This is a genomic window from Marinibactrum halimedae (genome assembly GCF_021234875.1).
Lineage (GTDB): Bacteria > Pseudomonadota > Gammaproteobacteria > Pseudomonadales > Cellvibrionaceae > Marinibactrum > Marinibactrum halimedae.
This window is the reverse complement of sequence record NZ_JAJQVM010000023.1, coordinates 1-101,771: the sequence shown is the minus strand read 5'-3', so window position 1 is coordinate 101,771 and position 101,771 is coordinate 1. Positions and strand designations below refer to the sequence as shown.

Sequence of the window (101,771 nt, the reverse complement as noted above, 5' to 3'; positions counted from 1 at the left end):
GCAATTAAAAGTAAACCCACCGCGAGTACTAGCCAAGTTTCGTTAGCATCCCAAAAAGGACCAATACTTGCGATCATAGTATCCCGATCTTTTTTGTGCTCTGGCCCGAGGGGAAGTAGGATGCCAATACCCAGGTCATACCCATCAAGGATGGCATAGAGAAAAATGGCAAGCCCCATTAAGCCTAAAAAAATGAGCGGTAACGTTTCAGCATTCATAATTGAACCCCCTCCGTATGGATGCGGTTATCTGAGAAATGACGGTCATCGAAATGTGATTTTTTCTCGTCTTCTTGGCTGCGTAATCGATCACTTTTTTCGGGCGCATCGACCCACACGGCGCGCTCACTCATAACGAACAGTGTACGAATGTAGGCGTATAGTAACCCTAGGTAGAGTAAAACGTAGAGTGTCAGCGACAGTGCGACATTACCTGGAGCAATGCTTGTCGCGGCGTCTTGGGTCGTTAATATTCCAGAAACCAGATACGGCTGACGGCCAATTTCAGTGACATACCAACCGGCAAGCGTCGCAATCCAGCCAGAAAAGCTCATGCCAACAAATACCTTTAGCAGAAACGGAGAAACGGTTTGTTGACGAAGGAGTTGCCATCCCCCTACAAACGCGGTGAGTAGCATAAGCATTCCCATGCCCACCATAATTCGAAATCCAAAAAATAGTGGTTTTACGGGAGGGGCAGCATCACCAAATTCATTGAGGCCTTTTATTTCACCGGCGGCGTCATGGGTGAGGACGAGGCTGGCTAAATTGGGAATGGCAATTTCAAAATGATTTTCTTTATTGGCTTCGTCAGGAATAGCGAATAATAAAAGTGGTACGTGGGTATCGGTTTCCCAAACGCCTTCCATTGCCGCAATTTTTTGCGGTTGGTGTTCCAGTGTATTCAGCCCATGTAAATCGCCCACGAACATTTGCGTTGGGGTTAATAGGCAAGCGGCAATAATCGCCGTAGTTAAGGCACGGCGCGGTGCTGGTTTTGGGTCACCGCGTAAAATGCGAAAGGCAGAAAGGCCTGCAATTAAAAAACTGGCGGTAAGTGCTGAAGCCAGTAACATATGGGTAAATCGCGGCCAGAAAGACGGATTAAAAATAATGGCGATCCAATCCGTTGGGTAGGCAACACCATCGCGCATTTCAAAACCGGCAGGGGTTTGCATCCAAGAATTTAACGATAAAATCCAAAAAGCGGATAACGTGGTACCAATGGCCACAATGATCGCGCTCAATGTGTGTAACCAACTGGGGACGCGATTAATCCCAAATAACATAATCCCCAGAAAAGTGGCTTCCATAAAAAAAGCGGTAAGCACTTCATACCCTAACAATGGGCCGGCAATATTTCCTACCGTTTCCATAAACCCTGGCCAGTTGGTACCAAACTGAAACGACATGGTAATCCCACTGACGACGCCCATGGCAAAAGTCAGAGCGAATATTTTGACCCAGAAGCGATACACTCGCATCCAGATTTCATCTTGACTGATGTCATGTCGAATTTTGAAATACACCAAAAACCAACATAGTGCGATGGTGATGGTGGGGAATAAAATGTGAAAGCTGATATTGGCCGCGAATTGGATTCGGGAGAGTATTAACGTTTCCACAAAAGTGCTCCTCCTCTACGGTGGTGGGTAATAAGTAATTAATTTACGTACATTAGGTTTTGCCCAAGAATTTATCTTTTACGTCTAAGACCTTGCTGACTCCAGAACCAAGTTTCATTAGTCGTTTAAGCGATGCGGGTTCCATGGATTGCAATTCTCCAGACCAGTCAGTGATCATTTCCAATAAATCGTGAATATCACGAATCTTTTGGCGAGCGTATTCTTCTTTGGTGCTGTTGGTGTCTTTCAGTAATAAATCTCGAAGTAGGGTGATGGTGGGGTCTACCTCTCGCTTGCGCCGTTCTTCCATGACGGTTAACGCCAGAGTCCAGACATCGCCCGCTGCGATAAAATAATCTTTTCGATCTCCAGGAATGTGCTGAGGTTTAATAAGTCGCCACGATTGCAGCTCTTTGAGCCCCATGCTGACATTGCCTCGAGAAATACTCAGTGCAGTACCAATCTGGTCGGCGTTAAGAGGTTCTTCATGAATAACCAGTAATGCCAAAATTTGACCAACGGTTCGGTTAATGCCCCAACGGCTTCCCATTTCACCAAAATGCAAGACAAAGGAGTGAAGGTTATCGCTCAGTTCCATGATCTAAGTTTCCGAGTAGTTAATGTGTGTAAAATTGAAAATATTGATATTTCTGTATTTTCAAAAATTATTGAAAGTTTAAAATCTGGCGCGAATAAGTGCAAGCGATTTTGATTGAAATCAATAGTGTGTCGTTTTTGTTGGGGGGTAGATAATGAATGGTGATTTTAGAAAGGGGAGGGCGGAGAGAAAATGACATGAGAAGGGTGAGGCATCAGTGCTGAGCGCACTGATGCCTGGGTGTAGAGCGTTCTCTATTGAGCTGGCTCGTCTAGTGTTCCGTCGCCATCGGCATCACGATAAACCGTTCCGTCAATTAGGAGCCCAGGGAGTTGAGTGTTGGTGCCGAAATCCCAAGCGGGTAAGCCGTCACTATTGAGATTGTCGCCCCAGCCTTCATACAAGCCTGATTCGCAGCTGGCATCACCGGCGCTGGTTGGGCATTGCATTTGCTCTAGGGTGAAGCCTGTGATGTCTCCAGAGCCTGAAATGGCGTTGCCTTCAGCGAGGATGCCTACAGCAAATAAGCCGGTGTTTTTGTCATTTACGAAGTGGTTACCGCTGTAATTGGCGTTCCAACTCTTACCGACAAACTCACCAATGTCAGTTCCCGTGGAGCTGGTGATCATTGCTGATACGAAATTATCGTTGACGTTAAGGGCTAAATTAGCGGCTGTTGGAGGGTTATTACTACCGATGTTTCCGGGTTCTGTTGAGCCAATAAATCCACCAAGCTGAGAGGTGCCGTTGAGGGTGCCACTAACAATATTGTTACTGAGGGTCAGTGATAAGACACCTCCGGTTTCGCTTAGCTGGAAAATGCCACCCAAAAACCCACCAGATTCATTGTTTACCGTCATGTTTGCAGAGATAGAGTTCGATGAAAGGGTTATAGAGGTAGTGTCCGATGAGCTTGAAATACTTCCAATCGCTCCTCCCACATTCTGCGTATTAGGCGCATTAATAATAGCCTCTACAATATTCTCTTCAATGGAGATTGCGGTATTGCCCGATTGTACATCGGCCCAGCCTATTAGGCCTCCATACAGATATGCTGACTCATCAGAGCTATTTGAGCCTGGCCCGGATAGCGTGCCTTTAAACTCTGATCGTTTTAATAGCAATTGAGATTCATCTATTGTTCTAGCAAGTCCGAAAATCCCCCCTACAACTCCTGCTGTGCTTTCATCAATAGAGGCAATATTTATGTATTCGATAGTCCCTGTTGTCACGCAGTGATTGGTCTCTAACTTGGCATTGCCGGACACAAAAGCACTAGAAGCAATACCACCAGCACCCGCTTCTCCTCGAATCGTTGTATTGACGTAAACATTGTTGATATAGATTGAGCCGCCACTAACTGAAATTATTCCAGCTAGGCCGCCAATGTTGAACGGTCGAGTAGAGATTGAGGTTGAGGCTGGATCTGCTGTGACAACACCGTCGCTAATTGTTAGGTTGCTCAATTCAACGATTCCAGTTGTCGAGATAACTGCGCCGATAAGGCTACCCACACTACCTCCACCCAGTATGGATGTCAGATCACCACTTAGTGTTAGGTCTTCAATGTGTATTTCTATATCATCACTTCGTCCACTTACTACACCAAATAAGCCTATATTAATCGAATTCAAAGAACTGCTTTCTGGGTAGTTCATATGGAGGTTAGCTATGGTATAGCCGTTGCCATTGAAACTGGCGGTGAAGGGATTAGTTTCATCACCAATGGGCTGCCAGCCATTGGCTTCATTGAGATTATCCCAGTCGTAAAACTCATCCTGCTCATCAATAGTGCCATTACCATTGGTGTCGAAGTTTAGGTCGGCCATTAATTCATAACCATAACAGCCGCCGGTGCCGCAGCCATCTGTCACTGGAGTGTCGTTAGAATCTGGGAAGCTTGACCCATCTAAGCTTTGGCGCATTTTGTCGAGATCTTCGAGAGTATAAATTTCAATCAATCGATCATTGTCATCATCAATATCAGCATTGTCACCTAAGCCATCATCATCGGTATCGGTTGTTTCTTCGGGGTCGTTAGGGAAGGCATCACTATTATCGCCAACGCGATCTCCATCGGTATCGGTGTCTTCTTGTGGGTCGTTAGGGAAGGCATCACTCATATCGCCAACGCCATCTCCATCGGTATCGGTGTCTTCCTCTGGATTGGTTGGGAAGGCATCACTATTATCACCAACGCCATCTCCATCGGTATCGGTGTCTTCCTGTGGGTTGTTAGGGAAGGCATCACTATTATCGCCAACGCCATCTCCATCAGTATCGGTGTTTTCCTGTGGGTTGTTAGGGAAGGCATCACTATTATCGCCAACGCCATCTCCGTCGGTATCGGTGTCTTCCTGTGGGTTGTTAGGGAAGGCATCACTATTATCGCCAACGCCATCTCCATCGGTATCGGTGTTTTCCTCTGGATTGGTAGGGAAGGCATCACTATTATCGCCAACGCCATCTCCGTCGGTATCGGTGTCTTCCTGTGGGTTGTTAGGGAAGGCATCACTATTATCGCCAACGCCATCTCCATCGGTATCCGTATCTTCGGTATTATCTAATGGGAAGGCATCGTCAGCATCGACAACGCCATCACCATCATCATCAGTATCAGCATTGTTGCCTATACCATCACCATCCGTGTCTAGGGTCTCATTAGGGTCATCAGGGAAGGCATCATCTTGATCCAGTACGCCATCTTCATCGGTATCGGAGTTGTTATTGGCTTCGAAGGTAATACCATTATCTGTGAGTACTGATTGAAAATGCAGTAGGGCATCTTCTGGAGAAACCAGTTCTGTTACAGGCGACGTTTGCCCGGCATTGCTAATAAAAGACAAAACGGTTTGAGAAGTGGCGAAGCTTGTCGCAGATTGGTTAAAGTCAAGGGCTGTTGCCGCACCGGCAGCTAGGTCGGAAATGGTAATTCCGTTGTCTGGATTGCCGTCAGTATCCAGAGACTGTAACAATCGAATTCGATTTAAAACCGCAGGGTCAGTGACGTCATTGCTGTCGGCGAGATCTAAGGGGGTAATGGTTTCAGCGGCTGGAATCGTACCTAGCACTAAGTCGCCAATGGAGAAAGTAACGGTTTCGCCAGGCTCGTAGGTGAATTCTCCGTTCTCATTGGTCGTGCCACTTTTCGTTGCGGTTTGAAAAGCTACGTTGGCAACAGGGCTATCAATAAGAATACCGGTAAGTTCTGTGCTCGGGGGTGGGGTGGGCGTGGTACCGCCGCCTGAATTGCTACCTCCACCGCCGCCTCCACCACAGGCTGTTGTGGTCAGTGCCAAGATCAGGGCGATTGCCAATGGGCTCCGTTGTAACATCACGTCATTGTCTCCTTAACTTTTATGAGCTACGCCACAATCCAGAATTGATGGATTGCGCAGATTAGCGATTCGGTTAAGGATTATTGCATATTTATTTTTTCTATTAATTATTGGGGCGTTTTTTTTTGCAAAGTTTTGTAATTTAAAATCACAAGAGGTTTTACGTGCCATTGCTTGGCAGTCGATGCTAACAAAGGTGCAGTTAATGAGGATTTTGAGTCTCTTCTGGGTAAGAGTTTGATAGGAGTTTGAATTTTTCTTTCTGAAACTCTTCTTCCGTAAGGACTCCGTTTTTATAAAGTTGATGGAGGCGCTCAAGGTTGTCCATTTTTTCACGTTGATTGAGCGATGCAGCTTGTTCAAAGGGTATTTGGGTATGAGGCAAGGGAATGGCGACTGAGTCATCACTTTGAGAAGAGGTATTCGAATTGTTCTGAGAGGAAGAGTCATCGGAGCGTTTGGTTTTAAAACCCAATATGGTCGCCAATTTTCGAAAAACGGAAGCCAGTAAGCGCCATAGTTTGGGAATCATCCATACGGCCAAGGCGATGAAAGCAATCAATAAAATAAGAAACAATACTGGATGATTCAGTGCGGTCCAGAGTCCGCCAATAACTAAAAGGTCTTCCGTTACAGAGGCTCCCCAGTTGCTGAAGGGTTCTGGCGATGTATTAATTAATAGTCTGGACCCAGACTTTGTGGCATGGCTCGTTGCTGCAAGCCCTCCCCCTAATATGCCTGCGGCGACCTCCATGGCAGGGTTGATTTCGCCAACGGCTCCTGCTGCCAGCAGTACGCCAGCCGGAATCCTCACAAAAGTATGTAGAGTATCCCATCCAGAGTCGACACCGGGTGTTTTGTCGACGAAAAATTCAACAAAATACATTATGCCTGCTGCGCCAATAACCAAGGGGTTTTCCAGAACTTCTAAATCGGATGGTAAGTCCAAATTGCCAGTCGAGCCAGCAAGCCCAAGCATCAGTAATGTGGCATAAAGGTTAATGCCGCTTGCCCATGAGGCGCCCATTGTGAGTGCGATCGTTGCAACGAGCATTTCATAACTTTCCATAACAAGTCTCCATTACACTTCTGGTCTTCAAATTCTATTTTGCACGGCTATCTCGACCACTTTGGAAGTGGGCTGATTGCGTTTATTTTGCTGATAAAAGCCGAACCCTACCTTAATGAATGGCTAATTTTGTTGATAAATGTGGGGTTTTAAGATTCGAATAGCAATGAAAATTATTGGATCAATATTTGTTTTGAGGAGGGTTTTTAGAATTACTTAAAGAGAGGAATAAATAAACAAAGGCATAGATGAAATGGCGGACCGGACGGGACTCGAACCCGCGACCTCCGGCGTGACAGGCCGGCATTCTAACCAACTGAACTACCGGTCCGCTGAAGCAATATTTGCTTAGCATCGCTACAGTTTCCAAAGAGTGTAGTTCAAACCCTAAAGAAATTTGGTGGGTGGTACAGGGGTCGAACCTGTGACCTACGGCTTGTAAGGCCGTCGCTCTCCCAACTGAGCTAACCACCCGCAGCGAAGTGGTGCGTATAATAGCGTTTATTCTCGGCGCGTCAATACACTTGTCCATTGATTTTGGTATTCCTTTTTATGCACTGTTTTATTTTTAAGCTATTTGTTTTTGTGTCAGACATATGGGAACGGGCTTTTAAATATTGGTTGTTTCGTTTCAGGAAAAGGGAATGGTATTGAGCCAAATGTAAAAAATAACGGATTATGTTAAGGAGTGATGTTTTTAATATGATGGGTGGGTAAATTATTGAGATTGAGGAATTCGTATGTGGTTACAAAAGCAGATTCAATTACAGCCTAAGCATCGAGGGTTTCATTTAATCACCCGTGAGGTATTGAAGGAAATACCAGAGCTAGAACGCATTTCCGTGGGTTTGATGCATGTGTTTATTCAACATACGTCTGCGTCTCTAACGATTAATGAAAATGCCGATCCAACAGTGCGGGAAGATTTTGAGCAATTTTTTAATCGCGCTGTTCCAGAGGATGAACCGTATTTTATTCATACTTATGAAGGAAGTGATGATATGCCTGCTCACTTGAAGAGTAGTCTTTTGGGTGCAAGTTTATCTATACCGATATGCGATGGTCGATTAAATATTGGTGTATGGCAGGGTATTTATTTATGTGAGCACCGCAATCGAGGTGGCTCAAGGCGGCTTGTGATAACTCTTCAAGGAGAATAGCGTTTATAGGCAATTGGTGGGTTTGGGTAGCCCAGCAATTCGGCATGCTTTTTTAGCGGGGCTGTCTGGAAAAAGCGTTAATAGATAAATACTGTGGGATTTATCAGGTCCTAAGGTGGCTGCAAGGTATTTCACTAAAACACGCATAGCCGGAGCGTGATCAAACTCATTGTAGAAATTACGCACTGCATGAAGTATTTCCCAGTGTGCGTGTGACAATTCAATATTTTCCTCTTTCGCAAGGAGTGTGGCTAATTCTGGTGTCCACTGGGATAACTCTTCTAAGTAGCCTTCAGAATCAAATTTAATTTGAGGGAGCGATATATTCATGGCGTGTATATTCTTAATTGAATCAATGTGTATTCATATAAATGTGTATTCATACACTAAGAGTAGAGCGGTTAAAACCAGGTAAAGCTGCGGGAATATTCGCACACTAATTGAACGAAGTCGTCATCTGAAATGAGGTTGATGGTGGATTCTGGCACGTTTTGTTCTAAGAGTCCTCTTGCTGCGACTTCTGGCTCAAGGGCACACATAAATATCGATGTGTTTTTAAGGTGGTGGTAGATGGTGCTGGTAGGTAAGAGGGCAAATACTGCATCCCCAGTGAGTAAAATAGCATCGTTATCGCAGGCGCGATCTAGGCATTGCTCTATATCTCGATATTGATAAGGGGATCGGGAGACAATATGCAGTGTTTGTTTTTCTTTTTTAGGTTCGTTCACAGTCTGTGTTCAATTTTAGGTGATTTTGGAATCATAAGAGCTTAAAAGTTCAAGATGGCATCTTGTGTTGCAATGAGGTGTTTTATGTCCTCTTTGGATAAGCATTGTGTGCCAGGCATTATCAACTCTTCATTAATTGCTCTTTTAGTGAGTGAGTCTTCACATACGTAAAGATCAGTGATGCCATAGATGGGGAGTGTCTCAATGAGATTACTAGGCGACTTTAGAGAAAGTGATTTTGGGCTTTGGTGTCGTAAAAGCTGGAATACCCCCTCATCCATAAATAAAACTTGAATGTGTTGTCCGTATGCTGAGGCAGCAAGTATGGCGTCTAAGCCTTCCTTCGCCATGAGGGAGGCGCAGGGTGAAGACCGAAGTGTGAAAAGTAAGTTTTTGGTATTCATGTAACGGTTATGCTGCTGGAAAGATAGCCCATTGGTTTATGGTACTGAGTTGAGTGTTTGGCAATCAAGGCCCAAAAGTGACAATGCGCTCGGCTGACACGGCGCTCTCTAATAATTGCCCCAGCCCTGAAAGTTCATATCCATCAGCTAGATTGTGAGTGCTTTTCCCATATCGATTTGCTTCTTGCTCATTAATTACCCCCCGTTTAATAGCAGAGGCAATGCACACAATCAGCTCTATGCCATGAGATTGCTGAAGATTTCGCCATTCATCGGTCGCTGGTATCTCGCCTTTGAGGGCAGTGTTGAGATGAGATCCGTGTAAAACCCCTTCGTGGTAAAAAAATACCCGATGAATGCTATGCCCGTTATTGAGAGCGGCTTTGGCAAACCGTATGGCACGAAGACTGGTTTCTGATAGTGGTGGTGAGTAAATGGCAAGGGCGATATTCATTGGGTGAGAGCGTTAAACGTTCATTTTGGCGTTATCAATTCAAATGAGCCGTAAGTTGAAATAAAGGCAATAAAAAAGCCCCAAAAAGGGGCCTTTTTAGAATCTATGACTAACGGCTCAGCTTAGTCATCACTCAATGCGCCAAGTAGATGGAGCAAAGAGGTAAAGAGATTGTAGATATTTAGATACAAAGAAACGGTAGCCATGATGTAGTTTGTTTCTCCGCCATTAACGATGCGGCTCGTATCAAAAAGAATGAAGCCTGACATCAAAAACACAACAGCGGCGCTGATTGCCAAACTGAACATGGAAACGTTGACACCAAATAGGCTGGCAACGAATGCGCCTAGGGAGCCTAGAATCACAACCAATAGGCCAACCATCAAAAAGCCGCCCATAAAGCTGAAGTCTTTACGCGTAGTAAGCACGTAAGCAGACAAACTGAAAAACACGAGTGCAGTACCACCCAAAGCCTGCATGATCAAACTGCCGCCGTTGCTGAGCTGAAGATAAGCATTCAACATTGGGCCAAGAGCGGCGCCAAGAAGGCCAGTAAAGGCAAAGACAACACCAATACCCGCGCTTGAATTTGCAGTTCGAGGTAAAACAAACCAAATGAGACCAAGTGCTGCCAAGCTCATGATCATTCCTAGGCCGCGACCTACACCCACAGCCATAGAGATTCCGGCAGTGACGGCACTGAACAACAGGGTCATCGCAAGCAGTGCGTATGTGTTGCGCAGTACCTTACTGACCTGTTCGGCATGAGCAATTGCCGAATTTCCAGCAGTGACGTTTTGCATACGTTTTCTCCATTTATATTAAAAGTAGACACTCTTATGATAAGGTCGGACGCTTTAAAATCAAGGTTTTTGGTGCATCCTTATAGCGATATTTCCGAGGTAAAAAGTAGAAAAGAATTTTTTTGTTTTTAAGCTGTGTTAAGAATGAACACCAATCGGATCTTAGAGTGAGGTCAGGGAAGATAAGTTCCTTAAGGTAGTAGGCTAGAACTCAATAAAGACTGAAGTCTTCTGTGAGTGAAGCCTGTCTTCTTTATAGATAAAATTTAGATTGACTAGGAGTTGGGAGGTTTTTTTGAAATGGCGGTGGGGCAGGGATTCGAACCCTGGGAGCTGTTACACTCAACGGTTTTCAAGACCGCCGCTTTCGACCACTCAGCCACCCCACCGGAACGGGACGTGATTATACATAGGTTGGTTCGGTTGGCAATCTTTTAAATCATTATTTTTCAATGAGTTATCTTTTCGTCTAAAAACCCATCAGCTATGTTGATTGGTAAACAGTTGGGAGGAGGTTTTGGGGTGATAAAAAAAGCCCCGAACTACGTCAGGGCTTTCTTTTATCGCTTTTTAATAGGTGGAAACAGTTTAGGCTGAAAGTCCCCTTTGATTACGAGGGTCATTTGCGGGCCGTTGTAATTGCCTCGGTTTTCTTTCGATTTCTGCAGGTTCTGCGGTGTTCAGTGGTTGAGAAAGGGTGACTTTATGCTCTATGGATCTCACCTCTAACGTCGATATCGGCTTTGGATTGACCCTAGGATCATTTATAGCTCTCTCATTGCCTGCTGACACTGGCGCGGGTTCAACCTGAGGTGCTCCTGATGAAAGGTCCTCAGGCGTTGTTTGTTCAGATTCGGAAGCGTCGTTCTGATTCATGTCAGCATTGGCATTAGAGGCCACTTCAGATGTAGAAGCACTCGGCTGTTCAGTTTCAGGGTTTGCTACTGCTGTCGGTTTTGTTAATGAGTTTTCCTGTGCTTCTTTCTCAGGTTGATGAGAGTCAGTTTCGGGAGTTTCTACTGAGTTTTTCGCTTCAGTTGCGCTTAGACCCGCTTTGTCAGTACTCATTGTTGGGTCGACTTTGTCTTCGGGGTTTTTTGAAACCACAGTTTCAGAAGTTAATGATTGAGAAGCCGCTGTCTCCAAAGTCATTGAGTCAGGAGCTTTGTTGTCCGCAGAGGTATTCGCACTGCTCTCCATTTCACTTTCGGACGTGGTAGTGGGCGCCTCAACATTTGGTCTCGGTTCTGCAATAGAGGCGTTGTGCTGTTGTGTTGATGACGCTTGGCTACTACTAGGTTTCTCGCTTACTGCTTCATTTATAGGTGAAGTGGTGGCAGGCGCTGACTTCGCAAGATTTTCAGACTCAGTGAGCTGAGTAGATGTCTGTTCGTTGTCGATCAGATCTTCACGGCGTCCTCGTCGGCGTTGTTGAGGCCGGGCCCGCTTATTATTGGGTCGGCGTGCTGGGCGCTGTTGATCCCCGTTAATGTTGCTATCTTGAGTTGCTGAGTCTTGGGCGTTTGAGCGGCTGCGATTTTCCTCATACCCTTCTGAAGAAACATTAGAGCCATTATTTCGAAGGTGCTGCTGGCGAGAGCCGTTCTCTGAACGCCTTTTCTGCTTGCGGTCTCGGTTGTGATCTCGACTGTCCTTGTCTTCGTGCTGGCGGCGATCATCGTTACGATGATGACGCCCGTTGGTGCGCTCAGTTTTTTGTTTATCCTGTCTTTCATCGTCGTTATCGCGGCGGTTGCGGTTATCACGACGACGATTACGGTGGCGATCATTGCGGTTTCGGCGATTTTCATAGCCTTTACCACCACTTTTTTTGCGGTTGTGTTTCTTCGGTTTTGGCTCTTCCTCAAAAAGGCCGCTTATCCATTTAACAAGTCGTGTTAATAAACCCGGTGCTTTAGGTGGCTCTGGGGCAGGTTGTGCAGGGGTTGAGTGTTGTACGGCAGGTGTGGATTGTTCAGTGGCTGATGATTCTTTCGCAACAGTCTTGGGCTCGGATGTTGCCTCTTCAGTTGTGTGGCTAATCTTGTAGCTGACTTCTTCCATGCTGTCGTCGTCATCGCGCAAGCGCTGAACTTCAAAGTGGGGAGTGGTGAGTTCTTCACTGGGTACGATGACAACACGGGTGTTGTTACGGTGTTCTATTTCTGAAATAGAGGCCCTTTTCTCATTGAGAAGGTAGGTACCAACAGAAACGGGTGTAATAGCGCGGATTTCGGCACTGCGCTCTTTCTGTGCTTCTTCTTCAATCAATCTGAGGATTGAGAGTGCTAAGGGCTTGGTGCTTAAAATCGTACCTTGGCCGCTACAACGAGGGCACACTTTGGATGTAGTTTCGCCTAAGGATGGGCGCAGACGTTGGCGTGACATTTCCAGAAGGCCGAAGCGTGAAATACGAGCGGTTTGGACACGAGCGCGATCCATTGAAAGTGCATCGCGAAGTCGGTTTTCTACTTCCCGCTGATTTTTTGGTGATTGCATATCGATAAAGTCAATCACCTGTAAACCGCCGATGTCCCTGAGCCTCAGTTGGCGAGCAATTTCGTCGGCGGCTTCCAGGTTGGTCTGCAGTGCGGTCTCTTCAATATCTCCGCCTTTTGTGGCGCGAGCAGAGTTGATGTCGATAGAAACAAGGGCTTCTGTAACATCAATAACAATCGAGCCACCAGAGGGGAGTTTGACTTCCCGTTGAAAGGCCGTTTGGATTTGGCTTTCGATTTGATAGTGGCTGAATAATGATGTGCTGCTTTTGTAGAGTTTGATTTTGCTGGCGTAAGCAGGCATGACCTGTTGTACAAACTCTAAGGCTTCGTTGTAGGCTTTCTCGTTATCTACAAATACGTCGCCGATGTCTGGGCGTAGGTAGTCTCGAATAGCGCGAATGATGACATTGCTTTCGCGGAATAAGAAGTAGGGGGCTTTAAGTTCATCAGATTTGGACTTGATGTTGGTCCATAATTGGAGAAGGTAGTCTAAATCCCACTGAAGCTCTTCCGCGCTTCGCCCAACGCCTGCAGTTCGGGCGATAACGCCCATGCCTGATGGCACTTCGAGGTCAGCCATGGCGTCACGAAGCTGGCTTCTGTCTTCACCGTCAATTCGGCGTGAAATACCGCCGGCTCTTGGGTTATTTGGCATGAGGACAAGGTAGCGACCTGCAAGGCTGATAAAGGTGGTCAAGGCTGCACCTTTATTGCCTCGCTCTTCTTTATCCACCTGGACAATGACTTCCTGGCCTTCTTTGACCATATCTTTAATTTTGATACGGCCTTCAACATCTTTGGGCTGTTTTAGAAAATATTCTCGGGAGATTTCTTTGAGGGGCAGAAAACCATGACGTTCAGCGCCATAATTGACAAAAGCTGCTTCCAAACTCGGCTCAATGCGAGTAATAACGCCTTTGTAAATATTGGCCTTTTTTTGTTCTCTGGTTCTATTTTCAATATCAAGATCGTAAAGCCACTGGCCATCGACCATGGCAACACGCAACTCCTCTGGCTGAGTTGCGTTAATCAACATTCTTTTCATGCATTACCTAGTTTTCTAGGCGCACATCATGGCGAGGTTTATGTCAGTCCAATTCAGAGGCGGTGCAATAAAAACTACTTTCACTCTTGATTGTCGAGGTTTTTCTCAAGACCTAAAATGGCCGGTCAATCATATTTACGTCATTTAGCGAGGGTGGTTTGCAGCTTGTGTATATTCTCGCTGTTTCTATCGTCTTTGCTCGACATTCAGGCTCAGTGGTTGTTCTATTGCGATCACAAGTCTGTATTTACAAGTTTGTGGTCAAAAGGTAGACACAATTTGAGCTAGAGTTTTTGTATTTTTCCGATCAATATCAGCTAGTAAAGAAGAGCACTTGGTAATAATGTGTGAAAGCACTCAAATCACATACTGTTAATTTGTCTGGGCTTGATATGCAGTCACGTTGTATTAAAGAGTGATGCACTCGACTTAGTTAATGAAAACAAGCGGTATCTTAGTGATGGGAATGGCTTTCGCTTCTTCTTTTTCGCCTCGTCAACCCATTGCTGTTTTAGTCATCAACACAGTGTTAGCCTGTTGCGTTTAACTCGCTTGTGGCGACTCAAACGTAGACGTTGTTCAATTGTCGTTCTCGCTCTGTTTCGGCGGTGCACGATCCTCTGCCATGATTGGCGCGGTTATATTGTCATTTAATTTCGTTAATGGGGCATTAGTGTCCCACAAGTTACATTGTGCAGCCGGTTTGCTGTTCACCTAGTCATTCACGTCCCCGACGTTTAGTTTTCACTCTTAGTGTGACGTTTTTGTGTCACTCGACAAGGAAGTGGTTGCTGTCAGGTGCCGACTGTTGGCTCGATTAGCGGTATTTCCTATTGATGGGTATATCAAAGAACGCTTCTTAGACTACCTGATCCGGAAACCAGCCTAAATAAGGCCTAAAAAGATAGTAGCAGCTATTAAATGCCTCATCAATTTTGTGTCAATATCCTCTAAGAAATCGATTATTTAGTGTGTTGATCGAAGTAATTTTCAGCGAACGCCGTCTGCCTGCGTACTTACGGTACAATACGTACTGGTATGAGTTCGGATGGTTCTGTTATTGAAGTGTTAATCGCTTTCAGCCGACCTTCATGTGGTAGTCCAAAAAAATGGTAGTTAGATTTTGAAGCAAAAAATTCATTCTCAGCAGCGCAAAAATCCGTCAAAACCCCTTGTCGCTCGTCAGGCGGCACGCTTAACTGATGCTCAGGGAAAGGGGGGAGAGCGAATGGGGGTTCAGTTCATTGAGGTGGAAGATCACTTTATTGGGCAAAGGATCGATAACTTTTTATTGGCTCGCCTTAAAGGTGTACCGAAGTCACGAGTTTATAAAGTGCTTCGTAAAGGAGAGGTTCGAGTCAATAAATCCCGTGTCAAACCGGAATATCGCCTTCGTTCTGGTGATATTGTTCGGGTTCCCCCTATTACCGTATCGACCACCAAGCCATTAGTGGCACCCAGTCAGTCATTGTCTCGTTACTTATTGGATAATATTTTGTTCGAAAATGATGGCTTTTTAGTAGTGAATAAGCCCTCTGGTTTGGCTGTTCATGGTGGTAGCGGCGTTAGCCTGGGATTAATAGAGGCGCTTCGCCAACTTAGGCCAGAACAGAAAATGCTTGAGTTGGTGCATCGGTTAGACAGGGAGACTTCTGGTTGCGTTATGATCGCAAAAAAAAGAAGTGCCTTGAAATATTTGCAAGATTTACTAAGAGAAAAAGACCGTATTGAAAAGACCTATCAAGCGCTGGTATTGGGGCGTTGGCCGAAGCGGCGTCATCAGGTGGATGCGCCATTGCGAAAAAGCGAAGAGCAAAATGGTGGACGGGTTGTTCGTGTAAAATCGGATGGGAAGCCTTCTTTAACACGCTTTTCTGTGGTTGAGAGCTTTCATGTTGAGCCTCATTCTCTCACCCTTGTTCAAGCTGTGCCTGTTACAGGGCGTACCCATCAAATTCGGGTTCATGCTCAGTATGTGGGGCACAGTTTAGTGGGGGATGAAAAATATGGTGACGACGAATTAAACAAACTTTTCAAAAGCTACGGTGTGAATCGTTTATTCTTGCATGCAATGTCTCTTCGTATCCCATGTATGGAAGGCGGTGATGACATTGTGGTGAATGCTCCTTTGGAGTCATCTTTGAATCGTGCTTTAGAGTCTCTTCGTAGAATTCAAGTGCAATGATCGTTCAATTCAGCCCCTTTGGGATGGGGGTGTTCTTCTTTCATGCATATTTAATGAGCGTTTTTGATTATTGTTGTTGGATGGGTATCAATGAATAACTTAGGTGTGTGGATCATTTCAATTGGGATAGGTTTATGATGTTTAATGGCAATAAGGGTTCGGAATCTTCTTCTACCCAACGGGATGATCAAGATAGGCAGTGGCAATTAATTGAGCAGTTGGCTCTGGAGGGAGCCCGGGAGCAACGAAAAGCCCGTCGTTGGGGGGTGGTGTTTAAGTCTCTGGCTTTTGCGTATGTATTTGTGGCTTTAGGGCTATTTTGGGTTTCGCTAGGCAGTAAGCGCGTATCGACCAATGAGGAGCATGTGGCGCTCATCAGAGTAGATGGTGTTATTAGTGCTGATGAGCCTGCGAATGCTAATTCCATTGCAGGAAGTTTGCGCAAAGCCTTTGAGGAGGAGAACGCTAAGGCCGTTATCATGGCGATTAATAGCCCGGGTGGTAGTCCTGTTCAGGCCGGTTATATTAATGATGAAATACATCGATTAAAACAGAAATACCCTAGTAAAAAAGTGTATTCGGTTATTTCAGATATAGGCGCCTCTGGGGGCTATTATATTGCTGTGGCTGCCGATGAAATCTATGCAGATAAAGCAAGCTTGGTTGGTTCTATTGGTGTGACGGCTTCCGGGTTTGGGTTTGTTGACAGTTTGGATAAATTGGGTGTGGAGCGGCGCCATTATACAGCCGGAGAACACAAAGCGTTTTTGGATCCATTTTCTCCTGTTAAGGCATCTGAGACGGAATTTTGGCAAGGAGTGCTGAATACGGTACACAAGCAATTTGTTACCGTGGTGCAAGAAGGGCGTGGACAAAAGCTCATGGCTCCGGAGGAAGAGTTATACAGTGGTCTGATTTGGAGTGGCGAACAGGCGAAAGCGTTGGGTTTGATAGATGGCTTAGGCAGTGCAGGTTACGTTGCTCGTGAAGTGATTGGTGTGGAAGATGTTATTGATTACAGCCGTCGTTCGTCCCCTCTTGCTCAATTGGTTGAGCAGCTTGGATTGTCGGTAGGGCGAGGTATATCCAGCGCCCTGCCTGGGGCAATGATGCAGTCTAGCTTAGAGAGGATAAAGCTTCAGTAATATCAAAGTTATCTATAAAAAGAGAGTATCTAAAAGAGGGTATCTACATAGAAAGTGGTTCAATACCCACATTTCGAAGTAGCTTGCACAGTGCCATCATGGGTAGCCCAATTAGGCTCGTGTAGTCGTCTCCTTTCATAGAGTGGAATAGGGTGATCCCTAGTCCTTCTATTTTGAAGCTCCCGGCACAATTGAAAGGCTTTTCTTTTGATAAATAGCTGTCAATGAGCTCATTGTTGAGCGAGAGAAAGTTTACGCTAAAGGGGACGATACAATGCTGTGTGACGCCTTTTTCGTAATGGCTTAGGCAAAGGCCTGTATAAAAATTTACCGTTTTTCCACTGGAGGCTTTTAACTGATGGCGTGCATTTTCAATGTTGCCAGGTTTGTGGAGAATGTTTCCGTTTAGTTCGGCGACTTGATCAGACCCAATAACCCAAGAAGAGGGATTTGCTTTCGCGATTACAGCAGCTTTCTCAATGCTTAACCTCAGGGCTAGTGCTTGAGGTGTTTCGTCTTGTTGAGGAGTTTCATCAATATTTGGCGATTGTGTAGTAAAGGGTGTGCCCAGTCGGTTGAGGAGTTCAGCCCGATAAGGTGAGCTGGATGCAAGAATAAGTTTATGGGTTTGGTTGTCGGTTTTTTGGGGTGAGCACATGGTTTATCCTTAAAAAGTTTTGATGATACGTGTTTTTTAAAACATTTCGCTTAAAAAATTAAAGTGGAAGTCATTAATTTCTTTTGACACGGGACCTTGCTATCCCTAGAATTGCGCGCTTATGTCAAAGCCCCCAAATTATCAGCGTTTACCACGCACTGTAGATCCCCGAAAATTTGCCCAAAATGGCGTAAAGTTAGTCGGTGATATAGAGCAAAATCAGCTTGAGCGTCTTTCTGCAGCAGTTGTGCAGATTGTCTCTCCAGTTCAGGTTAGCCTTGCCTTCGATATCGGTGAGGAGGGTTACCGCGAGGTAACCGGGCGTATTTCTGCGGAAGTTCAAGCAGAGTGTCAGCGCTGCCTTCAGCCAACGCCATTGAGTTTGGTGTGTGATGTGTCTGTTGGTGTAGTTTGGGACGAAGATCAGGCAAAGCAATTGCCGAGCAGATTGGATCCCTGGATAGTGGGTGAAGGTGCGGCAGATTTGTTTTGTATGGTGGAGGAAGAGCTTTTGTTAGCATTGCCAATGGTGGCATTTCATGCCGAGCAATGCGTCAATGAAGCTTTATTTTCCTCTGCTGACAGCTCTGAAGACTTAGATGTCGATCAGAGCAATCCGTTTAGTGTACTGGAGCAACTTAAGAGCACGCCGAAGAAGTAGTGAGGCGCCTCGGCCCCAGTGAATTTGGAAATTAGGAGCAATCATGGCTGTTCAACAAAACCGTAAAACCCGTTCAAAGCGTGGTATGCGTCGTTCTCACGATGCGTTAACTGGACCAACTTTGTCAGTGGATCCAACCAGTGGTGAAAAGCATTTCCGTCATCACGTGAGTGCAGACGGTTTTTACCGTGGTAAAAAAGTCATCGACCTTGGTAATGAAGACTAATTAATTGTCTTTCCGGCCTCAGTTACATTTGGCTGTCGATGCAATGGGCGGGGATTATGGTCCTCGCTCTACTGTTCCCGCCTCAATTCAGTTCCTTCAACAAAATCCTCAAGCCCACATTACTTTATACCTTCATCAATCCTTAACCGGTGATGTTGATGCTTCTCACCCTAGCTTGACAATTAAGCCGTGTTCTTCGTTCGTGTCTATGTCCGATAGCCCTTCACGAGCGCTCCGATATTTGAAAGATTCTACCTTGGCAATGGCTTTACAGAGCGTTTCCTCTGGTGAGGCTCATGCCTGTGTTAGTGCTGGGAATACGGGCGCAATGGTGGCGATTGCAAGGCATTTTTGGGGAACGTTTACGGGCCTAAAGCGTCCTGCTATCTGCAAGCCCATACCTACAGTGGAAGGTGGACACAGCTATATGCTGGATTTGGGAGCTAATGTTACTGCCACCCCGGATCTCCTTCATGCTTTTGCTTTGTTGGGTGCGGCGGTATCTCACTGCTGTGATCAGGTTGTTTCGCCTAGGGTTGCCTTGCTGAACATCGGTGACGAAGTGATTAAAGGCCATGAAGATGTGAAAGCGGCGGCAGGTTTACTTGAGAGTGATGGAAGGCTTAACTACATTGGCTTTGTTGAGGGTGATGCTATTTACAGTGGTATGGCCGATGTCATTGTATGTGATGGTTTTGCAGGCAATATTGCATTGAAAGTCAGTGAAGGTGTTGCCAGGATGGCGGTAAGACAAGTAAATGATACTTTTCGAACAAGCCTTTATGGCCAATTACTTGGCCAGTTTGCCCGGCCAGTACTGAAAAAATGGCAGAGACGTTTTGATCCTGCTCGTTATAATGGAGCCAGTTTTCTCGGGTTGAATCATGTTCTGGTGAAAAGCCATGGTGGAGCAGATGCTAGAGGGTTTGGTTATGCCCTTAGCTATGCTCAAACAATGGTTCAGCAAGAGTTAGTGCCTCAACTAAGGCAGTCGATGGAAGGGTGTTTTGTGTCTTAGAAGCCTAAGGCGATTAAATGATGTCTTACTATCCCACTGGCTAGCCTAGGGTAGTACGATAGATACATCGGACAATATAAAAAGCGATGAAACAAGAAAATCTAGCGTTTATTTTTCCTGGTCAGGGGTCTCAGAAGATTGGCATGTTGGCTGATCTCCACTCGGCGTTCCCTGTTGTAAAATCAGTTTATGATCGAGCTTCGGAGGTTTTAGGGTATGACCTTTGGGCTCTCAGTCAAGAAGGCGAACAAGAAGACATTAACCTTACTGAGCGAACACAGCCGCTTCTACTAACTGCCAGTTTTGCAATGTGGCAGGTGTGGAATGAATTGGGCGGTCCGCAGCCGAGTTATATGGCTGGGCATAGTTTGGGTGAATGGTCGGCACTTGTGTGTGCCGGTGTTATTGCTTTTGAAGATGCGGTAAACATAGTCAGACTGCGTGGTAAATACATGCAGGAGGCTGTCCCGGCAGGAGAAGGGGCAATGGCGGCTATTATCGGCTTAGATGATGAGGTAGTAGCTTCAGCTTGTGAGGCAGCTCGTGAGCAAGGGGAGGTCTCCCTCGCTAATTTCAATTCACCTGGTCAGTTGGTGATTGCTGGACGTAAAGAGGCTGTTCAATCCGCTGTTGATCGTTGTAACGAAGCGGGAGCGCGTAAAGCCATGCTGCTGCCGGTGAGTGCGCCTTTTCACACAGAATTAATGAAGCCTGCGGCAGATCGCTTATCAAAAGATTTAGACTCTGTGTTGTTTGTTAACCCTTCTCTGCCAATTATTCATAATGTCCATGCTCAGGCAGAAATGGAGCCTGATAACATTAAATCGATAATGCTTGAGCAAATATACAAGCCCGTTGGTTGGGTGGCGTGTGTAAAATCTTTGACAACCTTGGGCTGTGATGTCGCTATAGAGTGTGGTCCTGGCAAAGTGCTTGCGGGCTTAGTCAAGCGTATTGACAAAGGTCTTGCAGTGAAGAATGTGGATTCACCTTCCCTCATCAGTACGGCAATTGAATCTGTTTCTTAATTCAAGCTTTGATAAAGAATTACATCTAGGAAAATATTATGCCTTTAGCCGATAAAGTATGTTTGGTGACTGGCGCGTCTCGTGGGATTGGGGCTGCCATTGCAAAGAGATTAGGGGAGCAGGGCGCTGTAGTCATTGGAACTGCCACCAGTGAAACGGGTGCGCAAGCTATTTCTACCCGCTTGACTGAGGAGGGCGTTAAGGGAAAAGGCGTCGTCTTGAATGTAACTGACGCTGATTCAGTGGCAAGTGCATTAAAACAGATTACAGAAGAGTTTGGTGTGCCTCTGGTATTGGTCAACAATGCGGGTATTACCAAAGATAACTTGCTCATGAGAATGAGTGATGAAGAATGGTTTGATGTTATTAATACTAACCTAAGTGCAGTATACCGTTTGTCTAAGTCTTGCTTGAGAGGCATGATGAAGGCTCGCTGGGGTAGAATTATTAATATTTCTTCTGTGGTGGGGGCCATGGGCAACGCAGGCCAGTCAAATTATGCGGCAACGAAAGCCGGCGTCGCGGGTTTTGCAAGAGCACTTGCTAAAGAGGTGGGATCTCGTAGTATTACCGTAAATACGGTAGCGCCTGGCTTCATTGATACTGATATGACAAAGGCGCTTTCCGATGAGCAGCGTAATACAATGCTCAGTGCGATTGCATTAGGGCGTTTGGGGCAACCAGAAGAAATTGCAAATGTGGTGTCTTTTTTGGCATCTGATAACGCATCCTATATTACAGGAGAAACAATTCACGTTAATGGTGGCATGTATATGTCTCAATAACGGAATCGTTTAAATAATCATTTAAAAGAAATAAATTTTCAGTCTTTCGTTCACAAGTGCGCAATAATCAATGTAAAATGCGCGCTCGTGTTGGCCGTAGTGATAAAAGAGTCGTAATCAAATAATTTTGTCTGAGAACGGCTTACCGAATACATACCGACTAGGAGTTGATTAACGTTATGAGCAGCATAGAAGAACGCGTAAAGAAAATCGTTGCCGAGCAACTGGGTGTTAAAGAAGAAGATGTAAAAAATGAAGCTTCTTTCGTAGAGGACTTGGGTGCCGATTCTCTTGATACCGTCGAGCTTGTAATGGCTTTAGAAGAGGAGTTTGAAACAGAAATTCCTGATGAAGAAGCTGAAAAGATTACAACTGTTCAATTGGCCATCGATTACGTCAACGCTAACTTGAACTAACGTTGGGTTTATTCCTAACCTGCATTGCGTGTAAAAGCCGTACTATACCTGCTGTAGTACGGCTTTTATTTTGGCTGTAATTTATACAGTTTTGTTAAATTAAGAAACGCCTTTTTAGCATCTTCTTTAAGTTTAGAGCTTCTAAGGTGAATCGTAAGTAATAGTCTGGAGGCAATCGTGTCTCGCAAAAGAGTTGTAGTAACCGGTCTAGGTATGGTTTCTCCCGTCGGCAATGACGTGGAGTCATCATGGAAAAATATTGTGAGTGGCGTTAGTGGTGCGCGCACTATTTCTGAATTTGATGTAGAGCCATTTGCAACCAAATTCAGTTGTTCTGTACAAGGCTTAGACGTTTCTGAGTTCATGCCTGTAAAAGATGCACGTAAAATGGACGTGTTCATTCAATATGGAATGATAGCCGGCATCCAGGCCATGACAGACAGTGGCATAGAGGTTTCAGAACAATTGGCACCTCGTATGGGGGCGGTCATTGGCTCTGGTATTGGTGGTTTGGGCGCTATTGAAGATGTGTCATTAACGATTGAACATCGCGGACCAAAACGCGTGTCTCCGTTTTTTGTGCCGGGCTCCATTATTAATATGATTGCCGGTAATCTCTCCATTAAGTACGGCTTTAAAGGCCCAAATCTTGCGGTGACCACTGCGTGTACAACAGGAACACATGCTATTGGATTGGCAGCCCGGTCCATTATGTATGGAGAAGCCGATGTGATGTTGGCAGGTGGTGCGGAAATGGCGACAACTCGAGTGGGCTTGGCGGGTTTTGGCTCGGCAAGAGCGCTCTCAACTCGAAACGACAATCCGTCAGCAGCAAGCCGACCATGGGATACTGACCGTGATGGTTTTGTACTGGGTGATGGCGCTGGTGTTCTCGTTTTGGAAGAGTACGAGCATGCAAAAGCCCGTGGTGCCAAGATATACGCTGAGCTGACGGGCTTTGGTATGAGTGGTGATGCTTATCATATGACGTCACCTCCAGAAAATGGTGCGGGTGCCGCTTTATCCATGGCCAATGCGTTGAGAGATGCTGGAATGGCTGCGGGTGACATTCATTATATTAATGCCCATGGAACATCAACACCTGCCGGAGATATTGCGGAAGCTCATGCGGTGAAGTCGGTATTTGGTGAAAATAACAAATCACTGGCTGTCAGTTCGACGAAGTCGATGGTCGGCCATTTGCTCGGTGCTGCTGGAGCCATTGAGTCAATATTTTCCGTTTTGGCAATACGGGATCAGGTCGCTCCGCCTACCATTAATTTGGATAGCCCAGAAGCGGTGTGTGAAGGCATTAACTTAGTGCCTCATCATGCTCAACCTATGAATATAGAAGGCGCTTTATCCAACTCCTTTGGATTTGGTGGAACCAATGGCACACTGGTTTTCCGAAAAATCTAACTTTTTTCATCTAACTCTTATGCACCTACTCTATCGCTTTTACTTCGGTATATTGAGTAAGTGTTTGTTTGGTAAGGATTTAATGGGCGTGACACGGTGAACCCATTTCCACTGTCGAGTGTGAACGGTGAACTTAATGGTACATTGTCGCCTATGGATCGAGGGTTCTCATATGGTGATGGTGTTTTTGAAACCATAAAGATAGAACATGGCGTTGCTCCACTTTGGCAAGTTCATTGGGCTCGATTAGTGGAGTCGCTGAGTCAGCTTGATATCTCGTTTGATGCTGCTCGGTTTGAGTGTTATTTATCCAGCTTTATGCAGGAAGTGCATAAAATTTGTGATCAACAATCGTATACAGATGTCGTGATACTGAAAATCATGGTGTCACGAGGTGTTGTCATGGCCAGAGGGTATTGGCCGTCTCATCGTGGTAACTCGCCTGTACAGCCCTCTGATTCTAAAGCCACTACACAACCAACGATTGTCTTCACTGCAAACCTGTTGTCTTCCGCGTCATCCAGCGCAATTTGTGTGTGGCGTTGTCCTATAAGACTTTCCCACCAGCCTTTATTAGCAGGATTAAAGCATCTGAATAAGTTGGAATATGTGATGGCCGCAGGTGCTGTGCCGACCGACTATGACGATGGTTTGTTGCTGGATATGAGTGGCCATGTAATAGAGGCTACCACAAGCAATATATATGCGATTATTGGTGGTTTTGTAGTGACACCAGTTTTACACGAATGTGGTGTTAATGGCGTGTTAAGGCGTGTATTGATAGAGCAAGTTGGCTCTGAATTAGGTGATCCAGAGTGTCTTGTAGAGGAGCGAGTTTTGACTTTTGAGGAATTTATCTCTGCGGAGGCTCTATTTGTGACCAATAGTGTGCACGGTTTTCGTTATGTAAAAAAAGTAACATGGCATGATGAACGGCAAGGTGTCGAGGTGCCTGCAAAATTAAACGATGCGGATTTCCCGATAACACATCCTGCGGTGGAAAAGCTGCAAGCCCAATGCAGGCTTGTGGTAGAAAGTGGCAGGTTTTCTCGGCGGTTTTGGTAAAGTCTTCGGTTGTGTGAGTGATGTTAGCTGAATTCATGAGAAAATTGCGGCGTTTATTACTGACTTTATTGGTGGTCGGTATTTTAGGTGTGGTAATGACTGCTACGTTCAGTTGGTGGTGGCTGCAGCAACCAGCGAGTCATACCCATGCGCTCACGTTTACAGTCGAGCAGGGAAGTGGGTTGAAAAAAGTCACTCATCAAATGGCAAAACTGGGTGTGGTGGATTATCCGTTCGTGATGATGATGTATAGTCGTTTTATTGATAAAACACGCTTAAAAAGCGGGGAGTATCGCTTAGATCCAGGAATAACACCCATAGAGATACTTCGTCAGTTAAGCACTGGAGAAGTGATTTATCACACTGTTACCCTCATTGAAGGGTGGACCGCTCAACAGGCATTGGATCATTTGCATCAACAGCCATTACTGAAAAAGACGCTACACAGCTTGGACGCAACGGTTATTCCTGATTGGTTGGGTGAAGAAGTTCAACACATAGAAGGTTGGTTTTTTCCAGATACCTACGCTTATACAAAAGGTGAGAGTGATAAAGACATTCTTCTTAGGGCCTATCAGGCGATGCAATCGGTATTAACCGAAGAGTGGGCGTCGCGCGATGAAGACCTGCCTTATCAAACGCCTTATGAAGCGCTGATTATGGCGTCGATAGTAGAAAAGGAAACTGGCATGAGTGGTGAGCGTCAACAAATTGCAGGGGTATTTGTACGTCGCTTACAGAAAAAAATGCGTCTACAGACAGACCCAACAGTGATTTACGGTATGGGTGATCGTTACCAAGGTAATATCACTCGAAAAGATTTAAAAGAAAAAACCCCTTACAACACTTATGTTATTAAAGGGTTACCCCCAACGCCTATCGCTTTGGCGGGCAGGGCATCCGTGTATGCGGCGCTGCATCCAGCACCTGGTGATGCTTTGTATTTTGTTGCCAAAGGGGATGGTAGCCATCAATTTTCTGCGACCTTACAAGAACACAATGCAGCGGTAAAAAAATATCAAATTCGTTCAAGAAAGAAAAACTATCAAAGCTCACCCAGCGCATCACAATAAATCTCATTGGGTAAACCGTTTGCTCGTGTGTTATGAATGAGTGTATTGCGCGACCGATGTAAAAAGATGGATAAAGAATAGCGTATGAAACCCGGAAAGTTTTTAACCATTGAAGGAACGGAAGGTGTTGGTAAGAGCACCAATGTTGCCTTTATTTTGGATTTTCTAAAACAGCAAGGCATTGATGTGATATCCACAAGAGAGCCGGGTGGAACACCCTTGGCAGAAGATATTCGCAGTTTATTGTTATGCCAACGCGATGAACTGGTTGATGAAAATGCAGAATTGTTAATGATGTTTGCTGCGCGCGCTCAGAATATTGCGCAGGTCATTAAGCCGGCGTTATTGGCTGGTAAGTGGGTATTGTGTGATCGGTTTACTGATGCGACGTATGCCTACCAAGGTGGCGGTAGAGGCTTATCGTTCTCAACGATTGAACAATTAGAAGCATTAGTACAAGAAGAGTTGCGCCCCGATCTCACGGTGTTATTGGATATCGATGTCAATATTGGTTTGGCTCGGGCAAGGGCAAGAGGGGAATTAGATCGCTTTGAGCAAGAGCATATCGATTTTTTTGAGCGGGTTCGATCCGCTTATTTATCTCGTGCCAAAAATTCATCCCGAATTGCGGTGGTGAATGCGGAGCAAGCATTAGAGGCGGTGCAAGCGGATATTGCTCATGTGTTGGAGCGGTTGTTGTGAAAATTCGTGCTCTTGTTTTATGTGTCTCGTTATTTGACCAAATAAAAGCAATTCAATTTTTATTGATGTTGGCGTTATTTTTTTATTTGGGTGTTGTTGAAATTCCACCTAAGGTGGGGGCGCAGTTCAATGACTTATACGCTCATGCCTTAGGGTATTTTTTATCCATGTTTTCCGCACTCGTTGCGTTCTATTCAATGCGCCGTTTTTGGTGGGTAGTCCCTTTTTTATGGGGGTATTCTTTATTTATTGAAGTGGTGCAACTTATTTTGCCTCATCGCTCTTTTGCATTTCTTGATATTGTGGCCAATTCTATTGGCTTATTGGGAGGTGCTTTGGTGATTGCCCCTTTACGTCACTGGCTGATACGGCTGGATAAATATGTAAGAGGTATTATTGATCGAATTGAGTCCAAGTAGCCTTTACAATAATGATTGTTTAAGAAGGTTCTCAGTTGCATCTTAATTTCTTCATCCTTTCAATCACTCTCTATCTTCCAGTTACTCTCTATTAAGTTACTCTCCGTTAAGTTATTGACCATAAAGTTACTCACCATTAAATCCTTTTTTATTAAAAAGGCGCTTTGGCAGTAAAGGTCATTAGGCATTGAGTGATTGGGTGACGAATACAAAGATATTCAGCGTGTAAATGTAATCTCTCTGCCAAGCTTCGCGCCTCTTTACAGGCATAGAATGGGTCACCAATAATGGGGTGTCCGATACTCATCATGTGTACACGCAACTGATGGGAGCGGCCAGTATGAGGAAACAAGGCAACTCGTGTGACATTGTTCACTGGGTCTCGAGATAACACTTGGTAGTGGGTGAGGGCAGGTTTGCCATCCTCAGCGATCATTTGTTTGGGCCGATTGGGCCAGTCGCACCGCATGGGTGCCTCTACAGACCCTTGTTCTGATTGCACGATGCCATACACGGTTGCTACGTAGCGTTTGAGAACCGTTCTGTTTTGAAATTGTGCCGAAAGATGTTGCAAACTTTGATGAGATTGCGCAACCAGCATAAGCCCAGAGGTTGGCATATCTAGACGGTGAACCGCCCGACTGTTGGGGAAATTAGGCAATAAACGCTGGATTAGGCAGTCTTGCTTGTCCGGACCTTTGCCGGGAACGCTGAGCAGGTCATGAGGTTTATTGGCAACCAAAAAATGCCTGTCAGAAAAAAGTACTTCAATATCCGTCATTCAATCAGTTGCCTTACATCGGCTGTTTTATTGGCCGTTGTTGATAATGATAAAGGCGCGCATTATGGCAAATCTTTTCTGGATTACCTACCCTCTAGCCTCTACTATCTAGCGCCTATTATTTACTGCAGGCTTGGCAGTATTGAGCATTTTATTTTTCCGTTAACTTCTGAAGGAGTGTGTGTGCCTAAGGTGTCAGAGAAAGCCCGCGTTGACGATGAACCCATTGAGCGTCATTTGGCACTGCCTTATCCGTGGCAGCAATCTTTCTGGTCTCGGTTGGTGGATCAATACCACGGGGGGAAAACTCCTCATGCGCTGTTATTGTCAGGCCCTGTAGGAATCGGTAAACGACAACTCGCCTTGTCGTTCAGCCACTTATTGTTGTGCGCGTCACCCAAAGACGGGCAGGCGTGCGGCGAGTGTAAAAGCTGTTTACTAAATCAAGCCCATACTCATCCTGACCTCAACATCGCAGAGCCAGAACCCGGTGCAAAAACCATCAAGGTGGATCAAGTACGCGCTGTTATTGATTTTCTGGGGAATACAGCTCAACAAGGTGGTCGAAAAGTTGTGCTATTGGGCCCGGTGGAAGCAATGCAGGAAGGGGCATCCAATGCGTTGCTGAAGAGCTTGGAAGAGCCAGCGGGTCAAACACACCTATTGTTGTATACCCACCAGTTAAGCTTGGTGTTGCCCACCATACGCAGTCGTTGTCAGCGCGTTGACTTGCCTGTTCCTTCTACAGCACTGACACAGCCTTGGTTGGAAACCATGGTGGGTGAGGAAGCTGCGGAGCTGTTAGAGGCCGCGTCTTTCTCGCCTTTAGAGGCACTTGCTTTGGCAACAGGTGAGCGTCAGCAAGAGCAACAGGATGTCATGCAGTATTTGCGTACAGCCGTATTGGAGGGTGCCAGCTCGATAATGGTTGCTGAGAAACTGATGAAATTTGAACCTTTGCTAGTCATTGAAGAGGTCATCAGAGTACTGCAATTAGCCATAAAAGATGCCGTATTGTCGGAGTCATCGGTTGTAGAGTCATCGGTTGTAGAGTCATCGGTTGTAGAGTCATCGGTTGTGGCGAGTGAAAGAGGTACACTGGCTCAAAGAGGTACAATAGCTCAAGGCAATACGCTTAATATTCGATATCTTATAGCAAGCTCTATTCAGAGTGCGGGTTCTCAGCCCCTCTACCGCTTTCTAGATAAGCTTGTCGTGAATAAGCGTGCGTTATTATCCGGTGCCAATCCCAATAAACAGCTGCTGATTGAAGAATTATTTATGGATTTAAGTGCAGCACAGCGGTTGGCTTTAAAAAAACAAACTCAAATAGCGAGTATTGCTGGAAATCTAGAATGATTTGATTAATGCTATCCTTGCAAGAGACTACGTTGGAGTGGTCAATCAACATTCCTGCTCATGGTCAGCAGATCGACCGTCGATAGTAGGATTACGTTTTGCTAACGATTTAAGAAGCGCTTATGAAAGGATTAGGTGGAGGAGCCCGTAACGGTATTCTTTCCTTAACCATTAAAGATAAAGCTGTGCTCTATGCGGCGTATATGCCTTTTGTGGAGCATGGCGGATTATTCATTCCTACCAATAAAACCTATCGCTTGGGCGATGAAATTTTCATGCTGCTAAGCCTGATGGACGAGCCAGAAAAAATCCCTGTTGCAGGAAAAGTCATCTGGGTGACGCCAAAAGGGGCTCAAGGTAATCGAGCAGCTGGGATTGGTGTTCAGTTCAACGATCAAGATGATATGGCGAACAGCAAAATCGAAACGTATCTGGCAGGCTCTTTGGAGTCTGATCGATTAACACACACAATGTAGTTGAGTATTTATCACTCTAGTTTCTATCAACTTTCGTTGCTATTAACTTTCGTTGCTATTAACTTTCGTTGCTATCAACTTTAGTTTCTATCAGCTCTAGATTCTATAAGTGCATGACCTCTATTGTGACCGCTTTTTATGATAAGACGATATTGGGCTTCATACCCTTTGGGCCCACTTTGTCTTTGAGAATTTTTTTGATACCTTTTTTCGTTTTCCTTTCAATTTTCGATGAATAAACCATGTTAATCGACTCTCATTGTCACCTAGACCGTATTGATTTATCGCCCTACAACAACCAATTAAGCCAGGCATTGGAGGCCGCTCGGGAGAGGGGTGTCCAGCAATTTTTGTGTATTGGTATTAGCTTAGAGAATCTGAAGAGTGTTGTGTCTATTGCGCAGTCTCATCAAGATGTTTGGGCCTCGGTGGGGGTGCATCCACTGGATGTCAGTAATGGGCTTGCTTCTTATGAAGAATTAGTAGAGTGGGCTTCTCAAGAAAAAGTCGTTGCTATTGGGGAGACGGGCCTAGACTATTATTACAGCAAAGAGACCAACCTTATTCAGCAAGAAAGTTTTGTGGTGCATTTGCAGGCTGCCAAAGAGGCCGGTTTACCTGTGGTAGTTCATACTCGTGATGCTCGGGAAGACACGATTAACCTGATTAAGCAGCATGGGAGTGAGGCGTCTGCGGGTGTATTGCATTGCTTCACTGAAGATTGGGATATGGCCAAAAAAGCATTGGATTTAAATTATTATATTTCTATTTCCGGTATCGTCACGTTTCGTAATGCCGGTGCACTGCGGGATGTAGTTAAGAAAATACCCCTGGATCGTTTATTGGTGGAAACCGATTCGCCTTATTTGGCACCGGTGCCGTATCGTGGAAAATCCAATGAGCCAAAGTTCGTTCGGGAAGTGGCTGAATATATTGCGCAGTTACAAGGCGTCTCTTTTGAAACATTGGCTAATATTACCACCGAGAACTTTTATCGTTTATTTCATAAAAGTGCCGCGAGTCAATAAAAAAGGCTTCTTGAAAGAAGCCTTTTTAACGTATTGTAGCGATTTGAGAGGGCGCAATTACGATGCGGGCATAGCCAATGCCTTTTCGAGTAACGGGATATTGGCGAACTCTTCAATATGAGGTGACTCTACTTGATTCCATAGGGTTTTAGCGAGTTGATTTCGAGAGCGCTCATTCCATTCCCCCTCTAACACCCAATTGACAATGGCTTTAGCCACGTTGGGGTATTTCACCTTTATGCCTTGGGTGTTATCTAGCCAATCTTTTACAGCATGACTGTCTAGCTTTTCCATACATTTTCCCAAATTTAAACTTTCAAGTGCTAATGCGTTAGAGAGCTGTTCCATTTGCCCGTGTAGAGGTTTGACGAGCAGTTTTTTTCCGAGCTCGATGGCTTCACTGGCAAGTTCAAACCCGGCATTGCAAATGACACCACTGCCAGAGGCAAGGTCGGCTTTAAAGCCATCGCGTGATAAGGGCCTCAAATGAATATTACCGAGGGATTTGGGTTCTGGAAACGTACCGTAGAAATAAAACTCATACTCCGTGAATGGAGAGAGTAATTGAATCACACGATCTGGATCTTCAAAGCCAAGGTACACAACAATTTTATTGTCTTGAATGGGTTGCTCTTTGGTTGTGGTTTCGGCGATGGGGGGCAAAATTGGGTATCCGAAGTGGTGCCAATGTAAACCTAGGCCAAAATTGACAGGCGCGAATTGGTTCATGATGCTTTGCGCTACAATGGAGTTTCCGCGTTTGGGAATGGCAAAATCAAAAGCGTATTGGTGCCCCATACCAATAACTTGCTTGCCGCTACGTTTTGCTGCCCAAGCTGTGACCGGTTCAAAATCCGTTAATACAATATCGTAAGTGGATAAATCCAATTCAGAAATATCACGAAAGAAGGTTCTAATTTTATTATTTTTAATGGTTTTTAAAAAGTCGATGCGGCCATTTTGATGATAGAACGTTAAGCCTGCGCGGCATTCCCATTCTCCGAATTGTTCCATATCGAAATAGTCATCGCGTGCCCTGCCGCTGAATAAATAATCAACTTGAGCATCGGTGCGTTCAGCGAACGCCTGTTGTAAAGCTCGTGCGCGGGTTAAGTGGCCATTGCCTGTGCCTTGAACGCCATAAAAAATCTTCATTAAAGGATTACCTATTTACGCGAAAATTCTCGCTAAGCCTAGCAGCTAGCTGGCTGAGGGGCCATATAGTTTGGTGGGGGTGCTTCGAGGGAGGTAAATAAATGAGGTGCATTTGAAATAAAACAAACATATAAGTATTGCAAAAAAGCACAATCAAAGAATCAAATTTATTCAATGCGATGAAGTGATTCTTCCATTACTAATACAGAAACGATACCGCTTAGAACCCCAACATTATCGATTGAGTTGCCCATAATCCCGTTATGGTACCGAGTGTGGCTCCGGCCACAATATCCGTTGGGAAATGCACACCCAACATAACGCGAGATACCCCGACGCACATTGCCCATGGAATTAATACCCAGAACAAACCAGGAAATAAACTCAGTAACAATACCGTCATTAAGAACGCGGCAGAGGTATGTCCAGAAGGGAAGCTGAATTGATCGGACGGTTTAATGACGCTTTTATAACCCGGAATCGCTTCAGGAGGCCGGTTACGCTTAAAATATTTTTTTACAACCGCGTATGTTGCTCTCTCAATGGCAAAAGCAATTAAGAAAGCAGGTAATACGTCTTGATATCCGCACGCCCAAAGTACTGCCCCAATCATGAAATAAAGTGGGCCGTCTGCGGTTCTTGAGACGTAGCGGCTAAGGTTTACGATTTGTTCCCGGTGTTTGCGACGCAGACACCAGCCAAACGTAATGACGTCGAAGTGATGAATGTTTTCTAACAATCGCATAGTTTAAGCACTCAATTTTTGATCAATTTAATGCTACTTAATGACGATTACATGAGGTTATTGTTTCAGTATGATGACAATTTTCATCGGGTCATACATAAAGGGGGCTATGGTAGGATGGCGCCTTTAAAACAATGAGAATGTATTATTATGAAAAACCAGTTAGTCAGCATGCTTCAATTGCAAGACGCGATGAATACCAAAGTTCATGCGCAATGGAGAGAGCAAGGATATGCATGGTATCGCGCTATTTGGGTGGAGTGTGGTGAATTATTGGATCATTACGGATGGAAATGGTGGAAAAAACAGAATCCCGATATTGATCAAGTGAAACTCGAATTGGTGGATATTTGGCATTTTGGGTTAAGTGATTTGATGATGAAATCTCGTGCGGAGAGTCCGCAAGCACTGGAAGCGTTGGCCGAATCTGTTGAATTACAGTTGCATGTTACGGCTGGCGATACGGATTTCCGTATTGAGTTGGAACGATTTGCGGGGGCTGTGTTGCAAAATGGCGCATTTGATGTGGCTGGATTTGGTCGCTTAATGCACGGCGTTGACCTTTCTTTTGACGAGCTGCATCGTCATTATGTTGGCAAGAACGTATTGAATTTCTTTCGTCAGGATCATGGTTATAAAACGGGCGAGTATCAAAAAGTCTGGGATGGTCGCGAAGATAATGAGCATTTGGTGGAAGTGCTCAGTGAAGTATCGAGCGATGCGCCTGATTTTGCTGATAAAGTGTATGAGGGGCTAAAGGCTCGGTATCCACTTTAAAGCTTTCTGGCCTTTAGAGTTTGAACCGGTGGTGTTTTTCAAGAGTCCGTTTTTAAAAGAGATTTTAGGGAAAGACGGAAAAGCTTTGGCAGAAATTATGGCGCTATTGGTTGAAAAAAAGCGCTTCTTTGAGGGCTTTTTGACGAATGACGTGAAAAATCTGCCCTGAAGCGTTTGTTAAGCTTGAAACGACGAAACTCACCCCCAAACTTAAAGGCGTATTTGAGAATTGTTATTGATGTTGTTTTAGGCTTTTGAGCCAAGTGTCATCATCATTGAGGCTTAAATAGATCAGGCAAAGGCACTAAGAATGTCTATTTCGGCTTGTGGGTCGACCCGAAGTTGAGATAAGCCACTATTATAGAAGCTATGATTCTCGCACATGCGAGGCGTCGCGTTTTTGCTCGAAAACCAAGCATTTTTGACAGAATGGCGAGCGTTTGTTCCATTTGCGTTTGTCCCTTTGATGGGATGAGGCCTTGAATTTTTACAACAAAAATTGGAGAACAATAGTGAAATCACCAGTTCGTGTAGCGGTTACCGGAGCCGCCGGTCAAATCAGTTATTCCTTGTTATTTCGTATTGCTGCCGGTGAGATGCTCGGCCCTGATCAACCTGTGATTCTTCAAATGTTAGAAATCACCCCTGCATTGGGTGCGTTGAAAGGGGTAGCCATGGAGCTGGATGACTGTGCTTTCCCACTATTAGCCGGAATGATCTGCACAGATGATGCCAACGTTGCCTTTAAAGATGCCGATTACGCACTGCTTGTAGGCGCTCGTCCTCGTGGCCCAGGAATGGAGCGTAAAGATTTACTTGAAGCCAATGCCGCTATTTTCTCTGTGCAAGGTAAAGCAATTAATGATCACGCTTCTCGCGATATTAAAGTATTGGTCGTTGGTAATCCTGCAAACACCAACGCTTTGATTACTCAGCGTAATGCACCGGACATTAACCCACGTCAATTCACCGCGATGACACGCTTGGATCACAATCGTGCCCTAACTCAATTGGCACAAAAGACGGATAAAACCATCAATGACATCAAGCATTTGACCATTTGGGGTAACCATTCATCTACTCAGTACCCGGATATTCATCATGCCACTGTCGATGGTCAGGATGCCATGGGCTTGATTGACCAAAATTGGTACGAAAACGACTTCATTCCAACAGTACAACAGCGTGGTGCTGCGATTATCGATGCGCGTGGAGCTTCTTCTGCGGCTTCTGCGGCTAATGCAGCGATTTTCCATATGCGTGACTGGGCATTGGGCACTGCCGAAGGTGATTGGGCTTCTATGGCGGTATACAGCGATGGTAGCTACGGTATTGAAGAAGGCCTTATTTATTCATTCCCATGCGTTTGCAAAGATGGCGATTGGGAAATCGTTCAAGGTGTAGAAACCAACGAATTCTCTGTTGCTAAGATGAAGGCAACAGAAGATGAGCTTAAGCAAGAGCGTGATGCGGTCAGTCACTTGTTGCCCTAGTGTTAACGTTCTGTGTTAGCACTTTAAGATATTGTATTTGAAGACATTCAGTACATTAGAAAACGCGCCTATCGGCGCGTTTTTTTATGATTTCATTGCCTACTCTTGGTCGCACTGTCCTATCTACACTGTTTATTACTGTAGATTGATAAGTGTATTGCTTTTGAGTGGTAGTCATTATGGTCATCGAGAAAATCGTTAGCTGGCACGATGAGCCCATTGATTGCTTGGAGATTCATCACCCTGTAGAGACTTCGAATAGATTGATCATCTTTTGCCTCCTTTCATTATTCGCTTTGGCGATTACCTTGAGTACATTTTTATTTTGGCTGGGCGCCTGGCCTGTCGCACTATTTACTTGGGTAGGCCCTGCGCTAATGGCACACATAACGTTTCAGTTGAGAAAAGAATTGAAATCGGTGACAAAAATTGGTTTTGCTAAAGAGCATGTGTGGATTGAATATCGGAGGCCTTGCTGTCGAATTTATTGGTCTTCTTTGCGAGGTCAATGCCATTTCTTTACCCGTGTTCACTCATCGGGATCAGATCGGTTTGGGATGTTAGGGGACGGAGGGGTTTTTATATTTAGTGGGCTGATTTATTCTGAAGATCTTCGTCAACTGTCTGATTTAATGTCTCGCTATGGTTTGAAAGCTTACCAATCTGAAGAAAATCTGCGCGTTATTTTTTGCTAATACCTCTTTTATTGAATTCTTTACTTTACTTTACATTTATTTTTTAAATCAACTTTACTTGGTTTGCTGCAAAGCGAATGAGTGAGTTTGTGAGATTTTTTTAGACGTTTTTAATAGTACTGTATTCATTAAATTTTCAATTAATAAAGAGCTAAAGGCTTATTTTATCTGGGGTTTGAGGGAAAAAGAGGTTTTAGGTGTAAGCGTGTTTTGAAAGTTATTTTTAAAGAGTTATTTAAAGTGGCGACAATTGTCGCCACTTTAATATTGATTGAAAAGTCTGATTCTTGATGCTGGGCGTAATCATACGCGCTAGAGAAAAAGACCCTTTATGTATTATGGTTAAAATTGAATAGGAGTTAAGTTTAAATGACAACACCAAAAGTGGGTAATTTGGCACCGGTTTTTTCGCTTCTGAATCAAAATGGTGAAAAAGTGAGTTTAAAGGACTTTCGTGGTGCAAAGAATGTGGTGGTGTATTTCTACCCAAAGGCCTCTACGCCTGGGTGTACAACGCAAGCATGTGGTTTGCGAGATGTACATGCGGAACTTGAACAGCGTGAGACGATTGTTTTAGGCCTAAGCCCAGATCCAGTCGAAAAATTAAAGAAGTTTTCAGATAAGCAGTCTTTAAACTTTGATTTGTTGTCTGACGAAGAGCATCTTATTGCGGAAAAATACGGTGTTTGGCAATTAAAGAAATTTATGGGGCGAGAATTTATGGGGGTGGTACGTACCACTTTTTTGATCGATAAAGAAGGTCGTTTAATTACCATTTTGAATAAATTCAAAACATCGAATCACCATGAAGTATTATTGCAAACTTTGGATAGTAGTTTTGAGGAGTGATGAATACACTCATAATAACTTTATAAAAAAAGAATTAACTGCCTTTTGAATACGTATGTAACGTAAAAATTTCTCTTCTGAAGTGTTTAAATGTTTGAAGGTGAAATAATAAACGATTATCTTAGGAGTGGCGTGAGTGATATTGTGCTTGCTCTTTTACGCCAAAGACGTATTGTTTGTTGGCGTAGTAACACAAACAAAATAGTTGCATTTGATTTTTGTTTGGTTTGATGATTAAAAAAAAGCCAGTTGATGTCCTTTGATGATATTGAGCGATAGTGCTTATTTTTTATTTTCAGTTGGTAGTTGTAAATGTTGGTAGCTGTAAATGTTGGTAGCCGTAAATTTAGTAGCAATTGTAAGCATCACTATCGTTGACAGTAGAAACATCGTTGATAGTAGAAGCAATGTGTGCAAATCTCATTCATGAGTTAGCGAGCGCTATAAAAAAGATTTTGGCGACAAAAAAAATTCATTAAACGTTAGCTTAACTTTGCACACAGCATACTAAGCAATTGCTACACTCAGTTCAGTGGTTCGTACTTACACATAGATGCCTTTGGAAAATTAACCCCGCGACGGATTGCCCTCTACCTAACAGATATTTCTGATGCTGGTATTGTTTTTGTATCTAAAAAAAGTACGATTTGTTGAACCGACCAACTTCCTTCTTTGCGGTTGGTTGAACCATGGTTCTGTTGATTTTGCATAACTAGGTATTGGGCATGTTATTGCAGTTTATTCAGCAGGTCATTGGTATTCAGCGTTATTTGTTGGTGTTGAGATAGCGAAAGGTTTTAGGTTGAACTTCCCGGTTTGAAGGTCGTGAAAACGAATAAACCTCCAAAAAGTGCGAGTCTATCTAGAGTCTCTCTAGGAAAGTGTCGATAACGGCCACCAATAACGCCTTTATTTTTCAAGGAAAGATGGATAGCGACTGAGTCGTTATCTTCGCTGCTTCTGGTGATAGTGAGTATTCCATTTGGCTGTTGGCGTTTTATTCATCTAGATGGCATGAGTATCTGTGGCCAGGTATGCGAATTAGGAATAGTTTGTAATGCGGTTTGTCAATGAGCGGTTGTGAGTTGGCAAAGAACTTGGGTCTTTTCTTAAAACTATAAAGGGAATGGGTGTAGGAGCGTGTTTTTGAAAAACGAGGGTTTAGACATCGAACAAGCGATCCCCACCGGGATTTTAGCTTTCAATGATTATGACTTTGATTCTTATACAGATCGTCTGAAGTGTTTACATGAGCTTTTGACATCGCGTCCGGATAGTGTTCGCTCTCACTTGAGAGCGTATGTCCAGGTCGGATGTAAAATGTTCAATTGCGACACAGGATTTATTGGGCAGCGTATTGGTGGAGTCATTCGAATAATCGCTAGTCAATCTAACTTAGACAGTATTTATGATGGCCAATTGTTACAAGTGACGGAACCGATGGTGGCATCGGTGCTGGGAGGCAATGTCGCAAGTATCAATCCGGCGATGGGAGGTTCTGCTTTCTCATCTCCTGATCTGGCCTATAATGGAGATGATATACACGGCCTGATTGCACGGGCCATTGAAGTGTATGATGAAACCTTCGGGGTGATGTGTTTCTTCTCAACGCAGCGAGACAAGGAATACGTCTCCGAAGATACTGAATCAATCGAGTTGATGGCAAAAGGAGTGGCCAAAATGATAGAACTGCAATCATCGTATAAGGATCAGCGAGCCCAGACCACTGGATTTGCAACGCCAGGGGTCAAGCATTTTGATGACTATTTGCTTCAGGCGCGTCTGCCAGAAGCTTATGGTGTGGCTGGGCGAGTGATCGAGGTGTTGAAGCAGCGCATTGGTAAGTCTGCTCTGGGCATTGGTGATATTGCCGCTGAGCTTAACTTGTCGAAGCGTACGTTGCAGCGCCGTTTGCAACAACAAGATGTTAGCTTTGCCGAATTGCGCGATAAAGTACGTTTTCACTATTCTATTGACTACTTAATTGAGCATAATTCGAGCATTGATAGCATTTCTAATGCGTTAGATTTCTCGGATCGTACAAGCTTTACCAATGCGTTTAAGCGTTGGACGGGTTTGTCACCCAGTACTTTCCGTAAGTTGTTTAGAGACTACGCATAACCCTATCATTTCAGTATTTTAGTGTGTTTGCAGGGTGCCTTCTGTGGTTTGATTGTGCCCTGTAAACAGGTTAGAGTACGTCGCCTGCTATCGTTGTGATAGAGCATGACTGTGATAAATAGTGTAGAAATCTTGTTCTCACAGACGATATTTCTGTATTTATCCCTTTCTAGCGAGACGATATCCAGTTTCGAGAAAAGTAGTTTGTCTTGCATCGCTTCTCTCCTGTTGCTGGTTGAGTCCTCAGCCTTGTTAATACTGATACGAGAATCATAATGAGTTTTTTCATTCCTTCTGCAATGGCTCAAGCACCGGCTGGAGCCGCGCCAGAATCTAATCCTTTATTTACTTTGCTGCTTTTTGGCGGCATGTTCGCGTTCATGTACTTTTTCATTATTCGCCCACAGCGCAAACGCCAAAAAGAGCATTCTGACTTGGTCGGCTCTTTAAGCAAGGGTGATGAAGTGGTGATGAACAGTGGTTTGTTGGCCAAGATCACCAAGGTCGATGATGAGTATTTAACCGTTGATGCTGGCAATAATACGGAATTGCGTTTCCAGAAAGTTGCCGTACACGCGGTATTGCCAAAAGGTACAATCAAAAAAATCTAGTTGGGCAAGGAAATCTAACTAATCAATAAAGTTTGATTGTTCTGAGGCGGCCTTTATGGCCGCTTTTACAGCGTATTTTAATTCTTTTTTCTTTCTTTTCTGGTTCCCTCTCTTTCTTTTGTTTTCTGTTTTTCCCTTCGTGTTAGTTTGTTATTTTGAGTGTGCTTACTCGCTGTCGGTATGAATGTTATTTGTTCTATATTTTAAAGGGAGTGACTTTTATGTCGTTGAGTTATCCAAATAAGATCCATTTGGCGCAAACACCAACGCCGTTGGTGCATCTTGAGCGTTTGTCTCGGTATTTAGGTGGCCCGAGAATATGGATAAAGCGAGATGATTTAACCGGGGCTGTGTTAACTGGAAATAAAGTGAGGAAGCTGGAGTTTGTGGTGGCAGATGCTTTATCGCAGGATGCCGAAGTCCTCATTACCTGCGGTGGTATTCAGTCCAACCATTGTCGGGCAACGGCGGCCGTAGCGGCTCAGTTGGGGTTGAAAGCTCATCTTGTTCTGCGTGGTCAAGCCCCGGCGTCAGCACCTGATGGCAACGTTCTTTTGGACCACTTGTTCGGTGCGACAATCACTTATTGTTCTCTGTCTGACTATGTGACATATCAGTCTTCGCACTTTGAGGCAATCAACGCGTTTTATGCTCAGAAAGGCATGAAAGCGTATGTTATTCCTACCGGTGCCAGTGATGAAGTGGGCATTTGGGGCTATGTGAATTGTGCGAAAGAGATGGCGGAGCAATGCCATCGTTTGGGCTTACAACCATCCGCAATTCTCTGTGCAACAGGCTCAGGTGGGACGCAAGCGGGCCTTACGGCTGGTGTGAATGAATATTTTCCTGAAGCGGTTCGTGTTATCGGCATGGCAGTGTGTGATGACCGCGCTTATTTTCAGAATAAAACCCAGAGTGATCTTTTAAAATGGAAACATCGATACGGTGTGAAGGTCGATATAAATTCGTTATCAATTGAAACCAATGATGAATTTATTGGGCCAGGGTATGCCAAGGCGTATCCTGATATGTTGGAAACCCTTCGCATGGTGGCCAAGATGGAAGGCGTGGTGTTGGACCCTGTGTATACGGGAAAAGCTATGCACGGTTTAATCAAACTGATTGAGCAAGGTGAGTGGACAGCGGGCCAAGATATTATTTTTGTGCATACAGGAGGCATTTATGGATTATTTCCCTTTCGAGAGCAACTGTAAGTCGGTCTAGATAAGTCGGTCTAAATAAGCCGGTCTAAATAAGTCGGTTTGAATGGGCCGATGTAAACGAGTCAGAGTGAGGTAGATTTATGCCTGCAGACTTTGGGGAAAAGCTTGTGATTGCCATATCGTCACGAGCATTATTTGATTTAAAGGAAAGTCATCAAGTCTTTGTGCAAGAAGGGTTAAAAGCCTATTCCGATTATCAGATAGATCGTGAAGACGATGTGTTAGCCCCAGGGGAAGGCTTTTTACTGGTTAAAAAGTTGCTGCACATTAACAGCCTTTTACCGGGCAAGCCCAGTGTGGAAGTCATTTTGGTTTCTCGTAATTCAGCCGATACCGGTCTTCGGGTTTTCAATTCAATTGAGCATTATCAGTTAGATGTAAAGCGGGCTGTCTTCAGTGGTGGTGCATCTCCCCACCGTTATCTTTCTGCTTTCAATAGTCATTTATTTTTGTCGACAAACAATGATGATGTCACCAATGCTTTGTCTATGGGGGCCGCAGCGGCAACGCTATTACCCTCTAAACGCCTTGATATTGATGAAATGCAAGTACGTTTTGCTTTTGATGGGGATGCTGTTCTGTTTTCAGATGAGTCCGAGCGCATTTATCAGCAAAAAGGTTTAAAGGCGTTCGCAGAAAATGAAAAACAGAATGCGCAATTACCCATGGAAGTTGGCCCTTTTGCCGGTTTTTTACAAGCGCTTCATAGTTTGCAAAGTGAGTTTGATGAGCAGGGTTTAGATTGTCCGATTCGAACTGCAATGGTGACAGCACGCTCAGCACCGTCCCATGAGCGAGTGATTCGAACATTACGGCATTGGGGAGTACGTTTAGATGAGTGCTTATTTCTGGGGGGGCTATCGAAGGGGGCGTTTTTGAAAGCCTATGGTGCGGATGTCTTTTTTGACGATCAGCCCATTCACTGCGATTCCGCTAAGGATCATGTCACGACTGGTCACGTACCTCACGGTATTGCAAATACATAAACAGAGTGTTTTTTTATTACCTTTTGCACAAATTTACACTCTTATAACTGATGTTGCGTAAAATGGGCTGGAAATCACAGCCATATAACATACAATAATAAGAAAGTGTGATGAGTTCTTGAGTACTGCGCCTTTAGAAAAAGGCGAATTTAACTCCCAGCCCCATCAAAATTGTGGCAAGTATAGGTTGTAACAGCTGGTTGGGGAGTCTGGCGCCAATTTTTGTGCCCACAGTGATGGCGGGTATTGAGCCAATAAGTAGAGAGCCCAGCAAAAGAAAATCCACATTGCCCAGAAAAATAAGATGCCCAGCCCCTGCGATCAGTGTGAGTGGTACGGCATGGGCGATGTCCGTTCCCACAATTTGTATTGCGGGTAGGCGAGGGTAGAGAATCAAAAGCAGTGCGGCGCAAAAAGCGCCAGCCCCTACCGAGGATAAGGTAACAAATGTGCCTAGAAGAACACCTGAAATGACGGTGATGGTTGCTGCATTTTTGTGTACCCAGCGCATGGGTGGTTTATCGGTGTTGGGCTGGTTGTGAATTCGAGATTTGAATAATAAAACGGCAGACGTGAGTATGAGCATGATGCCCAAGCTCGTCGTGAGTAAATGTTCGTATTGACTGGCATCACCGAAGACAAATTTTAAACCCAGTGTGGTGAGTATTGAGGCGGGAATGCTTCCTGCGGCAAGCCAAAGTACCAAGCGCCAGCGAACAGTGCCTAATCGAGAATGGGCCACCGCACCACTGGCTTTAGTGAGGCCGGCGTAGAGTAAATCGGTTCCAATGGCGACATTAAAGGGAATGCCAAACAGTAACAAAAGCGGAGTCATTAAGGATCCTCCGCCCACACCTGTGATTCCAACGGCAAGTCCGACGCCGGCGCCGGCCAAAATAAATAGCAAAATTTCCATGATATAGGCTAAGGTTATAGACGATACCGCCGAGTGGATAAAAAGGTGATTGACCCTTGGCAAATATATTCTTTTATTACTATTCTGGAAAAGAATATTTGTTTATATTTTTATAATCATACTGCAATACTTGTTAATGCGGCCACTCAGGAGGGCTTATGAAGCTGCAGCAGTTGAGATACATCTGGGAAGTTGCCCATCACGATTTAAACGTGTCTGCCACCGCTCAGAGTTTGTATACCTCGCAACCCGGTATCAGTAAACAGATCCGATTGTTAGAAGATGAATTGGGCGTGGAGGTTTTTTCACGCAGTGGTAAACACCTCACTCGAATTACACCGGCGGGAGAAGCAATTTTAAAAACCGCTGGTGAAATTTTGCGCAAAGTGGAGGGGATCAAGCAAGTTGCTCAAGAATTCTCCAATGAGCGCAAAGGTAGCTTGTCTTTGGCAACCACTCATACTCAAGCCCGTTATGCTTTACCTAAGGTGATTGAGAATTTTATTGATCAATACCCCGAGGTGTCATTGCACATGCATCAAGGGACGCCGATGCAAATTTCGGAAATGGCGGCAGACGGTACGGTTGACTTTGCGGTAGCAACGGAAGCACTGGAGTTATTCAGTGATTTGGTCATGATGCCGTGTTATCAGTGGAACCGCAGTATTGTGGTTCCGAAAAATCATCCGTTGGCACAGAATTCGGAATTAAGTTTAGAAGATGTGGCTCAACATCCTATTGTGACTTACGTATTTGGCTTTACAGGCCGCTCGAAGTTGGATGAGGCTTTTATTGAGAAAGGGTTGGCACCAAAAGTTGTCTTTACCGCCGCAGATGCCGATGTGATCAAAACCTATGTTCGTTTGGGGTTAGGTATTGGCATCATCGCTTCTATGGCTTATAACCCTGAGACAGATGATGACTTGGTTTGTTTGGATGCTCGTCATTTATTTAAACCCAGCACGACAAAAATCGGTTTCCGACGGGGCACCTTTTTAAGAGGGTTTATGTTTGATTTTATTGAGTTGTTTGCGCCGCACCTCACCCGTGAAGTGGTTGAAGAAGCGTATAATCGACATTCAAAAATCGAATTGGATGAGTTGTTTGAACATGTTCAATTACCCTACATTTAATTAAGGTAAGTACTTGTTATTATGTACTCTTAGTTAAATACTGTTAGTTAAGTACTTTTAGTCAAGTATTTTCAATGCATGTGGGTATTTGTTCTTAATTGGTTTCAAGTCCCGTGGTTAGTAAAAAAGCCTCTCATTTGAGAGGCTTTTTTTATGAGCAAAATTTCACGAGCAACGCACTAGGAAATGATTGTGGGGAAATCTTTTCTATTTGGAGACTCTTTTACTTTCGAAGCTCATAGGGTAAAAGCACCTTTGAAAAGACCGGATGAGTGAAAATCATTCAATTGAATGTGAACTTTTCTTTAGATTCTTGAGTATCGTGGATATAGCGTGAGTCTATTGAGTTGCTTGCCTAGGCAGTGAGTTCCTAATCGAGTAAAGTGAGCCCAATTGTTGTATGGCGGTGACATGACCTTTTGGAGAATGTTTTTTGAAAGGTATGGTCTCGGCATCGATTGATGGGTTTTATTTTTTTAGTTGATTAAGTGCTGCTATGTATTCCACGATGACGTATTCTACATTGATTACAGTTGCCCAATTAAAACCATTGGTGGGTAAGGATACCGTCATATTGGACTGCCGATTTGATTTGAGCAATCCTAAAGGCGACAAAACAGATCAGTTGTCAGGGAGGCAGCAATACCAAAAAGGGCATCTGCCGGGTGCTTACTATTTTGATTTAAATGAAGATTTATCGGGCTTGGTTACTCAGGCGTCGGGTCGTCATCCATTACCAGATTTCGATATTCTTGCGCAGAAATTGAGTTGTTGCGGCGTGTTTCCCAGTACACAAATTGTCCTTTACGACAACAGTCGAGGGGCTTTTGCTGCCCGAGCATGGTGGCTTTTACGGCACATGGGGTTTGAGTCTGTCGCGGTATTGGACGGCGGTTTTAATGCTTGGGTAAAGGCAAATCAAGCCATTGATCGTCGACAGCCTTCTCCTCGTCAAGGGCATTCCTCACTACCTATTCAGTATCAAAACCCTGTTACGCACTTATCGGAATTGAAAAAATCATTGTTCGGCTCTGGTGGAGCTGAAAATACGTGCCTGGTTGATGCAAGAGAGTCGAAGCGTTACTTGGGCATTGTTGAACCTATCGATGCCGTGGCAGGACATATTCCCACCGCGCTGAATGCGCCTTGGCAGGAAGCGACTTCTGAGGAAGGCTTTTTTTATTCTCGGGATATTCAAAAAGCACGTTGGGAGAAGTGTTTCTCCCAAAATAACGATTCCAATGCTGAATCTAAAGTGATTCATTATTGCGGCTCGGGCGTGACGGCGTGTGTCAACATTCTTTCTATGGTTATTGCCGGCTATCCGTTTCCAACGTTGTACCCTGGAAGTTGGAGTGAGTGGAGTTGTTTTGAGGAGTTGCCCATTGAAGGAGAAAGTCATTAGAGTGTTCAGAGTCAGGAAAGCGTCTTACTGGGAGTCTAGTCAAGTACCTAGATAGAACTGCTGAAGACTCTCCTGATGCACCGAACTATGTAGAACACTGCACGAAATTGTTGTACTCACACCTATATGATCGAAGTTGTAAAAGAACAATAAAACACAATGCCATTTATTTTGAATGGTAAATTACAAGAATTTACTCCATTATTTTCTGAGTGTTGACCATGCTTTCAAAATTTGGCTTGAATGAAACTCTACCAAACACCTATTGAGGGTTTGTCTTATTGTTTTTATCAAATTTTCTTCGATAAAAAATAACCAGATTCCTGTGTAAATCAAGTGCGACTGGAAATTTATCGGTTACCCTTGTCGCTATCTCTTCAAAAACCGGGCTTGTGTCAGTTGGTTTCTCGCATCTAGTCTATGTGGTAGAAGCTTCTCTTCTATCACTTTAAACTTAAAAAGCACGAAAAATAATTCATATCAAAAGCATTATTCCGTTTCATTGGTTGACTAAAAAGGTTTTTATTAAGCTTTTTTAGTGGCTGCTGTTTGGTTAAATTATATTGTCAGGTTAACACGCTAATCTCGACGACATGTCTTTTATATCAGTATATTACCCTTTGGGGTAATACGCTTTTTTTCTTCTATGTTTTATTCTTGGTAGTATTTTCTGCTCTGTCTTGTAGATTTCATTGCTTTTGGCATCTTTAATTGTATTTTTAGAAATTATCCCAGATGAAAATTTTGTGAGTTGATTTTTGTCAAGTGAGTTGGTCGAGTGTGGGGTTTTAAAAGGGTTGAAAATGAGTAAAGGTATGGGTGAGTGTTTGTGTTTTATGAAAAATATTTTGGTTTTTTGTGGGTGGGGTTAAAGGTTGATAAATTATTTGTATTCGTATTTTAAATACGTGTACGTAAAAATATTGGTCGAGCCTTTTATGTGGTTTGGTGTGCCGTCTTTTTAAAATGACACAAATTTGTGTGCCATTTTTTGTAGTTGTCGTTATTTTCTTTTCTATTCGTTGTATTCATGGGTGTTTGCAAAATGATCTTTCGGTATGTTATTCATTTTGTTAATGAAGGAATAGAGCAAGAAAAGGTGTAAATCAAAGTTGTTTAATAGTGATAATAATTTTCGTTAAGGAAAAGGAAAGGGATATAAAATGAATATAAAATACATTACTTTAGGCGCTATGTTGGTATCAAGCGCATTATCATACGCCGGTGGCCGTAGTGGAGGCGAGAATTTAATGGATGTATTGTTAAATTCTCGAACATCTGCCAGTAGCCTGTCACTTCAATCTCAAGAATTATCCAATCATCTCAATCAAAAGTTGCTTAATGAGCAGGCTTTGACTTGTGATATAGACCCAATAGACCCCGTTGGACACGCGATGGTCTTTAGCCGCGAAGGGCTATCCAGTGGCGATGATGGGGATTTGGCGTTTTTTGAAGAGGAATTTTCATTATATAAAACATTGACAAAACTGATTGAAACTAGCCCTGGTGGAGAGGCGCAAAATCCTACGGCATTGTTGCAAACCATGCTGGATGGTTTTGCGCTGAATCAAGCGGTAAACCCAGAAAGTGATGTTGCAATGTCAATGGATCCGCGCACGGAAGCCCAGTTGGATGCGTCAACCTTATTATTGTCGGAAATGAAACCGACAGGGTTGTTTAATCGTTTTGATTTAGCGGCGGCAGATGGTTCTCATTGCGGTGAGTATCGAATTGTCTATCATCGAGACGTGCCGATTAGGCAGGCTTTTTTCCTTATTTTTGAAGCGCAGTACCCTAACCCCAGGCCGCAATTAGGTCGGGTGGGGTGTAACGCGGTGGCCGAGTTTTGGCAGGATTTACAAACAAAAAACGACCAGGAAGCGTTAGATGATTTAGAGCGATTCTACTATGAGGGCTTATGGCATCCCGGTGGCGCCTTGGATCCTGTGGTGAAATTCAATAACTTTACCTTCGGTAGTGGCCAGATTCGCACTAATCATTTCGTGGATCGTCCGTGGCAATTACGAGAATTTCGTACTGCAGTGGAAAATGAAAAAACCGTGTTTGCTGTGGATACCGTTAAGGTTAACCCATTGGCAGAATTATTCACCAATACCGATTTGGTCGACCTCCAAGAAGAATTTATTGAAGACTTTGAAGAGGAGTACCTTGATCAATTACTGGCACCAGAAAGAGCCGGTGTAGCATTGACCGATGCGATTGGTATGGTGAATGGTATTTTTTTGAATAATGACGATAGATACAATGAATTCCAATCTGATGCAGATAATTCAGATAATACGTCTAATATGGTGCCATTGAACACGGATATTCAAAGTCTATTACAAACTGTCGTTGATGAACTTAATATCGCTGAAGATTTACCGGAGCCTTACACTGTAGATATGTTACGTAACCGGGCTGAGGCAATGTCGTGTGGCGGATGTCATTTTAACGAAAATACCGTTAATGGCCCTTCACCAAACCCCAGTGGTAGTAAGATCGCGCCAGGAGTTAGCTGGCCTTCTTCGTCACGCTTTTTCCATATAAGCCCATCAGGTGAACTTTCAAGTGCACTGCAAAATAGTTTCTTGCCAGCGCGTGCGAGTGTGATGGAAAACGCATTGTGTAATCCTCCAAAGCCCGCCAATTCAGACACCTACGCCATTGTGAGTAAGAAAACAGGCCAGTTAATTCGTCCTAAAATGTGTGTTGATGATGGTACGGGTAATAACGAATTAGTGGGCAGTCCTGTCACTGATAGCCTTGACCAGTGTAGTTTGTGGACATTGGAAAATACGTTTGGTCGTTGGTTTGTGTTGAGAAATGCGCAAAATGGTATGGCATTAATCTCAGAAAGCGAAGAGGGCACAGAGGGCGCGAAAATTGTTTTATCGGATGGCGTGCTATTCTCAAAAGCCATTCAATGGTCACACATTAAAACAGGGGATGGTTTCGGCTTCTTGTTCAATCGTCAAACCCGGCAAAAAATGTATTTACGAGGAACCGACGATGAAGCGGCCGTATTCTCCCAATCACGCTTATGGAACAGTGATGGAGTGAGCTGGGCTTTGACACCGGCGAAAGAGTTGATGGGAGGGGCAGAATAGTTTCTGGTTATTTGATTCTTATTAATTCGTAGTTAATTCGTAGTTAAATCGGAGAATATCCGCATGGCCATTGCCCGTGTTACTAGGGCGATGGCTTTTTTAAAAAAATATGAGAAATAAATGTCGCTTTTCATAAACACTTTTACTCTTCATAACCCTTTTATTATTACTTCTTCTTCAATAAAGCATTAAACTTATCACGGTGGTTTTCCACTGCTGTAATTAAGGTGCTGTTGAGTTGTTCCCGTATCCAATTATGTCCAGCATCATTTTCTTGTCGACGATGCCAGTGACAAAAAACAGAGTTTGGAGTGAAATCTATCGGGACGGGGGCCACACTCAGATTACCATTGTAAACATCTCGGCAAATTGCCGTAGAAGGGATTACGGTAATTAAATTACTGGTACTAATAATTGAGGTAACCGCTGAAAAATGATTCACGGTCATGGCGATTCGTCGTTCAATTCCATGTTGATGTAAAATTGTGTCAATATAACCTTCTGAATTACCCGAAGGCGAGACCAGTAAATGGTCGGCTTGTGTGAACTGTTCTAAGGTTATCGATTGGTCAGTAAAGAGTGGGTGATCGGTTCGATAGGCCACGACGTATTCCACATCGAATAAATGATCAGACACAATCATATCGCTCGTATCCATTGCAATACCGTAGACAAGATCTACTTTGGCACTGTTGAGTAAACAGACGCTGTTTTGCATTGAATAGGGGTGTGCGTGAATGGAAATTCCTGGCGCTTTTTTTTCAATGTATTGACGAAAGGTTCCCCAAGATAAATCAATCACCAAGTCCACGCCGCTGACTCGAAAATTTCTTTGTGATGTGAAGGGATCAAAGAGGTCTGGCTCGATGGCTTGGCTCAGCTGTGTTAATGGTAAGCGAATTTCGGCCCACAGATTTTGTGCGAATAAGGTTGGGCAACTGTTGCGCCCTTCTTTGATAAACAGCTCATCGCCCCAAGCTTCACGCATTCGAGCGACTGCGTTGGAAACAGCAGGCTGTGTCATGGAAAGGCGGGTGGCTGCTCGTGTGATTGAGCCTTCGGTCATAATGGCATCAAAAATAACCAATAAATTCAGTTGCTGATGGCGCATGTTAAACCTGTTCAGAATGTTGGAGCCGCTGGACAATTACTTTTTTGGCGTAAAATAAATATTTTATGTCGCGCTAATAGTTTCATGGGTTAGGTGCTTCGTTGAAGTGTCACTATATTACTAAGTACCACTATATTAATAAGTGCTTCTACATTATTTATAAGTACCTGAATTTATCAGTGTCTGATTGTTAAGTGTCAGATTGTTAAGTGTCTGATCATTCAGTACTTGACTATTCGAGTGTTTGTCCTAAATGCATTCTTGCGTTATCAGCCTTAAGTTGGCGCTTTTTGCAGATTATTTATCATTTTATTTTATGTAAACTACAAGAAAACTAAAGTTATTCTATTAGTTATACATGAATTTTCTCTTTTTACCATGCTTTTCGTTGGAGAGCCGATGAACTGTTTTAAACGACTGATTTCATACGCAGGTCTATTGTCTGCTGCCTTGGTATTGAGTGCATGCAGTGATGAGCAAGCACCCCCGAGCGCGGGGCCTAAGGCAGGGCCCCCGGTGACTGTGGCGGAAGTTATCCATCAAGACATTATTGAGTGGGATGAGTTTACTGGCCGTTTGGAAGCTCCTGAGACGGTTTCTTTGCGTCCACGGGTATCTGGGTTTATTGATGAAGTTTTGTTCACGGAAGGGGCATTGGTTGAAGAGGGTGATCCTCTTTTTCGTATCGATGCACGGCCATTCCAGGCAGAAGTCAATCGCTTAAAGGCGGATTTGGTCGCGGCTCAAAGTGCGTTAGCTTTTGCAAAATCTCAATATGAACGTGCTCAACGATTGGTCAAACAAAAAGCCTTGTCCCAAGAAACTTTAGACAGCCGTCGGGCGGACTTTCAGCAAGCGCGAGCCAGCGTGTCATCCGTTCAATCAGCCTTGGATGCGGCAGAATTGGATTTGGATTTCACTCAGGTGACGTCTCCTATTAAAGGCCGAGTATCTCGAGCATTAGTGACCAAAGGGAATTTAGTGGCTGCTGGGCAAAATGAATTGACCACGATTGTGTCTACCGAAAAACTATTCGCCTACTTTGATGCCGATGAAAATACCTACCTAGACTATGTTGATCGTGTGCAAAGTGGGGCGCGTCAGAGTTCTAGAAATCATCGTACACCTGTGATGATGGCATTGGCGAATGAGTCTGAATTTTTACATTACGGTTACATTGATTTTGTGGACAACCAAATTGATCCACAAAGCGGCACCATTCGTGCTCGTGCGGTGTTTGATAAACCCAAAGCGGGTGTTATACCCGGTTTATTTGCACGTATTCGTATTGCGGCCAGTGCGTCTTATAACGGTATTTTGATTGATGATAAAGCCATCGGTACAGATTTAAACAGCAAATACGTTTTAGTTATGGATGAGAATAACACCGTTCAATACAGAGCGGTTACCTTGGGTGATCGATTGGGAGAGTTGCGTTTAATTCAGAAAGGATTGGAAAAAGGTGAAGTCATTGTGGTGAATGGATTACAGAGAGTTCGCCCCGGTACTCCCGTTACTCCTGAGCGCAGTCCTATGGCCAGTCAGGTGGTTTTGGATAAATTAATGAAGCAGCAGGAAATGCTGAGATCGCCAATAGATGCATTAGAGGCTAGCCCTTCTGATACGACGAAAGTGAATTCTAAAGAGCTGGATTCCTCAGCGGTGGACGAGGCCATGACAGTGCCAACGGCGGAGAAATAAGATGAATTTTGCGCAGTTCTTTATTCCGCGCCCCATTTTTGCGGGGGTGTTGTCATTGATGATTTTTATTGCCGGCGCATTAGCCGTGTGGCAATTGCCGATTACGGAATACCCCGAGGTGGTGCCTCCCACGATTGTGGTGAATGCCTCTTACCCCGGTGCAAACCCTAAAGTGATTGCAGAAACAGTGGCGACGCCTTTGGAGCAAGCCATTAACGGTGTGGAAGGCATGTTGTATATGTCTTCACAAGCCACAGGAGATGGTGGTTTATCCATTACGGTAACGTTTGCTATTGGGACTGATCCCGATCACGCCCAAACGTTAGTTCAAAACCGTGTTGCCCGTGCCACACCTCGTTTGCCCCAAGAGGTTCAGCGTTTAGGGATAGTCACGGCAAAGTCTTCTCCGAATTTGACTATGGTTGTTCATGTTCTGTCACCGGATGACCGTTACGATAATTTATACCTGTCCAATTACAGCCATTTAAACTTGGTGGATCAATTAGCCCGTATTGATGGTGTTGGTGATGTTCGTGTTTTTGGGGGCGGACAGTACAGTATGCGTGTCTGGCTTGACCCTGAAAAAGTGGCTGCACTGAGCTTAAATCCCAGTGATATTCTTGCCGCTATTGCCGAACAAAATCAGCAAGCTGCTGCAGGTACCTTAGGGGCACAACCCAGTGGCAGCAATGAATTTCAATATTTAATTAATGTACGTGGTCGTTTAGAAACACCAGAAGAGTTTGGCGATATTATTATCAAGGTGGGTAATAATGGTGCCATCACTCGATTAAAAGATGTGGCTCGTGTGGAGTTGGGGGCTGATGCTTACGCTTTGCGTTCATTACTCGATAATAAGCCTGCAGTTGCCTTGCCCATTTTCCAGGCACCCGGTTCGAACGCAGTGCAAATTTCCGATAATGTCCGTGCGCGAATGGAAGAGCTGTCGCAGACATTTCCTGAAGGATTGGAATTCGATATTGTTTATGACCCGACTGTGTTTGTGCGCGGCTCCATTGAAGCAGTTATTCATACCTTACTCGAAGCCATTATTCTTGTCGTCATTGTGGTAGTGCTCTTTTTGCAGACGTGGAGAGCCTCCATTATCCCACTGGTTGCTGTGCCGATTTCATTGGTGGGTACCTTTGCGATTATGCATTTAATGGGCTTCTCATTAAATGCCTTGTCATTATTTGGGTTGGTGTTGGCGATTGGTATTGTGGTGGACGATGCCATTGTGGTGGTGGAGAATGTAGAGCGAAATATTCAAGAGGGCTTGCCCCCACTGGATGCGACACGAAAAGCAATGAAAGAGGTCACAGGCCCGATTATCGCGACTACTTTGGTATTGGCGGCAGTGTTTATTCCCACCGCGTTTATGTCGGGATTAACGGGACAGTTTTACAAACAGTTTGCGTTAACCATCACTATTTCTACCGTTATTTCGTCGATTAATTCGTTAACATTGAGCCCTGCACTGTCTGCGTTGTTGTTGCAAAAAGAAGGTGCAAAAAAAGATTGGCTTACTCTGTTAATGGATCGGCTATTTGGTAAATGGTTATTTGGCCCGTTCAATCACCTATTTAATAAATTATCCCACGGCTATACCGCAACAGTGAAAAAGCTTATCCGCATGACGGCCATTATTCTTGCCGTTTATGGAGGGTTATTGGGGCTGACTTATCACCAGTTTTCAAGTACGCCAACAGGCTATGTTCCACCACAAGACAAAATGTACTTAATTGCTTTTGCGCAATTACCGGATGCTTCATCATTAGATCGAACCGAAGCGGTCATTCGTAAAATGTCAGAAATTGTGCTTGAACACCCAGGTGTCGACTCGGCGGTATCCTTTCCGGGATTGAGCATTAATGGCTTCGCTAATAGTTCCAGCAGTGGGATTGTTTTTGCCACGTTAAAACCCTTTGATGAGCGCACCACACCAGAGATGTCGGCAGGTGCCATAGCGGGGCAACTTAATCAGCAGTTCGGCGTTATTAAAGAAGCATTTGTCGCTATTTTTCCACCACCTCCTGTGCAAGGGTTGGGAACCATTGGTGGGTTTCGCCTGCAAATTCAAGACCGCGCTAATTTAGGTTATGAAGAGGTGTACAAAGTAACTCAGCAAGTCATTATGAAGGCGTGGCAAACACCAGAATTAACGGGTGTGTTCTCAGGTTTTCAGGTGAATGTGCCTCAAATCAATGTAGATTTGGATCGTGTGAAAGCCAAAGCACAGGGTGTCGATATTTCCGATGTTTTTAGCACCATGCAAATCTATTTGGGCTCAGCTTATGTGAATGATTTTAATCAGTTTGGCCGAACCTACCAGGTGAATGTGCAGGCGGAAGAAAATTTCCGACAAGATCCGAAACAAATTGCCCGTTTGCAAGTAAGAAATAACTTTGGTGATATGGTGCCGTTAGGCTCGATTATGAATGTGCAGTACAGCGCAGGGCCAGATCGCGTTATGCATTATAACGGTTTTACCACCGCAGAAATTAACGGCGGGCCAGCGCCGGGTTACAGTTCTGGCCAAGCACAAGCGGCCATTGAAAAAATTCTAGCTGAAACCTTGCCCTTGGGGATGAGCTATGAGTGGACAGAATTAGCTTATCAGCAAAAACTTGCGGGTAATACAGGCTTATTGGTCTTCCCATTAGTGGTTGTATTGGTGTTTTTGGTTTTGGCGGCTCAATATGAAAGCTTACGTTTGCCTTTAGCGATTATTTTGATCGTGCCAATGACTTTATTATCGGCCATGACCGGTGTGATCATTTATGGTGGTGATAACAATATCTTTACTCAAATTGGCTTTATTGTGCTTGTGGCATTGGCAACCAAAAATGCCATTCTGATCGTAGAGTTTGCCCGAGAGCTACAAGATGAAGGTCGAACGGTCATGGAGGCGATTTTAGAAGCGTGCCGTTTACGTTTACGTCCAATTTTGATGACGTCTATTGCCTTTATCATGGGGGTGGTTCCTTTGGTGTTGTCAACTGGCGCCGGTGCTGAAATGCGCCAAGCCATTGGTGTAGCGGTATTCTCGGGAATGATTGGGGTTACGGTGTTTGGATTGATTTTAACGCCGGTATTTTATGCGCTGATCAGCCGCGATAAAAAAGAAAAGCCAGGTGAAAAAAGCGTTTCTTCGATAGAGTCTACAGCACAGGCGGACTATTCGTCGGCGAAGTGAGTAGAGTGAAAATGAAGGGGGGTGAGAGGCGCCACTTTCTGAAATAAAAAAGGGTTGGCTGAGGAATTGGCCAACCCTTTTTTATTAGGGGTTTTATGAATGTGAATAAACAACGGTATTATCGAATTTCAAAATGATTCCCGCTTTCGGTATTAAATTGATAAGTAATGTGATACTGACTGCCATTTTTAACAACGTCTATAAATGTCGCGTCTGTTTTTACCTCAAAGGTTCTGCCTGCAAAGGCCCATTGATTTTGCTCAATAGACAGTAATTCAGCGCTATCAGCAATGTCGACATCAAAACGAATATGTTCTGGGTTATCGTTTTTCCTTACTTTTACCACGTTATTAATTTCTACTTCCAATACACCACTTTCAGCGGTTGCTTTTGTGTGGTGGCCGCTTGAAAGGGTGATTGCCCCTATATCATCGGTTATGGTTTGCCAGTGAATAGTGATGGGTTTTGATTGATGATGCACCATGCCACGCTCTGCATACAATGCACCAAACATATAATCTTCACCCATATAAGCAGAACTTTTTACTACCGGATCACGAGAAATATATTCAGAAAAAGAGCGATCATAGGTGGGGAAATACAGCTCTCTCCATAACTTCTTGGGTAAGCTTACATCCAGTAAGTCTGCCATGGGCAGCGTTCCAAAATCATGGCGATGGCGCATGGAGCGAATTTCTCCATCAGGAGAAGGCCATTGCTCGGCAGGCAGATTACGGTTGAGTAGTAAGCCTGTCATGGCAACATATTGAGTAACATCGTTACCATAAGCTCTAAACCACGGGCCGACAAAGTTACGTAATTTGGGGTGGTAATGTTTCAGCACATTCTCCCACAGTTCTCTGTAAACCACTTCTCCATAGGCTCTGAAAGGTCGTGTTAAACCATGCTGACGCCACATAGAAAGCGCAATCAGTGTGACGCCATCATAAGTGGGCGAATTGTATTCATTAATAGTACCATTCTCACGAAAATGCCTAACGATGTCGCCGGAAAGTGCTCTTGAGCGTTTCTCCCAGCGAGGCTGGTTGTATTTTATACCTGCGTAATGCAGAAGGTAGGCCTGCATGACGGCAATATTGCTGTACTCCGCTGACATGTTTCTTAAATATGCCCCTTCTGCCATTAAATACACTGCATCGTGCATTTTTTTCACAAGTTCTTCAGGTAGTACATCTGAAAACTCAATGAGCATTAAAATAAAGGCATTACCGACAAATTCTCGATAGTTGTAATCAAAATAAGAAGAGCTCAAATTGAACAGATCTAATTTGTTGTACTCCTCGGGGCTAAGAAAGCGACGAACAAAGGCACCATGATAGTATTTTCCCGGTGCGTTAATTTGATGAGAGAGAACCGCTGTAAGCATATCAGAGGCTTTTTCAATATCCCCGGAGGCGTTTCTGTGTAGAAGCCCCAGTGCACACCAAGTGGCTGCTCGGCCGCTGCTGCAAAAACCACCAGAAGGCCTTTGCCAATTTTCATCCATGAGCTTGTAAGTATCGTTCAGTAAATCTTCAAAAGCGGTATTTTTAAGGGGCAAATGGTTTTTGTACAAATTATTTTCATGTAAAGGAGTTTGATGTAAAGGAGCTTCATGCAAAGAATGGGGCTCTGCAATGCCATATTCCATGGTGAATAAAAGTGCCCAGGCCGATAAGCACTTAGGTAAGAGTGTGTTTTTATGCATGAAGTTATCTCCAAAGGCAAACATGAGGTGATAAAAGTGGAAACAATAAATTTTATATAACAGCCGTTATTTAAAAAATGATGTAGTGCAGGTTGATGGCATAGTGAGTGTATTAATGCACTTGAGCGTCAACAAAATCGGCCAACCCGTAATGTGATACAGACTAGATTATTTTGGGTTGTAAAAGCAAATCGAGTAAAATTAACTTTTGTAAAATTTAAATATTTCATTTTTTTTACAAATTAGAGCGATGGCTTTTGTGTGTTTTATTGTGGAAGGAAATAGTGGAGGGAAATAACAGAGGCTTGTGAATTAGCATCGTTTAGTTTATTTTTTCAGCGTTTTCGAGGGGGTCAGTATTGAAATTATTGAGAAATATAGTCAAATAACTCATTAGCCAGACGTTGCAAAACACCTTTTTCGGGTTGTGTGTGGGAAAAAGTACGAAGGCCGTAGATACCCATCACCAAGAATTGCGCTAATTCTCTGTGGTTTCTGTCTGTAGTGAGTTCATTATTTTGTTGTGCTTGTAGGAGTTTGTCTTCAATGCCTTTTTGCCATTGGCCTAAGCTTTCGGCAATCACCAATTCAACTTCTTCGTCTTGTTGAGCTAGCTCGCTCAGAGCTTTTTGCAGTAAACAGTCTTTAATGTTGTCGCGGTCGCACTCTTTTACTACCTGTGCAAGGTAGGATCGTAATCCGTTTAATACCGAATCCTCTTGTTTAAAAAAATATTCAAATTCATGGCTTCGGTCAAGCTTGTACTGTTCAAGCGAAGCCAACAACAGGCCCCGCTTGTTTTCAAACGCACAGTAAATGGAGCCAGGATGAAGGCCTGTTGCGTGCTTCAAGTCGGTCATGCTGGTTTTGCCATAACCTTTAGCAAGGAAAGCCTCCATGGCAGAACGTAATACCTCTTCCCGGTCAAACTCTGCACTACGCATAGGGGGTTCCAGCCTTTTTCTTGATGTTATTGATTGTTCAATGAGCGCCAATCTTACCAATACTTGAATAAATATTCAAAAATATCTTGAATGTTTGCTCAAGAATGTTTATTTTGAACAAACATTCAAGATTGAGGATTCACTCATGTTAGAGACACTTTTTAAACCTTTTCCATTAAACGAGACCTTGTCTCTTTCCAATCGTATCCTTATGGCTCCATTGACTCGATGCATGGCAGATGACAATTTGGTGCCGACACAAGCCATGGCCGATTATTATGCCCGTCGGGCCGAAGCGGGTTTGATTATTTCTGAAGCCACCATTATTCGAGCAGATGGCCAGGGCTATCCGAATACACCAGGGTTATTTACCCCTGAGCAAATTCAGGGCTGGAGAAATGTGACGGATGCGGTACACCGAAAGGGTGGGAAAATGTTTGCGCAGCTATGGCATACCGGGCGTGTTGCCCATCCCTATTTTTGGAAGGGGGATAAGGTTCTCGCCCCTTCTCCAATTCAAGTGGACGGCACTGTACCGAGGATGCGTGAGTTGACCTATATCGAGCCGACCCCTGCCACTCCTGGGGAGCTTAAACAGTTGGTTGACGATTACGCTCAAGCTGCCGCGAATGCCTTAGAGGCCGGGTTTGACGGTGTTGAAATTCACGGAGCCAATGGTTACTTAATTGATCAGTTTTTGCATTATGGCGCCAATAGTCGAGACGATGAATATGGCGGCACTCCGGAAAATATGGTGCGTTTCCCATTGGAGGTCGTGGATGCCATCATTGAGCGAATTGGTTCAGATCGTACGGCGTTGAGAATTTCTCCGGGAGCGTATTTTAATATGGAGGGAGATGTACGGGATCGAGCGGTATTTGATTATTTACTACCAGAACTCGAAAAGCGTGATTTGGCGTTTCTGCATATTGGTATCTTTGATGACTCGATGGAGTTTGACTACCTGGAAGGTACCGCATCAAATTATGTGCGCCGTTATTATTCAAAAACCTTAGTTGGCGTCGGTGGTTACACTGCCGAAACAGGGAGTTCGGCTATTAACAACAATCAGTTTGATTTACTTGCTATTGGTCGCCCTTTTATTGCAAACCCTGACTTCATTCAAAAAGTGAAAAAAGGTGAAGAATTAGCCGAGTATCACGATGATTTATTAGGTGAGTTGGTATAACGATTTTCTGCATCAGAGGAAATACAGCGTTTAGATTGTCTTTGTATTTCCTCAATGTTGTTAATTACTTAGAGCATTTAATTTTCTCTTCTCCCAGATGATATATGTTATTTACCGCGACATACGTCCCCGACAGAATTGCCGTAGTGGGATAAATAATAGGCGTGGCAATGACCCCTTCAATGGAATAAAACGAGTTGGTTTCTTCAACAAGATTAACGACGCGCAATGTTTTTCTGTCACTGGAAATCTCACATTTGGCTTGATGAGCATTATCACTTTTGGGTAGCACAACGCAGCTTTGGAGCCAGATAGTCGCAATAGTTATAAATACTGCTGGTATGAGTTTTTTATCGTTTATAGCAGTGTTTATCCGTGGAGTCATGGGTTGTTATTGTCCTGTTTGTTCAATGATTGGAATTTAAGGGTTGTTTTTACAAGGGCGTGTTGATGCTTTATTCGCGATGGTTCAATCAACAAAATACCTTACAAGGGTGATCTGACAGCCAAAACATTCATCGGTTCACAGTCGTTCTGCTGATAATGACTCGATTTACAGGGTATCGATTTACAGGGTAATAGTATGAGCTTTCAGTCTTGGTTTTCTGTGAGAGAGTTGACTCTGTGTCGTAGTTTCTTGTTACCTAATGTTATGTTATAACATCGTTTTGAGTTGTGAGACTGTAGAGAAGCGTTGTAGTTGTAGTTGTAGTTGTAGTTGTAGTTGTAGTTGTAGTTGTAGTTGTAGTTGTAAGAGTAAAGAGTACGCTGTAAAAGCGCGTTGTTTAAGACGCTAGAGCATTTGAGGGATAAATATGGGTGAAACATGTACAGAAATAGCGTGGGCACAACCCGCATTAGGGGCGTCAGCTGAGGTGTTGACCCAAGTTTATGAGGACCACATTAATCTCGCTGTTTGGCAGCGAACTCTTAACCCTAATTTGGATACTTACGCTCAAGAGTGGTGTCAAAAACATGAAGCCTGGGCGATTAAACAGATTGTCCCGACAGAGGATGTCGAAGCTCTTCTAAGTCAAGAATTACCGGAGCTTAAGCATAAAGACGAATTTATTGCCGATTTAGAGCTACTGATTGACATGTTTAGTTGCTTGTTTGAGGTCAAAGAAGTGGGGTTACGTTTAACTCCTTTGCGTAAAGCCATGTGCCCTAAATTTCATGTGGATAATATTCCTTGTCGCATGGTGTCTACTTATGGAGGGCCTGGGTCGCAGTGGTTGCAGGAGACGGATGTGAATCGGAGTCTTCTGGGGCGCGGCTCTAAAGGCTTGTCAGACGAGGAGTCAGGGCTTTATCCAACGTCGGATGCCATTCAGCAATTGGGTTCGCAAGAGGTCGCTTTGCTCAAAGGAAGTGGTTGGGAGGGGAATGAGCAATCAGGAATTGTTCATCGGTCTCCGGCACTGCATTCTGGACAATGCCGCTTATTACTGACACTAGATTTTTATTGATACGAAAACGTTTTCATTTAAGCTAAAAGCCCTGCTGACTTGGTGAGCAGGGCTTTTTTGTTTGCATTGAAGTAATGTTAAATTGAATTTGTCGCCAGTAAAAAACGTCTTAATGTGGCGCGTTTATTAAAAGACGTTCTTAGACGCCCTTGTTAAGCAAATTGTTGTTAAGCAAATTAATAATAAGTAAGCGGTTAAGTAAAGTGGTTGTGTAAAAAATGATTGCGTAAGGTTCAGGTGTTACGGAAAGGCAAAGGTTTGACGGAAAGTCGATACTCATTTGGCGATAAGCCAAAATACGCCTTAAATGCTGATACAAAGCTGGCATAGTAGGTATAGCCTACCATTTGGGCAATAATTTTCATGGTGAGTTCAGTGGTTTTCATCAGTTCGATGGCTTTGTATAGTTTTTTTTTCCTCAACCAGTAATACACACTCTCCCCTTGTTCTTTTTTAAATTTTTCGCATAAGGTATTGCGGTTAGTGCCGATAGAACGTGCTACCTGATCAAGCGTAAATTTCTTATTCAAATTTTTTTGTAAAAAATCTATTGCCTTTTGGCTGATGGATTTTGATTGATTTTTTTTGAGAGAATGCGGGTGGGGCTTCAGAGTGGGGCTTAGGTATTTTTTGAATGAAGTAGGGTGGATGTCTACCGGTGTTGCCATGACAAATCCTTAATAAAATAGATGAATAAAAAAGGAATTTAATGCGACTTTAAAGCCTGAATTTTTATATCAAGTCTGTATTCTAAGCACTTGTGTTTCACTGGTATGACTGGCGATGCTTTTTTTGAATTGAGTTTTCATCTCTCCAGGATGGATGTTAATTATACGTTGATTTTACGTTTAAGTATCAAAAAAATACATGCGTTATGGTGAGATTCTCCTAGTATGAAATCGTCATTTTTTTGCCTTGCTTGTGTGTGTTGGTTGTATGTTTGAGTAATGTAAAATAACCATAAAAAAAATTTTCTTTCTTAAGAAATTGTCTAATTAAAGCGATCATGATGAGGAAAAGTGGCACCTATGAATAAAAAAAATATCGCCGAACGCCTTCGCGTTGTCATGAAAAACCAAAACATAAAAAAATATTCTCCTATTGCGGCGTCGTTGAATGTAGATGAGAGCACCATTTCTCGTTGGCAGACAACAGGTAATATTTCACTGTCAAATGCCATTAAAATCAGCGAAGAGTTGGATGTTTCATTGGATTGGTTGTTGTTAGGTCGAGGTACAACATTGCAGCATAAACATTTCTCTGCTTCTGAAAATGAAATTAATGTGATTATGAATATGAGAAAAATAGACGAACAGTGCGCCACACAGGTCGATAATTTATTAACAACATTGTTAAAACGTTAATGTATAGGGTTTGTCAAGCGCATTATTTTGTCGTGGAGGTGTAGCAATGTTGTCATAAAAGTTAAGCGTAATACTTATGTATGAAACGCAAATTTTTGATATGAACCTGTGCGTGGCACACTCTTTTAACCTTTAGAAATTAAGCACCCAACACAATACTCTTGTGGCCAGCAAGCCATGATGCTTGTTCAGGTTGATAACAAAAATCCATAAAAGGGTTAAGCTTATGAACTATGTCAATACGTCACATTTCGCAAATCCTCAAGTTTCTTATGCTCCGATTACACATTTTATGCCTCAAGGTGCAATCGGCGATATTATTGGTAGTGTTGCTCCAGCAGTAGGTGGAGCCATTGGTTCTGCTGTCGCTCCTGGTGTTGGTACTGCGCTTGGTGGTGCAGTAGGGTCTGCAGCAGGACAATTAGCCAGACTTCTTCCTTTCAGTGCCGGTCCTCAATTTGTGCCACAAGGTGCTGTTGGTAATGTGATCAGCACTATTGCTCCGGTTGCAGGTCAGTTGGCGGGCCAGTTAGGGCATTTACTGCCTTTCAGTGCCGGCCCTCAGTTTGTGCCTCAAGGCGCTGTTGGTAATGCGATCGGCACTATTGCTCCGGTTGCAGGTCAGTTGGCGGGCCAGTTAGGGCATTTACTGCCTTTCAGTGCCGGCCCTCAGTTTGTGCCTCAAGGTGCTGTCGGTAATGCTATCGGCACTATTGCTCCGGTTGCAGGTCAGTTGGCGGGCCAGTTAGGGCATTTACTGCCTTTCAGTGCCGGCCCTCAGTTTGTGCCTCAAGGTGCTGTCGGTAATGCAATCGGCACTATTGCTCCGGTTGCCGGTCAGTTGGCGGGCCAGTTAGGGCATTTACTGCCTTTCAGTGCCGGCCCTCAGTTTGCACCTCAAGGTGCCGTGGGTAATGCAATCGGCACTATTGCTCCGGTTGCCGGTCAGTTGGCGGGCCAGTTAGGGCATTTACTGCCTTTCAGTGCCGGCCCTCAGTTTGCACCTCAAGGTGCCGTGGGTAATGCAATCGGCACTATTGCGCCGGTTGCCGGTCAGTTGGCGGGCCAGTTAGGGCATTTACTGCCTTTCAGTGCCGGCCCTCAGTTTGCACCTCAAGGTGCCGTGGGTAATGCGATCAGTAGTATTGCGCCGGTTGCCGGTCAGTTGGCGGGTCAGTTAGGGCACTTATTGCCTTTCGGTGCAGGCCCACAATTTGCGCCACAAGGTGCGGTAGGTAATGCCATCAGCAGTATTGCGCCGGTTGCCAGTCAGTTGGCGGGTCAGCTAGGGCACTTATTGCCTTTCGGTGCAGGCCCACAATTTGCGCCACAAGGTGCCATCGGTAATGCCATTAGCTCATTTGCACCAGTTGCAGGTCAAATGGCCGGCCAGTTAGGGCATTTATTGCCATTTGGAGCAGGACCTCAATTTGCGCCACAAGGGGCGATAGGCGATTTGATGAATCAGATCGGTCAACCTGTGGGCTCCTTCATTGGTAATTATTTGGGTAACCAAGAGTTAGGTGCTCAAGTGGGCAAAACGGCAGGACATCTTGCGCAGCAAATTTTGCCTTTCTCTGCACAACCAACCTATGCCTATAACGCCTAGCTTGGGCGTATTTCTGCTGTCAGCCGCAATGGCTGGCAGTGCTTTTCTACTGACCTGCACAATAAATTTGGAGATCGCTCATGAAAAATGACAACTCCCCCCCAGAAGCAAATAATCAAAATGTGTTGTTTGCGCCTAAAAATAAAAAACGTTATTTAGTGGCATCCAAGCGCGGCAATTTTGCTTTGCAATCTGGCATTCAACCGCTTCAATCTCATGAATTAAAGCGGTTTGTTGAAACTATTCCGAATGCCAATATCGTGAAAACCATTAAACCGAATACCACATTTTCGCCCCAGTCTATTTCCCCTAATGAAACGAAAGAAGTGCATGTGGTGGAGATGGGAACAGACGATTGCGCTTCTCTTTTAAGTAATCTCCCGCCTCACATCCATGTAGAAGAAGAGCAAACATTGGATTATATGGACAGTGTTGGCGTGCAAGCACAAATTCCAGCAAGGCGTTATTCTCTCGCCAAAGTGGCGACGCAAATTACTTATGAATTTCTGGTGTTAGGCGAAGGAGACATTCCTTTGACGGGAGTGGAAATTCAAATTTCTTCTGCTGGCACTATGGCGAGTGGTTCTACAAACAGTAAAGGGATGGCGAAGCTCTCTCTAAAAACCATGCCAAACTCCCACATTGATACCGTATTTGCTAAAGCAAAAACCATGTATTGGGATGTATATGTGGATAATCCCGCCTTAACCAAAGATTCTGTGAACGTTATTCGATTAAGCTCCTTGGCAGAGACTATTCCCGGTTTCCCTAATGACTTTCGTTATGGTTGGGGTCAAAAATTAATGGGGTTGGCCGATCAAGAATCTCGATTAACCGGTAAAGGCGTCAAAATTGCCATTATCGATTCTGGTTTGGGTACTCATGAATTATTAAACCACGTCACAAGAGGTTACAACGTTACCGGTTCCGATGATGTGAAAGTCTGGAACGTTGATACCATTGGTCATGGGACTCATGTGGCGGGCATGATTACCGCGAATGGAGAAAATGGGCAATTGCGTGGTTTTTGCCCGGAAGCGGAGATCATTGTTGTTAAAGTTTTCCCCGGTGGTACTACCTCGGCGTTGGTGGAAGCCATCAAAATTTGTATGGAAGAAAATGTGGATGTGGCCAATTTAAGTTTGGGTACACCCAATGTGTCACCGATTGTGGAGCAGCATATTGAAGAGGCCTCCATGTCGGGTGTAGCGATGGTCGTTGCCGCAGGTAATAGTGGTGGGCCTGTACAATTCCCCGCAAATTCTGCCAATACACTGGCTGTGTCTGCTATTGGTGCCACAACAGAAGTGCGAGAAAACACGTGGGATGCTTCACAAGTCAATCCTGAATTAATGACAACAACCGGCATTTTTTCACCTCGTTTTACTTCATTTGGCCCACAAGTGAATGTGTCTGCACCGGGTGTGTCAATTGTGTCTACCGGGCCAGATAATACGTATTTTCCTGACTCGGGTACCTCTATGTCTGCCCCGCATATTACTGGCTTGGCAGGGCTCTTATTGGCTCATCACCCTATATTTAAAAATGAATGTAAGGCGCGTGATTACAATCGTGTAAGAGCGTTATTTAATATGTTGTGTGAAACATCTTGCCCTTTGCAATTTGGCTCGGAGCGCTCAGGGTTTGGTTTACCAAATTTACAAACGGTGGCGCCACTGCTCATTCCGACGCCAGAGAAAACCACCAAATCCAACGGTGCTTCTCCCCCTCCCAAAATGTCCAACAGTGTGGCTCAGCAAGGAGTGCCACCGTATTATTATGTCATGCAGTAACAAGCGGTAGGGGAAAATGGTAGGGGAGTTAATAGGCTGTGTTTTAACGGCCTATTAACATAATACATATAGCGTAATACATGGCGTTTTTCTTGATGGGTTCTGATGGAGTTTAATTTCTTGGCGTTATTATTTTTTAAAATTTCATTTGAACGACAAAAAGACTCTGTTGTTGATGTTGCTCTTGAGCGATGTTTAATGATTCTCGATTGACCGCTGTATTGCGATTGATGTGATGTTCTAAGCCCAGTTGCCATTGCTTGGTAAAGTTGTAGCGCCAAGCTAGTGTGATTCCGTATCCATTACTCTCATTATTATCTTCAGGAATGGTGTCGTCTTCATGCACTATAAAACGATCGTATCGTAGACTCACTCTATGCTGGTTCATTCGGTGGCTGAGCATAAGGTAAAAAGCATCATAATCGACGAACACAAAGTTATCACCCATTTCGGTACTGCCTGTCATATATTGGCTGATGAGGCGGGTTTGTTTTGACAGCCTGTGTTGAAATGCAAACGAATGATAGCGGGTTCGCCAAGCATAAAGACGTTGTTGGTTCAGTGCGTTGGGGTCTGCAAGGTTGTCGTAATAGTAATACCGAAATTTGGTTTGAGTGTAATAATCCAAATGTGCGCCCACATACACTCCCAGGCGATCGTCAATTTCGCGAAAGGGTTCTATCCAATTGGGATGCCATAACCCTTCTCGATTAATGACGCTGGGATAAGGCGCGAGTTCTACGCGATCGCCATACAAGCTCTGACGATCGTGCATGGCGAAACCACGCCAGCTTATTAATGCCCCCAGTGAGTCATTACCGGCAAAGGTGGCGAAGCGGATTTGCCATGACCAGGGACTCTTTCGCACTCTGCCTGGGCTGTAGGCAGTGACTTCGATACCGGCTGTTCTTTGTTCTTCACCAATCCAACTGTTGATTGCTGATTGCGTATAAGTGTATGGCGAGAGCCAGCCGGTATCGACATTCTCTAAAGATAACTTGGGGTAAAAAAAACCGGCTCGGCCTTGCCACTTAATGGTATCGGCGCTTAATGGTTTGTATATCAGCTCGGCTTGGCTGAAGCCCAGTTGCTGATTGCCATCTTGGTAAGCATTCAGCACGGTATGGAGTGTGAATGAAGAGGGCAGCTCTTTAGTGACGTCTAAAAAAGTGTGCTGCAGGTGAGCACGATCTTGGTCGTAGCGCAGTATGCCGGTTCCGTTTTCTTGCCAGTTGGTTAGAGAGTCTGTGGCGGCGATATTGGCTTGAATAAGGCCGTTTAATTCAAAAGCTGCAATTTCAAAATGAAAGCAGCTGAATAGAATGAAAAGTAGCCTTTTTTTCATACGGTTTGGGTCTGCTGTTGTTCAAGGAACTGGGTATACCAATCTTCAAATTTATTGGCAGGAAGTGGGCGACTTAAATAAAACCCTTGCGCTTTTGTACAACCAATGGCGGCTAAGTATTCGAGACTTTGGGCGTCTTCTACACCTTCTGCTACTGTCTTTAAACCTAAATTTTGAGCCAGAGAGATGACAGTTTTGACCATAACCTGATCTTCTTGGCTTTTGGCCAAATCCAATACAAATGCTTTGTCTATTTTCAGTTCGTCCACCGGCATTTTCTTCAGTTGTGCCATGGAGGAGTAACCCGTACCAAAGTCGTCGATGGACAAGGTTATGCCCATTCTTCGAAGGGTATTTAACGCTTTCATAGCATTATCGGGGTTGCCCATAATAGCGCTCTCTGTCACTTCCAAGGTTAGCATTTGGGCTTCAACATGGAATTCACTGAGCAACTCGCTCACGTAGGTTGGCAGTTTCATATCCACTAAATCGACGGCAGAAATATTGACGGCCATTCCAATGTCATAGCCTTGGCGATGCCAAAGGTTCTGTTGTTTGAGCGCTGCCCTTAATGCCCAATGGGTAACATGGCGTATGGAGCCGGTTTGTTCGGCTAAAGGAATAAACTCGTCGGGAGGAATAAAACCGTGTTCTGGGTGATTCCAGCGGATAAGGCATTCCACGGTTTGAATTTGATTCTCGTCTATACTCAGCTTGGGTTGATAATACAGCTCAAGCTGACCTTGAGATAAAGATTCTTTTAGCTCAGACATCAGGTTGAGCCGTTGTACTGAATATTTATTTAACTCGGTTTTATACAGTGTGAAAGGTGAATGTTGCCCTTTGCCACTGTACAAAGCAATATCGGCACATTGAATCAGGTCTTCTGCCGTTTTAGCACTGTGGGGATAAACGGCGACGCCAATACTGACATTGACATCCAATGTTAAGCCATCAATGACAAAGGGACGCTCAAATAAGTCGGCTATTGATTGGGCAAATGCTTCAGGTGTTTGACCATGACTTTCATCCAATATAATCCCAAATTCGTCTCCGCCGATTCGAGCATAAAGCGTGTTTTCTCCTGCATAAATCATCATGCGTTGCGCGATCAGGTTGAGTAATGTATCGCCTGTGTCATGTCCTACGGTGTCATTGATGTCTTTAAAATGATCAATGTCCAGCATTAAAATCGTGATTTCTGTTGATGAAGGTTGGTTGATTTTTTGGCGAATGGCGTCATTAAACTGTAAGCGATTCGGGAGGCCCGTAAGTTCGTCATAGTAGGCGAGATAATGAATTTTCTGTTCACGTTCTTTGAGGCCACTAATCATTTGTTTGAACGCTGCCGAGAGTACGTTCACTTCTTGGATTGATTGCGAAGGCAGCTCGACTTGATAATCACCGCCACTAATTTTCAATGCACTGTTCGAAAGTTTTGCAATGGGTTTTGTGATTCCGTTAGATAATAACATGGCCCCAGCTAACGATAGTAAGGCTGCCAGCCCAAGAATGCCGGCCAGTTGTGACAGTAAGCTGGTGTAGCTGATATAAGCGGAATTTTTGTTAATGGCTAAGACTTTGAAAACCTGAGCCTGTTGCCATACTCCCATTGGATAGGCGGCATAAACAAAGGTTGAGTCCCCTAAAGCAATTTCTTGTAATGAGGCATTGGTAATCAAATCTGCCTTTTTTAAATCTTCAATATTTTCTGAGTCAAAAGTTGAGGCAATCACCCAATGTTCATCGTCTTGCCGAACTAAACTGACTTCCATAGCCGTTAAGTTAACCAAATCTTCATTAATCAATTTGTTGGCTGCAATACCCATGAGTAACCAATAATCGATGTTTCGTGATGAGGCCGTCTTTTTAATGGGGGCAGCTTGTATCAGGTAAAATGCCTCATTATGTTTGACCCAATTAATTTCTCCCCCAATGACTTGGTTGGGGGATGTTGGTAAATTAACTTGGCTTAATGAATTTTCTAAAGGCTGACCTTGGTTATCGGTGATCCAAAAAATGTCTGCGTTATTACGCGTTTGGAAATTTTTCATCGCTGAGGCTAATGATTCTGGGTCGTTTTCTGCATCATAAATCAGGCTTCGTAAATTAAAATTATTGGATGCTGTAACAAGCCCTTCATGTAAGACTCTTGCGCGATTTTGAACTTTATCCTGAACTACACTGGCTGCGGTTTGTGCCAAGTTTTTTAATTGGCCTGTAGAATGTTGATAGGTTGTGGAATTGACGATAAATAGAGTTGTGGTGGTAATGAGTGTGAGCAGTACTAAAAAAATCAATAACATGCGACTGCGAAGAGAATTCAACCTGGGTGTGCGGGAATGGCTCATCATCACAGCCTATCATTAAAATTCATAGTCAGAGAATTCATCATTATCTTCATACTCTTCATGACTGGGTAACAGCTCAGACATTAACTTAAATTGTAAATGTGTATCCTCTTTTAGTGTAACGGCCTTTTCCAAGTGGCTGGGGTTATCTTGGATGCGAGGGTGCCATACTTTCACTTTATATTTGTCTGCGGGTAAGTCAAATTCGACAACCCCTTCTGCATTGGTTTGCGCAAAATGGGGGGTATCCACCACTAAAATATAACCCAGCATCCAGTCATGTACATTGCATCCCAGCTCAATGAGCCCTGGCTTGTCAAAGAGTAGGGGGTCTGTTTCGCTGCCTTTATACAAAGGCAGCTCAAATTTTTTCGCTTTGGAAAAAGAGTACACATGATGCTTAATGGAATCGGAGTTCGGAAAATGAACGAGGGTATTGGTTTGAATGGGTAAAATGTGCGGTTTAAACTGTTGGTTGACTTGATCCATAATGCTGATTTCTGAAATCGGATTGTTCACAGCTTTGTTGGGGATTAAGTAAACAACAACGTTAGGTAAGGTCGTATTTTGAGGAGTGCTGATGCTAACTTTAAAAGAAACGGCGTTGCTGGTATGACAAAATAAAATCAGTAAAACAAAGAGTATCTTCATGATAATGGGGCCTGTACAGTGGCGCTCTATCCGCTTCCACAATTATTTTGGAACATAATCCTAGTTGTAGAGCTTAGGGTCAAGCGTTGAGGCTAGGGTAGTGACGCTGAGATGACAGTTCAGGTAAGGCAGATAAGCTTTACTTTTCTGGAATATTGTGTGTATTTCGATTAGTTATATGAATTCGATCAATCAAAGTAAATGTGTTTGCTAGAAAATACTATTTCGCAGTTTCATTCTATTATGAATAAATGACGTCCATGATTGTGCTCCATTAGTGATAATTAAATGTCTTGGGGGAGAGAAAAATTGAAGAATGAGAGGGATTGTATGTGATTGGTATGTACCGTGACGGATAGCGATTTCTGAAATTAAAGGGTTGGTTGGTTTTTCTCTTTGAGAAAATAGTTTCTCTGTGTGTTGGTTTTTATTTTTTAGGGTTGCCAGAAAAAATAGGTTGCCTAATGAAATACTTCAAATAATCCGGAATCTCATTCGATAAAGTATCGTTGACCATGCTTGAATAGAAGAAGGGGCTAAGCCCCTCCTGCTTATTATTGTGTAAATTACATAACCTTCGGCGAAGAAATCAGCGATTTTACTGTGGCCAGCAGTTCGTCAGCGGGCATTCTGACTTTGTAATCTGGATTGGTGTATACGTATTTCACAGTCCCTTCTTTATCAATCAAAATGACCGCTGGTACTGCTAAGGCATTGTGCAACTCCAAAGAAGATGCCTTTGTGTCTTTGGCAAATTTTACTAAGCGATTTATTAATCCCTTCGCTTCAAATGCAATGCCTAAACGACGAGCGGCATTCATATTGGCGTCAGAATAAATGGTGTAATTCAACCCTTTAATCGCTTCTTGTGTTTCTCCCGATAAACTTGAGTGCAAAATTTCTGGCCTGTCACCACTTAAAAAGAGTGTGTTGACACCCAGCTCACGAATTTCTGGTAATACTTTGCGTAAATCTTGCAATTGAGTATTACAGTAAGGGCACCATCCACCTCGGTAGGTGATAATCAGTGAGGGTTGTTTCAGTGTTTTGGGGTCAAACACATAGGGTGTATTTTCAACAGTTTGAATGGTGAAGCGGGGCGCTAGCTCGCCAACACGAATGGGTTGAATATCTTTAGCGGTTTTGGCAATGGCAGGCAGCGACATCTCGGATTCTGTCATCTTTTCGGCGTGCGCGGGAGAGAGAATCATTAATGAAGCGAATAACATTGAGCATAGTGTCAGTGACATACTTTGAGCACTTGAGCGCCAAGACTTTTTTATTTGAGATTTTTTGAGTCGTGTTAGCATTGAATTACCCTAATGGCTTAAAAAATGTAATGATTAAACAGTTGGATGCTGTCGTTAACTCTTAAGGAGTGGAACCCTTAATAAGTTTCACACTATTTAGACACAAAAATCTCTCAAAAATCTCACGATAATTGTTCGGAAAAGTATTTTTCTATGATGAGGGGTTCGCGAGTGCCTTTAATTTGTTCAAAAAATTGTTCCGCTTCTGGGTATTGCTTCCTTAAATAAGCCAGCCACTGTTTGAGCCGATTGCCGGTGAACTTTTTCGGGTAAAGACGAGTGGTTGCGGAATAAAATCGATGCAGTAGAGAGCATATGTCTTGCCAGGAGTGGGCGGCGATCGATTCATTGGCAGCGTAGGCCTTAATTTGCAGTGCTAAATCTGGGCAAGCCATTAATCCTCTGCCGATCATAAAATCCGTACAGCCGGATTCGGCACGGCACTGTTTCCAGTCTTCAACGGTCCAAATCTCTCCGTTAGCCACTACGTTAACGTTTGGAGTTACTTTGGCTAGAGTTTCGCGAATGTCGGCTAGAGTTTCCCAATACGCAGGTGGTTTGTAACCATCCACTTTAGAGCGGGCGTGCACAACCAATTCGCTGGCACCGCCTTCCGCAACGGCCAGTGCATTGTCTAAATAGCCTGAGCGATCATGAAATCCTAATCGAATTTTCCCGGTGACGGGTGTCGTGTTGGGAACGGCATGTCGTACAGCGGAAACAATCTGGTTAACGCGTTCAGGTTCTTTCAGAAGGGAAGCCCCCCCGTCATTTTTATTGACCGTTTTCGCTGGGCAGCCGAAATTTAAGTCGATGGTATGAGCCCCTAGTCTCGCTGCTTTGGCCGCATTAACGGCCATGGGTTCGGGCTTTCCCCCCAATAGTTGAATTTTGACAGGTGTGCCAGAAGAGGTGGTGCAATGGTTTTCCAATTCTGGGCAGTATCGTGTAAAAACCTTGGGAGGTAGAGGGTGGTCAGTAACACGAATAAACTCTGTAACACATTGATCAATGCCGCCTAGAGCCGTCAATAATTCTCTGACACTGGCATCAACAACACCTTCCATGGGGGCTAAATGAATTTTCATACTGCGATACGTCTTTTGTAATTAACAGACTTTGTTGTTAACGGGTCTTGTTGTCAACAGACTTAGATGTTAACTGGATTGTATAAGCCCCCCCTTCGGTCGTATTTTGAAGAGGGTTTGCATGTGGGCACTTTACTACAGATGCTATGTTACGGATATGGGAGCTGAAAAGCCTCGTCAAGTGGGTACACTTTATTTCGAGGGTGGGGTTTAATCTTACTTATTGTTTTTAGATCGGGAATTTTCATGCTGCAGCAAGTGCCTATCTGTTCTTTTTTTGTTCGAAAAAGAGATTTATTTATTCGAAGTAAACACTTATTGGTTCGACGTCTTTCAATGTGGATAGCGAGTACGCTTGTTGTGATATGTTCTTCGGTCTACGGCAATGAAGTCGATGTGCCACGTTTACTTGATCAAACGTATTTGGATGAACCTATTAAGGCTTTTCCAGAATTTGTATTTGAGGCGTTGATGTTCGCTGAATCAAGGGGATACCATTTTTCTACGGATCAGTGGACGTTGATTTTGGCACAATCTAAAACAGTACATTCTTCATCCGCGATGAGAAAACGTTTAGAAAATCGCTTGGCGATGCACCGCCAAGGTTTAAGTATAGAGTGGGCCTACGATTGGTATCAGCAACCTGCTGGCAGGCGTATTGTAATGGGGTTGGCAGCGGCATCCCGGCCTGAGCGCCTTAAAAAACAACGTACGAGTTTATCTCAGTCGTTACTGGCAAATGATGCATTATCAGATTTTGCAGAGGATTATGAGAATCGATTTAAACCTACTGAAAAGCAATTACGACGCCGCCAGGCGGTCATGGGGGATTTAACCTCTGGGATTGCGAAGATTTTGCTTCCAAATCGACCTTTTCAGTCTCAAGAAGTGAATGAAGTATTGGCATTACAGAGTTTCGAGTTGAGGCCACAGTGGCGTCGTCAAGAAAAACTACGTTGGATTGACGGGTTGAGATCGTTGTACCCCTCTGAGGTGGACAAGTTTAGAGTAGCCTTGAATCACCCCCAGATGACGACATTCATACAGCTTGTTGATACCACGACGTCTGAGGTGATGAATGAGGCGGTTCAGGAGCTATTGCAAATCATTGCTGGGGTCGTAGATCAATCAAAGCAAGATGCTTCACAAGAACCAGTGTTGCCTGAAGCTCTACCGGAAATGTAGTTCTCAGTTTGTAAAGACAGTTCGTTTGTAAAGGCCAATCATTTTATAGAGACTCATTTTGTAAGGACTCATCTTGTAAGGACTATCAATCTGTAGAGATAAATGACGTATGTTTCAAATTATTGTGTATGTACCTAACTCTCATAAAGATGAGGTTAAGGGCGCGTTGTTTTCGGCGGGTGCGGGTGCCATCGGGGATTATACTGAGTGCTGTTGGGAGGTTGAGGGCGTCGGTCAATTTCGGCCGGGCTCGGGAAGTCAGCCTTATATCGGGGAGTTAAACACATTGGAGCGAGTAGCTGAAACCAAGCTAGAATTGGTTTGTGAAGAAAAAGTTCTGAATTCAGCGATCAGTGCGATGATAGAGGCGCACCCCTATGAAGAGCCAGCGTATTTTGTGTTTCGGTCATTCGAGCTTCGGTAAAGGCGCTATCTAATACATCAGTTTTGAGCGTTTGTATTTTGTTGTAGCAGCGCGTTAATGTTTATTTTTTGGTCTCTTACGGGGAAGTGACCCTGCTCCCTATCTCCCAAATAGTCTAATAAAGTTTGTTTGATAACAGGGAAGGCGAGTTGGTCCCACGGTAGGTTTTCAGGTGAAAAAAGTTCCACTTCTAAGGATTCTGGGCCTGCTGCAAACAGAGGGGTTGAAGATTGCGGGTTGAGAAATGAAGCTCGGTAAAAGAAGTAAACTTGATTGATGTGGGGGAGGTTAAAAATTTGGTAGAGGCCTTCTGACTTTACAGTGGCTTTGGCTTCTTCCCAGGTTTCTCGGATGGCTCCTTCTTCGGTGGTTTCTCCGTTTTCCATAAAGCCTGCTGGCAACGTCCAAAAATGTTTGCGAGGCTCTATCGCTCGCTTGCACAACAGAATCTGTTTGTCATGTGTGACAAGACAACCGGTGATAATCCGAGGATTTTGGTAATGGATGGTATCGCAGTGATTACAAATGTGCCTCTCGCGATCATCACCCTGAGGAATGGCCAGGGTGACGGGGTTACCACAAACACTGCAATAATTCATTGGCTGCCTCCAAATTGACGTCGGCAGTATATACGAAATTTATTTGGCCGCCAGTTCCCTTTTGAAAGGTAAAATCGTGGCGCTTTTTTGCCCGTTAGGAGTAGGCTTGTATTCTCCTTCGTTCAGTACAATACGAAGCTGATCAAAGCTTTCTCTCATCATTGCTGAAATAGTAATGCACGCTTTGAGCGCGTTTTTACTGGATTGGCGTTTGGCATCAATTTGAAATTGCAAACCCCGTAGTCGAGGTTGTGATAGTGTGGGTGCCGCACTGATAATTTCGTTGATGTGTGCTTGCTTGATTGATTCAAGCCTAATAGGGTCATTCTTTGCAAGTTCTACTAGCGTATCAAAGTCGGGCAGTTTCGATTTCATAAACACTCCAAGGGTCAATCGTTGATAGGGTGAGTCCGTTTTCACCCGCTACGGTCACACTACTACAGCTCGATTTTGGCCGTAATCAACAAGATCACGATTTTAACAAGGAGTGATTGGTTTGGTTATAGCATTTTATTATAGCCTTTTTATCTGTGGATCTAGGCGCCACTGAGATGAATTGGTCAAAGTGATAGCTGTTTCGGATAATGGTGATCTAAGCAGATATTTCTCTGGTATTGCTTGGGTTGGTGTCATTGATGTACTACGGATTGATATATGATCTCTTTTTGCCAGAAAAGCTTAATTGAACTGCCACCACACGAAGATTCTTTCGATGGTTCGGGGAAGGCAGCGGTTTTAATCGCGCTTATGAACCTGTTGAGTAAACCCAGTATCGTCCTTACCCAGAGAGCCGCTCACTTAAATTCCCATAGTGGAGAGGTTTCATTTCCTGGTGGGAAGTGGGAGCAGGGGGATGGGAGTTTGGTGTCGACGGCCCTACGGGAATCTGAAGAAGAAATTGCGCTTCCAGAACAATTGGTAACGCCTTTAGGTATGCTGAAAACCCATTACACTCGTATGGGGATAGCTGTTCAGCCGGTGGTAGGGGTGGTGGAGCATGCCGTTGAAATGACCCCTAACTTGAATGAGTTAGACGCGATCTTTCATGTGCCGGTGTCTTTTTTTGCTCAGGAGTCTCGTTTACGGACGGATATTTTTTACTATCAAGGAAAAGAGTATTGGGCGCCGGCGTGGGAATACAACGGATATGAAATCTGGGGGTTTACCGCTAAGGTCATTGCCCACTTTATGGAAGTATGCTTTGGTAAGAGGGTTGAGCGCCATAGCAGCGCTCCTGAAAGAGTTTTTCGTTAAGGGAATCTTCGAACCTTTGCGGAGGCAATGCGCTTACCATCCAGACTGATTACTTCCAGCCGGTAACCCTTCATATCAAAACCCACAATGCCATCAGGAATACTTTGTAGATACTCTAAGGCCACACCATTCAATGTTCTTGGTCCTTCAGCGGGCAGCTCCCAATTTAGATGTTTATTGATGTCACGAATAGAGGCACTTCCATCAATCACATACCAGTCACTGTCTAAAGCGGTGATGTACTCGTTATTTTCTTCTGCAGAGTTAGTTGTGAAGTCGCCGACGATTTCTTCCAGCAGGTCTTCAAGGGTGACAATGCCTTGTACTTCGCCGTATTCATCAACCACGATGGCCATGCGGCGTTTTTCTTTCTGAAAATTCAGTAGTTGTGTACTCAGTGGTGTACCTTCAGGGACAAAGTAGGGTTGTTTGGAGAAGCGACGAATGGCCTCGTGTGTTACGGTTGAATCATCCCCGTGTAAGAAGCGAGAAACATGGCGTAAATGTAACGTCCCGATAATGTTATTAATATCTCCTTCGTACACAGGTAAACGTGTGTAGTCCGAATTGCGAATTTGCTGCATAAGAACCGAGATGTCTTCCTCCAGATTCAGCCCAACGACATCGTTGCGTGGAATCATGATGTCTTCGATAGTGGCTTTTTCAAGATCGAGCACATTAAGCAACATACCCTGATGTTGATCAGGAATAAGGTCACCTGCTTCGTCAACAACCGTTCTTAACTCTTCAGGGTTTAGGTGGTCTTGCTTGTGTTCTTGATCCGGATTGACTCCCGCGAGCTTAGCAAGCGCATTGGAGATGGAGTTGACGAGCAAAACAAAGGGGTAAAGAAGGATCAGCAGTGGCCTTAGTATCCAGCTGGCAGGGTAAGCCACTTTTTCAGGGTGCAATGCTGCGATGGTTTTCGGCGTGACCTCTGCAAAAATTAATACAACTAGGGTCAGGAGTGTGCTGGCAGCCCAAACAGCCCCTTCGCCATAAAGTCGAATGGCAATCATGGTCGTTAGTGCAGCGGCAAAGTTATTGACGAGATTATTGCCAATCAAGATGACGCCAATCAGCCGATCCGGGCGTGAGAGTAATTCGGCTACGCGTTTCGCATCTGAGTCGCCCTTTTTAGTGGCGTGTTTTAGTCGATATCGATTGATCGACATCATGCCAGTTTCAGAGCTTGAGAAAAATCCGGACAATACAATTAATCCGGCGAGTGCGCCAAAAAGTACGCTAAGAGGGATATCGTTCAAGCAGGGAAGGACCTGTTTTGGTTTGTTAATAGGGGTAAAGTGAATAATCTAATACTGAAACAGATTCGCGATCATCGCAATAGTCTTTAATCGGTATTGTTTTATTGCGTATCGCTTTAGTTCATGCTGTTTTAACTTATTGTGTAAAGACAATTTCAACATAATAACTAGCGTCCAAGAATAATTTCTAATACCAGCTTGCTACCAAAATAGGCCACCATAAGTGTACAAAAGCCAGCCAGTGTCCATCGAATGGCACTATTCCCACGCCAACCTAACCAATGTCGACCCCACAATAAGATAGAGTATAGGCACCAGGCAAACAGCGATAAAATCGTCTTGTGCGCTAATGATTGTCCAAACATGTCTTCAAGGTAGAGAAAGCCTGAAACGATTGAAATCGTAAGAAAAAGTTGGCCTGCCCAGAGCATATCAAAGAGAAGCGTTTCCATGGTTTGCAGGGGGGGCAGGAGTCTGACGCGTCCCATTGTATGTTTGTTGCGAAGCTGGTGGTTTTGCCAGGCCAGCAATAAAGATTGAAATGCAGCAATGGTCAGTAGGCTGTATGCCAAAATAGAGAGTAATATGTGGCTAATCATGCCCGGCGTAAGGCTGGTATTGGCCTTCAATGGTTGGTGGGCGGCAATGGTTGCGACGACAATGGCGGCTGAGAGAGGAAACAGCAATACAAAGAGATTGTGCAATGGCAGACGCAATCCGCTCACCAGGACTAATAAGTTGACGACCCAAGTAATCAATGATAGAGCGACAAAGAAGCCTAAGTTGTATCCGTGCTCGGTGAATAACTGGCTTCCCACTCCAAATCCATGGGCCACTAACGCCGCTATACTCACTCCAATAAGCACTTCTTTATTAACACTGGTTTTTTTCAATAGAGCGATTAGAACGTAAGCGCTGGCGGCAAGGTATAAAAATGTGGCAGCGATATTTATGGCCGGTGTCATCATAATGCGAAAAATCGTAAGTCAGTGGTTAGGGGGCCAGTGGTTCAACGAAAAATAAATCTTTGACGAGCAAAATAGTAATCAACGTCACTTTTAGCGATTAAATCTAGTAAAAGTTTGTCATAACCGAGCATTAAATAGAAGTTATTCCTATCTACCTTTTGTTTTGGTGAAATTTTGCCCAAAGAATCAATTACCGTGCATTTATAAGTGCATCGAGTATACTTGCGCCTAAATTTTTCCCATACAAATCAAAGCAGTTAAGCGAATATGTTCGATAACCTAACCGATCGTTTATCCCAGTCGTTGCGCTCCATTACGGGTAAAGCGCGAATTACCGATGAGAATATCCAAAAAACGTTGCGTGAAGTTCGCAAGGCTCTTCTCGAAGCGGATGTCGCCCTTCCCGTTGTTAAAGATTTTGTTGCTCAAGTACGCAGTCGTGCTTTGGGCCAGCAGATTTCAAAGGCGCTCAACCCTGGCCAACAGTTTCTGAAAATAGTTGAGAAGGAATTGGTCTCTGTAATGGGTGAGGCCAATGAACAGCTCAGTTTGTCTGCTAAGCCACCTGCAGTGGTATTGATGGCGGGCTTACAAGGTGCTGGTAAAACCACTTCTGTGGCAAAGCTTGCTCGTTTTTTAAGAGAAAGAGAAAAGAAAAAAGTACTGGTGGTCAGTGCTGATGTTTATCGCCCTGCTGCCATTAAGCAGTTGGAAACTCTGGCCGATGAGGTGTCTGTCGATTTCTTCCCTTCTACCCCAGAAGAAAAGCCGGTTGATATTGCCAATAATGCTATTTCTCATGCTAAGAAACAGTTCTTTGATGTAGTGATTGTCGATACCGCAGGCCGACTGCATATCGATGAAGCGTTGATGACAGAAATCCAAGACCTTCATAAAGCGGTGAATCCGGTAGAAACCTTGTTCGTGATTGATGCGATGATTGGTCAAGATGCCGTTAATACTGCAAAAGCCTTCAATGATGCTTTGCCGTTAACAGGGGTGATTTTAACGAAGGCCGATGGTGATGCGCGGGGAGGGGCGGCACTGTCTGTGCGCCATGTCACCGGTAAGCCGATTAAATTCTTGGGGGTGGGTGAAAAGGTTGATGCTTTAGAACCTTTCCACCCAGACCGTATTGCCTCCCGTATTTTGGGTATGGGTGATGTACTTTCGCTTATCGAAGAAGCGGAACGTAAAGTCGATAAAGACAAAGCCGAAAAACTGGTCAAGAAAGTTCAAAAAGGCCAAAAGTTTGATTTGGAAGACTTGCGTGATCAGTTGCAGCAAATGGCAAATATGGGCGGCATGGCTTCCATGCTTGAGAAATTACCGGGGATGGGTAATGTGGCGCAAATGGCAGAACAGGCTAATGTGACCAAGCAATTTAAGCAAATGGAAGCCTTGATCAGCTCTATGACTCCAGATGAGCGACGAAACCCAGAAATTTTGAATGGTTCCCGTAAGCGTCGTATCACACAAGGTTCCGGCACCGATATTCAGGATCTGAATCGTTTGTTAAAGCAGCACAAGCAAATGGCAAAGATGATGAAAAAAATGAAAGGTGGCGGCATGTCAAAAATGATGCGAGGTCTGGGTGGAATGATGGGTGGTGGTGGTGGCCTACCACCGACGATGGGTCACTAATTAAGTTTTTATCTTCCATTTTAGGTTGTTTTAAGGCACTGGAGATAAGGTCTATCTATACATTTTAGTATGGTTTCACTATAATCCAGCGCCCTTTAGGGCAGTCCCTGTATGTTTGGGGCTGTAAAAGTAGTAATAAATGTCTTGTCTTGCCGTGAGGCAACGCAAAAAATCAGACAAACAGGAAAGACTTACATGGTAAGCATTCGTTTAGCCCGTGGTGGTTCTAAAAAGCGTCCGTTCTATCACCTGACTGTTACCGACAGCCGTAATGCTCGTGATGGCCGTTTCATTGAGCGTGTTGGTTTCTTTAACCCAATTGCTCGTGGCCAAGAAGAGCGTCTTCGTGTGGATGCGGCTCGCGTCGATCACTGGATTGCTCAAGGCGCACAGGTTTCTGATCGCGTAAGCAAGTTGTTGAAAGAAGCTGCAAAAGCAGCAGCGTAAGTATTGTCTCGCTTTATCCGTAACGTTTTTGTAAAAAATGGCTGAATCAAAGTCATTGAACTAATTAATCAGTACCTGATAGGTGGTAATGAAAAAGCGCTCAAATCTCATCTCCGTCGGTAAAATTACCGGTGTATACGGGGTGAAAGGCTGGGTTAAGGTTCGATCAGATACTGATCCGGACAGCAAAATCTTCGAGTACTCGCCATGGTGGTTGAAAACCAAGCATGGCGTTAAACAAGTTGAAATCGATGATTTTCGAGCCCAAGGAGCAGGCTTTATTGCTCATATCGCAGGTATTGACGATAGAGATGAAGCGCAGTCTCTGTCACAAGTTGCCATTGCAATTGAGCGAAGCAGTTTACCTGAGCTGCCCGAGGGTGAGTTCTACTGGATTCAACTGCATGACTTAAGGGTTGTGACTGTTTTCAATAACACTGAACGTGATCTTGGTATTGTGAGCAAGGTGATTGAAACAGGTGCAAATGATGTTTTATCTGTTGCTGGCGACACGCAGAGCATTGATACACGAGAGCGTCTTATCCCTTATGTGCCCGGTCAGTATGTGCTAAATGTTGACTTGGAAAAACAGATGATCACCGTAGACTGGGATCCAGATTTTTAGAGATTCCAGTTGTTGTGTTTACAGCGGTACAGTGCAATCAATGAGGGTATAGGTGGTTAAGCGAATTGCAGTGGTGACACTGTTTCCAGAAATGTTATCAGCTCTAACGGACTTTGGCGTTAGTGGTCGAGCCGTTAAGCAACAGATTCTGGAAGTGCGCTGCTGGAATCCTCGGGATTACACTGCTGATAAACATCAGACCGTTGATGATCGTCCTTACGGTGGCGGGCCTGGCATGTTGATGATGATCCAACCGTTAAGTGATGCTATCGCTGCTGCAAAGCAATGGGCGTCCGAAGGTTCTGATTCAGTGAGTGCCAAGGTGATTTATTTGTCGCCACAAGGCCAGGTGTTTCATCAGGCTCAAGCGCAAGTGCTTGCCGATAGCGGGAATTTTGTCTTGATCGCTGGGCGTTATGAAGGCATTGATGAGCGTCTGATTGAGGCTCAGGTAGACCAAGAAATTTCCATTGGTGATTATGTCCTCAGTGGAGGTGAGCTTGGGGCGATGGTGATCATGGACGCGGTAATGCGCTTATTGCCTGGCGTGCTTGGGCATGTGGACTCTGCTAATGAAGACTCTTTCAGTGAAGGGCTTTTGGATTGTCCGCATTATACTCGACCAGAAATCTACAATGATTGCGCTGTGCCAGAAGTTCTTTTGTCTGGCAATCATGAAAGGATACGGCAGTGGCGCCTGCAACAATCGTTAGTTCGTACACAAGAGCGAAGGCCGGATTTATTGAGCCGCAAACAGCTTTCTGCAGAGCAGCAGCGACTGCTCGATGAGTATAATTCGAAAGATTGTACTCAAGACTGAGTTTCGTATAGCTGAGAAGCTACACAATGAGATTTGCTATTTAGGAGCAAAAAATGACCAACAAAATTATTCAAGAGCTGGAAAATGAACAGCTAAAGAAGGATGTACCCGAGTTCGCACCTGGTGATACCGTTGTTGTTCAAGTAAAAGTAAAAGAAGGTTCGCGTGAGCGTCTTCAGGCTTTTGAAGGTGTTGTGATTGGTAAGCGCAACCGTGGATTGAATTCTGCCTTCACCGTTCGTAAGATTTCTCACGGTGTTGGTGTAGAGCGTACTTTCCAAACTCACAGCCCGCTGGTAGACAGCGTCACTGTTAAGCGTCGTGGTGATGTTCGTCAAGCGAAGTTGTATTATCTTCGCGATCTTACTGGTAAGGCTGCTCGAATCAAAGAGAAGCTTAACTAATAAGTGCATAGACATAAAAAAACCGGGTTTATCCCGGTTTTTTTATGTCTTTTATTTGCCTTTAAGCCTTTGGGTTTTCTCTTAGTTTCTTCCGCTTGTTCCAGTGCCTGACAACTTGCCAGCGCCAGAAGGCCTGCATAGATAAGTATCCAAGTGTTCCCGAGATGATGCCTGTTAAAAGAGACCCCACTAATAAGGGCTGCCATATGGTCATGACTTCTTCTCTCAGCCATGACCATGACATTTCAAAATGAAACTCCTCTATAGGGGTTCCAAGTAGCCACGTGCCAAATTTATAAGTCGCAAAAAACAGGGGAGCCATAGTAATAGGATTGGAAATCCATACCAAGGCGACGGTAATGGGTAGATTGCAATGGAAAATAATCGAAGCCACTGCTGCGAGAATCATTTGTCCAGGTATGGGCAAAAACGCAATGAAAATACCGAAAAAAAAGGCAACGGATACAGAGTGGCGATTTAAGTGGAACAGGTTGGGATCGTGTATAACATCGCCTAAGAATTGCAGTGCTTTCATCTCCCTTACTTTGGAAGGATCGGGCATCCAGCGCTTTAAAATCTTTCTTGCCATTGCTACTCAGGGGCCGAATCAAATAGCGCGCCATTATGCACTGATTTAAATGTTGCTCCAAATACTTCTTCCTTATTTTTGTATTTCATTTCTCTGACGGCTCTGTCTTTTGGGGGCTGTACGGACTATGTACTAATTTTTATGTACTAATATGGTCTGCTTCAACTCTTTCTAATTCACAAGATATGGCTATGTCTTAATGGTATGTCACTCAAATCCTTTTAAAAAACTTTAATGTTGAAATTTAAAACACTGATTAATTGGAGTGCGATATCAATTTCGTGTTACTTGGCAGTCTTCTGCGTAGGTGTTTTTTGCGCAAGTCGTTTGGCGAGTCTACCCAGTGTTTATGAAAGTATTGGGGCATTGATTTTTACCGTATGTTTGATTGGTGGTGGGGTTTATATCAAGCAAGTGGGGTTCAGTTGGTGCGATAACCATCATCAAGAGATAGGTAAGTGGATAATGCTTGTGGGTGTATTTTTGTTGGGTGGGTTATGGGGTGTCTGGAGCGGGTATCGAATGATACAAGGACAGCTGCCGGAGTCGGAGAGTGGAACTTACGATATTGTCGGGATGGTCTCAGGCTTACCTATCCTTCATTCGGTGGCTGAAAAGTCACCCGTTTCAACTGTTTTGAAAGATTCTCCGGTGAGCTTCTTTAAGCCCTCATTGTATCGAGCCACTTTTAATATTGAAGTGCTGTTAATACAAAAGCGACTAAAAGGAAGATCCGAAAAAGGCCAATCTAATAACCCGTTTCCGCAAAGGCTTAGAGTCAGTGCCCAGTCTTCATCCGTTCCAATACCTGGGCAGGTTATTCGTTTCAGTACACGTTTGAAAACTCCGCGAGGATTTGTAAATCCGGGGGGTTTTGATTACCAGCGTTGGTTATTGCAACAGGGCATTGGTGCAATAGGGTATGTGGTGCCTAAAGCTTCATCTGAGGCAGGGTCATCTAAGGCTGTGACAGCCGAGCCGGTAATGCCTCTATTTTGGTCTGATTTTTCTTTTGAAGAGGGGGCTGCACAGGATTCTCGAAATTCACTCAAAACAAGTTCAGTGCAATGGGTGTTTCTGCATTGCTTAAGTCGTGTGGATCGGTGGCGTTTTGAATGGCGGCAGCGCTTAGTCGAACGATCTGGTGAGGCAATACATCTTGCAGATATGCTTGGGCCGATATTGGCCTTGTCTATTGGCGACAGGTCTTACTTATCTGAAGGTCAATGGGAGGTATTACAGCGTACGGGGTTAGTTCACTTACTTGCGATTTCTGGATTGCATATCGGTTTGGCGGCGGGATTGGGTTTGATAATTGGCCGTGTAGCCCAACGAACTTTGTCTTTATTACCAGTGATGGTGTTAAGAAGTGTACTGGCTTACAAAGCGACTCCAGCCCTTTTCTCTATTGTTTGTGCATTGGCTTATGCGTTACTCGCTGGATTTACGGTTCCCACTCAACGCGCATTGATCATGGTTGTGGTTGCCAATGTCATGTGGATGAGAGGAGGATTTCATCGGCCTTGGATGGGATTTTGGTTGGCCGCCGCCATCGTATTGATGATTGATCCATTGGCGGGGCACAGTTCAGGTTTTTGGATGTCTTTTCTTGTTGTGGTTATTTTGATTGGGGCTAGCCAGGGCCGAATCAATTTACAGCATCAAAGTTCTTTTCTCGTCCGCCGCTTAGGGCGACCCTTGTCACTCCTCGTCATTGCCCAGCTCTACATTACGGGGTTAATGCTCTTGCCGTCTTCGTTACTCGGTGTTCCTCAGAGTGGCATCAGTCCGGTGGCGAATTTGCTGGCAATTCCGGTGGTATCCCTATTTTTTGTACCGGCTGTGTTAGGGGCGATGTCGCTTGCGATGCTGTTTCCAAGCAGTGATTGGGGTATTGATTTTATTGGTGTGGTGGCTAATGGGATGAGCGTGCCTTGGCCTGTTATCGAATGGCTATCGAGTACACCACTTTCGGAGCCGATTGTGTTGGCGACTGGATTTGCCTGGCTTGGGTGGTGGTTGATTGTTTTGACCGTGCCACTCATTTTTCTGCCTCCGGGATTAAGATTGCTCAAGTGTCTGGGCGTGATACTGCTGATATTCAGTGTTAAGGGGTTTGAGAAGAAACCCCCATTACTTAAGATGACGGTGATGGATGTGGGTCAAGGCTTATCTGTGGTGATTCAGGTTCACAATCAAGTGCTACTGTACGACTCTGGCCCAGCATACAGTGAGTCGTTTACGGCTGCAGAAGGGATTGTTGGCCCTTACTTAAGGCGAGAAGGCATTACTTCTTTAAATCACGTCATTATAAGCCATGGTGATCTTGATCATGCCGGTGGGTTACCAGAACTCAGGGCCATGGTGGATGTTCAGCAATTTAGTTCAGGGGAGCCTAAACGCTTGTCGGTTGAGTCTGGTCATTGTTGGGCGGGCCAAGTGTGGCAATGGGGTGAGGTTAAGATTCGTGTGCTTTGGCCCTTAAAAGACAATTCATGGGGGCATAGTAGCTCTTCACTCTCTGATAAAATGCTACGAAAGTTAGCAACCCCGTTAAAGTCGAATGACCAATCGTGTGTTCTTGAGCTGCGCTACAAAACAACTAGGGTATGGATTCCTGGGGATATAAGTAAAGCAGTAGAGTGGTTTTTAGTAGCTGCCTATTTATCAGAAGAGTTATCCGAAGAGGAAGATGAGTCCAAAGTGGGAGATGGGCTTGATGAAGGCGGTAAGATTGAACAGAGTGTTCTAGTGGCGCCCCATCATGGGAGCAATACCTCTTCCAGTCATCGTTTGTTATCGGCTTTTGCCCCCACACATGTCGTTTTTTCCAGTGGTTATCGTAATCGATACGGCCACCCATCGATGAAGGTGATCGAACGATATCATGAACAGCCTGTTCCGCCGGAGCTTTTCACAACCGCTACAGAAGGCGCTATTGAATTTGAGTGGAATGCACAAGGTACAATGACGGTGAAAAGAGCACGCGATGCCCATCGACGATTCTGGTATCAGAAATAAATGAGTGATGAGTCGCAAAGGGAGATTGGTCTGGTATCGTGTGCGCCTGTCTGCAAAAATCCAATAAAATCCATGTGTTAGCGATTCACACCATGTGCTACAGTCACGCGGTGCTAGGCGTTATAGGAGTCGATTTTTCGGCGTTGGGCGTCTAGATTCTTCAGTGTAATACAATCATCGTAAGTGAGCGGGAGTAGTTCGTGTTTGAAATTATCGCAGCCGGTGGCTGGTTGATGTTGCCGATCATATTGTGTTCTATGGCCGTGTTGGCGATTTCCTTAGAGCGTTTTTGGACGTTAAAACCTGAAAAGATCGCACCGAAACATTTGGTGGGTGATGTCTGGGGAAGCCTTAAAAACAATCAGATGGATGCCAAGCGCATCAAAGAGATTAAGCAAGGTTCTGCTCTGGGACAAATTTTGGCAGCAGGGCTTTCCAATTCTCGCCAAGGGCGAGATGTGATGAAAGACAGTATTGAAGAAGCGGCAAATCAGGTCATTCACAATTTAGAGCGTTATATCACTACGCTCGGCACCATCGCTGCTATTGCTCCGCTTCTTGGTTTACTGGGTACCGTGATCGGTATGATCGATGTTTTCACCGCTATTATGATGCAAGGTACGGGTAATGCAGGTGCATTGGCTGGTGGCATTTCTGAAGCGTTAATCACTACCGCCGCAGGGTTATGTGTGGCGATTCCTGCGATGATGTCTCATCGTTTCTTCCAGCGTCGAGTGGATTCCTTAGTCGTTGGCATGGAGCAAGAAGCGGTAAAATTAGTTGATGCGCTCCACGGTGATCGCCGGGTCGATATGAAAGCGGCATAATCGCCTGGAGGTTTATTTGTGAAATTTCGTCGTCAACATCGCGGAGAGGACGGTATCAATTTAACGCCACTAATTGATGTCGTATTTCTACTGCTTATTTTTTTCATGGTCTCCACCACCTTTACCAAAGAAACTCATTTAAACGTTGATCTACCCGAAGCGGTGGCAAATCCATCGCAAGATCAGCCAGAAATGATTGAAATTCTTATCGGTGTCGATGGCAGTTTTTCGGTGGATGGTAACAGTTTGGTTAATAAAAGAATCGATACCTTAATGAAGGCGCTGAATGAATCTTCAGAAGGAAATAGTCAACGTCCTCTGATTATTACTGCCGATGCCAAAACGCCGCATCAGGCGGTTGTTACGGCGATGGATGCGGCTGGGCAATTGGGTTTTGTGAACTTGAGTATCACCACCAAAAGACCTGCTCATCAAGGTGAGGGTTAAGCTACAGACGCTTGAGGCACTCTACACCTTCGTTTACTTTTGAAAGTCAGCCAGTGATGGTTGGCTTTTTTAATGTGAATAACGTTGAATTTCATTACCCGCTTTGATGTATCGATATCGCTGAGCAATGGGTATGTCGTCTCTAAAGGACAGCTATTATCTTGAAACACTGGCTTGAAACTGCTCTAAATAATGCTTGGTATGATACAAGGCCCTCCTGGACAGCCTACCTAACGCCGCTCGAAGTTTTATTCCGGTATATGTCTTTTCGTCGAAAAGAGAAAGATCAGAAAGTGAATTCGCCGTTACCCGTTCCTGTCGTTGTTGTTGGCAATATTACGGTGGGTGGAACGGGGAAAACCCCGCTGCTTCAAGCGCTTTCTCTTGAGTTACGTCAACGAGGCTGGAATCCTGGAATTGTCAGTCGAGGTTATGGTGGTGCGCGCAGTAGCGAGCCTTTACGTGTTCTGTCTTCAACATCGGTGTCAGAGTGTGGAGATGAACCCAAGTTATTAGCCGATACCACAGGTTGCCCGGTGGTAGTGGATGTGGAGCGTTATCGAGGGGCAAACTTCTTAGTGGAATTGGGGTGTACGATTATTTTATCGGATGATGGTTTACAGCACTATCGTTTGCCTCGTGATGTGGAGATTGTTGTCGTCGATGGGGCAAGGGGGTTCGGTAATGGTCGGCTCCTGCCCGTAGGCCCGTTGCGTGAGAGTATAAGTCGGTGTGAAACAGTGGATTACATTATTTCCAATGGGGCGATGAATACCCAGGTGGCGAACCTTGTGAACGACATGAACTCTTCACTCGTATCGGCGACCATGGAGATCCTCCCTACTTGTTTCAAGCAGGTTGCCACGGGAGAAGAAATGCCCCTTGATTCGATTCAATTTACACAAGATGCGAATGCCATTACAGGAATCGGTAACCCTAATCGCTTTGCCAATACGCTGCGCTCTATCCCTTCGATTTCTGAGTCAATCCCACTGAGCACTTTTCCTGATCATCACTCTTTCACATTCAGTGACCTTGAGGCATATTCTGGGCAACCCTTACTGATGACCAGTAAAGATGCTGTGAAATGCCAATCCTTAATTGAAAAGTCACCATTATTGGATGCTTCTCAGTGGTGGAGTGTGGTGGTTGGGCCTCGCTTGTCCACTGGGTTTTATGATCAGTTTATTGAAAAAATTGACCGTATTAAGAAAGACAAGCTCGTATAACTGTTTAAAAAGCCAATAATTTAGTTAATAAGCCAGCAAACTAATTAATAAATCAACAAGGTAATCAGAAAGTGAATACGCCTGAATTTTACGTCGTTATCCCTGCCAGATACGCTTCTACTCGTCTGCCGGGCAAACCTTTGTGTGATATTGCAGGCAAACCAATGATTCAGCGTGTCTATGAGCGTGCGGTAGAATCTGGAGCCAAGCGCTTGGTGGTGGCCACAGATGATGAGCGAATCAAAAGTGTGGTTGAGTCTTTTGGGGGCGAGGTGTGTATGACCTCACCTGAGCATGAATCCGGTACGGATCGGCTGCAAGAAGTGGTGAGCCGCCTGTCGCTCACTGAAGAGTCGATTGTGGTGAATGTTCAGGGGGATGAGCCTTTGATTCCTCCGGAGGTGATTCGTCAAGTGGCGGTGAATCTTGCTAAGACCCCGGAAGCATCCGTAGCAACATTATCGGAACCCATCACCGAGTTAGCATCATTTCTGGACCCAAATGTGGTCAAAGTGGTTTCTAATGCTTCAGGGCTTGCATGCTATTTCAGCCGAGCTCCCATTCCTTGGCCGAGGGAGGATTTTGCATCAGAGGTCTCATTGCCCTTTAACACCAATAACCGTGTCATATCGGAAATGCCCGAAGGGGTTTCTGCTTCGCGCCATATTGGTATTTATGCATACCGAGTAGCATTATTAAACCGCTTTGTGCAATGGCCGCAAGCGGCTTTGGAGACCACAGAAAAATTAGAACAACTGCGTGTATTGGCGAATGGTGAATCTATTCATGTAGCGCCGGCCTGTGAAGAGGTGCCAGGTGGAGTGGATACGCCGGAGGATCTTGAACGCTTACGGCAATTACTGGGGGAAAAATGAGCATAAAGGTTTTATTTGTTTGCTTAGGTAATATTTGTCGTTCACCGACTGCCGAAGGTGTATTTCGACACTACGTTGAAAAAGCCGGTAAGTCTCACTGGATCAACATCGATTCGGCCGGTACGGGAGGCTGGCATATAGGCGCATCCCCCGACCCTAGAGCGCAAGAAGCGGCTAGTCAGAGGGGTTACTCTTTATCATCGATTACAGCTCGACAAGTGTCGTTGAAAGATTTTTCTGAGTTTGACTACATCTTGGCGATGGACAATGACAACTTGTCAAACTTACGTGCGTTGGCTTCAGAAACCTCGTTTCATGGGCATTTGGGATTATTTTTGGATTTTGCGAAAGAGACGTCTCACCGCGAAGTGCCTGACCCATACTACGGTGGGGATGCCGGGTTTGTGTTGGTCTTAGACCTTATTGAGCAAGCCAGTGAAGGTTTGCTTCAAGCCATTGAGCGAGAGCATGTGCTGTAAATAAGGAATCGATTCTTTTGATGCTAAGTCCGCAGAGTAAAATCGTATCGCACATCAATGGTATTGTCGTAGGCCCATTGGATTTACTGGCAGCCAATACGCTTCGTGTACCCTGTTCAACCTGGAACACTTTTTTCGTTGATACTGTTGAGGGATTGCAATCACTTCTCCCAGAGGTTCGTCACCAACCTTTATTGGTATTGGGTGGGGGGAGCAATGTTATTTTAAAACCTGTTTTTCCCGGTGTGGCGTTACTGATGCGCATTGGTGGTATTGACTACCTACCGATTGACGATGCTGATGTTGACTCGAGGCAGATGCTGGTGAAAGCGGGTGCGGGTGTGGTGTGGGATGATTTGGTCTCTCAAACCGTAAAGGCGGGGTGGAGTGGACTGGAAAATCTCTCTCTTATCCCAGGAACTGTGGGCGCGGCGCCTATTCAGAATATTGGTGCCTATGGCGTCGAGCTTGATCAGGTTTTCCATGCACTGGAAGCCGTTCGTATTTCTGATGGTCAAGTGGTGCGTTTTTCAAAAGAAGAGTGCGGTTTTGGTTATCGGCACAGTGTGTTTAAAGAGGCATTAAAAGGCCAATTTATCATCACATCCGTAACGTTCAGGTTGACTGGGGCGGAGTTCGCTCAGTGCAATACCCGTTACGCTCCCTTGAACCAGTATTTGGATGACCATTCGATTCACAGGGTAACGCCTGAGCAGGTAAGAAAGGCCGTCTGTGATATTCGAAGTCATAAGTTGCCAGACCCTGCCAAAAAACCCAATGTGGGCAGTTTCTTTAAAAACCCAGTGATCGACGAGGCATGTTGGCAAGCATTGCATGAACGTTTCCCAAGTATGGTCAGCTACCCCCAGGAAGCAGGACAGGTAAAACTTGCGGCTGGCTGGCTAATTGATCAGGCAGGTTGGAAAGGGCGAGTTTCGGGGCGGGTAATGGTTCATGATAAGCAAGCGTTAGTGTTGGTGAATCACGAGGCCGGGTCTGCAGACGATATTCTTTCGCTAGCAGAAGAGATTAAGAACGATATTCGAGATAAATTCGGTGTGACATTAGAGATAGAGCCTCAGGTATACCCTCAAGAGTGAATGTGTATGCAGATAGACTTATTTTCTGACAATTCTCCTAATTATCCTTCCGGTAGTCCTTCTAAAAGTCCTTCTGAAAGCCCTTTCGATAGCCTGTCTGATTCCTGCCAGAAAATTGAGCTGACGGATGGAGAGTTAGTGTATTGTCCAGATTGGTTGTCGGCCTCTGAATCCACCGATTTATATCGGGTTTTTAGCCGATTGGCGTGGCAACAAAGCCAAATTCGCATGATGGGGCAATATGTCACGATTCCGAGGCTCAATGCTTGGTATGGTGATCTAGGGGCGAATTACGGTTATTCTGGTGTGCGTTTACCGTTAAATACTTGGACATCAGAATTGCGAGTGTTACGGGAACAATTGTTATCGACAACTGGGTGCCGCTTTAACAGTGTTTTGGCGAATTGGTATCGATCAGGTCAGGATAGTGTGTCGTGGCACAGTGATGATGAGCCTGAATTGGGGGAAAATCCGGTCATTGCATCTGTCAGTTTGGGTGAGACTCGACGCTTTCAATTGCGACACAAAACAAAGCGAGAGATCGAAACAGTCGCGTTGGACTTAGCCTCTGGGTCTCTCCTATTGATGCTCGGAAAGACACAGACTCATTGGCAGCATCAAATACCTAAAACTAAACGCATAATCGGTGGTCGGATAAACTTAACCTTTCGCAATATCGTGAATAATGAAAAATAACTGTGGTTTAGCCAATGTTAAGGGTGATATCGTCGTGGCAATGTTCTATGATTTGCATAGTCGCTAATGAAAAAATGACCGTAGATAATTCACCTGCGTTTTACCATTCATTAATCGGGTGCTGTTGTTAAGTGCCGTATTTATCTGGGCCTAAGTGCCTCACTTCTTCAGGGTTCTTTCACATCTCAAGGCTGAGACTGCGTGCAGACAGTATGCGGGTCAGGAAGTGATAATGCGTCAGTACCGAGTCGCCAGTATCGAATGAAGGTTCTAATGTGCAGATGCGAAGACCGAAATTTCGCTTTGAGGTTTACTGAGTGATCAGAATATTAGTAGTAGATGACCATGACATTGTACGTATGGGGATTGTACGTATGCTGGCTGACATCGATGAATTTGATATCGTTGGTGAGGCTGAAAGTGGCGAAGAGTCATTATCCAAGGTGCGCCAATTGACACCGGATGTGGTGCTAATGGATGTGAAAATGCCGGGTATTGGTGGTTTGGAAGCCACCAAAAAGTTATTGGTGGCTCACGAAGGGCTCAAGGTCATCGCTCTGACGGCATTGGATGACAATATTTTTCCAACCAAGTTGATGCAAGCGGGTGCCATGGGGTATTTGACCAAAGGTACCGGTTTAACAGAAATGGTTGAGGCCATTAAAATGGTCTATAACGGTCGCCATTATATGAGTAATTCTATTGCTCAACAGATGGCCATGAAAAACTTTGTGGACGACTCCAGAACCCCCTTTGAAAAACTTTCAGAACGCGAGCTGCAAACGGCATTAATGATCGCGAATGGCCGTAAAGCTCAGGAAATCGCCAACACATTTAATGTTAGCCCGAAAACGGTCAACAGCTACCGTTATCGTATTTTTGACAAGCTCAGCATTAATAGTGACGTTGAATTGGCCCTGCTGGCGGTGAAGCATGGCGTTTTGAACGTAGAAGTGGATGACTAGGCGCTGTCAATTAGGAAAGGCAGTGTCATGCTTACCGATACCCAAAACGAACACGCTGAATTGGATGCGGTTTTTGATCATCGACAATTTCTTGCATCAGTCTCACGTGTGCCTGGTGTGTATCAGATGTACGATCGGTCTGGTGCGATTTTGTATGTGGGCAAAGCCAAGCAATTGCGCAATCGTTTATCCAGTTATTTCCGTGAAACGGGGTTAAGCCCTAAAACCCAAGCGTTAGTAAAGCGCATTGCAAATATTCAAGTAACGCCAACGCAGTCTGAGCTTGAAGCCTTATTGCTTGAGCAAAACCTCATTAAAAGTCAGAAGCCACCCTATAACATTTTGCTTCGTGACGATAAATCTTACCCTTACATTTTTGTCTCATCCAATGAAGCATTTCCCCGCATTGCCTTGCATCGTGGGCCACAGAAAAAACGCGGCCATTATTTTGGGCCTTACCCCAATGTGGCCGCAGTCAGAGAGAGCCTGAATTTTCTGCAAAAAACCTTTCGAATTCGCCAGTGTGAAGACAGTGTGTATCGCAATCGCTCGCGCCCTTGTCTGCAATATCAAATTGGTCGATGTAAAGCACCTTGTGTGGAGGCCGTTGAGCGTGAAGAGTACGACGAAGATTTGCGTCATACACAGATGTTTCTTCAAGGTAAAAATCAAGAGTTGACCCAAGAATTGGCTCACCAAATGGACGTGTTTTCTCAAGACTTGGCGTTTGAGAAAGCCGCTGAATGTCGAGATCAAATCAGCGCATTAAGCCGATTACAGGCAGAGCAAGTGGCTGAAACCGGGGTAGCCACCGCCGATGTGATGGGTGTCGCCGAAGCCGGTGGCGAACTTTGTGTGCATGTGTTGTTTGTTCGAGAGGGGAGAATTTTAGGCAGTAAAAGTTATTTTCCCAAAAATGCGTTAGGGGAGTCTGTGGAAGAGGTGGTTCAATCGTTCTTAGCGCAGTTTTATTTGGCCAACCAAGGGCGAGACGTTCCTTCTGAAATCGTACTGCAACAGGTCTTGCCAAGTGTCGAGGTACTAGAGGCGGCACTGCTGGAAAGTAAGCAGAAAAAAGTCGTGATTCGTACCAATGTGCGCAGCCAGCGTGCTAAATGGCTGGAATTGGCCACGCGCTCGGCTGAGCAAAATCTTGCGACACATAATACACAGCGCAGTACTATTAAGCGCAAGTATGAACAGCTCCAGGAAGTATTGGCGTTATCGGAGTTGCCTAAGCGCATGGAATGCTTTGATATTAGCCATAGCAGTGGTGAAAAAACCGTTGCATCGTGTGTAGTTTTTGATGAACAAGGGCCACGTAAGTCTGATTATCGTCGTTTTAACATTGATGATATAACCCCTGGGGATGATTATGCCGCCATGCATCAAGCGCTCACGCGTCGTTACACGCGCATTGTGCAAGGTGAGGGCATACTGCCTGATATTTTGGTAATTGATGGCGGTAAAGGTCAAGTCAATGAAGCTGCAGAGGTGTTGAGCGAGCTGGGAGTGCACGGGGTCTTCTTGTTGGGGGTAGCAAAAGGCACGACTCGAAAAGCCGGGTTTGAGACCTTATATCTCCATGAGACGTCCAAAACCATGACGTTGGATTCGACGGCACCTGCGTTGCACTTGTTGCAATCTATCCGCGATGAAGCCCATCGGTTTGCCATTACGGGCCATAAAAACCGACGCGATAAAGCCCGCAAAACCTCAACGTTAGAGTCGATTCCTGGGGTGGGCAACGCACGACGGAAAGAACTGCTGCGTCATTTTGGGGGGCTGCAGGGCGTGAAGGCCGCCAGTGTGGATGATTTAAAACGCGTAAAGGGAATCAGCCGGACACTGGCTGAAGATATTTACCACCACCTCAATGGTGAATGAATTCGTACGAATACCATCGTGTCGTGTTAACCTTGCCGCGTTCTCAGACCTAAGTAAAGAATTGAGTTTTATGAATTTAGCCAATCAATTAACGCTACTCCGAATTGTTTTAATACCTGCTCTGATTCTCGTGTTTTACCTTCCCTTTGCATGGAGTGCGTTTTTGTCAGCCTTAATTTTTTCCGTTGCTGCCATTACCGATTGGGCAGACGGTTACATTGCTCGTAAATACAACCAAACCACACCTTTTGGTGCATTCTTAGACCCAGTGGCCGATAAGCTTATGGTGGCGGTGGCATTGGTATTATTGGTTGAAGTTCATGCCAGCCCTTGGTTTGCCATACCAGCAGTAGTGATTGTTGGTCGTGAAATTGTGATTTCAGCTTTACGTGAGTGGATGGCAGAGCTGGGTAAGCGTGCCAGTGTTGCGGTATCGAATGTGGGAAAAGTGAAAACTACTTTTCAAATGATCGCTATTATCGTGTTGTTGCTGTTCCGCCCAGGAGTGAGTGATTGGATGACTTGGCTGGGATACATTACGTTATACGTTGCGGCATCATTAACGCTGTGGTCGATGGTGATTTATTTACGTGCAGCGTGGCCTGAATTGTCGCCTTCGAATACAGGGGATAAAGACAAAGCGTCGTCCAATAAAGGCGATACGCCCTAATCTTATCTTTTATTAAAACCTTTCAAAAACCGTTGTTTGATCGACTCGCTACTGAACTTAGGGTGAGCCCTAATGTAGAGGAATCGATCAAAATAAGGAACTTTTCGGTTAAAAATCAGGCAAATTGTTGCGCTTTCGAGGTTTTGACATGGGTTAAGTACAAGGGTAATCCCACTAACATAAACCCGCCAACCAGGTTACCCAAAGCCGTTGGAATTTCATTCCAAATAAAATAATCAATCACCGTAAAGTCGCCGCCCATAATCATGGAAAAAGGGAACAAGAACATATTCACAATCGAATGTTCGAAGCCCATAAAAAAGAACAGCATGATGGGCATCCACATGGCCATCATTTTGCTGGTGGCAGAGGTGGAAATCATCGCGCCTACCACTCCCATCGATACCATCCAATTACACAGCATTCCTCGAATAAAAATGGTGAACCAACCAGACAGCCCATGCTCTTTGTAGCCAATGGTTCGCGACTCACCAATACTTCCCACTTTGGCGGCAATGTCTCCACCGTCGATGTTGTAGCCATAGGTCAGAATAAACGACATAAAAAAAGCCACCGTTAACGCGCCGGCAAAGTTACCAACAAAGACCAACCCCCAATTTTTAAAGACCTTCTGAAGCGTTACGCCTTCACGCCGATCAATATACGCCAGTGGGACTAAAGTAAAAACGCCCGTTAATAAATCAAACTTCATCAAATACAACATGATAAAGCCGACAGGAAATAAAATGGCGCCAATCAAAGGAGACCCTGTTTTAACGATAACCGTAATGGCAAACATAGCGGCCAAGGCCAAAATGGCTCCGGCCATATAGGCTCGAATAAGAGTGTCTTTGGTTGACATATAAATTTTGGACGCGCCAGAGTCCACCATTTTGGTGGCGAATTCACTCGGTTCTAGATAAGCCATAGGAGATCCTCATTTTAGGTGAAGGTGAAGGCTGAGTTTGCACAGGTGGATAGCAAAAATAGAACCAAGGCTTATTGATTGTTATAACTCATTGATTTTTATCGATCTTTTGAAACCTATTTTGCAGTGGGTAAAAAGCTATCGCGCAGATTGTAGATGACAATAAATCTAACGAGGGGAAGAGTGGTCAATAATAGCGCCATAAGATATAGGCGATCTCTATTTTGGATCGTTTTATAAGTCATTTTTTGCTCACAAATAGGGCGTTGGATGGTTATTTTGCATTAAAAAACAATTGTTAATCTCATGTTGTAGAGTGTTGGTCGGTATGAGGGGTATTGCTGGACGAAAATAAAGGGAAGGTTTAATTGAGACCTTTGCTACACATTTTTTTCTGTTAGGGTATATTTATCACGATATTTTGGTTATGAATTCAATAAATGTGATTTTTATTAATTTTTGATATTAAAAATGTTGAAAATTATAAAATCACATAAATTGGTGTTTTTATCTTTGAAAACACCTCTGGCAATAAGGAGTGCTATGCCTGCTGAATATGATGATTTCAGTGGGTGAGTGTCGATAATAAAGGAGTCATTATGAAGCGGCGTCATTTTTTATGGGGTATGTGTTCATTACCCGCCTTCACTCAGGGGAAGGCGCAAGCCCGTAGCTCGGATCATGATCGATTGGAATTCCATGGCAAACCTCTAGATCGGCAGGGGAAATACTTTACCGTTAATGGTTGGGTGGTGACCAAGGCTGAGCTTGATGCCATGAAGGAGGGCAGGCATGTTATATGACATTGAGCAGAATCAATTTGCCCCCAACCTGGATACTTACGATTTCGCCATTGCTGGAGCTGGCCCAGCCGGCATTACACTGGCAAGAAAACTGGCTCGAAAAGGAAAGCGTGTTGCACTGTTTGAAGCAGGAGGCATGGAATACTCACAGCGCTCCCAAGATATTTATGCGCCTTCTTCTGATTCTACCAGTTACCCTGCTGCCACTACTCGATTACGTTATTTTGGTGGGACATCCAATCATTGGGCTGGGCGTTGTCGTCCATTTGATCCTTTCGATTTTAATAATGATCATAACGATTATGTCTTGCCGGGTTGGCCTATTGAGTTCGACGATATTAATCCCTACCTCGGTGAAGCAAAAGACATTCTTGATTTAGGGCGAGATACGGAATTTAAACCTCTAGAAGGCACAGACGTTATTGAGCAGAGCTTTGAGAAAGACCGCTCTCTTGTGAGTTCGCCCACCCGATTTAACAGCAAATACAAAGAAGAGCTTACACGGTCGGACAGTATTGATTTATACATTAACGCCAATGTCACCAATATAGTATTGGACGATAAAACCAAGCAAATTATTGAAGCATTTGAAGTCTCGGATTACACCGGTAATCGTCATCATTTTAATGCAGGTACATTTGTTTTAGCCTTGGGTGGTATTGAAAACCCACGTTTATTACTGAATGCGGATTCACAATTACAGCATGGCGTTGGTAATCAGCATGATATGGTTGGCCGTTGTTTTATGGATCACTTTAATGTGCGATTGTGTACCTTTATGCCGAATTCAACACGTTGGCAAGATGTTGGCCGCATGGAGTTTTACACCAAACCATCGTGGTCGCACGAGAATGCGGTGGGCACCTCAAATGTTACGCTGTCTATTTTTCAGGCTACTCGTGTTGATGGACGTTTTAAACCGCTAAAACTCAGGCTAGCGGATTTTGCTTGTCGTTACGGTTACGAAGATCAGTTGGGTAAATTATTTCGTGTGGCCTGTGCGGGAGAGGGGTTGGTGACCACATTAATGGAGCAAGAACCTCACCCAGATTGTCGCTTGATGTTATCGGATGAAACCGACAGCTTAGGGCTGCGTCGATTAAAAACGCAATGGAAAATGAGCGAGCTGGACAAAAAAACCATTCGCACTATCGCCAAAGAGATCAGTATACAAGCCACCGAATCTGGGCTCGGGCGCTTCCAATTACCGGAATACATTCTGGACGAGTCGTTGGAAATCCCGAATATTTACCACTGTCATCATATGGGCAGCACGCGGATGGCGGCGCTACCCGAGCACGGTGTGGTGGATAAAAATTGCAAAGTATTTGGCACGAATAACTTGTATGTGGCGGGAAGTAGCGTGTTTTCTCGTGGTGGGGGTAATAATCCGACTATGCCGCTATTGCAACTGGCTTTGAGGTTGGGAGATCACTTAACTTAATTAAGCCGCTCAGCATTTAAACGAAATGGATAAAGCCTCTGAAGTTTCTTCACTCTTCAGAGGCTTTTTAGTGTTTATAGGCTAAATGTTTGTGGTTTATTAGAGTGTCTAACTATCTTAATTTAATTATCGTAATTCAGCTATCGTAATTTAATACGGGCTGCAACCAGCGTTCCAACGTTTCCATTTCCATTCCTTTACGCTCTGCCAAAGATTCCACCTGATCTTTTTCAATTTTTCCCGTCGCAAAATACGTAGACTCTGGGTGAGAGAAATACCATCCAGAAACGGCCGCCGTTGGAAACATGGCGAAATGTTCTGTGAGGGTGACATCGATATTTTCAGTCGCATTTAGCAGAGAAAATAAAGTCGCTTTTTCCGTGTGATCTGGACAGGCCGGGTAACCCGGTGCAGGGCGAATACCGCTGTAGCGTTCTTTAATTAATTCCTCATTCGAGAAGGTCTCATTCTCAGAATACCCCCAAAACTCTTCCCGCACGCGCTGATGCATATGTTCGGCGAAAGATTCTGCCAAGCGATCTGCCAGCGCTTTTACCATAATACTGTTGTAATCATCGCCTGCTTCTTCATAGGATTTCGCCAATTCTTCAGCACCAATGCCGGCGGTCACGACAAAGCCGCCAACGTAATCTTCGGCGCCCGATTCTTTTGGCGCAACAAAATCCGCCAATGAGTAATTGGGTTTGGTGTTACCTGGTTTTTGGATTTGTTGGCGAATGTGATGGAGTAGGGCGATTTGTTCGTTACGATTTTCATCGGCGAACAATTCAATATCATCGTTATTGACTCTATTCGCTGGCCAGAAACCAATCACGCCTTTGGCTTGAATGAGTTTTTCATCCACCAATTTTTTTAGCATCGTTTGGGCATCGGCAAATAAATTACGTGCAGCTTCGCCTACGATCTCATCGTCTAAAATTCTCGGGAATTTTCCGGCCAAATCCCAAGAGATAAAAAAGGGCGTCCAATCGATGGTTTCGATTAGGGTTTCCAATGAATAATCGTCGAAGATTTTAATGCCGGTAAAGCTCGGTTTAGGTGGGGTGTAGTTTTCCCAGTCCCATTTAAAACCGTGCTCGATGGCCTTCTCATAGGTACGAACGGTGCCTCTAGGTTTGCGATTCGCATTACGCTCACGCACTTTTTCGTATTCGACTTTTAGGTCTTCAACAAATCCGCCGCGTCGTTCTTTTGAGAGAAGTGTGCTGGCGACGCCCACCGCGCGCGATGCATCAGCGACGTATACCGCTTGATTTAAATGGAATTGTGGGTCAATTTTCACGGCGGTATGGGCTTTTGATGTGGTGGCGCCACCAATCATCAATGGCTTATCAATACCTTGGCGCTCCATTTCTTTCGCCACGGTGACCATTTCATCCAGTGACGGGGTGATTAATCCAGACAGCCCAATAATGTCACAGTTTTTTTCCTGAGCGACTTTTAGAATTTCTTCACAAGGCACCATCACGCCTAAATCGACCACTTCGAAGTTATTGCATTGCAAAACAACGCCGACAATATTTTTACCAATATCATGGACGTCACCTTTTACTGTGGCCATTAATATTCGACCGTTACTTTCAGCGGCTTCGTCTTTTTCGGCTTCAATATAAGGTTGTAAATAGGCGACTGATTGCTTCATTACACGGGCGGATTTTACTACCTGCGGTAAAAACATTTTACCTTCGCCAAATAATCCACCCACCACATTCATGCCGTCCATTAAGGGGCCTTCAATCACATCCAGTGGGCGAGTGGAGCCTTGTCGAGCTTCTTCGGTGTCTTCTTCAATAAACGCAGAAACCCCTTTTACCAAAGCGTGTTCCAGACGTTTGGCGACCGGCCAGGTGCGCCATTCTAAATCTTCTTTTTTCGGGCCACTGCTGCCATCGCCTTTGTATTTTTCGGCAATGTCGAGAAGGGCTTCAGTGGCATTTTCATTTTTGTTTAATACCACGTCTTCAACGGCGTCTTTTAACTCTTTGGGTAAATCGTCGTACACGGCCAATTGGCCGGCATTAACAATGCCCATGTTCATGCCGGACTTAATGGCGTAATACAAAAAGACGGAGTGAATGGCTTCACGTACCGGATTATTACCTCGGAAAGAGAAAGACACATTACTCACGCCACCGGAAACCCCCGCATGGGGTAAATTGGTGCGAATCCAGCGGGTGGCGTCAATAAAGTCGACGGCGTAATTATTGTGTTCTTCAATTCCGGTGGCGACAGCAAAAATATTCGGGTCGAAAATAATATCTGCAGGGTTAAATCCAACTTTGTCTACCAGCACGCGATAAGAGCGTTCGCAGATTTCGATTTTTCGAGCTTCGGTATCTGCTTGGCCGTTTTCATCAAAGGCCATCACGATAACGGCGGCACCATAGCGCATACAGGCTTTGGCCCGTTCAATAAATTCTTCTTCACCTTCTTTTAAGCTGATGGAGTTAACAATGGGCTTGCCTTGAATGCATTTTAAGCCCGCTTCAATAATGTCCCACTTGGAAGAGTCCACCATAATCGGAACACGAGCAATGTCGGGCTCCCCGGCGATGAGATTTAAGAATTTCACCATGGCGGCTTTGGCATCGAGCATGCCTTCGTCCATGTTGATGTCGATCACTTGAGCGCCGTTTTCCACTTGCTGTTGGGCAACTTCCAACGCGGTGGTGTAATCCTCTTCGATAATTAAGCGTTTGAAGCGGGCGGAGCCGGTGACGTTACAACGTTCGCCCACGTTCACAAATAATGCGTTTTTATCGATATTAAAAGGTTCTAAGCCAGATAACCGGCACGCCGGTTCAATCTCGGGTAAAGGGCGGGGGGTAAACTGAGCGACTTTCTCGGCAATGGCGCGAATATGATCGGGCGAGGATCCGCAGCACCCACCAATAATATTGACGAAGCCACTTTGCGCAAACTCGCCAACAATTTCGGCCATTTCTTCCGGCGTTTGATCGTATTCGCCAAACTCGTTAGGTAGGCCTGCATTGGGGTGGGCGGAGACGGCGAATTCCGATACCCGAGACATTTCTTTCACATACTGGCGCAACAAGTCGGCACCCAAGGCACAGTTCAGCCCCATGGAAATGGGTTTGGCGTGCGCGAGTGAGTTGTAGAAGGCTTCTGTGGTTTGACCAGAAAGAGTACGGCCAGAGGCGTCGGTAATGGTGCCCGAGATCATAATCGGTAACTCAAAACCAACACGCTCAAAGTACTCTTGCACGGCGTAAACAGCGGCTTTGGCGTTTAAGGTGTCGAAAATGGTTTCGATTAGCACAATATCGATACCGCCTTTTACCAAACCATCCAACGCTTCCAGGTAGTTTTCAACCAACTCATCAAAGGTAACATTACGAGCACCAGGGTCATTGACGTCAGGCGAGATGGAGCAGGTGCGTGAAGTGGGGCCAAGCACTCCGGCCACAAAGCGGGGCTTGTCGGGATTTTGAGCGGTTACATAATCGGCGGCTTCACGGGCCATGGTGGCGGCTGCCACATTTAACTCATGCACCAGTTCTTCCATGTCGTAGTCGGCCATGGAAATCTTGGTGGCATTAAAGCTGTTGGTCTCGATGATGTCTGCACCGGCCTCTAAGTAGGCGATGTGGATATCTCGGATGATATCCGGCTGTGTAATGGCCAACAGGTCGTTATTGCCGGCAATATCCATGTGGTAGTTGGCAAAACGCTCCCCTCGATAGTCACTTTCTTGCAGTTTATATCCCTGAATCATCGTTCCCATCGCCCCATCGAGGATTAAAATGCGGTTTTTTATGGCTTGGTGGAGGGCGTTAATACGTTCAGTACGATCATTCATGGGAAGCAACTCTTATTACCAACTCTGTTTGCAGCTAACTGGATTGACAGTTAATTTGGGGCGAAATGTGGTTAGTGTAGTGGGAATTTCTCATTACGCTATGCTAAAAACCCCTCTCTTTGGATACGCTCATGGAGGTATTCAATAATCTATATCAATTTTTTTTGATATAGATCTGCTTAGTGTATCAGGCTTGAGGAGTGTGACAAAGGGGGTAGGTGGTTTACTTAGATTGCCGCTTCGAACACTTGTTTGCGCACGCAGCCAACTCAGAGCCAAGGCATCATCGTGCTCTCAGTGTGGGAGTTGTTGTATTCTAGAAAACTCATGTTGATTATGATCGGCTGGGCTGATCACGGCATTACCACCGCGTTTCAAAATATGCGTGTATATCTGGGTTGTTTTCACATCATTGTGCCCAAGTAATTCTTGAACAGTACGAATGTCATACCCGTTTTCTAAAAGTTGAGTGGCAAAGGTATGCCGGAAAGTATGACAGGTCACTTTTTGCTGAATTCTTGCTGTTTTTACAGCGGAGCGTAGCGCCCGCTCAAGCGTCGAAGCATTGATATGGTGGCGCATTTCTTTTCCGCTTCGAGGGTCTAGGCTTCGTTGATGTGATGAAAAAATAAAACGCCAGTGAAGGGACTTGGCCTGTTGCGGGAATTTTTTTGCGAGTGCAAAGGGCATATAAACGTCAGGGAAACCTTCATCGCAATCAAATTGATGATATACAGACGCTTTATTAATGAGCGCTTTCAACCCTTCTTGTGCTCGCATAGGAAGTACCGTAACACGGTCTTTTCGGCCTTTTCCTTGTCGAACAATAATGGCTTTGTTGTGGAAATCAACATCTTTAATTCTCAGGCGTAAAATTTCAGATTTACGTAATCCCGCTCCCCAAGCGAGTAAAATCATTGTTTTGAAAGGTTCTTTTAGATAACACAATATCTCTTCTACTTGGTGTTGTGGTAACACTGTGGGCAAAAAGGGCTTTTCCTTAGAGCGAGTGGCATTAATGTTCACAAGCTCCCGCTGTAAAACATGCCGAAATAAAAAAACAAGTGCGGTAAAAGCTTGGTTTTGCGTGTTGGGTGAGACATGCCTATCCACGGCGAGGTGAGTTAAAAACTGATCCACCCCCTCCGGTGATATCTGATCGGGAGAGATGTACTTACCATATTTAATGAGTTGCCTAATCCAATAGCAGTATACCTTCTCAGTTGCAAAAGACTTTTGCTGGCTTCGAATTACCCTACGAACGCTCTCCATAAAAGGGCTTGTAGCTGTATTCCTTTTAATCATATTAATTCATAACCTTTAAGTTTCTCTGTTTTTTTATACAGTATTATATTAAGTAGAAAAAACGGCTTATGCAGCGTTATTTGATTGTTTTGTGAGCTTATTTGCAAAAAGGTCTTAATATTCAGAGCGTTGCTGAGAAAAATATTATTTGAGAGATAGAAGATTAAACTTCGAGAGGTTGATTTTCGATCTTGAGGTTAAAAAACAAACAGTTTTCGATCATTTTTAGATATCTTGTATAGATTACAAAAAGTTATAATAAAATCAGTGGTTTATGTTGATTTTTGGTCCTTTTGATATTTGGATAATAAGCGGCGCTTGCGGTATTATCCCCTAAAATCAGAAATAACACGGCATGCGCAGTATCATTTGAGATAATGCGGCAGGTGCCGTTTACTAAGCGTTATGCAGCGTGTTGATGAGGGTGGCTTTGATAATTACGTGCCATTAGCCAGTTTTTTCGGCTCGTGGTAAATGAATAATTTAAATCCTTTATTTGGGCTAAAATTGCAGTGTTTTTAGACTTGGTGCGTCAATTCACCTTCGCACTTGGTAACACAGAGTTGGTGGGCATGATTTGTGGTTTTTTAAACCACTGAATATGGTCAAAAGTATCGTGAAAGAGTGTGCTAAATGACAATGTTGGTGCATTGGTAAACCGAGTTGTTATTGTGGGTGTAAGTTGTTTTGGTAGGGCTATTGCCTTAATGATTTTTTGTTCACCTGCATAACAAATAAGAATAAGTGTCGTTAGCCGACACTTATTTGGTTGTTGAACGAGCCCGGTGTCTTCTATTTATAGGAAATAAATTCG

89 protein-coding genes and 3 tRNA genes are annotated in these 101,771 nt (G+C 44.5%); 56 read left to right on the top strand and 36 right to left on the bottom strand.

The window, feature by feature from the left end:
* The 7 genes from LU351_RS14040 to LU351_RS14010 form a co-directional block, all read right to left on the bottom strand.
* On the bottom strand, nucleotides 1-221 hold a 221-nt coding region (locus tag LU351_RS14040; protein WP_416053959.1), incomplete at its 3' end, for a cytochrome d ubiquinol oxidase subunit II.
* Nucleotides 215-1,624 (bottom strand): cytochrome ubiquinol oxidase subunit I, encoded by a 1,410-nt coding sequence (locus LU351_RS14035; RefSeq protein WP_232594715.1) that lies wholly within the window; start codon nucleotides 1,622-1,624, stop codon nucleotides 215-217. The genes LU351_RS14040 and LU351_RS14035, both read right to left, overlap by 7 nt.
* A gap of 52 nt (nucleotides 1,625-1,676) precedes the next feature.
* Complete coding sequence (locus LU351_RS14030; protein WP_232594714.1) at nucleotides 1,677-2,222, bottom strand: GbsR/MarR family transcriptional regulator; 546 nt, start codon at nucleotides 2,220-2,222, stop codon at nucleotides 1,677-1,679.
* A 254-nt stretch (nucleotides 2,223-2,476) separates the two neighbouring features.
* Entirely contained in the window at nucleotides 2,477-5,557 is a 3,081-nt protein-coding gene (locus LU351_RS14025) for a thrombospondin type 3 repeat-containing protein (protein WP_232594719.1), read from the bottom strand.
* A 205-nt stretch (nucleotides 5,558-5,762) separates the two neighbouring features.
* Nucleotides 5,763-6,629, bottom strand: a complete 867-nt coding sequence (locus LU351_RS14020; RefSeq protein WP_232594713.1) for a DUF4126 family protein — start codon at nucleotides 6,627-6,629, stop codon at nucleotides 5,763-5,765.
* Between the two features lie 254 nt (nucleotides 6,630-6,883).
* Nucleotides 6,884-6,960, bottom strand: a tRNA-Asp gene (locus LU351_RS14015).
* A gap of 67 nt (nucleotides 6,961-7,027) precedes the next feature.
* A tRNA-Val gene (locus LU351_RS14010) sits at nucleotides 7,028-7,103 on the bottom strand.
* Nucleotides 7,104-7,369: 266 nt separating this feature from the next.
* Between LU351_RS14010 and LU351_RS14005 the strand changes: the two genes are divergently transcribed.
* A complete protein-coding gene (locus LU351_RS14005; protein WP_232594712.1) occupies nucleotides 7,370-7,789 on the top strand; it encodes a secondary thiamine-phosphate synthase enzyme YjbQ in 420 nt (139 codons plus the stop codon).
* A gap of 3 nt (nucleotides 7,790-7,792) precedes the next feature.
* On the opposite strand, the gene LU351_RS14000 is transcribed toward LU351_RS14005, so the two are convergent.
* From LU351_RS14000 to rne, 7 genes are all read right to left on the bottom strand, one after another.
* The gene (locus LU351_RS14000; RefSeq protein WP_232594711.1) at nucleotides 7,793-8,119 is read right to left on the bottom strand and encodes a TusE/DsrC/DsvC family sulfur relay protein; all 327 of its coding nucleotides are present in this window, start codon (nucleotides 8,117-8,119) and stop codon (nucleotides 7,793-7,795) included.
* 71 nt (nucleotides 8,120-8,190) lie between these two features.
* Nucleotides 8,191-8,517, bottom strand: a complete 327-nt coding sequence (gene tusB, locus LU351_RS13995; RefSeq protein ID WP_232594710.1) for a sulfurtransferase complex subunit TusB — start codon at nucleotides 8,515-8,517, stop codon at nucleotides 8,191-8,193.
* A gap of 41 nt (nucleotides 8,518-8,558) precedes the next feature.
* Nucleotides 8,559-8,921, bottom strand: a complete 363-nt coding sequence (gene tusC / locus LU351_RS13990; protein WP_232594709.1) for a sulfurtransferase complex subunit TusC — start codon at nucleotides 8,919-8,921, stop codon at nucleotides 8,559-8,561.
* A gap of 64 nt (nucleotides 8,922-8,985) precedes the next feature.
* Complete coding sequence (gene tusD / locus LU351_RS13985; protein WP_232594708.1) at nucleotides 8,986-9,375, bottom strand: sulfurtransferase complex subunit TusD; 390 nt, start codon at nucleotides 9,373-9,375, stop codon at nucleotides 8,986-8,988.
* Nucleotides 9,376-9,497: 122 nt separating this feature from the next.
* Nucleotides 9,498-10,178 (bottom strand): Bax inhibitor-1/YccA family protein, encoded by a 681-nt coding sequence (locus tag LU351_RS13980; protein WP_232594707.1) that lies wholly within the window; start codon nucleotides 10,176-10,178, stop codon nucleotides 9,498-9,500.
* Between the two features lie 301 nt (nucleotides 10,179-10,479).
* Nucleotides 10,480-10,567 (bottom strand) — tRNA-Ser (locus tag LU351_RS13975).
* A 199-nt stretch (nucleotides 10,568-10,766) separates the two neighbouring features.
* Complete coding sequence (gene rne / locus LU351_RS13970; RefSeq protein ID WP_232594706.1) at nucleotides 10,767-13,724, bottom strand: ribonuclease E; 2,958 nt, start codon at nucleotides 13,722-13,724, stop codon at nucleotides 10,767-10,769.
* Nucleotides 13,725-14,952: 1,228 nt separating this feature from the next.
* On the opposite strand from rne, the gene rluC reads away from it, so the two are divergent.
* Together rluC and LU351_RS13960 are read left to right on the top strand one after the other, a co-directional pair.
* Nucleotides 14,953-15,909 carry a 23S rRNA pseudouridine(955/2504/2580) synthase RluC gene (gene rluC, locus LU351_RS13965; protein WP_232594718.1) on the top strand — a complete coding sequence of 319 codons (957 nt, stop codon included), beginning with the start codon at nucleotides 14,953-14,955 and terminating at the stop codon, nucleotides 15,907-15,909.
* Nucleotides 15,910-16,043: 134 nt separating this feature from the next.
* Complete coding sequence (locus LU351_RS13960) at nucleotides 16,044-17,054, top strand: S49 family peptidase (protein ID WP_232594705.1); 1,011 nt, start codon at nucleotides 16,044-16,046, stop codon at nucleotides 17,052-17,054.
* 43 nt (nucleotides 17,055-17,097) lie between these two features.
* Here the strand turns inward: LU351_RS13960 and LU351_RS13955 are convergent, their stop codons facing one another.
* The gene (locus tag LU351_RS13955; protein WP_232594704.1) at nucleotides 17,098-17,712 is read right to left on the bottom strand and encodes a Maf family protein; all 615 of its coding nucleotides are present in this window, start codon (nucleotides 17,710-17,712) and stop codon (nucleotides 17,098-17,100) included.
* Nucleotides 17,713-17,833: 121 nt separating this feature from the next.
* Between LU351_RS13955 and LU351_RS13950 the strand changes: the two genes are divergently transcribed.
* The 11 genes from LU351_RS13950 to LU351_RS20950 all read left to right on the top strand — a co-directional run bounded on the left by LU351_RS13950 (nucleotide 17,834) and on the right by LU351_RS20950 (nucleotide 26,524).
* A complete protein-coding gene (locus tag LU351_RS13950; protein WP_232594703.1) occupies nucleotides 17,834-18,373 on the top strand; it encodes a YceD family protein in 540 nt (179 codons plus the stop codon).
* Between the two features lie 43 nt (nucleotides 18,374-18,416).
* On the top strand, nucleotides 18,417-18,599 hold the full coding sequence (gene rpmF / locus LU351_RS13945) for a 50S ribosomal protein L32 (RefSeq protein WP_232594702.1): 183 nt from the start codon (nucleotides 18,417-18,419) through the stop codon (nucleotides 18,597-18,599).
* A 4-nt stretch (nucleotides 18,600-18,603) separates the two neighbouring features.
* Nucleotides 18,604-19,617: a phosphate acyltransferase PlsX gene (plsX, locus tag LU351_RS13940; protein WP_232594701.1), complete on the top strand. Its 1,014-nt coding sequence runs from the start codon at nucleotides 18,604-18,606 to the stop codon at nucleotides 19,615-19,617.
* 86 nt (nucleotides 19,618-19,703) lie between these two features.
* Nucleotides 19,704-20,645 carry an ACP S-malonyltransferase gene (gene fabD, locus LU351_RS13935; protein WP_232594700.1) on the top strand — a complete coding sequence of 314 codons (942 nt, stop codon included), beginning with the start codon at nucleotides 19,704-19,706 and terminating at the stop codon, nucleotides 20,643-20,645.
* A gap of 38 nt (nucleotides 20,646-20,683) precedes the next feature.
* Nucleotides 20,684-21,430 carry a 3-oxoacyl-ACP reductase FabG gene (gene fabG / locus LU351_RS13930; protein WP_232594699.1) on the top strand — a complete coding sequence of 249 codons (747 nt, stop codon included), beginning with the start codon at nucleotides 20,684-20,686 and terminating at the stop codon, nucleotides 21,428-21,430.
* Nucleotides 21,431-21,609: 179 nt separating this feature from the next.
* Nucleotides 21,610-21,846, top strand: coding sequence for an acyl carrier protein (gene acpP, locus LU351_RS13925; RefSeq protein ID WP_232594698.1), 237 nt, complete (start codon nucleotides 21,610-21,612; stop codon nucleotides 21,844-21,846).
* A gap of 177 nt (nucleotides 21,847-22,023) precedes the next feature.
* Entirely contained in the window at nucleotides 22,024-23,265 is a 1,242-nt protein-coding gene (gene fabF, locus LU351_RS13920; RefSeq protein ID WP_232594697.1) for a beta-ketoacyl-ACP synthase II, read from the top strand.
* 96 nt (nucleotides 23,266-23,361) lie between these two features.
* A complete protein-coding gene (locus LU351_RS13915) occupies nucleotides 23,362-24,330 on the top strand; it encodes an aminotransferase class IV (RefSeq protein WP_232594696.1) in 969 nt (322 codons plus the stop codon).
* 35 nt (nucleotides 24,331-24,365) lie between these two features.
* Entirely contained in the window at nucleotides 24,366-25,403 is a 1,038-nt protein-coding gene (gene mltG, locus LU351_RS13910) for an endolytic transglycosylase MltG (RefSeq protein ID WP_232594695.1), read from the top strand.
* Nucleotides 25,404-25,487: 84 nt separating this feature from the next.
* The gene (gene tmk / locus LU351_RS13905; protein WP_232594694.1) at nucleotides 25,488-26,105 is read left to right on the top strand and encodes a dTMP kinase; all 618 of its coding nucleotides are present in this window, start codon (nucleotides 25,488-25,490) and stop codon (nucleotides 26,103-26,105) included.
* Nucleotides 26,102-26,524, top strand: coding sequence for a VanZ family protein (locus LU351_RS20950; protein WP_232594693.1), 423 nt, complete (start codon nucleotides 26,102-26,104; stop codon nucleotides 26,522-26,524). Before tmk ends, LU351_RS20950 begins: the two co-directional genes overlap by 4 nt.
* A 151-nt stretch (nucleotides 26,525-26,675) precedes the next feature.
* On the opposite strand, the gene LU351_RS13895 is transcribed toward LU351_RS20950, so the two are convergent.
* A complete protein-coding gene (locus LU351_RS13895; RefSeq protein ID WP_232594692.1) occupies nucleotides 26,676-27,305 on the bottom strand; it encodes an RluA family pseudouridine synthase in 630 nt (209 codons plus the stop codon).
* Between LU351_RS13895 and holB the strand changes: the two genes are divergently transcribed.
* The 3 genes from holB to LU351_RS13880 all read left to right on the top strand — a co-directional run bounded on the left by holB (nucleotide 27,270) and on the right by LU351_RS13880 (nucleotide 30,168).
* A complete protein-coding gene (gene holB / locus LU351_RS13890; protein ID WP_232594691.1) occupies nucleotides 27,270-28,664 on the top strand; it encodes a DNA polymerase III subunit delta' in 1,395 nt (464 codons plus the stop codon). The two genes, LU351_RS13895 and holB, sit on opposite strands and share 36 nt — an antisense overlap.
* A gap of 122 nt (nucleotides 28,665-28,786) precedes the next feature.
* Complete coding sequence (locus tag LU351_RS13885) at nucleotides 28,787-29,140, top strand: PilZ domain-containing protein (protein ID WP_232594690.1); 354 nt, start codon at nucleotides 28,787-28,789, stop codon at nucleotides 29,138-29,140.
* A 242-nt stretch (nucleotides 29,141-29,382) separates the two neighbouring features.
* On the top strand, nucleotides 29,383-30,168 hold the full coding sequence (locus tag LU351_RS13880; RefSeq protein ID WP_232594689.1) for a TatD family hydrolase: 786 nt from the start codon (nucleotides 29,383-29,385) through the stop codon (nucleotides 30,166-30,168).
* Between the two features lie 57 nt (nucleotides 30,169-30,225).
* Here LU351_RS13880 and LU351_RS13875 read toward each other — a convergent pair whose 3' ends face one another.
* Both LU351_RS13875 and LU351_RS13870 read right to left on the bottom strand, forming a co-directional pair.
* On the bottom strand, nucleotides 30,226-31,323 hold the full coding sequence (locus tag LU351_RS13875) for an MJ1255/VC2487 family glycosyltransferase (protein WP_232594688.1): 1,098 nt from the start codon (nucleotides 31,321-31,323) through the stop codon (nucleotides 30,226-30,228).
* 220 nt (nucleotides 31,324-31,543) lie between these two features.
* Nucleotides 31,544-32,068 (bottom strand): phosphatase PAP2 family protein, encoded by a 525-nt coding sequence (locus LU351_RS13870; RefSeq protein WP_232594687.1) that lies wholly within the window; start codon nucleotides 32,066-32,068, stop codon nucleotides 31,544-31,546.
* A gap of 150 nt (nucleotides 32,069-32,218) precedes the next feature.
* Here LU351_RS13870 and LU351_RS13865 point away from each other — a divergent pair, with 150 nt between their 5' ends.
* From LU351_RS13865 to LU351_RS13830, 8 genes are all read left to right on the top strand, one after another.
* Nucleotides 32,219-32,845: a dUTP diphosphatase gene (locus LU351_RS13865; protein WP_232594686.1), complete on the top strand. Its 627-nt coding sequence runs from the start codon at nucleotides 32,219-32,221 to the stop codon at nucleotides 32,843-32,845.
* A 512-nt stretch (nucleotides 32,846-33,357) separates the two neighbouring features.
* Nucleotides 33,358-34,338, top strand: coding sequence for a malate dehydrogenase (locus LU351_RS13860; RefSeq protein ID WP_232594685.1), 981 nt, complete (start codon nucleotides 33,358-33,360; stop codon nucleotides 34,336-34,338).
* A 179-nt stretch (nucleotides 34,339-34,517) separates the two neighbouring features.
* Nucleotides 34,518-35,033: a hypothetical protein gene (locus tag LU351_RS13855; protein ID WP_232594684.1), complete on the top strand. Its 516-nt coding sequence runs from the start codon at nucleotides 34,518-34,520 to the stop codon at nucleotides 35,031-35,033.
* Between the two features lie 369 nt (nucleotides 35,034-35,402).
* A complete protein-coding gene (gene bcp, locus LU351_RS13850; RefSeq protein WP_232594683.1) occupies nucleotides 35,403-35,882 on the top strand; it encodes a thioredoxin-dependent thiol peroxidase in 480 nt (159 codons plus the stop codon).
* Between the two features lie 1,320 nt (nucleotides 35,883-37,202).
* A complete protein-coding gene (locus LU351_RS13845) occupies nucleotides 37,203-38,003 on the top strand; it encodes a helix-turn-helix domain-containing protein (protein ID WP_232594682.1) in 801 nt (266 codons plus the stop codon).
* A 275-nt stretch (nucleotides 38,004-38,278) separates the two neighbouring features.
* Nucleotides 38,279-38,614: a preprotein translocase subunit YajC gene (yajC, locus tag LU351_RS13840; protein WP_232594681.1), complete on the top strand. Its 336-nt coding sequence runs from the start codon at nucleotides 38,279-38,281 to the stop codon at nucleotides 38,612-38,614.
* Nucleotides 38,615-38,835: 221 nt separating this feature from the next.
* Nucleotides 38,836-39,828, top strand: a complete 993-nt coding sequence (locus tag LU351_RS13835) for a D-cysteine desulfhydrase family protein (protein ID WP_232594680.1) — start codon at nucleotides 38,836-38,838, stop codon at nucleotides 39,826-39,828.
* Between the two features lie 89 nt (nucleotides 39,829-39,917).
* Complete coding sequence (locus tag LU351_RS13830) at nucleotides 39,918-40,823, top strand: 5'-nucleotidase (protein ID WP_232594679.1); 906 nt, start codon at nucleotides 39,918-39,920, stop codon at nucleotides 40,821-40,823.
* Nucleotides 40,824-40,956: 133 nt separating this feature from the next.
* On the opposite strand, the gene LU351_RS13825 is transcribed toward LU351_RS13830, so the two are convergent.
* On the bottom strand, nucleotides 40,957-41,739 hold the full coding sequence (locus LU351_RS13825) for a sulfite exporter TauE/SafE family protein (RefSeq protein WP_232594678.1): 783 nt from the start codon (nucleotides 41,737-41,739) through the stop codon (nucleotides 40,957-40,959).
* A 158-nt stretch (nucleotides 41,740-41,897) separates the two neighbouring features.
* On the opposite strand from LU351_RS13825, the gene cysB reads away from it, so the two are divergent.
* The 3 genes from cysB (at nucleotide 41,898) to LU351_RS13810 (ending at nucleotide 47,387) form a co-directional block, all read left to right on the top strand.
* Nucleotides 41,898-42,872, top strand: a complete 975-nt coding sequence (cysB, locus tag LU351_RS13820; RefSeq protein WP_232594677.1) for an HTH-type transcriptional regulator CysB — start codon at nucleotides 41,898-41,900, stop codon at nucleotides 42,870-42,872.
* 508 nt (nucleotides 42,873-43,380) lie between these two features.
* A complete protein-coding gene (locus LU351_RS13815) occupies nucleotides 43,381-44,277 on the top strand; it encodes a sulfurtransferase (protein WP_232594676.1) in 897 nt (298 codons plus the stop codon).
* Between the two features lie 1,163 nt (nucleotides 44,278-45,440).
* Nucleotides 45,441-47,387: an RICIN domain-containing protein gene (locus LU351_RS13810; RefSeq protein ID WP_232594675.1), complete on the top strand. Its 1,947-nt coding sequence runs from the start codon at nucleotides 45,441-45,443 to the stop codon at nucleotides 47,385-47,387.
* 166 nt (nucleotides 47,388-47,553) lie between these two features.
* Here the strand turns inward: LU351_RS13810 and LU351_RS13805 are convergent, their stop codons facing one another.
* Nucleotides 47,554-48,498: a LysR family transcriptional regulator gene (locus LU351_RS13805; RefSeq protein WP_232594674.1), complete on the bottom strand. Its 945-nt coding sequence runs from the start codon at nucleotides 48,496-48,498 to the stop codon at nucleotides 47,554-47,556.
* Nucleotides 48,499-48,897: 399 nt separating this feature from the next.
* Here LU351_RS13805 and LU351_RS13800 point away from each other — a divergent pair, with 399 nt between their 5' ends.
* Both LU351_RS13800 and LU351_RS13795 read left to right on the top strand, forming a co-directional pair.
* The gene (locus tag LU351_RS13800) at nucleotides 48,898-50,199 is read left to right on the top strand and encodes an efflux RND transporter periplasmic adaptor subunit (protein WP_232594673.1); all 1,302 of its coding nucleotides are present in this window, start codon (nucleotides 48,898-48,900) and stop codon (nucleotides 50,197-50,199) included.
* Between the two features lies 1 nt (nucleotide 50,200).
* A complete protein-coding gene (locus LU351_RS13795) occupies nucleotides 50,201-53,395 on the top strand; it encodes an efflux RND transporter permease subunit (RefSeq protein WP_232594672.1) in 3,195 nt (1,064 codons plus the stop codon).
* Nucleotides 53,396-53,513: 118 nt separating this feature from the next.
* Here LU351_RS13795 and LU351_RS13790 read toward each other — a convergent pair whose 3' ends face one another.
* Nucleotides 53,514-55,103, bottom strand: coding sequence for a hypothetical protein (locus LU351_RS13790; RefSeq protein ID WP_232594671.1), 1,590 nt, complete (start codon nucleotides 55,101-55,103; stop codon nucleotides 53,514-53,516).
* A 365-nt stretch (nucleotides 55,104-55,468) separates the two neighbouring features.
* The gene (locus LU351_RS13785; RefSeq protein WP_232594670.1) at nucleotides 55,469-56,047 is read right to left on the bottom strand and encodes a TetR/AcrR family transcriptional regulator; all 579 of its coding nucleotides are present in this window, start codon (nucleotides 56,045-56,047) and stop codon (nucleotides 55,469-55,471) included.
* Between the two features lie 145 nt (nucleotides 56,048-56,192).
* Here LU351_RS13785 and LU351_RS13780 point away from each other — a divergent pair, with 145 nt between their 5' ends.
* Both LU351_RS13780 and LU351_RS13775 read left to right on the top strand, forming a co-directional pair.
* Entirely contained in the window at nucleotides 56,193-57,236 is a 1,044-nt protein-coding gene (locus tag LU351_RS13780; RefSeq protein WP_232594669.1) for an alkene reductase, read from the top strand.
* 815 nt (nucleotides 57,237-58,051) lie between these two features.
* On the top strand, nucleotides 58,052-58,705 hold the full coding sequence (locus LU351_RS13775; protein WP_232594668.1) for a DUF1826 domain-containing protein: 654 nt from the start codon (nucleotides 58,052-58,054) through the stop codon (nucleotides 58,703-58,705).
* A gap of 233 nt (nucleotides 58,706-58,938) precedes the next feature.
* Here the strand turns inward: LU351_RS13775 and LU351_RS13770 are convergent, their stop codons facing one another.
* Nucleotides 58,939-59,373 (bottom strand): helix-turn-helix domain-containing protein, encoded by a 435-nt coding sequence (locus tag LU351_RS13770; protein ID WP_232594667.1) that lies wholly within the window; start codon nucleotides 59,371-59,373, stop codon nucleotides 58,939-58,941.
* A 360-nt stretch (nucleotides 59,374-59,733) separates the two neighbouring features.
* Here LU351_RS13770 and LU351_RS13765 point away from each other — a divergent pair, with 360 nt between their 5' ends.
* From LU351_RS13765 to LU351_RS13755, 3 genes are all read left to right on the top strand, one after another.
* A complete protein-coding gene (locus LU351_RS13765) occupies nucleotides 59,734-60,069 on the top strand; it encodes a helix-turn-helix domain-containing protein (protein ID WP_232594666.1) in 336 nt (111 codons plus the stop codon).
* A gap of 226 nt (nucleotides 60,070-60,295) precedes the next feature.
* The gene (locus tag LU351_RS13760; protein ID WP_232594665.1) at nucleotides 60,296-61,678 is read left to right on the top strand and encodes a hypothetical protein; all 1,383 of its coding nucleotides are present in this window, start codon (nucleotides 60,296-60,298) and stop codon (nucleotides 61,676-61,678) included.
* Nucleotides 61,679-61,758: 80 nt separating this feature from the next.
* Nucleotides 61,759-63,471, top strand: a complete 1,713-nt coding sequence (locus LU351_RS13755) for a S8 family peptidase (RefSeq protein WP_232594664.1) — start codon at nucleotides 61,759-61,761, stop codon at nucleotides 63,469-63,471.
* 136 nt (nucleotides 63,472-63,607) lie between these two features.
* Here LU351_RS13755 and LU351_RS13750 read toward each other — a convergent pair whose 3' ends face one another.
* The 5 genes from LU351_RS13750 to LU351_RS13730 all read right to left on the bottom strand — a co-directional run bounded on the left by LU351_RS13750 (nucleotide 63,608) and on the right by LU351_RS13730 (nucleotide 70,216).
* Nucleotides 63,608-64,816 carry a hypothetical protein gene (locus tag LU351_RS13750; protein ID WP_232594663.1) on the bottom strand — a complete coding sequence of 403 codons (1,209 nt, stop codon included), beginning with the start codon at nucleotides 64,814-64,816 and terminating at the stop codon, nucleotides 63,608-63,610.
* Nucleotides 64,813-67,170: a bifunctional diguanylate cyclase/phosphodiesterase gene (locus tag LU351_RS13745; protein ID WP_232594662.1), complete on the bottom strand. Its 2,358-nt coding sequence runs from the start codon at nucleotides 67,168-67,170 to the stop codon at nucleotides 64,813-64,815. Before LU351_RS13745 ends, LU351_RS13750 begins: the two co-directional genes overlap by 4 nt.
* 12 nt (nucleotides 67,171-67,182) lie before the next feature.
* Nucleotides 67,183-67,818: a methylamine utilization protein gene (locus LU351_RS13740; RefSeq protein WP_232594661.1), complete on the bottom strand. Its 636-nt coding sequence runs from the start codon at nucleotides 67,816-67,818 to the stop codon at nucleotides 67,183-67,185.
* Between the two features lie 566 nt (nucleotides 67,819-68,384).
* Nucleotides 68,385-69,068: a peroxiredoxin-like family protein gene (locus LU351_RS13735; RefSeq protein WP_232594660.1), complete on the bottom strand. Its 684-nt coding sequence runs from the start codon at nucleotides 69,066-69,068 to the stop codon at nucleotides 68,385-68,387.
* Nucleotides 69,069-69,250: 182 nt separating this feature from the next.
* Nucleotides 69,251-70,216, bottom strand: coding sequence for a tRNA-dihydrouridine synthase (locus tag LU351_RS13730; protein ID WP_232594659.1), 966 nt, complete (start codon nucleotides 70,214-70,216; stop codon nucleotides 69,251-69,253).
* 246 nt (nucleotides 70,217-70,462) lie between these two features.
* Here LU351_RS13730 and LU351_RS13725 point away from each other — a divergent pair, with 246 nt between their 5' ends.
* Together LU351_RS13725 and LU351_RS13720 are read left to right on the top strand one after the other, a co-directional pair.
* Nucleotides 70,463-71,401 (top strand): hypothetical protein, encoded by a 939-nt coding sequence (locus tag LU351_RS13725; protein ID WP_232594658.1) that lies wholly within the window; start codon nucleotides 70,463-70,465, stop codon nucleotides 71,399-71,401.
* Between the two features lie 109 nt (nucleotides 71,402-71,510).
* Entirely contained in the window at nucleotides 71,511-71,825 is a 315-nt protein-coding gene (locus LU351_RS13720) for a YqfO family protein (protein WP_232594657.1), read from the top strand.
* Between the two features lie 17 nt (nucleotides 71,826-71,842).
* Here the strand turns inward: LU351_RS13720 and LU351_RS13715 are convergent, their stop codons facing one another.
* Together LU351_RS13715 and LU351_RS13710 are read right to left on the bottom strand one after the other, a co-directional pair.
* Nucleotides 71,843-72,424 carry an NUDIX hydrolase gene (locus tag LU351_RS13715; RefSeq protein WP_232594656.1) on the bottom strand — a complete coding sequence of 194 codons (582 nt, stop codon included), beginning with the start codon at nucleotides 72,422-72,424 and terminating at the stop codon, nucleotides 71,843-71,845.
* A gap of 39 nt (nucleotides 72,425-72,463) precedes the next feature.
* On the bottom strand, nucleotides 72,464-72,799 hold the full coding sequence (locus LU351_RS13710; RefSeq protein WP_232594655.1) for a DUF3135 domain-containing protein: 336 nt from the start codon (nucleotides 72,797-72,799) through the stop codon (nucleotides 72,464-72,466).
* Nucleotides 72,800-73,078: 279 nt separating this feature from the next.
* Between LU351_RS13710 and LU351_RS13705 the strand changes: the two genes are divergently transcribed.
* Nucleotides 73,079-73,678: an NUDIX hydrolase gene (locus LU351_RS13705; RefSeq protein ID WP_232594654.1), complete on the top strand. Its 600-nt coding sequence runs from the start codon at nucleotides 73,079-73,081 to the stop codon at nucleotides 73,676-73,678.
* On the opposite strand, the gene LU351_RS13700 is transcribed toward LU351_RS13705, so the two are convergent.
* Nucleotides 73,675-74,943, bottom strand: coding sequence for an HlyC/CorC family transporter (locus tag LU351_RS13700; RefSeq protein WP_232594653.1), 1,269 nt, complete (start codon nucleotides 74,941-74,943; stop codon nucleotides 73,675-73,677). The genes LU351_RS13705 and LU351_RS13700 overlap by 4 nt on opposite strands.
* Before the next feature lie 167 nt (nucleotides 74,944-75,110).
* A complete protein-coding gene (locus tag LU351_RS13695; protein ID WP_232594652.1) occupies nucleotides 75,111-75,911 on the bottom strand; it encodes a cytochrome C assembly family protein in 801 nt (266 codons plus the stop codon).
* A gap of 267 nt (nucleotides 75,912-76,178) precedes the next feature.
* Between LU351_RS13695 and ffh the strand changes: the two genes are divergently transcribed.
* The 5 genes from ffh (at nucleotide 76,179) to rplS (ending at nucleotide 79,851) form a co-directional block, all read left to right on the top strand.
* Nucleotides 76,179-77,555, top strand: a complete 1,377-nt coding sequence (ffh, locus tag LU351_RS13690; protein WP_232594651.1) for a signal recognition particle protein — start codon at nucleotides 76,179-76,181, stop codon at nucleotides 77,553-77,555.
* A gap of 195 nt (nucleotides 77,556-77,750) precedes the next feature.
* Nucleotides 77,751-78,002, top strand: a complete 252-nt coding sequence (gene rpsP / locus LU351_RS13685; protein ID WP_232594650.1) for a 30S ribosomal protein S16 — start codon at nucleotides 77,751-77,753, stop codon at nucleotides 78,000-78,002.
* 88 nt (nucleotides 78,003-78,090) lie between these two features.
* Nucleotides 78,091-78,627, top strand: coding sequence for a ribosome maturation factor RimM (gene rimM / locus LU351_RS13680; RefSeq protein ID WP_232594649.1), 537 nt, complete (start codon nucleotides 78,091-78,093; stop codon nucleotides 78,625-78,627).
* A 52-nt stretch (nucleotides 78,628-78,679) separates the two neighbouring features.
* Complete coding sequence (gene trmD, locus LU351_RS13675; protein ID WP_284285283.1) at nucleotides 78,680-79,447, top strand: tRNA (guanosine(37)-N1)-methyltransferase TrmD; 768 nt, start codon at nucleotides 78,680-78,682, stop codon at nucleotides 79,445-79,447.
* Between the two features lie 53 nt (nucleotides 79,448-79,500).
* Nucleotides 79,501-79,851 (top strand): 50S ribosomal protein L19, encoded by a 351-nt coding sequence (gene rplS / locus LU351_RS13670; protein WP_232594648.1) that lies wholly within the window; start codon nucleotides 79,501-79,503, stop codon nucleotides 79,849-79,851.
* 61 nt (nucleotides 79,852-79,912) lie between these two features.
* On the opposite strand, the gene LU351_RS13665 is transcribed toward rplS, so the two are convergent.
* The gene (locus LU351_RS13665; protein WP_232594647.1) at nucleotides 79,913-80,440 is read right to left on the bottom strand and encodes a DUF2062 domain-containing protein; all 528 of its coding nucleotides are present in this window, start codon (nucleotides 80,438-80,440) and stop codon (nucleotides 79,913-79,915) included.
* Between the two features lie 234 nt (nucleotides 80,441-80,674).
* Between LU351_RS13665 and LU351_RS13660 the strand changes: the two genes are divergently transcribed.
* From LU351_RS13660 to pgsA, 11 genes are all read left to right on the top strand, one after another.
* Nucleotides 80,675-83,461, top strand: a complete 2,787-nt coding sequence (locus tag LU351_RS13660) for a DNA internalization-related competence protein ComEC/Rec2 (protein WP_232594646.1) — start codon at nucleotides 80,675-80,677, stop codon at nucleotides 83,459-83,461.
* 200 nt (nucleotides 83,462-83,661) lie between these two features.
* Nucleotides 83,662-84,288 (top strand): MotA/TolQ/ExbB proton channel family protein, encoded by a 627-nt coding sequence (locus tag LU351_RS13655; RefSeq protein ID WP_232594645.1) that lies wholly within the window; start codon nucleotides 83,662-83,664, stop codon nucleotides 84,286-84,288.
* An 18-nt stretch (nucleotides 84,289-84,306) separates the two neighbouring features.
* The gene (locus tag LU351_RS13650; RefSeq protein WP_232594644.1) at nucleotides 84,307-84,735 is read left to right on the top strand and encodes an ExbD/TolR family protein; all 429 of its coding nucleotides are present in this window, start codon (nucleotides 84,307-84,309) and stop codon (nucleotides 84,733-84,735) included.
* A gap of 161 nt (nucleotides 84,736-84,896) precedes the next feature.
* Nucleotides 84,897-85,964, top strand: coding sequence for a tetraacyldisaccharide 4'-kinase (gene lpxK, locus LU351_RS13645; RefSeq protein ID WP_269783459.1), 1,068 nt, complete (start codon nucleotides 84,897-84,899; stop codon nucleotides 85,962-85,964).
* A 71-nt stretch (nucleotides 85,965-86,035) separates the two neighbouring features.
* Nucleotides 86,036-86,839 (top strand): 3-deoxy-manno-octulosonate cytidylyltransferase, encoded by an 804-nt coding sequence (gene kdsB / locus LU351_RS13640; protein WP_232594642.1) that lies wholly within the window; start codon nucleotides 86,036-86,038, stop codon nucleotides 86,837-86,839.
* Nucleotides 86,836-87,318, top strand: a complete 483-nt coding sequence (locus LU351_RS13635) for a low molecular weight protein-tyrosine-phosphatase (RefSeq protein ID WP_232594641.1) — start codon at nucleotides 86,836-86,838, stop codon at nucleotides 87,316-87,318. Before kdsB ends, LU351_RS13635 begins: the two co-directional genes overlap by 4 nt.
* 20 nt (nucleotides 87,319-87,338) lie before the next feature.
* On the top strand, nucleotides 87,339-88,418 hold the full coding sequence (murB, locus tag LU351_RS13630; protein ID WP_232594640.1) for a UDP-N-acetylmuramate dehydrogenase: 1,080 nt from the start codon (nucleotides 87,339-87,341) through the stop codon (nucleotides 88,416-88,418).
* 6 nt (nucleotides 88,419-88,424) lie between these two features.
* On the top strand, nucleotides 88,425-89,114 hold the full coding sequence (locus LU351_RS13625) for an alpha-ketoglutarate-dependent dioxygenase AlkB family protein (RefSeq protein WP_232594639.1): 690 nt from the start codon (nucleotides 88,425-88,427) through the stop codon (nucleotides 89,112-89,114).
* A 317-nt stretch (nucleotides 89,115-89,431) separates the two neighbouring features.
* Nucleotides 89,432-90,079: a response regulator gene (locus LU351_RS13620; protein WP_232594638.1), complete on the top strand. Its 648-nt coding sequence runs from the start codon at nucleotides 89,432-89,434 to the stop codon at nucleotides 90,077-90,079.
* 27 nt (nucleotides 90,080-90,106) lie between these two features.
* Nucleotides 90,107-91,966 (top strand): excinuclease ABC subunit UvrC, encoded by a 1,860-nt coding sequence (gene uvrC, locus LU351_RS13615; protein WP_232594637.1) that lies wholly within the window; start codon nucleotides 90,107-90,109, stop codon nucleotides 91,964-91,966.
* Nucleotides 91,967-92,036: 70 nt separating this feature from the next.
* A complete protein-coding gene (gene pgsA / locus LU351_RS13610) occupies nucleotides 92,037-92,636 on the top strand; it encodes a CDP-diacylglycerol--glycerol-3-phosphate 3-phosphatidyltransferase (RefSeq protein WP_232594636.1) in 600 nt (199 codons plus the stop codon).
* Between the two features lie 115 nt (nucleotides 92,637-92,751).
* On the opposite strand, the gene LU351_RS13605 is transcribed toward pgsA, so the two are convergent.
* Nucleotides 92,752-93,564, bottom strand: coding sequence for a formate/nitrite transporter family protein (locus LU351_RS13605; RefSeq protein ID WP_232594635.1), 813 nt, complete (start codon nucleotides 93,562-93,564; stop codon nucleotides 92,752-92,754).
* Between the two features lie 599 nt (nucleotides 93,565-94,163).
* Between LU351_RS13605 and LU351_RS13600 the strand changes: the two genes are divergently transcribed.
* Entirely contained in the window at nucleotides 94,164-94,367 is a 204-nt protein-coding gene (locus LU351_RS13600) for a hypothetical protein (RefSeq protein WP_232594634.1), read from the top strand.
* The gene (locus LU351_RS13595; RefSeq protein ID WP_232594633.1) at nucleotides 94,357-95,811 is read left to right on the top strand and encodes an FAD-dependent oxidoreductase; all 1,455 of its coding nucleotides are present in this window, start codon (nucleotides 94,357-94,359) and stop codon (nucleotides 95,809-95,811) included. The genes LU351_RS13600 and LU351_RS13595 overlap by 11 nt, the downstream gene beginning before the upstream one ends.
* A 136-nt stretch (nucleotides 95,812-95,947) precedes the next feature.
* Here LU351_RS13595 and metH read toward each other — a convergent pair whose 3' ends face one another.
* Together metH and LU351_RS13585 are read right to left on the bottom strand one after the other, a co-directional pair.
* A complete protein-coding gene (metH, locus tag LU351_RS13590; protein WP_232594632.1) occupies nucleotides 95,948-99,652 on the bottom strand; it encodes a methionine synthase in 3,705 nt (1,234 codons plus the stop codon).
* Nucleotides 99,653-99,946: 294 nt separating this feature from the next.
* A complete protein-coding gene (locus tag LU351_RS13585; RefSeq protein ID WP_232594631.1) occupies nucleotides 99,947-100,957 on the bottom strand; it encodes an integron integrase in 1,011 nt (336 codons plus the stop codon).
* Nucleotides 100,958-101,771 lie beyond the last annotated feature (814 nt).

What these genes read in the sequence shown, in the direction of transcription:
- LU351_RS14030 (WP_232594714.1), bottom strand. Translation starts at nt 2,222, where the DNA reads ATGGAACTGAGCGATAACCTTCACTCCTTTGTCTTGCATTTTGGTGAA.
- LU351_RS14025 (WP_232594719.1), bottom strand. Translation starts at nt 5,557, where the DNA reads ATGTTACAACGGAGCCCATTGGCAATCGCCCTGATCTTGGCACTGACC.
- LU351_RS14020 (WP_232594713.1), bottom strand. Translation starts at nt 6,629, where the DNA reads ATGGAAAGTTATGAAATGCTCGTTGCAACGATCGCACTCACAATGGGC.
- LU351_RS14005 (WP_232594712.1), top strand. Translation starts at nt 7,370, where the DNA reads ATGTGGTTACAAAAGCAGATTCAATTACAGCCTAAGCATCGAGGGTTT.
- LU351_RS14000 (WP_232594711.1), bottom strand. Translation starts at nt 8,119, where the DNA reads ATGAATATATCGCTCCCTCAAATTAAATTTGATTCTGAAGGCTACTTA.
- tusC (WP_232594709.1), bottom strand. Translation starts at nt 8,921, where the DNA reads ATGAATACCAAAAACTTACTTTTCACACTTCGGTCTTCACCCTGCGCC.
- tusD (WP_232594708.1), bottom strand. Translation starts at nt 9,375, where the DNA reads ATGAATATCGCCCTTGCCATTTACTCACCACCACTATCAGAAACCAGT.
- LU351_RS13980 (WP_232594707.1), bottom strand. Translation starts at nt 10,178, where the DNA reads ATGCAAAACGTCACTGCTGGAAATTCGGCAATTGCTCATGCCGAACAG.
- rne (WP_232594706.1), bottom strand. Translation starts at nt 13,724, where the DNA reads ATGAAAAGAATGTTGATTAACGCAACTCAGCCAGAGGAGTTGCGTGTT.
- rluC (WP_232594718.1), top strand. Translation starts at nt 14,953, where the DNA reads ATGGGGGTTCAGTTCATTGAGGTGGAAGATCACTTTATTGGGCAAAGG.
- LU351_RS13960 (WP_232594705.1), top strand. Translation starts at nt 16,044, where the DNA reads ATGATGTTTAATGGCAATAAGGGTTCGGAATCTTCTTCTACCCAACGG.
- LU351_RS13955 (WP_232594704.1), bottom strand. Translation starts at nt 17,712, where the DNA reads ATGTGCTCACCCCAAAAAACCGACAACCAAACCCATAAACTTATTCTT.
- LU351_RS13950 (WP_232594703.1), top strand. Translation starts at nt 17,834, where the DNA reads ATGTCAAAGCCCCCAAATTATCAGCGTTTACCACGCACTGTAGATCCC.
- rpmF (WP_232594702.1), top strand. Translation starts at nt 18,417, where the DNA reads ATGGCTGTTCAACAAAACCGTAAAACCCGTTCAAAGCGTGGTATGCGT.
- fabD (WP_232594700.1), top strand. Translation starts at nt 19,704, where the DNA reads ATGAAACAAGAAAATCTAGCGTTTATTTTTCCTGGTCAGGGGTCTCAG.
- fabG (WP_232594699.1), top strand. Translation starts at nt 20,684, where the DNA reads ATGCCTTTAGCCGATAAAGTATGTTTGGTGACTGGCGCGTCTCGTGGG.
- acpP (WP_232594698.1), top strand. Translation starts at nt 21,610, where the DNA reads ATGAGCAGCATAGAAGAACGCGTAAAGAAAATCGTTGCCGAGCAACTG.
- mltG (WP_232594695.1), top strand. Translation starts at nt 24,366, where the DNA reads ATGAGAAAATTGCGGCGTTTATTACTGACTTTATTGGTGGTCGGTATT.
- tmk (WP_232594694.1), top strand. Translation starts at nt 25,488, where the DNA reads ATGAAACCCGGAAAGTTTTTAACCATTGAAGGAACGGAAGGTGTTGGT.
- holB (WP_232594691.1), top strand. Translation starts at nt 27,270, where the DNA reads ATGCCTGTCAGAAAAAAGTACTTCAATATCCGTCATTCAATCAGTTGC.
- LU351_RS13895 (WP_232594692.1), bottom strand. Translation starts at nt 27,305, where the DNA reads ATGACGGATATTGAAGTACTTTTTTCTGACAGGCATTTTTTGGTTGCC.
- LU351_RS13885 (WP_232594690.1), top strand. Translation starts at nt 28,787, where the DNA reads ATGAAAGGATTAGGTGGAGGAGCCCGTAACGGTATTCTTTCCTTAACC.
- LU351_RS13880 (WP_232594689.1), top strand. Translation starts at nt 29,383, where the DNA reads ATGTTAATCGACTCTCATTGTCACCTAGACCGTATTGATTTATCGCCC.
- LU351_RS13875 (WP_232594688.1), bottom strand. Translation starts at nt 31,323, where the DNA reads ATGAAGATTTTTTATGGCGTTCAAGGCACAGGCAATGGCCACTTAACC.
- LU351_RS13870 (WP_232594687.1), bottom strand. Translation starts at nt 32,068, where the DNA reads ATGCGATTGTTAGAAAACATTCATCACTTCGACGTCATTACGTTTGGC.
- LU351_RS13865 (WP_232594686.1), top strand. Translation starts at nt 32,219, where the DNA reads ATGAAAAACCAGTTAGTCAGCATGCTTCAATTGCAAGACGCGATGAAT.
- LU351_RS13855 (WP_232594684.1), top strand. Translation starts at nt 34,518, where the DNA reads ATGGTCATCGAGAAAATCGTTAGCTGGCACGATGAGCCCATTGATTGC.
- bcp (WP_232594683.1), top strand. Translation starts at nt 35,403, where the DNA reads ATGACAACACCAAAAGTGGGTAATTTGGCACCGGTTTTTTCGCTTCTG.
- LU351_RS13845 (WP_232594682.1), top strand. Translation starts at nt 37,203, where the DNA reads ATGTTCAATTGCGACACAGGATTTATTGGGCAGCGTATTGGTGGAGTC.
- yajC (WP_232594681.1), top strand. Translation starts at nt 38,279, where the DNA reads ATGAGTTTTTTCATTCCTTCTGCAATGGCTCAAGCACCGGCTGGAGCC.
- LU351_RS13835 (WP_232594680.1), top strand. Translation starts at nt 38,836, where the DNA reads ATGTCGTTGAGTTATCCAAATAAGATCCATTTGGCGCAAACACCAACG.
- LU351_RS13830 (WP_232594679.1), top strand. Translation starts at nt 39,918, where the DNA reads ATGCCTGCAGACTTTGGGGAAAAGCTTGTGATTGCCATATCGTCACGA.
- LU351_RS13825 (WP_232594678.1), bottom strand. Translation starts at nt 41,739, where the DNA reads ATGGAAATTTTGCTATTTATTTTGGCCGGCGCCGGCGTCGGACTTGCC.
- cysB (WP_232594677.1), top strand. Translation starts at nt 41,898, where the DNA reads ATGAAGCTGCAGCAGTTGAGATACATCTGGGAAGTTGCCCATCACGAT.
- LU351_RS13815 (WP_232594676.1), top strand. Translation starts at nt 43,381, where the DNA reads ATGACGTATTCTACATTGATTACAGTTGCCCAATTAAAACCATTGGTG.
- LU351_RS13810 (WP_232594675.1), top strand. Translation starts at nt 45,441, where the DNA reads ATGAATATAAAATACATTACTTTAGGCGCTATGTTGGTATCAAGCGCA.
- LU351_RS13805 (WP_232594674.1), bottom strand. Translation starts at nt 48,498, where the DNA reads ATGCGCCATCAGCAACTGAATTTATTGGTTATTTTTGATGCCATTATG.
- LU351_RS13800 (WP_232594673.1), top strand. Translation starts at nt 48,898, where the DNA reads ATGAACTGTTTTAAACGACTGATTTCATACGCAGGTCTATTGTCTGCT.
- LU351_RS13795 (WP_232594672.1), top strand. Translation starts at nt 50,201, where the DNA reads ATGAATTTTGCGCAGTTCTTTATTCCGCGCCCCATTTTTGCGGGGGTG.
- LU351_RS13790 (WP_232594671.1), bottom strand. Translation starts at nt 55,103, where the DNA reads ATGCATAAAAACACACTCTTACCTAAGTGCTTATCGGCCTGGGCACTT.
- LU351_RS13785 (WP_232594670.1), bottom strand. Translation starts at nt 56,047, where the DNA reads ATGCGTAGTGCAGAGTTTGACCGGGAAGAGGTATTACGTTCTGCCATG.
- LU351_RS13780 (WP_232594669.1), top strand. Translation starts at nt 56,193, where the DNA reads ATGTTAGAGACACTTTTTAAACCTTTTCCATTAAACGAGACCTTGTCT.
- LU351_RS13775 (WP_232594668.1), top strand. Translation starts at nt 58,052, where the DNA reads ATGGGTGAAACATGTACAGAAATAGCGTGGGCACAACCCGCATTAGGG.
- LU351_RS13770 (WP_232594667.1), bottom strand. Translation starts at nt 59,373, where the DNA reads ATGGCAACACCGGTAGACATCCACCCTACTTCATTCAAAAAATACCTA.
- LU351_RS13765 (WP_232594666.1), top strand. Translation starts at nt 59,734, where the DNA reads ATGAATAAAAAAAATATCGCCGAACGCCTTCGCGTTGTCATGAAAAAC.
- LU351_RS13760 (WP_232594665.1), top strand. Translation starts at nt 60,296, where the DNA reads ATGAACTATGTCAATACGTCACATTTCGCAAATCCTCAAGTTTCTTAT.
- LU351_RS13755 (WP_232594664.1), top strand. Translation starts at nt 61,759, where the DNA reads ATGAAAAATGACAACTCCCCCCCAGAAGCAAATAATCAAAATGTGTTG.
- LU351_RS13750 (WP_232594663.1), bottom strand. Translation starts at nt 64,816, where the DNA reads ATGAAAAAAAGGCTACTTTTCATTCTATTCAGCTGCTTTCATTTTGAA.
- LU351_RS13745 (WP_232594662.1), bottom strand. Translation starts at nt 67,170, where the DNA reads ATGATGAGCCATTCCCGCACACCCAGGTTGAATTCTCTTCGCAGTCGC.
- LU351_RS13740 (WP_232594661.1), bottom strand. Translation starts at nt 67,818, where the DNA reads ATGAAGATACTCTTTGTTTTACTGATTTTATTTTGTCATACCAGCAAC.
- LU351_RS13735 (WP_232594660.1), bottom strand. Translation starts at nt 69,068, where the DNA reads ATGTCACTGACACTATGCTCAATGTTATTCGCTTCATTAATGATTCTC.
- LU351_RS13730 (WP_232594659.1), bottom strand. Translation starts at nt 70,216, where the DNA reads ATGAAAATTCATTTAGCCCCCATGGAAGGTGTTGTTGATGCCAGTGTC.
- LU351_RS13725 (WP_232594658.1), top strand. Translation starts at nt 70,463, where the DNA reads ATGCTGCAGCAAGTGCCTATCTGTTCTTTTTTTGTTCGAAAAAGAGAT.
- LU351_RS13720 (WP_232594657.1), top strand. Translation starts at nt 71,511, where the DNA reads ATGTTTCAAATTATTGTGTATGTACCTAACTCTCATAAAGATGAGGTT.
- LU351_RS13715 (WP_232594656.1), bottom strand. Translation starts at nt 72,424, where the DNA reads ATGAATTATTGCAGTGTTTGTGGTAACCCCGTCACCCTGGCCATTCCT.
- LU351_RS13710 (WP_232594655.1), bottom strand. Translation starts at nt 72,799, where the DNA reads ATGAAATCGAAACTGCCCGACTTTGATACGCTAGTAGAACTTGCAAAG.
- LU351_RS13705 (WP_232594654.1), top strand. Translation starts at nt 73,079, where the DNA reads ATGATCTCTTTTTGCCAGAAAAGCTTAATTGAACTGCCACCACACGAA.
- LU351_RS13695 (WP_232594652.1), bottom strand. Translation starts at nt 75,911, where the DNA reads ATGATGACACCGGCCATAAATATCGCTGCCACATTTTTATACCTTGCC.
- ffh (WP_232594651.1), top strand. Translation starts at nt 76,179, where the DNA reads ATGTTCGATAACCTAACCGATCGTTTATCCCAGTCGTTGCGCTCCATT.
- rpsP (WP_232594650.1), top strand. Translation starts at nt 77,751, where the DNA reads ATGGTAAGCATTCGTTTAGCCCGTGGTGGTTCTAAAAAGCGTCCGTTC.
- rimM (WP_232594649.1), top strand. Translation starts at nt 78,091, where the DNA reads ATGAAAAAGCGCTCAAATCTCATCTCCGTCGGTAAAATTACCGGTGTA.
- rplS (WP_232594648.1), top strand. Translation starts at nt 79,501, where the DNA reads ATGACCAACAAAATTATTCAAGAGCTGGAAAATGAACAGCTAAAGAAG.
- LU351_RS13665 (WP_232594647.1), bottom strand. Translation starts at nt 80,440, where the DNA reads ATGGCAAGAAAGATTTTAAAGCGCTGGATGCCCGATCCTTCCAAAGTA.
- LU351_RS13660 (WP_232594646.1), top strand. Translation starts at nt 80,675, where the DNA reads ATGTTGAAATTTAAAACACTGATTAATTGGAGTGCGATATCAATTTCG.
- LU351_RS13635 (WP_232594641.1), top strand. Translation starts at nt 86,836, where the DNA reads ATGAGCATAAAGGTTTTATTTGTTTGCTTAGGTAATATTTGTCGTTCA.
- murB (WP_232594640.1), top strand. Translation starts at nt 87,339, where the DNA reads ATGCTAAGTCCGCAGAGTAAAATCGTATCGCACATCAATGGTATTGTC.
- LU351_RS13625 (WP_232594639.1), top strand. Translation starts at nt 88,425, where the DNA reads ATGCAGATAGACTTATTTTCTGACAATTCTCCTAATTATCCTTCCGGT.
- uvrC (WP_232594637.1), top strand. Translation starts at nt 90,107, where the DNA reads ATGCTTACCGATACCCAAAACGAACACGCTGAATTGGATGCGGTTTTT.
- pgsA (WP_232594636.1), top strand. Translation starts at nt 92,037, where the DNA reads ATGAATTTAGCCAATCAATTAACGCTACTCCGAATTGTTTTAATACCT.
- LU351_RS13605 (WP_232594635.1), bottom strand. Translation starts at nt 93,564, where the DNA reads ATGGCTTATCTAGAACCGAGTGAATTCGCCACCAAAATGGTGGACTCT.
- LU351_RS13600 (WP_232594634.1), top strand. Translation starts at nt 94,164, where the DNA reads ATGAAGCGGCGTCATTTTTTATGGGGTATGTGTTCATTACCCGCCTTC.
- LU351_RS13595 (WP_232594633.1), top strand. Translation starts at nt 94,357, where the DNA reads ATGTTATATGACATTGAGCAGAATCAATTTGCCCCCAACCTGGATACT.
- metH (WP_232594632.1), bottom strand. Translation starts at nt 99,652, where the DNA reads ATGAATGATCGTACTGAACGTATTAACGCCCTCCACCAAGCCATAAAA.
- LU351_RS13585 (WP_232594631.1), bottom strand. Translation starts at nt 100,957, where the DNA reads ATGATTAAAAGGAATACAGCTACAAGCCCTTTTATGGAGAGCGTTCGT.